Raw genomic sequence first — 115,343 nt, forward strand, 5'->3', positions numbered from 1 at the left:
ACGGAAGTACGGCATCATCCGGGTACATGCATGGGCCTATATTGAAGTCGGCGGAAAAATCAGCTTTGAACGACCTCAGTTTGGTGCCTACCTGAAAGCCGGCGTGGGCGCGGACATCGACATCAAGTTCATCAGCCTTTACCTGGCCGTTGACATCATGTTCGGTGTAGAAGCCTCACGTCCGTTCAAAATATTCGGATCGTTCTATTATAAAGTCCGAATCCGAATCCTTTGGGTGTTCAGCTTCAGCTTCAAAGGCTATCTGGATGTCGTTTGGGAATTCAACAATCAGGTGGATCGCACCCCAATCAGCCCGATGATCAAAACACAGGGGATGAGCGTACAAGCCATCGAAACCAAGATGGCGGAACTGGTCACGGGAGTCAACATGCTTTCCAATGAAAAGTTCAAGCTGGCCTATTTGGGCGACCACATCCCTACTGGCATTACCAGTCAATTGGATGCCAAAATCCTCAATAAGATCATTCCCATTGATACCTACATTGATATCAAGACGGAGAAAGGACTTATGCCAGGAGCGAATGTAACCGGAAACTCGGTTCGGAAATTACTCGGTGGCATCAACAATCCGGCCGAACGTTATACCGACCTCATCCCGCCGGATGCTACTGTTAAAGGCAAACCAATCCGACAGGTGAAGCACCGGTATTCGCTTGAAAAAATTGAAATCAAATTCTGGAATGGTTCATCGTGGGTGGATTATCACCCGTATGAAGCAATGTATCCACAGGATTTGGGCATCAGTAACCTGAAAATCGGACAGTTCCAGAAAACGGATGGTCAATACAATATGGTGCGATTACTGGCGACCACCCCATTTTCATATACCGAGCAAGGACAACCCGGATGGTATGTGCCTGAGCAATATGGCATTACGGCCGCAACGCTATTCTGTGAGGGCCAGCAAATCGAGAAAAAATGCGCCAACTTTGAATTCATGCCATTAGGACGCCGCTTCTACTGTGGCAATCCCAACCATTTGCTTTATTCGAATCAGGCCGCTTTCCAGTTGCTCAATCCATTCGACAATGTCTACGCAGAAGTCACCGACGAAACGTATTTTCCAGGACTCACGCACAGCCTGAAGTTCAGCAACCAGAACCAGATGCAGGTGCTCTTCCCGAATGCAGCGGTGCAGATTGGATTGAAGATATCCAATTTCGCCCACGGCGTACGGATTAAATATTACGCGACGCTTGCCAGTGCGGCCAACGACTTACTGTTGAATCCGGTGTATGGCAATCCCGACCCGACCGCAATCAATCAAAACGACCCGTATATCGTCGAAAAAACCGCTGACGATCTTGATACCCTCATTGAATACAACAAGCCCGACTGGAGGGGTGTCATCAAAGTCGTTATAGAGCCGCTGTATGATCCGGCCGTCGCAATACAGATCGCCCTCCTGACCGAACAAATTGCAGCGATTACGGAAAACAACAACCTAATTTCACTACAATTGGCCGACGGAGAGCTCATAGACACTACCTCTCTGGAAAACCAATTGCAGCAATTGATGTGTGGTGACGGTACTCTTGAAACCTTCAACACGTTTGTGAACCGATACGACCACGAGGACCGATTTAACTACCGGTACTCCGAAGAATTCATCGAAAACGGCATTCCGTATATCTATGCTGTCGGCCAGACACAGGCGAATGCGCTTGTCAGCAAACTCGCGGCGAATGGCGATGTCATCTGGCAGAAGAAATACGTAATTCCGGATGAGAGCCCGATGGTCTTCCGGAAAATCATCCAGCTCAAGCAGTCGGCCTCTTCTACCAGCCGCGCGTATGTAGTGTATGCCACTACAGAAAAGCACCATTACCTCATCGGATTAAAGTCTTCCGGCGAAGTTGACTGGGCGCGACAGTTTAATTGGGATTATCCAAACGTAACCGTACAACTGATGGCGTCTTTGTCTGACACGAATTTCTATGTCAGCATCTCCGGCAATTTGCCAACTGAAAAAGCGCCACAGGTGATTCTGTTCAGTGCCGCAGGAAACCCGCTGAACGGCATTTCGCTACACGTCGTCCAAAAAGATTTCTATTTGTCGGCAATGGCCGTTGACACACTGGGTCTGGTGCTGGCCGGTCACTTCTCTGAAGAAGACGGTACGCATGGCGCCATCGTAAGGCTCAGTAAGAACCTTGGGTTGGTAAATACCGTTTACATGGTAGAGTCCGGAACGGTTATTCACGACGTAGCCATACTGGCCCCGGATCGGTACCTGGCGTCAGGATACCATACCAAGAGTGATTCGTTGTTCGTTACCGAACTTACCCCCGAAGGTGATCAGGCCCTTTTCTTTACGCTGTACAATACCAGCAGAAAAACTTCTCAGTTGCAGCGCAGCGCCAATGGGTTTTATCTCCTGGCATTCGACGCCGAAAATGGTGTTTTATACAAAATGGATACTGACTTCTCGATTCGATGGCTCAAAACCATTTCATTTGACAAAGACCCGAGCAACGGATTTAACCATTTCAGGTTCAACCTGCAGACCGACCGACTTACGTTCAATGCTTTCGCGAATTCGTCTGGTTCTGTGATCGGCCACGCCAACAGAGAATTGCAGACGTGCCTTACTGAAATTCTGGAGACACTGAAACCGGATAAAAATGAAACCCGACTCAAGAACTTCTCCCCTGCTATCGAGAAATTCAATATTGACTTAAAGTCAGGCCGACCTTCACCTTCGCCCACGATTGCGAGAAAAATGGAGTTTTGTCCGATATTCATCGACACCTGCGGCAAAGAGGACCAAGCGGTTTGTGAGTTGTATAATGAAGTGTTCTCGATCGCAAACGAGTGCCTGGAAGACCCGACCCGGGCGGAAAACGCGGATCATCCTGTTTATCCGTTCGTCGATTGTATGGGTTACATTTGGGACCTCATCCAAAACTTTGATCCGTCGTATGATCTCCTGACGCTGCTGGATCGACCGCTTTCAGACATCATGGTGTTCATAAAAGCCGCCTCGGGGTCTGAATCGCTTACCATACGCGAATGTCCGTCGTATACCGTAGCCTGGAATGCGGTAGCGGCCATTGTGAGTCGTTTGGATGATCTTGGCAATTGCAACTGTTTGTGCCAAAATCCAGATTACACCCTTTTACATGAAGTGTGCTGGATGACGGTAGAAGATTACGATTATAACATCAATATTCCGTCACAGACAGCCATTTCAGAAGATGCCTCTGCTACGATTAAGGGTATTACCGACTATATCCAACCTGTATGGAGACCCGACACGCACTACTACGTCAGGTTTGAACTTAGGGATACCGTTGAGACTGCCGGTTCGTTCCCTTTCAATTTTACCTACGGATTTACTACCGGTGGTTCGGTAGGATATTTCCACACGCATCCGAAATCCGACTATGGCGATATCCCATTAAAGGCGGGGCAATACCTCGATACGGATTTGGGTCCAATCCTGCTGACGTCTTCGATAAATGGAAAAATACTCGAAGACACAAAAGGCATCATTCGTAACCAAGACGGATCTGTGTATGATCTTCCAAGCGGACAGGCCTCACAACCTATCGCTAAAATCGCGCCTCACGCAGATAAATACCCGCTCACCTCGCTAAGCCAATACATCGATTACCAAAGGTCGTATCCTAATGCAAACGGCAACCTGCTGAGCGCAAAACCATTGTTCTATAAAGACGATACGACCAGTATTTCGCTCTTTTTCAACAAGGCATATGCGAAGAATTTCTTCAGGGAATGGCCTGAGTATCGCAATAAACCAAGTCAGAAAGGACGTTTGAAGATCGTGATCAAGGACCCGATTGAGGGAACGGAAATTGTTAATCCGCCCGCTCTCAACTTCGACCAAACCATCACAACCATCCCTCAAACCCAAGAAGAATGGAAGTCAGATGTAAACCCACAGGTGCCGTTTGTGTTGAGCCAATACGAAGCGATGTACAATGCACCGAACTGTATTGGTGGGGCGACGATTATCAAACCGAAATCAGAGTACATTACGATAACGCCGAAATTCCTGAAGCCGAATAAGTTGTATACTGCCATTGTCAATAATATGTATACAACCAATACGGAATTTGCCACAACGCCCGAGCAACTTCTCGGACAAACGAGGGAAGTGCATCGGTTTGTGTTCAAGACATCCCGATACGAAACCTTCAAGCAACAGGTAGAGAGCTTCGTAAACGGACAGGTTATAGACGGATCGCTGGTGCAGAAAGAAGCCTTGTTCACGATGCTTCAACCACTGTCGCCTGACCAGATAAACGGGGCGTACAATACGATAATCGGTCAGCCCGTAAGTGGCTTTGACCCCGTAATACTGGCGAATTTCGCCAATAACTACCAACATCCGTTTGACCGGTTGCTCGAGGGAATTTTCGGAATGAAACCACTCGACGAAGCGATTTGCACGGAAATCAACATCATCCGAAACGCATCGGATGGTAAAGCCATAGCCCTGCTCATTCGAAATCCGGAGCCGTTCAATGATCCAAAGATGCCGCTTGCTGATGTAAGTGATACCGTGGAAGTGTGGTCGCAAACCGCTGTGAATACCGATTACAAAATACTGCATTCTAAAGATTATTCACAGGTGCTTATCATGCATTCGAGCAAGCAGATTTCTGGCAAACTCAACATGCGGTTCAAATACAAAATCTGGGACGGCACTAACTATGTAGTGCCCTCAGAAAGCCTGAATCCGCAGGCACCCGCCATGTACACGATTACCCTACAAGTAAAAATTTAATACGCTGATCACATGCCGTTCATAAATAGATATAATAAAGACACGAGCTACAATTATAACAACGCCAAAAAGTTGGGGGGGTACTTGTATGTGATTGGCTCAATCGAGACCGACAACTGGAAAGGGATGGTCTCCAAACTCAATGAGAATGGTGACATCGTTTGGGAGAAATCGTATAGTCAGGGAAGCGCCACTATCATTTTTCACGACATCATTGAGTGTGATAATGGTGATCTGCTGCTAGCCGGCAATTGTACTAACACCACCAATACATTCCCCTTCCTTCAACGGATTGACCCGGACGGAAACGTAATCTGGAGCAAACTATTCGGCAGTGGTTCTGAGTTTTACTATTTTGAATATAATGGGTCTTCTCCCTTCGTAAGGGTGGACGTGGAAAGCTATGTTTTTGTCTTAAGACAACCCGAGTCAGACCCAAATTATAATTATTCGCTCGAAGTCAATACGCTGATCAAGATCAACCAGAACGGCGATGTCACCGGATCAAGAAAACTGGTGAACAAAGAGCACAATTACTTCATACACGGATTGCAAGCATTTGGCAACAAGGTTATTGCCTATGGTTCGGCACGTAAAGTAAATTTTTTCGAGAGTCCGAGTTCGGGATTGGTCATTGAGTTTAACCTCAGCCTGGTTCCTATAAGGCGGTTTATCATACCGCCGATCAACGTCAATGTAGACCAGAGTATCACCAATGTCATATACACAAACCAGTATATGATTTTCGCAGGCAGCAGTTACTTTATCAAATACGCCCTGCCGTCAGGAGGAGCGCCCGTGGTGACCAGTCAGCGCACCATAAGTGTAGAAACGATTTATGGTGCCTCATCCATCGCACATAACGATGACTTTATCTACGTCGAACATACCAACAAACCCATCCGGGAAATTTCGAAACTCAATCATAACCTCGAGGTAATTTTCAGCAAACGCTTTGCCACTTACACCGGTGGGCACAACCTCATCACACAGGTCTTACCGAACGAAACCGTATTGCTGCAAAACCAGTATGGCGAAACACAATACGGAAACAATGTTGGCTTTTTGGGCATCACGAATCTCGAACTGAACTGTTGTTTCGACCAGCTCATCCCGAATGCCGTGATGACGGACGTGAACCTGAATGGGGTTATTGAGACTAACTTTACCACCTCGGTACCATCGGTGCCATTTTTGCCTATAGCTATCTCTCCCGACGTGTTTCCGTCTTCTAAAGAAGTCGTTTGTCTTCCCAACACGTTAAGTCCTTGTGTGACCGACCCAGATGTGTGCGGACTATATAGTTCCGTTTCGGCGATTATGACGGGCTGTCTGCAGAATCCGGCTGACCTTAACGACCCCGACTATAAAAAGTTTGTGGAATGTATCAAGGCGATTGTAAGTCAAATCGATGACTTCAGTACCAAGTATCCGGAATACGGTCTTCAAAGTCAATTGAGCGCGTCCATCAAGATACTCGAAATCTTCATGGCCAATCCAAATGCCGAGAACTACGAAAATGCGTGGAATGCCCTACAGTTCATTATTTCTCTCCTCTCGCAAACGGGCAATTGTAACTGTGAAAACACCTTCACTATAAAGGAAAATGTCTCAATTCAATCCGGCGATCTCTATTTGCAGGCAGCGGGTTCTGTAGGTGACGACAGTGCAAAGGGAATCCACTTACGCTGGACGCTGAAGGGTGCGCTGGAAGGCCACCTTCCGAAAGGAAATTATGCCACTTCTACCGCTAACTTCAACAAAACAAACGACTTTGTACGGATCTACAGAACGCCGTATGTAGAAAATAAAGTCTTGCTTGATCTAAGCGCATCACCTACACAAGTCAATGAAACACCGGCCTCTAAAAACTGGGGGTATGCGGTTGGATCGAAATTCTTCCACGTTCATTTTAGAAATACCGCGCGGTATAATTATGTGCGAAATCAATTGGGAGTCGACCCTCTTAGTGATTCATTGGCGTTTCTTAAGAACTACGGCGATTCGTTGATTGAAATCGAGAATAAAACGGAGCTAAGCTTCGCTGTAACGCCCGTTTTTATTGAGACAAACAGCCCAAGTGCGATAAAACTGGAACTGCTTTCCGTAGCCGAAAACAAGATCTCGGCGGCAAAAGGTGCGTCGTTGCGAAATACGTATGCCCTGACGGATCTCAACTATACCAAACTCGTTAGCGAGAATATCCGGAGTGTGCGTTTCCGGGCCCAAAATGCACACATTTCCAGTGTAGAATTCGAATTTTACACAGACCTTATCTTCAATGCAAGCCAAGTAAACGCGTGGGATTTTCTCGGACGATTTGCGCTTACTACCGCTTCTTCCGTAGCGTTCGAACGCCTGGAACCCCAGCCGAACGTACTGTCAAACTGGTTGCGATACAAAGAAGGAGACCTGACAAACGTAGAAAACTACAAAACCAAATGGAACGGTAGCAGCGTCACCCCCGAAAACAGGATCGAACAGGTGGTCATGAAATACATTGCGTTGAGTGACGCCGCCGATAACCCACTTGCCCTTGAAACCGTTTCAACACAAGACGATGATGACGTCGCCGCCTGTTTGGCCGAGGGTAATCCGGAATATACACCTAACACTACGCCAACACAATACACTTTTGAAGTCTCGAATCTGCACATTCTGCAAATGGGTTCGCTTGATTATCATGTGGCAAGGATGTTAGGTTTAGGACACCTTGATTTGGACCCAAATACGGCGGAAGGTCAGTACGTGTATCTGTCTGACTACCATACCGTAGCGGACTTGCAAGACGGATTGGGCGTACGTCCCCTGCAGCATATCTACTGTTCGCTGCCCACGTCGTTGAGCGATCAGCGATTGCCGATACCGGTTACCCTTAACAGAATCGAAAACGGCCTGTTCTATGAACCGGAAGTCGACCCAGAGGATCCCGAACCATCTCCGGAAACCACCCAACTTACGGATGAAAACGGGCTTTCACTGGATGGAATGACGCAGTTTTATACGCTGTTTTCGGATATGTTACCCGAAGAAGCTGTCAATGCGCCTTTCTATTACAAAGACGACATTTTTATTTCATCTGAAGTGACGGTGCCGGTTTACGCCGGGCTCAAATACCGCCTTGACAGCGAAGTACCCGATTGGAGGCGTCCGGGACTTGCCTATGACCCTGCCTATTTCAATGCCGATCTGGTCATCAACGAAACTAAACCTATCCTGATTCCGGAACCTGGAAAACCGATTTATATCCACCGGCAGCGCATCAGTGGCACCTATGAGTACACCTCCTATGGTATCAATTGGTTCAACAGGGCGAGTATCCTTGGGGAACCGATTGCCAAAACAACGCTCATCAAAGCCATGAATACGCTGTTGCCTCCCACCAATATCGTAGCTACCCTCATCCAGGAAGAGCGCCCACTGTTGCTCACCACGGCAGCCGAACAGGAAATGCTGAAAGCAATCCCAACTGGGGAAGACCGAACACTCGTGCGGTTGACCTTTGAGTATAACCATGCTCAGGAAATGGTAGACTACCATCATAAAATCGACGGAGAGCCGATTGAAGACTATATGGAGCGTCAACACGAACTTTTTGCGGACGACATCCGGATCAAATTCCGTGACCATGCACCACTGAGTGTTTCAGGTAAGGTCAAGCACGTACTACCCGGTAGTAACGCAGTGCTCTCTATCATTGAAACCGATATCTTCCCGATTTACAGCTCTGGAATCGACACGTCGGTTCAGCCACAGACGGTCCCTCCTACTTATAACGAACAGATTGTACCGGTCATGCCGCCCGGCGCGGCGCAGCATTTCATAGGAAGCGTCTTTTTGGTCGACGGTGTGGGATATGTGATCCACGACATCGATACATCGTCATTGTATCCGCGATTTACGGTATTCAAGAGCGATATCAGCGGTGCACTGGTAAACCTCACTACCCAGTCCGATCCGACTAATCTTATAGAACCCGCTGCAGACAGCCTGTTTGTCGTGGTGGAGAACATGCAGAATGAGCCGACATGGGGGGCGCCTAATCCGGCCAACGCCTTTAACGTACATATCGATCTTACCACAGAACACCGGGAGCCGGAAATCATCGTTACCAGCACCGACTGTAGTACAAATACGTACGTACAGAAGTTTAGGGGCGTTTTTGAGTCGGCGAAGATTGAGAAGATCGTCGAGAAACTCTACAATTCGATCGACCAGGATGGCAATCCGGCAAATGACCCTACCGTCAAGAAACACGTAGGGCTCTACAAGGTGACCTTTCCAGGCTTCCATCTTGACCAGCATTCGCAGTATCGTACCGATCGCCAAAATTCGGTAGAATGGTATAACGGAATTGCCCGCCTCCACACATGGAATGACGATGGCTTTGACCCTGGATACCGAAAGAACTTCAAAGTCGTCCGTACCGAGAACATCGGCACCACATCCGATCTCGTCCTGTATATCGAAGACCTTACCTTCCCAAAAGATGTTTTCAGCCCTGACTACGCAGCGACGCTGGCCGCTTATAAAGGAAAGGTCATGCCTGATAATGTGATGTTTAACGTTCAATATGTCAACTATTATCCAGGTTATAAAGTATACCTCTATAAAGATCCGGCGCTCAGCTTGGTGCAGGAAAATGTACTGCCATCGGGCGATGACGATGTGAGGTATACAATTTTCGGGTTGCGGAGTCACGATAATCCGAATGAATTCCCTTTCGACAATACCGAAGATTTCCTGTCTCCGTTCTCGGTGCCTGCTGTCATGTTTGCGCAGGCTGTAAAAGAACCCGTTCAGCCGCAGAAACCATCGGGCGGAATGTATGCAACCCGACCGGACTATTTTGGAAAGTCATCCTATACCTTCGAAACCGTATACGGACCTACGAATAATCCAACTCCGCCTCATAAGCCGCATTCTGTTCAGTTTAATCGCGCAAGTGATGTTCAGTTTTTAGGGGCTATATATGACAATTCCGTCGCATACGATCCCCTGACCCATTTGCCGATACGCAATACGGTTGACATAATCCAGGAGGATATTTTCCAGAATGGAGATGAGGATTTTTATGTAGACAGATGGAACAATCTTCTGGGCTTTGACTACAATTACACAAACGAGGTACCTAACGATCCGCTTTTCCCGGATGAAAACGGCCGATTCCGCTACTTCCAGGGACGCCGGCTCCCGATGCCTGACAACATCAAATTCATAGATGCCATCAATGACTTCATCGATGCGCACAACCAATTCTATTCAAACCAACCAAGCGCAGTCGGCCATCTAACCCGTACGGTCGTCAGCGGCTCCGTGCTGGTAACTTTCGGAGGTACAGAACTGAAACTCGACACCGTTATCATCCCGGAAGTCCTGAATCCCGACAATTCGGTGCGGAATGGACAACTTTTGTATCGCGACTTCCTGCGGGACGTACTCCTAAACTGCTTTGTGCCGCTTACGGAAGTACCCGTTATCTATGATTATGTCAAGACCGGCGATTACCAACCTATTCCGAAAAAACAGGTAGTGCGCGACCGCAACGGACAGTTGCTTCCGCCTTCTGACCCTGCATTCGATATGGCACCGATGGCCAGTCGAAAATTGAATTCAGCCAACAGGCACAGTACCCGATTCACCGACTTTGGTCTGGACGGCGCTTCGAATGCCAAGTACTTCTATGCGGTGCGCGAAATCAACAAACAGATGAAGACCAGCCCGTATAGTGCTATTCTTGGCCCCGTCAGCTTGGTCAATACGGCTCCGCCTACGGCACCTGAGATTCTACGCATCATACCGGTATTAGAGAATCGCGTACTGAATACCCCGCCTTCCGTGCAACTTGAAATCAATTCGTATCCAAAAGCACACAACATTCGGAAGATCAGTATATACCGGGCGGATAATGCCGAAGATGCACTCTCTGTCCGGACGATGAAACTGGTTAAGGTCATAGATCTCGATACCGAGGGCTTAACGGATGAAAGCAAATGGGTGTTTACCGACGATTTCTCGGACCTGCCAGAGGTTCCATACGGAGACATCTTATTCTACCGCCTCACGGTCTCCCGAATCATAAAGTACAATGACGCTACGGATGTACTCGTGGTCGACTACACGCCGTCGGAAGCCTCGCGACTGGTCATGACCAATATCGTCGAGAATTATTCGCCACCATCGCCAGAGGTCAAGTATCAGTCTGAACCGCTGTTGCCCGCAGCCTCTCAGCTTGAGTACATCATCCTCAACTGGAACGAAACCGCCTATAAAGGCAACTATTTCCTCTTTAAGATGAACACGCAGGGCAACTGGGTTGAAATAGCACGGGTTGCGGCTGATCGCCTCGAGAAAGGGAAATACCATGTGTATACCAGTGATGGCGCAGGTGTCTGGACGGAAACGGGCGTGGTCACATCGGTAAACAACCGGCTCTACCTGAAATTGGTTGACACCGACTTCAATACATCCAGTTTGAACATCTTGTCAGCTGACGGCACGAAACTGTATCACCACTTCAAAGTCATTGCGGAGAACACGGCAGGTATGCGCAGCCGCGAAGAGCGTATCCTCACCATCTATAACGAAGTGACATGGGCGCCGATAGGTGGAATTGCGCCTGAAGACCGATCCCAGGGAATGATTGTAGGAAACACGTTCATTGTACGATAAATAAAAACCAACTAAAATTAAACGAAATGGCCATAAAGAAAATACGCCAGGCTCTAAGGAATTACTTCTTAACAGGGGCGATGCCTACTGCAAATGAATTCGCGGACTTGATCGAGAGTAATGTGAATATCCTTGACGACAAGGCAACAGACACCGACATCAATGCCGGCACCAGCGATGATAAATTCGTGACCGTTCTGGGGGCGAAAAAGGTCGCCCGAAAATACCTAACCGTGAATGGTGGTGCTGCCAACCCGACGACGGGCGACATACAAGTAACGACCATCACCGGAAATGCAGGAACGGCTACCAAGTTGGCTGCCCCAAAAAGCATCAATGGCGTTCCTTTTGACGGCTCCCAGGATATCACGCTTCCGGCAGTCACCACCATTAGTGGAAATGCCGGAACCGCTACTAAACTTGCCGCTCCAAAAAACATCAATGGTGTTCCTTTTGATGGCTCTCAAGACATAGTTGTCCCGGGAACGCCGCGGATACTGCGGATTCCAATTCCTAACACTGTCGTGTTATTAGATAATAACAGCGTACAGAGTACGTTTGCTAATATTACCTTGGGTACTAACAAAACCTATATGTTCAAGGGAAAATACCTATTGACAACCGGTACCACCACCCACACAACAGCTATCGGTTTCGCCGGCGGGGATATTGCGCTAGGCACCATCCAGTATGTCGTGCGCATTTTCTCGAGTGGGGCCAATGCCATGATCACGTCACAGGGAGTCGGACAACTTTCCAGCGCGGGCATGAAAATACTAAATGCAACCAGTACGGCTGCAACCACCACCATTGAATTCGAGGGCGTAATCAGGACCGGCGCTACCGGATCTACATTTGTTCCGCAAATTCAGTTCAGTGCGGCCACCGGTGCCACCCCGGTACTAAAAGACGGCAGCTACATCGAGTTAAATGAAATCGGTGCCAGCAATATCCAGACACTGGGATAACCACAATAAAGGGTGCAACCCGCAGTAGTGCGAAGGCCGACAGTCTACTGTGGCGCGCCTAAGATGGCGTGTTTCGGACTTCTAAAAAATGCCTAAAACCGTACTTCATCAGAAGTACGGTTTTTTACGTCACTAACGCCCCTTATGGCATTTGCTGTCGCGGCAAAGAGGCCCTTTGAGACCCCCTCTATTTGCTAAGTAAGGTAATTATTCCTTGATGAACCTACGCACTTCTGTCCCCGACGCAGTCGTAACCTTTACGAGATACGTACCGTTCGCCAATCCTGTCACATCCAGTTGGCTGAACGAACGATCCAATGATCGTACAGGCATCTGTTGTCCGAGCAGGTTCAGTACAGACAGATCGGAAATCGTCCTATCGCTTGTAATGGTAAGCAGGCTCCGGGCCGGGTTCGGGTAAACCGAGAGCGTATTTCGTCCAAAATCAGGCGTCGACAGGCTGAAACTGAGATCGTCCCAACTGTTGGCGATGCTTACCAGGCCCACCCGTCCTGTTGGCATACCCGCCGGGCCGGCGTTCTGGCGAAACGTGATCCGGTCGATATTACCTGACTGATCGGAACCCGCAAAAGTGGTAGCCGATGCCGTATTGCCGATTTCGCCTGCACTGAAATTCGCGTTGGCGAACAGCACCAGCGTATCGTCGTTGGCACCTGATGCCTGGGTATATTTAAAAACGAGCAGGTAATCGGCTCCGTAGTTATACGAGTTGGCGGTATACACAATCGGGTTCCCCAGGCTGCCCTTGCTGATACCAATCGTGTAGGTGGTGCCACTGCTGGGCTGCACCAACATCCGGAATGTAGTCGTAAAATTGCTGCCACTCGAAATCCGGAAGAAATCAACCGGCGACGACTGGGCGCTCGCGATGTTGATGACCATTCCAACATACAGGCTGCCATTCTGCGTAAAGGGCGTAAACGAGGTGCCACAGCCATCGGTATCAGGCGTAAGGCTGAACGACTTCGCACTGGATCCATATCCCTCGGCTCCGATCGCCTGGTCGACGATTTTGGCATTCTGGCAGATGGCGCCCGTGCAATTGCCCAATCCGCCCGGTTGTGAGGAGTTGTTGGACCACGGGCCCTGGCCGCTCAATTGCTGGCCGGAGGTGTACGACGCGAAATCGTCGCTAAAAATAGTTTGGGCAAAAGTGGCGCCGGATACCATTGTAAAGAGGAAGAGTAATGCTTTTTTCATATGCTTTTTTGGGGGAAAGTAGAAAAAAAACAGATGCTGCACAACGGAATTACTGTCTTCCCGGCCTTACACACCGTACTTTAACGCTACCTACACCTATTCACCATGCCGTATCCATTGTGTAATCCGTAACCGCAATCCTCCAAAAAAAAGGCAGTGGATCAGAAAAACAGGTATTTATACGTGTAAATGATTGATTTCGTGTACCTACATTTACTGTCATACAGCAACATCAGGGGTCTGGTGCCCCAAGAGGGAATTCAGTCCGCTTCTGAAAAAGTGGCTACTATTCCCATTTTCGAAACGAAGGTTTAACGACGTAAATCCTTTACGCACATGGACAGAATCGAGGGTACCGTGACGCCTGAGACCAGCCTTACATTCAAGCTGGCCGAAACAGAAACAGAAAAGAAATGCATTTACGATTCAAGGTATGAAATCGCACGGGATAAGTTCCCGTATTTGTTTCAAACCAACGAATATGGCCATGTGGCAAAAGATGGGTACGACGATCATTCCTACCTTTTTTACTGCTGGGACAAGTCGATTGTCGGTAGTTGCAGGGCCTCTCCCATCGTGGACGGCGCATGGGAATTCAGCGATGCCCTACCCGATGACATGCACTTCGCTGTAGATGCACAACGCACCTTACAGCTAAACCGGGTATACATCGATGAGAAATACCGCAACCAGGAACTGCACGCCTATCTGTTCTATAATTTCAGTCTGTGGGTGGTTCGTAACACCTCCTACGACCAGTATTTTGCGATTTGCAATGCCGGACTCGTCCGAATGTATAAACGGCTGGGTGCCGAGTTGCTGCGGCCGGAAAGCTTCAACTTGAAAGGCAGGTCAGCCCATCAATATTATCTGGTGGGCGGACGCATCGCCGACATCATTACGACAATCGAAAACAGTCTCCTAACCAAAATTTCCTAAAAATGACAACACAAACCATTGAAAACAAATCGACTACATCCAGATTCCTCGAACTAAAAAGAACAAGGGACACCGAATGGGCCAACATACTGGAACAAGCGAAATGGGCCCATTTCATCCTACACGACACGTTTGATGCGCGTTTTTATGGAATCTACCTTATCGAAACCTACCACTATGTGATGCATAACCCGAAACACCAGGCGTTGGTGGGGGCACATATGAAAGAAAAAGTCTTTAAGTACATCAAGTTCTGTTTTGAGCACGCGGAAGAGGAAACCGGGCATGAAATGATGGCCCTGCACGACCTACTGAGCCTCGGGCTGGCAAAAGACAGTTTCCGTATGCCTGAGCCGCATCCCGACACGGAAGTATTTATAGCCTATCTGTATTGGATATCCACAAACGGAAATTACCTGCAACGGCTGGGGTATAGTTTCTGGGCGGAAGATTCCTATCAATATATCCGGGCGCTAATGGAGCGGGTGCAAACAACGCTCAACCTTCAGAAAAGCCAGATGACATTCCTCGTTTCACATGCTACTATCGACGAGAAGCACGCCGAGGAAATAGACGAGATGATCAACGAATTTTGTAAAACAGACGACGACTGGCAGGCCGTTGAAAAGGTACTGAAAACCTCGCTATCCCTGCAATCAAAAATGCTCGACAGTGTGTTAGAGGAGTACCTCAACCTGAAAAACGGTGGTGAAAGCCGGTATCACTTCCTGAATAGCCTGGTCGGGGCATGAAAAGAAAGTACTTCAACGCGCTGAACTATACGCTGGGCGACGAAGACACGAGCCTTGAGTTGGCCTTGTGCCCACCCAACAGCAAAAACGTCTTTGCCATTGCAGGCAGCGGCGGGCGTGTTCTTCCTCTCTTTGCGAAAACTCCGGGCATCATTAACTGCGTAGACATATTAAAAGAGCAGTTATATATAACCGAATTGCGGATAGAATCGATAAAAGCGCTGACCCATGAGGAATTCTGCGCTTTCTGGGGTTACTCGGAAACCGATAGTACCCCCACGGAGCGACAACGAATGTTTGACCGGATTGTGCTTTCAGATGACGCGAGGACGTTTCTCCACGCCTTTTTAGGGCAGAACGGATGGCGCAGGATTATCTATATGGGAAAATTCGAAAAGATGCTCATCCAGTTATCCGGCGTCAACCGACTGATAACAGGACGCAAGGGAAGAGGTCTTTTTTTTACCGAATCGCTTGACGGGCAACGGTCGTATTTACATAACAAATTTCCGCGCCTGCGTTGGAAATTGGTGCTGTTTTTGTTGGGAAACTCAACGGTTTTAAACTCCATTCTTTATAAGGGCGATTTCCCAAAAAAGAATATCGAGGGTTCTACGTACCAGAATTTTAACCGTATCTTCTCAAGCCTGTTCGATCACATACCCATAAGAAGCAGTTTCTTTGCGCAAATGGCTTTTTGGGGCCACCTGAAGTTCAAAGAGGGCTATCTGATTGAAGCCGACCCTGAACTGTTTGAGCGAATAAAACAGGGTGTCCGTAGCACCCAGGTGCGGTATATACAGGGTAATATCATCGACGTCATTGCCAACAGCGAAGAACCCGCTTCATTTCTTTCTCTTTCCGATGTTCCGTCGTTTATGAAAGGAGATGCCGAAGTGACATATCTGAGAGAACTATCCGAAAAAATCGAACCAGGTGGGCTTGTTGTGGTTCGCGGCAACCTGCGTGTAACCCATCCGCTTTCTGATGGATATACTACGGTGACGGACCAATATCAGGACTTGGTAATGAAGGAAACCACGCAATTATGGAATGTGCAGGTATACAGGAGGAATTGAACGACTCGGATATTGTTATAAAAACCATACAGAAGGAACAGATTGACGAAATCGCCCGGCTGCTGACAACATCGATGATGAAAAACAGTGCCTATTTCTACGTCTTCAACAACGCATCCTCAAGGGAACGAAAACTGAGGCGGCTGATGACCTGCATGGTGAGATGGTATGCCCGGCACGGAGGGACGTACGTAATCTATCACCATGCGAAAATAGCGGGTACCTTTACCTGCCTGCCGTCAAAATACCTTTCTCCGAACCTCATGGATCTGATTACAAGCAGGATTATTTTCCTCCCCTTTTTTAGCAGTATAGGTGAATGGAGGCGTTTGTGGGAAATTTCCAAAAGGAACATTCGCTACCTCAGGGAAATGCAGCGCGACTTTCCCTTCTGGCACTGCTGCCTGCTGGCGGTTACATCGGAAAGCCAACAATTTCGAATCGGAATAAAAGCCATATCCATTTTTCTACGCGGTCACGACGGACATATGGTAATCACGACCCAGGGCGAGAAAAACATCCGGTACTTCAGCCAGTTCGGGTTTGTGGTACAATACAAGTATGCCGTTGACACATTCGAAAACGCCATAATGCTGAAAAATGGACCTCTATGAATCGTCCTTCCGGAAAGCCGGGTTCACAAATACGCTGTCGAAAACGTTCATCCGTATGGCATTCCGGGCGCTCGGATTAAAACGTCTTGATCTGCTGTTACACGAAACAGGAGGCCGAAAGGGCGCCGCGTTTATCGATTTTGTATTCGAAAAACTGGGAATGGCAACCAACCCGGTATTTGTTGATGAGGGCGTTTTTCGAAGTGATACGCCACTCATCATCGTGGCCAACCATCCGACCGGACTGTTGGACGGCCTTACCATAATCGATGTGCTACTAAAGCAGGGTAAAAAAGTAAAAGTCGTCGTGAACTACCTCCTCGGTGAATTTACGCCGATTCATGAGGCGCTTGGCGACCACCTTATTTATGTAAATCCTTTCGACGACACCGCGAAACGGCAGACAAGTTATAAAGGGTTCAGGGAGATTATCCGAAGCCTGGCCAACAATGAAATCGTGGTTTTTTTCCCGGCCGGTGATGTGTCGCGCCTGCAGGGCACCCGACTGACCATCCGCGATTTTGATTGGAGCGACGTGTGCGTAAAGTTTATCCGAAAATCAGGCGTGCCGGTCGTGCCGGTTTTTATAGACATAAAAAACAGCCCATTTTTTTACCTGGTGAACACGATAAACACCAAACTCGGACTGCTGTTCGTCGTGAGAGAGTTTTTTGCCAAACGGAATACCCATGTCGGGCTGGTCTTCGGTTGCGCTTTCAAGTCCGTTGCAAGCAGCGACCATGACGCCATGGATGAAATGAGACAACGCGTATACCACCTGAAAACCATGCGTCATGCGAAAAAAGAAAGATAGAAAATACCCCATCCCCGAACGTATCAATGTAACGCTTTCGTTGGTGCTGATTTGCCTGCTCACCATACTCTTGGTCATCGGAGGAAGAAATGCAGGGCTCAATGTCGTATTTCTCATCGCATGCCTGCTGTTCGGCGTGCTGCTAATCCCGGCCTACTCACTTATTCACGAAGCAGAACATCATATGGCAGCGCGAAACCCCAAACTCAACTATTACTTGGGTGTTTCGTTATCCACGCTGTTTTTTTCCTCCTTTACCTTTATACAGAAAGCACACCTCAACCACCACAAAAACAACCGGACCGATTATGAACTGATTGACCTTTATTACGCCGATGACGAAAGGTGGTTCAAGAGAATCAGTTTCTTTTTAATCAACATCGGTTTCAAGTGGATCAGTGTCGTAATCGCGGTTTTTGCTTTTGCCCTGCTACCCCGGCGTGTGATGCGAACGCTGGTGAAAAACACAGGCGAACTGTCGGAACTTGTCAGTGGCACCGATCCCGGCAGTACCCGATATCGCAACATCCGTATCGAAAGCGCGGTGACCCTTTGCTTCCACGTTGGTCTAATCCTTTGCCTGAATCTGAATATCGGACATTATGTGCTCATGTACCTTTTTCACGGTTTCGTATGGTCGTCCCAAAACTATGTCAGCCATGCCTTTGCCTCCCGATCCGTCGTGCACGGAGCCCACAATTATCGTCTGAGCCGGCCATTTGAATTATTCTATCTCAATTTCAACCTCCACCGGGCCCATCACGAGAATCCCTCCGTTCCCTGGCCTTATTTGGACAAATTTGTCGGCACGTCCGACAACGTCTCGTACCTCAGGGCATACTTGCAACTGTGGAAAGGCCCGAAACGGGTGTTGCCCGACGATGCCATCGAATACAGGCAGGTAACGAAATAATGAAAGGATTCCCATTTTCCGCAGCTCTCCCCGTATCTCGTCTTTTTGCTATAATTGTCGTATCTTTGCGCCCGCAAACCGGCCTCGTAGTTCAACGGATAGAATAGATGTTTCCTAAACATTAGATCCAGGTTCGATTCCCGGCGAGGCTACCGGAAACCGCTCTTGTAAGGGCGGTTTTTTTATTGGATCCAGATGCTCCCGAAGCATCGGAACAGGTGGTAACGGAAATCACTAGGCAGGACGATACCCTGCCGGAATCTCTACGATGTGGTCATTGTGGAATGGCGGCTGTGCGGAAGGCATAATCGTATAGCGCCCTTTTAAGGAAGTCAGGAACTTACCCGCGAGATACAGTCCGAGACCCGACATACTTTTCCCGTCGGACCTGCCATTCAATAGTCGATGCAGGGTTTCTGCCAGTTCTTCGTCTATCGGCGTTCCATCATCGCGCAACACCAGTCGTATAGTCTTCCCGACCTTTTCACACCGAACGACCGCTGTCTTCGTCTTGCCATGACGGAGTGAATTGGTCAACAGGTTCCGCAACACCGTCCGCAACGCGTTGGGATCGGTCACGAAGTCGTTGGCGACATCCCCTTCAAATTCCACTGTAATCGACGCCTCATACGAAGACACAAATCCGTCCAACTCAAAAAGCAGGTCATCAAGCAACGGCTTCAGGTTGGTGGCCTGCGGTCGGTCGGATTTACCATGCCACAGCCATCCTACCAAATTGTGACATAAGGCGCTGATGTTTTGAATGTATAGCTGTTGCCTGCGAATGATATCCGTCGCGGGCTTCCCATCTTCAATCGTCGGAAGCAGGCGTCGGTTGAGCATTTCCAGGGAAGCCAATGGCGAGAGTACGTCGTGGGATATCACGCGTTTGATGTCGCTGTCCCGCTCGTAGAGCGCTTCTATCCGGCGACGTGAACGGTAGTTATAGTAGCCGAGTAGGCCTGCTATCACCGCCAACACACCTGTGATGAGGGAGAAAACCAAAAGCCGCATCTGCGACTTTCGGGCCGCGGTCACCTCGGTTTCCTTCTGTTTCAGTTTGAATTCCCCTTCTACATTCGCCATCCGGCTTTCGGCCAGCATGATGTCTAAGGCATTTGCCAGGCTATCTTTTAATCCTTTATAGTAATACGCTTTCTTGTAATCTCCCTGTAGCACATAATTCTTCTCAAGCGTGCCGTAGGCCGTCACGAGGAAATTCGGGTTGTCGTTATGGTTTTTCTGGTAGGTTTTAATGGCCTTTTCTATATAATCGGCGTACCTCGATGGATTGTCTTTGACGGAAGAATGCCGGGTCATATCGAATACATCAAGGTATTGGTAATCAGGACGGACGTCCCGTTGCCGCAACTCTAGCATGGAGTCTACCTTCGACTGCAGCGCTTTTCGTTGATAAATTGCGCTTATAGCCAATCGCGTACTCGACACATAGCGCTCAGCCACACCCTGTTCCTTTGCCAGTTTCATAACTTGACGCGCCAGGCGCTCATAGTGTTCAACAGGCTGGGCACAAATCGTATCATCGTTCAATAACGTAAAGCAATACGATAACTGGTGATTCGGCTTTTTTGAGTGTTTAACAAGGTTGAGATACTTAATGCGGTAATAGCGCGTGTCGTCTTTATTACCCATACGGCTCATGCCCGCATCGGTTGGGTAGCGATAGGCCAGATTGCGATAGGCGTAGAAAAGTGCGTCTGTATCTTTAGTCGTCTCGAATATGTCAGCCGCCGTCCGTGCCTCGCGGTAACTTTGGTAGTAATCCTTCCCAAAACGCTCGCCACTTTTCAAAAGGTGTAAAATCCCCTTTTGGGTGGGCGTCGCATCTTGCTCTAAAAGGGAATCCAATTCCATTATCCTGCCCGCATTCGGACGACCCGACATGAAAACAGCATTAAACTCGGCATTCAAAAGCGCGATGGTGTATAGAGAATCGTCTTTGCCATGGGTGGCCAGATACTGCCGCGCCTCTTCTGGCGTAAAGTGATGCAAATAGTATACTAACGGATCGTGCTGCTTGCGTTGCTTTTGGCAGCTTCCCGAAAAAAGACCGACCACCAGAAGCGCCATAATGATACAGCCCGTCTGGCGTGAAGATAAAACCAATCGGCTACCGCGAAGTGCCAATCGGCAAACGTATGTACTACGAAAAATCCAACGCATCTCGGCTAAGGGGTTTACCGTCCTGTCTATTCCTACATGCGATCTGGGGGATACAAATATACCTTTTTATATTTTGTAAGAAATATCTTTTGAGGATATCCTGTCCCGATAAAAAAAGAGCCGGCGTTAACCGGCTCTCCAAGGATCTTGCTTATTTCCATCCTCCACCAAGATCCCTATAAATCATGACTACAGCCGTAAGCTGTGCTTTTTTGGTCTCAACGAGTTCCAATTTCGCCTCAAGCGCGTCCCGCTGCGTCATCAACACTTCCAGATAGTCCGCACGCGCCGACCGGAAAAGGTCATTCGAAATGTCAATCGACGTCGTAAGGGCCGATACCTGCTGTGACTTCAAATCATAGCTTTTTCCCAGATTATCGATCCTTGACAGTTGGGTCGACACTTCAAGGTAGGCGTTCAATATCGTACGCTCGTATTCATACAACGCCTGCAACTGACGGGCATTGGCGTTTTTATACTCGGCCTTGATGGCGTTACGGTTGATCAACGGGGCGGCCAAATCACCGGTAAGTGAATACAATACCGACTCAGGGAACCGGAACAGGTACGACGGTTTGAACGCCTGCAGGCCCAGCGCCGCCGAAATATCAAGCGACGGATAAAACTCCGCGCGGGCGGCTTTCACGTCGAGTTTGGCTGCCTCAAGTTCCAGTTCCGCCTGCCGGATATCGGGGCGGTTTGCCAATAATTGCGAAGGAACACCCACTTTTACTTCCGATGGCACGAGGTCGGTAAACTGCGTACTGCTTCGTACAATCGGTTGGGGATACCGTCCGAGCAGGAAATTGATGCGGTTTTCGGTTTCCTTTATTTGTTGAAGGATGTCGAACTCAAGGCTCTGCGACGACTTGACCTCGGCCGCGAACTTCTGCACCGCGAGCTCCGTGGCCCGCGCGGCTTCCTTCTGTACCTTTACGATCTCGAGTCCGTTTTGCTGTATCGCGATGTTTTGCCGTACGATGTCCAATTGGTTGTCAAGGGCAAGCAATTCATAATACGATTCGGCAATCTCCGAAATGAGGTTCGTAACAACGAAGTTCTTCCCTTCTACAGTAGCCAGATAACGTTCAACAGCCGCTTTCTTTGAATTGCGAAGTTTCTTCCAGATATCCACTTCCCAGTTCGCGTAGGCCGCCACGCCAAAATCCGCCAACGGATCCGGCACTTCCTGGCCGGGTGTAATATCGGTAGACGCGTCACCGGCACCTTGGCTGGTGTAGCGCCCGACCTTTTCGAGTCCGGCGCCGGCCTTCACCCCTACCGTAGGCAGCAGCGCGCCTTTGCGGATGCGGATGTCGTTTTTCGCGATTTCAATCTCCTGTAAAGTGATGTTCAGCTCCTGGTTGTTCTGGAGCGCGGTATCAATCAACCCCACCAGGTTCGGATCTTTGAAGAAATCACGCCACCTGGCGGCCGACATGTTCGTGGTATCGCTCGTGACACCAAACGAATCAGGAAGAGGGGTATTAGCCGCCGAGGTGGCGATTTTAGGGGCCTTACATCCGGTGATGGCAAGCGCCAGTATCACCGGAAGGGCATATAGAAAACTACGTGACTTATACATTGTGGTCGATTTCTTCGGTTAACGGATTCTCATTCTCGTTGTCAATCATCGGATTGCGCTCGGAAACACTGGCAAACAGGTAATACAGCCCGGGGATGAGCAAGACCCCGAATACGGTTCCGATCAACATCCCGCCGGCCGCGGCCGAGCCAATGGTGCGGTTACCCAGTGCACCGGGTCCGGATGCCAATACGAGTGGTACCAGTCCGGCGATAAACGCGAACGACGTCATCAGGATCGGACGGAAACGGGTGGCCGCACCTTCCAGCGCCGCCTCGAAGACCGTAAGTCCGTCTTTGTGTTTCTGCGCGGCGAACTCCACGATCAACACCGCATTCTTACCGAGGAGTCCGATAAGCATGATCATGGCGACCTGCGCGTAGATGTTGTTCTCGAGTCCGAGCGCCGACAGCAACAGGAAGGCGCCAAAGATACCCGCAACGAGCGATAGGATTACCGCGAACGGCAAAATGAAACTCTCATACTGTGCGGCCAGAATCAGGTAAACGAAGGCCAAACAGATGAGGAAGATGTAAATGGCTTCATTCCCCCGCGCGACCTCATCTTTCGAGATACCCGCCCAGTCGATACCGAAGCCGCGGGGTAGGGTTTTGGCTGCCACTTCGTTGATCACCCTGATGGCTTCACCCGAACTGTAACCCGGTGCGGCCGATCCTGAAATCTCCGACGCGTTATACATATTCTGCCGCGTGATTTCGGAAAGTCCGTATACCTTTTCCATCCGCATGAACGCTGAGAACGGCACCATTTCATCCCGGTCGTTCTTCACATACAGTTTGAGGATGTCTTCCGGAAGCGCCCGATAGTTCGGCGCCGCCTGCACGATTACTTTGTATTGCCGTCCGAATTTGATAAAACTGATTTCATAGTTACTTCCCACTAGGGTCGACATGGTGTTCATCGCATTCTCGATACTCACGCCTTTCTGTTGGGCCAGATCATTGTCAACATGCAGTAAGAACTGCGGGAAACTCGCGCTATAGAACGTGAACACCGACGATAGTTCCGGCCGTTTATTGAGCGCCGCCACCAGTTCATTGCTCACCGTTTCCATTTTCTTGTAATCGCCCGAGCCAGCCTTATCCAGCACACGCAACTCGAAACCGCCGGCCGCACCATAGCCCGGAACGGCAGGTGGTTGGAAGAATTCAATGGTAGCACCTGCGATGTCTTTCGATTTGGCTTCGAGTTCTTCAATGACTTCCTGCACCGATTTGTCGCGGTCTTCCCAGCTTTTGAGGTTGATAAGACACGTACCGGCATTCGCGCCCGTACCTTCCGTCAGGATCTCATATCCTGCCAAAGACGAAACCGATTGCACTTCCGGCATTTTCTCGGCAATCTTCTGCAGGCGTTCGGATATTTCATTCGTCCGTTCGAGCGAAGAGCCCGGTGGTGTCTGGATCACCGCATAGAACATCCCCTGGTCTTCGTTGGGAATAAAGCCCGATGGCACGCGCCCGTTAAAGAACCAGATGCCCACACAAAACGCGATCAGCATCCCGAAGGTGACCGTACGCCGCGTGATGATGCGCATCAACAGCAGGCGGTAGCGATCCGACAGTTTGTCAAACCACTTGTTGAACGCCCCTACGATGCGGTTGACAACCGACTTTTTCTTGAACTGCCCATGGGTATTCTTGAGCATCATTGCACAAAGTGCCGGCGTCAGCGTAAGGGCCACGACACCCGAAAGGATAATGGAGGTCGCCATGGTTATGGAGAACTGCCGGTAAAAAATCCCGACCGGACCCGACATGAACGCCACGGGTATGAACACCGCCGCCATAACGAACGTGATCGCGATGATCGCACCCGCAATCTCATGCATGGCTTCCTGCGTCGCTTCCAGTGGTTTCAGGTGCTTGGTTTCCATCTTGAAGTGCACCGCCTCAATCACGACGATGGCATTGTCAACTACGATACCGATGGCCAACACGAGGGCAAAAAGGGTAATCAGGTTCAGCGTGATACCGAACCATTGCATGAACATAAACGTACCGATGAGCGACACCGGAACGGCGATGGCCGGAATCAGCGTCGAACGCCAGTCGCCAAGGAACAGGAAGACCACGAGGCCGACGAGTATAAAAGCCTCCACAAGGGTGTGGATCACCTTTTCAATCGAGGCATCGAGGAACTTCGAAACGTCGTAACTGATTTCATAATCCATCCCCTTCGGAAACGACGCTGCCTTGATCTCGGCTAGTTTCGCCTTGACATCCTTGATAACCTGGCTGGCGTTACTGCCATACGACTGCTTCAGTACGATCGCCGCCGAAGGACGCCCGTTCAGGTTGGAATAGATGTCATACATCGAACTTCCGAATTCGATATCCGCCACATCTTTGAGTCGAAGGATTTCGCCATCCGGCGTAGACCGCAATATGACATTTTCATACTGCTCTTTGGTGGTGAAACGGCCGGTGTATTTCAATACGTATTCAAACGACTGCGACCGCTTACCCGAACTTTCGCCCGTTTTTCCCGGCGAGGCTTCAAGGCTCTGTTGTTCAAGCGCTTCCATCACCTCGTCGGTTGAAATCTTGTAGGCCAGCATCCGGTCGGGCTTGAGCCAGATCCGCATGGCGTATTCGCGGTTACCGAGGATGTCGGCGTATCCTACACCATCTACCCGCTTCAACTCCGACAGCACGTTGATGTCGGCGAAGTTGAACAGGAATTTCTGGTCGGTATGCGGGTCGGTACTATACAGGTTCACATACATCAGCATGTTGGATTCCTCCCGGCTGATCTTCACCCCTTCTCGCACGACCAACGGCGGAAGTTTGTTGACCACTGAGGCAACCCGGTTCTGCACGTTGAGCGACGCCACGTTCGGATCGGTGCCGAGGTTGAACACTACCTGGATGGTCGCTTCCCCGTCGTTACCGGCATCTGCAGCCATATATTTCATGCCCGGGATACCATTGATGGCACGCTCGAGCGGGATGATGACCGATTTGATCATTAATTCGTTGTTCGCTCCCGGATACTCGGCCACGACATTCACTTTCGGAGGCGAGATCGACGGGAACTGGGTGACGGGTAGCTGCACGAGGGCCAGCACACCCATAAAGGTGATGATGAGCGAAATCACGATCGATAAGACCGGACGCTCTATGAACTTATTGAACATACGAGGTTTCTTTTTAGGATGACTTATTCCGCTTTGAGCTTCAGGTGACGGATCACTTCGTGCGGATCCTCAAACGTGAATTCGACTTTCTCGTCTTCTTTCACTTTCTGCACCCCTTCGAGTACGATTTTATCGCGGGAGTCGATTCCGCCCTCTACGACATAAATATCCGGAAGTTCCCCTCGCACGGTGATTTCGCGCGAATGCACTTTGTGGTCGTTGCCGATGACGAACACGTATTTCTTATCCTGGATCTCATAAGTAGCTTTCTGCGGGATAAGCAACGCCCCTTTGAGCGGGATGGTCAGCAACACCTTGCCGGTTTCGCCGTGGCGCAACAGTCGGTCAGGGTTCGGAAACTTGGCCCGAAACGCGATGTTTCCGGTTTCGTTGTCAAATTCCCCTTCGATGACTTCCACTTCCCCTTTAGCGGAAAGAGGCTGTCCGTTGGCCAACAACAGGATGACTTTGCGGCTGCCGCGGTCTTTGACATCGGTTTGGTAGCTGATGTATTCTGGTTCGGATACATTGAAATACGCAAACATATTGCTGTTGTCCGACAGCGTCGTCAACAACTCCCCTTCGTCGATCAGGCTGCCCAGCTTCATCGGTAGGCGGTCGATCGTGCCAGAAAAAGGTGCACGGATTTCGGTAAACGACAAATGGAGTTTCGCCAGCGCCATTTCAGCGTTGGCCTGGTCAAGACGCGCCTGTGCGACGGCCTGCTCGTTCTTCGAAACAATGTTTTTTGAGGCGAGCGTACGCGCATTCTGCAACTCGATTTCGGCCGCCTTCGCCTCCGCTTTAGCCTTCAGCAGTTCGGCTTCATAGATTTTGGGCATAATGCGGAAAAGCAACTGCCCTTCGTGCACAAACTGCCCCTCATCGACGTAAATGTTCTGGAGGTACCCTTTTTCCTGGGCCCGGATTTCGATGTTCCGCACCGAACGGATTTGGGAAACATACTCTTTTGTGAAGGCGGTGTCGATGGCCACCGGACTCGTGGCGGTGTAGTGGAACGCCTCTTCTTTCTCTTCGGTTTTCGTCGTACAACTATACAGGCACGACAGGGCAACCAGGCCCAAAGCAAGCATTTTTTTCATGATGTGTGATGGAAATTAAGCGATTCAGGTCCTGCCGCAGCAGGAGATTTCGGTGGAAAAGGAATCGACCGTTCGCAGGTCCGCACATCACGATGTCAGAAAGACGTACTACGCCCCATCAGGATACGCGGGAAAACCCACGGTTTCGGCCGATGTCAGCGTTTTTTCAGATTCGGAGTACCCGATTCTGCAAATAAATAGGGAGGGAAGGGATAACAATACGGGTATCCACAACCGGAGACGGTGTGAACAACCCCAGGGAGGGTGCTACATACTGCCGTAGCCAGTCATCCCGAAGAAGGTAAAGCGATGCAAAAGCTGCGTCGGAACCGTCGTAATCGTGATCGAAGGCGGTTTCCTCACTTACGTCCAGGTCCGCCTCATCAAGTGAAACGGGCCTCTCGGTGTCAGCGTGCCAGGCCGGACCCTTTTCCTTTTCCACCGTTACCGTCGTCAGGCTTCGGTCAAAAGAAGTGCTTACCCCGGCGTAGCTGGTTTTGCCTACCAGGATAAAAAGAAGGGATAGTATCGAAACGAGGGTCCGCATTTGCAGCCAAAAGTACACAAGTTTGGTAATGACCGTTACGATTTTCGGAATCCTTTAAGAATTTTTGTGGAAGAAAACGATTGCGAAGCGGTGTAAAATAGCTGGTATTAGGAAGGTTTCTCTTATCGGGCACCACTGTCTACTTCCAAAAAGGAAACCCTACAAACGGAATCAACGCTTCTCCGTAAGGTATTTCCAATAGCGTTTCGGCACATGCCGGATGTGGAGTTTAAGATTGCGACGTGCGGGGATGTTGGTGCTTTTGAAATAATCCTTCCACATCAGGCCAAACAGGTCTTCTTTGTCGGAAAGCACATCAGAAGTGGGACTGACCTGGGGCGTTTCCTCAAACGTTACCTGCGTCACGGTTTCCAGATCATAGTAAAGTCCGTATTTCCGCCGGATGTCATAAATGATCCACTTCTGGTCAGCGTAGCGGTCGCGGAAAAAGGTGGCGATCAGAGGCAAGACATTGAAATCGGGTTCAACGGGCGCATAAAATGTTCCTTCCATGGTCTCCTGAAACCGGATAAAGGCTTTCATACGATGGCGTTCGCGCGATACCATCTGCGCCCACTGCTGCACGGCCCGTACCGACTCGTTTCCGAAATTGGCCGACGCGCCTTCGGCATGGTCGAAGATGTAGCGCGCAAAATCAAAAAGCTGTTGGTACGCGACGGGTGACTCCGATAAAAACGCATAATGCATCCGTTGCAGCCAGGTCGTATCGAGCTTTTTCCGCAGTCCTTCCCACACCCGCGACGCCTTCGCCTCATCGGTTACCACCTCGTGCTCCGATCCGAGCAACGTGGGTTCGAACACCGCTTTTGGTACGACCTTAACGGGGCCGGGCCGCAATTGGTAAAAATCGAAAAGGGCCGTCATCAGGCCGTCGAACGAGCCGTCGCACACGAAGGTCGTCATCCGAAAAGCGAAAGTTGGTTTTGCGGCACCTTAAGGTATTTGCTCTGGCTTTCGGTCAAAATTTCATATTTGATCCGAAATGCTTCGGGTTCGGTGAGTTGCATGACGCTGTCGGCACAACGGATGAAATGTTTGGCGCGGTTCCAGGAGATACCCAATTTTCGAAGTTGGTCGGATCGCAACCGGCCGAACTTCCGTGCCATCACGATTTTGTTCGCCGAACCCACGCCAACTCCCGGAATACGCAGGATCATCCGGTAATCGGCGGTATTGACATCCACCGGAAACTGGTCGAGGTTGCGAAGCGCCCAACTCAATTTCGGGTCAATATCGACGTCCAGATGCGGATTCGCCGGATTCAGCAATTCTTTCACATCGAAACCATAAAACCGCATCAGCCAATCGGTCTGGTACAGGCGGTTTTCCCGAAGCAAGGGCGGTTGGGTGCCAATGACCGGCATGCGTGTGTCATGGCTGATGGGAATGTAACCGGAGTAATACACCCTTTTCAGGTCGAAATTGCGGTAGTATTGGTCGGCGCTGTACATGATTTCCATGTCGCTTTCGGGCGTGGCACCGATGACCATCTGCGTACTTTGGCCGGCTGGCACGAACTTGGGTGTGCTCCGGATGACCTTACGTTCGTCCTGCAGCCGTTCGATACTGCCGCGGATAAAACCGAGTGGCTTCTTGACTTCCTCATGCGATTTGTCGGGCGCGAGAAGCTTGAGTCCGGCCTCTGTTGGCATTTCGAGGTTGATGCTCATCCGGTCGGCGTAAAGCCCCGCTTCCGTCAGCAATTCTTCGCTCGCACCCGGAATGGTTTTAAGGTGGATATAGCCGTTGAACCGGTGCTCCAACCGCAGTTTCTTGACGATCCGAACCAGTCGTTCCATCGTGTAATCGGCATTTTTGAAGATGCCCGAACTCAGGAAGAGTCCTTCGATGTAATTCCGACGGTAAAAACCCATCGTCAGCTCGACAACCTCTTCTACGGTGAAAGCCGCCCGTTTCACATCATTGCTTTTCCGTGATACACAAAAGGCGCAGTCGTAGATGCAATGGTTCGTCAACAGGATTTTGAGCAGCGACACGCAGCGTCCGTCTTCCGTATACGTATGGCAAATCCCGGCACCATTCGCATCCCCAAGTCCTTTGTTGGTATTGCGACGGTTGCTGCCACTTGACGAACACGAGACATCGTATTTGGCGGCATCGGCGAGGATGTTCAGTTTTTCACGAAGACGGTCTGACATTAATAGGAACAATTAGCAATTTGTAATATAGGATAAAGCCTCTTACACAACCGTTAAATTGACGGGTAGGGTACTATTTAACATAGGCTTCGATCCTCGCGTGAGGAGCGCACGATACACACATTGGTTGATCAAGCTTAAAAGAGGTTGTAACGAATTGTAAATAGGGTAGTCTCATAAAGTTACGTAATTTCGCCTCGGGATTTCCGGGTTCGGAAACGTTTAACACCAAGTAAAACAGCATGATTAAAAAGAACATCGCCATCGCAGCAGCCGCGGCCTTGGTGCTCGCTTCCTGCGGGAAAGACGAAAAACTAAAATCGGGCGTATTGCTCGCCAACATGGACACGCTGGTGAAACCCGGCGATGATTTCGACGCCTATGTGAACGGCGGTTGGGTAAAGAAAAACAAGATTCCGGCCGATAAGGCAGCGTATGGCGTATTCGAAATGCTCGACGACAAAGCCCAGGAAAACGTGAAGGCTATCATTGAAGAAGCCGCGAAAGGGGACTTCGCTGACGGTTCGAACGAGCAGAAAATCGGTGACTTCTACGCCTCCTTCCTCGATGTAAAAGGACGTGATGCCAAAGGACTTACGCCGTTGCAACCGGAACTTGCCAAAATCGACGCAATTAAAACCTATGATGACCTCGCCGCCTATTTCGGTGCTGCCAACGCCACCGGGTTCGGTACGCCGATAGGCCTGGGTATAATTGGCGATTTCAAGGATCCGACGAAAAATATGCTGTATGTATGGCAGGGCGGACTGGGTCTTCCGGAACGCGAATATTATGTCGCCACGGATGCGAAGTCAAAGGAAATCCGCGACAAATATGTGGCGCACATCACCCGCATGATGCAACTGGCCGGATGGACGGGCGGAGAAGAAAGCGCGCGCAACATCCTGGCCTTTGAGACCAAACTGGCGCAACAGCACATGAAGAAAGAGGAAACCCGGCAAACGACATTGTTGTATAACAAGTTTAAGGTGGCCGACCTCAAGACGCTGTCGCCTACCTTCAACTGGTCGTTGTATTTGAAAAGCGCCGGTGTGACCAATGCCACCGACATCACCATCTGCCAGGTAAACTACGTAAAAGCCCTCGATGGCATTATGACCCAGACGCCAATCGATGTATGGAAGACCTGGCTGAAATGGAGTGCCCTGCACGCGGCCTCGGGCTCGTTGACGTCGGCCCTTGATAAAGAAGACTTCGATTTCTACGATAAAACACTTTATGGTATCACCGAACAAAAGCCAATGTGGCGTCGTGCGGTAGAGGCGGTCAACGGTTCACTGGGTGAAATTGTCGGACAGGTCTATGTAAAGAAACACTTCTCGCCGGAAGCCAAAGACCAGGTAAAAGATCTGGTTGACAACCTGCTGAAGGCCTACAAAAGCAGCATCGAAAATCTTGATTGGATGACGCCTGCGACCAAGAAAGAGGCGCTTGACAAACTTTCGAAAATCACGGTCAAGATCGGCTATCCAGACAAATGGCGCGATTATGCCAAACTGGAGGTAAAAAAAGACGACTACTTCGGCAATCAGATGCGTTCGTCGGTTTTCGAATACCAACGGCAACTTGAAAAACTGGGCAAACCGGTCGATAAAAGCGAGTGGACGATGAATCCACAGACCATCAATGCCTATTACAACCCGCTTTGGAACGAGATCGTATTCCCGGCAGCTATCCTGCAACCGCCTTTCTTCGATGCCGAGGCGGATCCGGCGGTCAACTATGGCAGTATCGGCGCGGTAATCGGACACGAAATCGGGCATGGTTTTGACGACCAGGGCAGTGGTTTTGACGGTGATGGCGTGATGCGTGACTGGTGGACAAAAGAAGACCGGGCGGCCTTCCAGAAAAAGACCGCGGCGCTGATCGGACAATACGATGCCTTTAAGGTATTTCCCGACCTGAACGTAAACGGCACCTATACACAAGGTGAAAATATCGGTGACCTCGGCGGCTGCGGCATCTCCTACAAAGCCTATCAAATGAGCCTCAACGGCAAAACCGCTCCTAAAATCGACGGTTTTTCAGGCGACCAACGCTTTTTCATCGGCTATGCCCAAAGCTGGCTGAGCAAAATGCGCGACGAGTACCTGCGCACACTGGTGGCCACCAATCCACACGCGCCTGATCACTTCCGGGTAATCGGCATCCTGCGGAATATTCCAGAGTGGTACACCGCTTTCAACGTGAAGCCCGGCGACAAGATGTATCTAGCACCGGAAAAACGCGTCAAAATCTGGTAAAACATGGTTTTCTTATAACACGGAAGAGCCCTCGATATGAGGGCTTTTTTCGTTTTACGTCGTAACTTGAAGGAAGGTTAGGGGTTCAGGGTTGAGAGTTCAGAGTTCTTGGTTCTTAGTTCTTGGTTCTTGGTTCCTTGCTCCTTGCTCCTTACTCCTTCATTATTCACGCTAAATCTCCTCCATGTCCCACTTCCAACCGCTTCTCGACCTCCTTCTCCAGGAAGGTTTCCATCTGCCCGCCTCCTCTACCGGCGGAAAACCATTGGCGTACAATTTCACGCCTTATTCCCTAAACAACCGATTGAGCTTTCGATTCGAGCATGTTAACGACTTCATTGACTTCCTGGAAACATCCGGAACGGCGTTGTCAGCAGACGAAAAAGATACGTTGCGATCGAGTCTTTTAAACGCCGGGCTGGACTCAGAATCCTTTTTCTACGTCAACTTCTTTGAGAAGGGAAAAGAGCAGGACATGTAATAAAAAAGGCCGCGAATAAACGCAGCCTTCCTTTTTTCTTTGATTGCTGTTATTGCATCGTATAGACCGTCGAGGTAGTGCCGGTTGCATAACTGTAGACGTCGGTCGCACTGTTATACGAAGGATACTCGACGTCGGTCGAAGTGCTGGTCAGGGTCCTGGTTCCGAATGTCCATTCCCACTTCATCGGGGCACCGATACCGTTTGGCGTTGCGGTAACGATGTTGGCGTTATACGTCCAGGTGCCCATGGTGTTCAAAACGGCCGAGCAGGTAGAGGTTCCGTCTACAATCTTTACACCGTTGTATCGCATTGAGTAGGTACCGTTCGGGTAGAGGGTTATAGTGGAATAATTGAAGCAGGTGCTCTCGGTTGCTAGATTCACCGAACTGTCTCCATCCTGATCATAATCCATAGCCATCGGGGCATTGTATTCTGTCAAGTCGTAGGTACCGACAAAGTCAGCAATAGAATTGTCATTTTCTTCATTACACGATGCAACGAAGCATCCAACCATCATAAGGGCCAAAATAGAAAATCTTTTCATAGTGGGGTTTTTATTGTATGCAGCAAAGGTACCTCCACGGCTACGGGCCACCTTACACGAGGGGCGGCGATTGTTACACGATACCGTCCATGAAAAAAGGCCCCCGAAGGGACCTTTCACTAACATAGCAATTTTAAGGGGGATCTTTTAGTTGGCCGGGCCTGAGCGCTCAAATTCCAGCGCTGCATTTCCCGTAAGGGTTGACCACAACTGGGTCGCCGTGTTATACGATGGGTATTCGGCATTGTCCCATGCACCCGTGATTTTACCGTTTGACCCAATCTGGAAACGTCCGTTGATGCTGCCATTGGCGCTTCTCGTGAAAATTTCGTCACCGATGCGGGTGTAATTTCCGGTTGTAGTCGTGGTTTCACAATCTAATGACAGGTTAGCCATATTCAACACACTATACGAATAATTGCGTTCGTAGGTACCGTCAGCGCGGAACTTGATGGTAGAGTTTCCGTAACAATTGGTCTCGTTCGCCAGGTTGGTCGAACTGTCACCGTCAAGGTCAAGGTCTTGTGCTTGTCCAACGATAAAAGCCGTCAGGTTAAAGTTGCTGAAGACACCGGCATCCGTATTGGTGTTGTCGTCATCATCCTGTCCGTTTCCGTTATCGTCTTCGTCATCCGTATATTTTTCGAATGTCAACTGTACGTTTCCGGTCAGGTTGGCCCAAAGGCGCGACACGCTGTTCCACCCTACATATTGGGCGTTGCTTTCGGTGCGGGTAAGGGTGTGTGAACTAGAGTTGAAGGAATACGTCGCCGTTACGTTAGCAGAAGACGTTGTCGTTACCTGACTGCCGTTTTGCGTCCAGGTGCCCGATGTGATGCTGGTGTCGCAATCGATTTGCGTTCCTGCGTTAGAGCTGGTTGTGCGCGACATGCCTTCTTCATAGGTGCCGTCACTGTGGAAACTGATCCACGAATCGTTATAACAGTTCCCTTCGAGCACGAGGTTGGTGGAACTATCGCCGTCGTTATCATAGTCCTGGGCCTGGCCCGTAGTAGCTGAGGTGAGTTCATAAGTACCGGTAAGGTCGGCGCTGACGTTGTTTCCGCCGTCGTCGTCACTTGAACACGAACTGAAGGCTACGCATCCTGCTGCAGCCAGTAAGTAAGAATGGAATTTTTTCATGGCAATGATCTTTATCGAATTAGTATAGACCAAAATTAGCGTCGCCATGACGGGAACCTTTTACACGATTTGGAGAAAGTATTGCAGGCGGGATGTGACGAAAGAAACCCCGCACTTATCCGTACGTTACGCACTCTAACGAACCCAACCGCCACACCTACCCTTTTTTTATCGCGCGTGCGCCTACCTCTAGTACCTTTATCCAATCACGGCGCCTTGTTGCTGCCGCGATACCCCTTGAGGGATAGTTTTGAAGGTTATTAGATGTAGGGAAGCGGCTTGTGGGCCGCTTTTCTTTTTGGTGTATCGTGGAGCCGACAAAGTATAGGGGTCCCCGTAAAAATCCGTTTACACTGAGGGTCGGCTCCCGCCGTAAATCATACTCGCTACCGATGTAAGTAGTTTTCAGGTGGGTTGAGCTATCAAAATGCCTCCTCGCCGTACGTGCTGCGCAATAACTGACGGAGATCCGAAATCGAATTGGGTTTGAGATGATAGGATACACCGTAGCGATCAAACAGCTCCTCGAAAAAGGGCGGCACTTCGGTTCCCGAAAGCAAATGAAGGGGGATGCCGGATATATCCATTTGGTCAGACAGCGTCCGGAGAAACTGGGTAGCGGTCATCCCAGGCACCCAAAAATCGAAGTAAATCCGGTCGGGACGCGATGTGCGTGCGGCCTCAAGCGCCTCCTGGAACGATTCAAAGCTCAGGACCGTAACCGACATATCGTCCTTTAGTGCCTCCTGAAAAAACCGTCGGTCGTCTTCATCATCGTCTATGTAAAAAAACAATTGTCGTCCCATCTTCCTATCATTTTGATTTTCTTTGTTTTATTTAAAAGTACGTGTTGTATCCGTTAGCAAGTAATAAAGAAAACCTAAATGACGTCTACCTTTTGTCTACGGTGGTACGATCCGGGAATAAACGTTCATTGGGTTATTTTTTGGAACTTGCCCACATGCGTTATGCCCTCCTGTTCGCCATCACCCTGCTCACGTTTTCCTCGTCAGCCCAGTCAACCGCCCGGTTACGGGAAGGATGGCGCGCACTTGTTACTGACAACGACAGCGTGGCTATTCGTTGTTTTTGGGAGACCTATCGCGACGCACGGTTACGGCATGACGACCGTCTTCAGGCCGAGGCCGCGCTTTTTCTGGGAATGGCATCCTACGGCAGCCGTCCCGAAAAGGGCATGGCTTATGCGGTAGAAGCGCTCCACTTATACGAGAAAACAACGACGGGACACGAGGCCCGTGTCGGCCGCGGGCGTTGCCTCCAACTCATGGCGACCATCCGTGAACGCCAGGGAAAATCGGTACAGGCATTGCAGTGGAGCCGGCAGGCCCTCACCCTGCTCGAACGCGATACGACCGGCACAAAATGCCTGGCCCGTTTGAGCATCGGCCGCTACTTTGAAAACCAGGGGCAGGTAGATACGGCGGTTGTGTATTACCAGAAGGCGCTTGACGATTTCCGCTCTTCGCGTCAATACGCCTACCTTCCCGGTGCGTACACCCGTTTGGCGCTTCTCCAGATGAACCAAAACCCGGACGCGGCTTTTTCGTCGCTGTCAACTGCCTGGGCGATTGCCTCCAAAACCCACAACCGCCAGGCAGAGGTTGCTACGCTGCTCGCCCTGGGGAAGGCGGAAACCCGACACCGGGACCCGCAACGGGGCCTTCAACACCTGCAGACCGCTTACCGGCTGGCGCAGTCACTGTCGGATCGGCAGTTTGAGCTGCGGGCGCTCGAAGGTCTGGCAGAATGGGCGGCGGCACAGGGCCATGTGGAGGACGCCCTTGAATGGCAACGTCGGGTGATCCAATTGAAGGATTCGGTGTTCTCGGCGGAAAGTGAAAGGGCGGTGCGGGAAATGGAAGTGCAATTTGGCCTGGCGGAGAAAGAGCGGGAACTGGCGCTCGTTTCAAAGGAGCGCGAAGTGGCGCGCCTAACCAATCTTTTATTAAGTGGCGCCCTGATCGTATTGCTGGCCGGCGCTGCCGTGGGTTTTGTAGTGCTGCGGAAAATCAGGCGGAAAGACCGTGAATTGCTGGCCATCCGCAACGCACTTGTTACGTCCATGGAAGCTGAAAAAGCCCTACGGGAACACCAATATAAAGCGGATCTGGAGCACCGTGAGAGCCAACTCAGTGCCATCACCTTGCAGATGCAACGCAAAAACGAATTCGCAGAGGAACTACGCGCCTCCGCCGGAGCGGGCCGTACACTTTCACCCACTGAACTACAGCGGATGGTCAACCGCCATTTCTCCCACGGCTATGACTGGGAAGATTTCGATACTTACTTTGAAGGTCTGAACCTTCATTTTTATACCCGCCTCCGCGAATTGTATCCCGGTATCAGCCAAAATGACCTCAAGCTATGCGCCCTTATCCGGCTGAATCTGTCAACCAAAGAAATGGCAGGCATCCTTAATATTTCGCCCGACAGTGTAAAGACCGCACGTTACCGACTCCGACGCAAATTACAACTGCCGGGCGATGAGAACCTCACACGTTTCCTGTTGTCGCTATAGTGGTATACCCAGTATAGGCGTCCTCCTGAGGGTTTGTCTACCTCGTGTCTACCCCGCTGTCACGCAACGATTCACCTGTAGCCGTACCTTTGGACTATCATCTATAAAAAAGAATGCCATGAAAAAACTGTACTACCTGATCCTGTTGCCCGCGCTGATGGCGGCACAGGTACCCAACCCGGGATTCGAACAATTGTTGTCCAGTGGACAGCTTCGCAACTGGGGTTATTACTACACGGTTCCGGTGACCCTCGACCCAGAAACGGGAGAGAGCAGCACTCCCCAAATCGACTATGCCGGCAGCACTTCGTTTGCTACTTCCACACCCTCGTCCCACGGTGGCCTGCACGCTCTTTCCATCCGCAATGCCCGATTCGCCGAAACCGGCGAAGTCATTCCCGGTCGGGCGGAACTGTTCGACGATACCAACTCAGACGTACACACCGGCTGGAACGCAGGGCGTCCGGTTGAGCCAGGTACTGTTGTAGACCGTCTGGCCTTCTATTACCGATTCAACGCCCTTAATGGTGAAGTAGGGCAGGCTGAACTGGTTGCCATCGACGGCGATAGCAACGAATTGGCGCAAGTTTCCCTTACGCTCTCTGACACCGCGGGCGCCTTTCTCTTTGCCGAAACCTCCCTCAACCTGCCTGAAGGCACAGCAGTTGCATTTGTCTTCATCCGATTTCGTATGGCAGGTGATGGCGAGACTCCGGCTTTTGGAAGCGAGTTGGTCATTGACGACCTGGCCGTAAATGCCGAAATGTTACAAGTGGACCCAGTGGTAAAACCTACACAAGGGTTCTACCCCAACCCGACCGAAGGCAAACTCTTCACCCGCCTCCCACTGCAGGGGGCCCCGGTCAGCGTGGTGGATATGGCGGGTCGTCGTTATTCACTGCCCACGAGTGGCAGCGAGATTGACGCCTCTGCTCTTTCACCTGGCGTTTACCTGTGGCAACCCGACGGCCAGCGACAGGCAGTGCGGTTTATACGAAAATAAAGGAAGCGGGCTCAGGCCTGCTTTTTTTCGCCTATATTCTCTTTGAGTGGATTTTAGTGCGATTTTTGGGAACAATACCCGTCTCGCTGACCGTTTGCCTGTTCCTACACACGGCTTACAATCGTAACCTTCCGCTAACGACCAGGTAACGTCTACCTTTGAATTTTGCAACGAATACCCAAATCGTGTAAAACCCGGGGAGACGACAGGCGCTACCTTTGTCTCTCTTTTCAATCAACTGGTTATGTACTCAAGAACCCAACGTAGGAAACTGATGCGAAGCCGGATGGGCCGGTTCTGGCTACTGCTCGACCGCTATGTCATTGCCACCCTTCGATAACGTTAGGGCGACATGCCGACGACCCTCTCGTGAAGGAGGTCGACTCATACCATCGAAAGCGTTATCGTAAAAACATCCCTATAAAAATAGGGGTTCGTTTGTTATTTCTTTTATTTTTGCTTAAACACCCCCTCTTTTTCAAAGGTAAAGAAGCAATAATATGAAACTCGAGAAACGCTGGATCGTATCGTTTTCCCTCATTACCCTTATTTCCTTAGTCGCGGTTTGCTGGCCTGATGCCGTTGAAACCGCCACGACACGTTCCTGGTTTGGAACAGAGCAGGACCTTCGCGCCGCGGATGTGGCCTGGTTGCTGACCGCGTCGAGTTTCGTTTTGCTGATGACACCGGGTCTCGCTTTTTTCTATGGCGGTATGGTGGGAAAGCACAACATCATCTCGACCATGTTGCAGAGTTTTATTTGTATGGGCGTCATTACCCTGCTTTGGGTGGTGGTTGGCTTCAGCCTTTCCTTTGGCGAGCCGCTGCTTTTTGAAATCGACGGACAGTCGTATTCGATCATCGGAAATCCCTCGTCTTTTGCCTTCATGGATCATGTGGGATTGTTGCCACATAAGGTATTGGGAACGACCATCCCATTCATTCTATATGCCTTGTTCCAAATGAAATTCGCCATCATCACGCCGGCCCTGATTACCGGTTCTTTTGCCGAACGGGTGCGCTTCATCGCTTTTCTCTTCTTCATTTGCCTGTTTAGCCTTTTTATCTATGCACCGCTTTGCCATTCGGTGTGGGCACCTACCGGACTTCTGGGCACCTATTTCGGTGTGAAAGACTTCGCAGGGGGAACGGTGGTGCACATGAGCGCGGGATTTGCTGCCCTTGCCGGTGCCATCGTATTGGGCAAAAGACGGAATGCGGCACACATCCCCACCAACATTCCGTTTGTACTTTTAGGAACAGGATTACTGTGGTTCGGCTGGTTCGGGTTCAACGCCGGATCGACACTGGCCGCGAACGGCACGGCTGCTATGGCCTTCGCGACGACTACCTCTGCATCAGCAGCAGCCATGCTCACCTGGGGCTTCTTTGAACGGATGCACGGAAAGAAATTCTCAGCCATGGGCGCCTGTGTCGGAGCGGTTGTCGGACTGGTGGCCATTACACCCGCGGCCGGCTATGTGACAATTCCGGAGAGTATTTTCTTCGGTTTTATCACCGCGATCGTATCCTATAAAGTACTGGCCTCTAAATTCAGCAAGCGCGTCGACGACACACTCGACGTATTTGCCTGTCACGGCGTAGGAGGTATTATGGGGATGATCCTCACCGCCATTTTCGCGCGCGGTGAAAACGCCAGTCTCCTGCACGGCGGCTGGAGCGTATTCGCGCATCATATGATGGCGCTCATACTGGTCTCGGCCTACACCTTTGGCGGTGCCTTACTGCTCTTCCGGTTTGTCAACCTGTTCATCCCGCTTCGGGTATCGGAAGAATCAGAAAACGCCGGACTGGATCTTTCCCAACACGACGAAACCATCCTTCATTAATCGCATTATCGTTCCCCTAGTTTCGACTGGGCTTCCTATCTTTGAAATAAAAAGATGAGAGTCTTCCTTACCCTGTGCGCCACCGCCCTGACCTTGTGGGTATCAGCCCAAAAGGCAAATGACACCGACGCCATACATCACCTGCTCAATACCTGGCACGAAAACGCCGCCAAAGGAAACGGCGATGCCTATATAGCGGCCATGACCGACGACGGGGTCTTCATCGGTACCGATGCTACCGAATACTGGACACGGGAGGCCTTTTGGAAATTCGCCGAACCCTATTTCAAAAAGGGCGCCGCCTGGGACTTCAAACCCCTCAAGCGCCACGTCTACCTCAGCGCCGACGGGAAAATCGCCTGGTTCGACGAAGTGCTTGACACCTGGATGGAATTGTGTCGGGGTTCGGGCGTGCTGATCCGACAGGCGGACGGCAGCTGGAAGATCGCACACTACGTTTTATCCGTGACCGTTCCGAACGATGTGGTGGATGATGTGATCAAAGTAAAACACAACATTGAAACAAAACAAAAGGACGTAATCAAATCACAATAAGGGAGTTAACCGCTAAAATAAGACGCTGTATCCGAAAGGCTACGGCGTTTTTTCATCTGTGTAAATCCAACCGCCGCGTTCTCTCGTATATGCCATCAGAACCCATCACAAAATGGCATGAATATGAAACGTCGCATCCGTTCTGGCCTACTGGCCTTGCTGGCCGTATTCTTTTTTCTTTTCACGGCCCTCATCATCCACATTGCCACCGCTCCTTCTTTGGAGGTGGACAATGCGACCCTGCAAATCGCCCGTATTGATTTCCACCAACCCCTGACGCCCGAAAAGGCGAAAGAACTGCACCGCCAGATGCGCGCCATCAAAGGTGTTACGCACGATAAGTTCTTTGCCGACAAGGGGGTGTTGGTCTATTGGCTCGACAACCGGGTTACCGACTCACAGCGCGTGTTCGAGCAGTTGATGGCCAAAGGCGACTATGATGCCGAACGTTTTACCGTGCCCCAGCATCTCGCGCAACAGCGTGTGTGCCCGGCGATGGACCCCAACAGCTTCAAGTATCGTTTTTCCGTTGCCGTGCAACGACTATTCCGTTAATTCTTAAAACCACCTTATCATGAAACGAATCCCTATCCTGGCTTTTTCAGCCCTGAGCATTCTGGCAGGCGCCTTTGTTGCGTCGTGCAGCGATGACGACGACAACAACTCGCCAACGCCCTCCTTGTATACCCGTCTAGGCGGAACGACCATGGTGGCCGACCCCAACAACCCGGGCCAAATGATTGAGCAAGGCCGATTGAGCTATCGTTCGGTTGTCGACTCGACCATCACCCTGATCGTGGCCGACATCACAGCCGGTAACCAGGGAAACTTCAGCGCCCATTTCGCGCCACTGTTGGCCGAGGTCGGAGCCGGAAACACCACCAATCTTTCCCTTTTAAGCAAAAACCTCACCGATTTTTTCTCGGCTAATACGGGTGGTGGCGCGACCAACACCTATACGGGAATGAATATGGCAGATGCGCACAACCCGGCTATGAACCCGCGGATGGGCGTGAAAGCCACCGATGCCGACTATACCCGATTTGAAGGGTTTGTAGGACAGGCTGCCGGATTGAACGGTGTGACCGACCAGGCCATCATTGGCGATGTGGTAGAGGTACTCGAATCGTTGCGCGACCCGATTGTTCAGGCTCCGTAACCCCTTTTTGTCCGACGTATATCCTATGTGTAGGAAGAGGCTGTCTCGAAAGAGCGGCCTTTTCTGTTTTTTAAAGGAAGTCGGATTACCCGAGTTTACGCAGGTTCTCAAGCATGTCCGCAGTCATCGTATCGAGGTCAAAACGGTGTTGCCAACCCCAATCCTGGCGGGCGGCACTGTCGTCGATACTGGCGGGCCAGCTATCCGCGATTTGTTGGCGGAAATCGGGTTTGTAGGAGATTTTGAAGGAAGGGATATGCGCCCGGATGGCATCCGCGATTTCGCGCGGCGTGAAACTGATGGCCGAAAGATTGTAGGAACCATGCTCACGGATTTGATCGGCCGGTGCGCGCATGATATCGATCGTCGCCCGGATGGCATCGTCCATATACATCATCGGAAGCTCGGTGTCTTCCGACAGAAAACACTCATAGGTGCCGTCTGACAGCGCCTTGTGAAAGATATCGACCGCATAGTCCGTGGTACCCCCTCCAGGAGGCGTTGACCAACTGATGAGTCCGGGATATCGGATACTGCGTACATCCACACCAAAAATGCGGTGGTAATATTCACACCAGCGTTCGCCTGCCTGTTTGCTGATGCCATAAACAGTAGTCGGCTCCATCGTAGTATGCTGGGGCGTCTGGTGGCGCGGGGTTGTCGGGCCGAAAACGGCGATACTGGAAGGCCAGAATATCTTCTTGATTTTCTTCGCTTTTGCAAGGTTCAGCACGTGGAACAGCGAATTCATATTTAGGTCCCAGGCAAAGGCAGGGTTCTTCTCCGCAGTTGCCGACAGCAACGCGGCCATCAGGTAGACCTCATCGATCTGGTGTTGCTCGACCAAATGCTCGACCTGATTGAAATCGAGGGCATTTACGACTTCAAACGGTCCGGAATTGACGACATCGACATTCAGTTTCCGGATGTCAGACGCGATCACATTTTCCGTGCCGTAGACGTCCCGTAATTTTTTGGTGAGTTCGGTGCCGATTTGTCCGCACGCACCGATGATGAGGATTTTGGTGGCCATAGTAGTGTTGGTTTGCGTCACAAATATACGTTTTCGCAGGTAGTGCACCTCCACGTTAACAAATCTGCAAAACAGCCGTGCAAAAGCCAAACTTTTTTTAATTTTAATCGACGGCATCGTCCTTGTGACGGAACCGCGTATTTTTGCCCGAACCATTTTCACCATGCGCTACCTGTTGCCGGTTTTATCGTTGTTTTTGTTGCTGACCGTTTCCTGCAAAGAGGATGACAGCCAGCAGCTTGCTTCGCGTGCGCGCGATTTGAAGAAGAAGGAAGCCGTTTTTGCGAGCCTCCAGAAAAACTGGGTATTCCAGGCGCCGGCCCTGAACCCACAAACGCAGGAAGCGGCCCGTGACTGGCAGGTTTGGCGGCAGTTTCAGGCGGAACTTCGTCAGAAACCACAGAGTTCGGTGGATGCCTTCCGCAAAAAGGCAAAAACCCTTACCCAACGTGTGAGGGCTTTATCCATGGGCATTCCCATCGTATTTGATAAACCCGAAATACGCGCGCGCATTACGGCCCTGACGGTAACGATCCAGTCGCTTGACCTTTACGTCAACCTCGACGATATTCCGATTGAGAAAGTCATTGCCTGTATTCGTGAGATCAATCTCACCCTCGGCTCGATGACGACGCAGATGGAGGAAATCATAGCACGCGGCAATGTGCGTCTTGAAAAAGGCGAATCCGATATGCTGCGGATGTTAGACACGACACGGGCCATCCCGTCTACGCCCAAACCTAAACAACTTGAGCTTCAATAATCTACTGTCGAAATACGCCGAGTCTACCGGTGTCATCGAAGCCGCTTCCACCCTCGCGCGGCGCGATTCGAAGTCGCTGTTGAAAGGCTTGTCGGGTTCCTCGCTTTCCTTTGTCATCAAAGCGTTGTTTGACAAAGCCGAAGTGCCGTTCCTGTTGGTGCTTGACGACAAGGAAGCGGCCGCGTACCACCTTAACGACCTCGAGTACCTGATCAACAAAGAGGACGTGTTGTTCTACCCGGGCTCCTACCGCAACCCCTACCAAATCGAAGAAACCGACAACGCCAGCGTATTGCTTCGGGCGGAGGTGCTGAACCGCATCCCATCCCGCAAAAAACCGGCGCTCATCGTGACCTATCCTGAAGCACTTTTCGAAAAGGTCGTCACCAAGAAAGACCTCGAGAAAAACACGCTGAAGATTGCAGTGGGCGACCAGGTGACGCTCGACTTCATCAACGAAGTACTTTTCGAATACGAGTTCCGGCGGGTCGATTTCATCAGTGAACCCGGCGAGTTCTCGGTGCGCGGGGGCATCCTTGATGTTTTTTCCTTCTCAAATGACAACCCGTATCGTATCGAATTCTTCGGAAACGAGGTCGACAGCATCCGGACGTTCGATGTCGAGACACAACTTTCGATTGAGCGACAGAAGAAAATCGCCATCATCCCGAATGTCGAGAATAAGTTCTTTGAGGAATACCGCGAAAGTTTCCTCGATTACATCTCGCCCAAATCGGTGCTTTTCCTGCATAATACAGAGGTCATCCTCGGAAAACTCGACCGGCTGTATGAAAAGGCGGAAGCGAACTTTGCGAAATTGGGCACGGAAGTACGGCATGCCACTCCGGATCGTCTCTTCCTCAACCGGAACGCCTTCCTCGAACGCGCCCGCCATCTCACGGTAGCCGAGATTGGTTCCCGACCTTTTTTCGAGGTAGAGACCACGGTCGCTTTCCATACAAAACCACAACCTTCCTTCAACAAACAATTTGACCTGTTGTTGGATAACCTGGAAGAAAACCGCTCGAACGGCTTCCGGAATTACCTTTTCTGCACGAATGACCAGCAGGCCCGTCGCTTTTCCGACATCTTTGAGAGTCTGGAGGAAGAAGATCCCGAACACATCCGGAAACAATATGAAACCGTGGTGATGCCGCTTTTCCAGGGGTTTCTCGACGACGACCTCCGGATAGCGTGCTACACCGACCACCAGATTTTTGAACGGTACCACAAGTTCAGCATCCGGAACGGGTATTCGAAGAAACAGACCATTACGCTCAAAGAACTCAACCAATTGTCGGTGGGCGATTATGTGACCCACATCGACCACGGAATCGGGAAGTTCGGTGGGCTTCAGAAAATACAGGTGGAAGGCAAAACCCAGGAAGCCATTAAACTGGTGTATGCCGACAATGATATTGTGTATGTCAGCATCCACTCGTTGCACAAAATTGCGAAGTACAACGGAAAGGACGGCGCGCCGCCGAAAATATACAAACTGGGGTCGAGCGCGTGGAAAGCCCTGAAGCAGAAGACCAAAGCGCGCGTTAAGCATATCGCTTTCAACCTCATCCAGTTGTATGCCAAGCGGCGTCTGGAAAAAGGATTTGCCTTCAAGCCGGACTCCTACGTCCAGCTCGAACTGGAAAGTTCGTTCATTTACGAAGATACGCCCGACCAGGTCAAAGCCACGGCAGAGGTCAAGGCCGATATGGAAAACGAGCGCCCGATGGACCGCCTCGTGTGCGGGGATGTAGGCTTTGGAAAAACCGAGGTCGCGATCCGGGCGGCGTTCAAAGCTGTCGATAATGGGAAACAGGTGGCGGTATTGGTACCGACGACCATCCTGGCCTACCAACACTTCCGGACGTTTTCGGAACGGTTAAAAGACATGCCGGTTACCATCAACTACCTCAACCGGTTTCGTTCGGCCAAGCAAAAGACCGAAATCCTGAAAGACCTGCAGAGCGGCGCGTTGGATATCGTGATCGGCACGCACCAACTCGTGGGGAAAGGCGTAAAGTTCCGGGATCTTGGCCTGCTGGTCATTGACGAAGAGCAGAAGTTTGGCGTGAATGTAAAAGACAAGCTGAAGACCATTTCGACCACCGTCGATACGTTGACGCTTACAGCGACACCGATTCCGAGAACCCTTCAGTTCTCGCTGATGGCAGCGCGCGACCTGTCGGTTATTACGACGCCACCGCCCAATCGTTTCCCTATCGAGACCAACGTCATTGGGTTTAATGAAGAGACCATCCGGGACGCCATTTCCTATGAAATACAGCGGAACGGACAGGTGTTTTTCATCAACAACCGGATTGAGAATATTCGAGAGGTGGCTGGGATGATCCAGCGACTGGTGCCGGGCGCGCGCATTGGTATCGGTCACGGACAAATGGACGGCAAAAAACTGGAAGAGTTGATGCTTGCCTTCATGAACGGTGAGTTTGATGTTTTAGTAGCGACGAGTATTATTGAAAGCGGGTTGGACGTACCCAATGCCAATACGATTTTCATTAACAACGCCCAACATTTTGGTTTGTCGGACCTTCACCAGATGCGGGGACGCGTGGGGCGCAGCAATAAGAAAGCGTTCTGTTATTTCATTTGTCCGCCTTACAGCGCCATGACTGAAGACGCCCGTAAGCGCATCCATGCGTTGGAGCAGTTCAGTGAATTAGGCAGCGGGTTCAACATCGCGATGAAAGACCTTGAGATACGCGGTGCCGGAGACCTGTTGGGTGGGGAACAAAGCGGTTTCATCAATGAAATAGGCTTTGAAACCTACCAGAAGATCATGAATGAGGCGATTGAGGAATTAAAGGAAAACGAGTTCCGTGACCTCTATGCCGATGAAGAGAAAGATACCGACCGGACGTACGTGAAAGACATACAGATCGATTCTGATTTTGAGCTGTTGTTCCCCGATGACTATATCAATAGCATTACCGAGCGCCTGGCCTTGTATAACGAATTGAGCGAGATCAAAGACGAAAAAACCCTGTTGGAGTATGAAGGGCGCCTGACCGACCGCTTCGGTTCGCTGCCAAAACCCGCGAAGGCATTGATGACGAGCATACGCTTAAAATGGGTAGCGGTGCGACTGGGCATTGAAAAACTGGTGCTCAAACAGGATAAGATGATCTGTTATTTCGTTTCTGACCAGCAGTCAGATTACTACACCTCGTCGCAGTTCCACAACGTGTTGAAATTCGTGCAGACCCACGGGAATGTGTGCCGTATGAAAGAAAAACAAACGCCGAACGGGTTGCGATTGCTATTGACGTTCGACAACGTCAAATCGGTGAAGAAGGCGTTGGAGTTATTGGAGTTGATATAGTGACGTGACCAACCTATAGTTAACGCTTTCAGGGCATGCATGGTGCCCGTTCCGACTTCTGTTGTAGCCTTTACGTACTAAAGACTCTTCATGTCCTTAATCACCTTAAACGCTACGTCCACATCGTCTTCACTGACCAGGATCGTGAATTCGTATGAAGTAGATACGACTTCATTGATGATAATACCTTCCCACGCGAGACGTTGGAAGAGGAAGTAGTAGACCCCCGGCGTTGACACATTGTCTTTCGGCAGTTTGATGGTGATGGAAGCCAGGTTCTCGAACTTATGGATGAGTTTCTCGTTCCCGAAATGCTTATCGACCAAATGGGCGACACTTTCACTGACGATGACGTTGGTTTCGCTCACGCCACGGGACGAGGTGTAGAAAATATCGGAATATTTGCCAATTTCAGCTATCATTTGCGCCTGGCTGTCAAGGATGGTCTCGGAAATGGCGAAGGTGTAATCGATGAGCGATGACCGGACGGTTATTTCACCCAGGCTCTTGAGTACCTTGACAATTTTATGGTTCAGCCGAAAATCAAGATCCTCCGACAGCCGTTTCAGTGCCATGACGATGGCACCTTGCTTGACGTCCTTTCCCAATTCCTGTTGAAGGTCGGGCAGCATGTTGCGCGAAAGTGACGTTAAATTGATAATGCCCTGCGACAACGCACTGAGCAGGAATGGCTTGGTCTTGATGTAGTTTTCTACAACGGCCGAAATTGTTTTCATGAGTAGTTGTGTGTTTGTGATCGCAAAAATACAATGAAAAAACAAAATGTTACAAATGTAACATGATAATTGTCGTTGTTAAATTCCTGCTTTTTGCATTATCGTGTCTAAAAGTGGAAGAAAGCGTCGGGGAGATGCTCGATCTCCGGGCGAGGGCCTCTTACCACTACCGCGATGATGTCGAAACGCACTTCTGCTTCGAGTCCACGCGCCGCGATGAAAGTATCGATGGCCTCCACCAGCAACCGGATTTTTCGGGGTTTTACGAATTCCTGCGGCAAGCCGAACTCGTCGGTAGAGCGCGTTTTCACCTCCACGACCGCTATGATGTTTTCCTTTTGGGCGATGATGTCTACTTCGGCTTTGCCGGATACCCAATTCCGCTCGAGGATCTCATAGCCGTTCCGTTCAAGGAAGGCCGCCGCTTCCTCTTCTCCTAACTTTCCTAATTCGTTGTGTGATGCCATGATCAGGGTGCCTTGGGCGTTCATTCAATGGCGGTAAGATCGGGCGTTTTTGGGGAAAGTCGGATACGGTTTTTCCGTATATCGTTCCCAACGAAAATAGGGCGTCGCGCCTTCTTAGACCTCAAAGGTTTTGAAAACCTTTGAGGTCTAAAGGTAGCGCTGCGGTGGTTTCAGGAGGTACGGGAAAACCGCATCTTTTGTTAAAAATGCTTACTGGAAGATGACGCTGGCGCCGTTTGCCCGCACATCCATCTCAACCTGCTTTCCAAAAATAAGCGCCCGGTTGTCACGGATATGTCCGGCCGGAAAGTTATAGATGACCGGAAAATCGTAGTCTTTGAATATATCCTGTATAATCTGCAAGGCATCCTTACCCCAGGGCACCTGGTTGTCGTTCATCTCGGTCATACCGCCCACTATCACGCCTTTTACATGCTGAAACCAGCCGTTGCGCTTGAGGTTCATCATCATCCGGTCGATGTGGTACAGGTATTCGTCCAAATCTTCAATGAACAATATCTTGTCGCGACAATCCACCTGTGACGCCGAACCCAAAATACTATACAACACCGAGAGGTTCCCGCCGACGAGTTCGCCGGAGACTTTTCCCAGCTTATTATAAGGATGGGACGGGACATCGTATTGCAGCGTCTCCCCAAACAACGCCTTCCGCAGGGTCTCGATGGCAGCAGGGGTGGCCGTCTTCACGTTAAACGCCATGATACCGTGCACGGTTTCGATACCCATGTTGTTCAGGTGGCTATGGAGAACCGTCATATCACTGAAGCCTATTACCCACTTCGGTTTCTGGCGGAATCGCGTGAAATCGATCGCGTCTATAAACCGCACCGTTCCGTAACCGCCTTTTGCCGCCCATACCGCCTTGACGGACGGGTCGTCAATCATCTTTTGGAAATCGGCTGCACGAAGCGAGTCGGAACCGGCCAGTTGGTGTTCCTCGGCGCCAATGCTGGCACCCATCACCACATGCAATCCCCACTTTTCGAGAAGGGAAATCGCAGGTCGCAACGATTCCAGTTCAATTTTTCGCGCCGTAGCCACCAGGGCTACCGTATCGCCTTTTTGCAAAAACTCAGGTGTGGTCATGTGTCGCTGGGAATAGGAGGATGTACTGCTTCCCGCTGTCACAAGCAGCACAATAAGATATCGCCAAGACAGCAGGATTCGCATTCGGCAAAGATAGTAACTACCTCCTCAAATACTTGCGATCCGCCTGTCGCTGCCGTATCTTTGTGATCCTACCCCTTTTCTTTACCATGATCTTTCCCTCTTTTTGGCGGACGGGTGTCTTCCTATTGGCTTCCCTTGCTACCGGCCTCTGCGTCACCGTCATGGCGTTGGTGCTGAAACACGGCACTGAACACTATGAATCCGTCTTCCGTTTGTGGAGCCAGTCGCATCCGTTGGTGCTTTTTATCTTTCTATTCTCTGGCCTTACCTTGCTGGTCAGTCTCCGGAAATGGGCCTTCCGAAACCGTCCTAATAAAGGTATTCGCGAGGTGTTGGGTGCCCTTTCTTCCGGGCATGGACTCCCCTCCTACAAAATCCCGTCGCACCTGGTCAATGGTTTTCTGACAGTGGTAACGGGCGGCTCCACCGGTATTGAGGTTTCGACAGTAGTGGCAGCCGGTGCCGTCGGTTCGCAATGGGGTGACCGCCATGCCTTTTTCCAGAAATACCGCGGGGACTTGATCTGCGCTGGTATCTCCGCCGGTATAACCGCCCTTTTTGGCACCCTTCCCGGTGGGCTTTTCTTTGTATGGGAAGTATTCTCGAAACCCCTTGACTTTCGACGGGCAACGGCCTCATTGGCCGCCTCCTCGATTGCGTTTTTTATCGTGACGCTGGTCGGCGAGCCCGCGCTCTTTCCGCTACCCTTGCATGGTTGGCATTGGCACGCGCTGCCGTATTTCGTTGCGTTGGGACTACTGGCGGCGGTTCATTCCGTTTATTTGACCCGTTGTGTATTGTTCTGTAAAAGCGTCTTCTCGGGGATTTTGACGACTCGCGCACGGGTTCTCGTGGCCTCCCTAATAATGGCCGTATGCATCAGCGTGTGGCCGGCCCTGTATGGAGATGGGTACCACGCGGTCTCCGACATGCTCGGGCAGTTGCCGTCGGCTTCGGTTTATACACTACTGCCGCTTGTAGGCGCGGTTTTGCTCCTAAAACCCATCTGCACGGCCGTTACGTTGGGAGGCGGGGGAGACGGTGGTGTATTTGCCCCCAGTCTTTTTAGCGGTGCCTTTCTCGGAGCCGCCTTAGCCGTGGTGGCCAATACGGTGTTTGACGCTGATGTCATCCCACTGAATTTCGCCGTCGCCGGAATGGCAGCCGCGCTTAGTGCCAGCATACACGCGCCGTTGACTGCCCTGTTTGCCGTTTGCGGTATCGTAGGCGACTACACATTGTGGGCACCCATCGCGTTGTCGGTAACCGTGTCGCACCTGACGGCGAAGAAACTCTTCCCTTTCAGCGTCTATACCTATCCCGCTAAGGCTGCAGGAAATTAGCCTAAGTGCGGCACATTCGCTATTTTTGCGCTCAATTTCCACTGTTATGACGAAACTTCCGAAACGCTATACCATCACGGCGGCACTGCCGTATACAAATGGCCCCATCCATATCGGTCATTTGGCGGGCGTGTATGTGCCATCCGACATCTATGCCCGCTACCTGCGCGCGCAAAATCGCGACGTGGCTTTCATCTGCGGAAGCGATGAGCACGGTGTAGCCATTTCGATGAAAGCGAAGAAAGAAGGCATTACGCCCCAACAGGTAATCGATAAGTACGACGCCATCATCCGGCAATCGTTCGCGGATTTCGGCATATCCTTCGATAATTACTCCCGTACATCGGCGAAAATCCATCACGACACCGCCTCTGAGTTCTTTCGAAAACTCTACGAAGACGGAAAATTCATCGAGGAAACGACCGAGCAATTGTATGATGAGAAAGCGCAACAATTCCTGGCCGACCGTTTCGTAACCGGAACCTGTCCGAAATGCAGCAACCCCGAAGCCTACGGTGATCAGTGTGAGCGCTGCGGCTCTTCCTTGAATGCGACCGACCTTATCAACCCGAAGTCGACCCTGAGTGGTGAAACGCCTGTCTTGCGGACGACCAAACACTGGTTTTTGCCGCTTGACCAATACGACGCCTTTTTACGGGAATGGATTCTAAAAGGGCATGCGAAAGACTGGAAACCGAACGTATACGGCCAGGTGAAGTCGTGGCTGGAGGACGGATTGAAACCGCGCGCCGTGACCCGCGACCTCGACTGGGGAATCCCGGTTCCGGTGGAAGGGGCTGAAGGAAAAGTGCTGTATGTATGGTTCGACGCACCCATCGGCTACATCTCGTCCACAAAAGAATGGGCGGCTCGCGTCGGGAAGGATTGGGAGCCATACTGGAAGGACGCCGATACGAAACTTGTCCACTTCATTGGGAAAGACAATATTGTGTTCCATTGTGTTATTTTCCCGGCCATGCTCAAGGCGGAAGGGAGTTACATCCTGCCTGATAACGTTCCGGCGAACGAGTTCCTGAACCTGGAAGGAAATAAGCTGTCTACCTCCAAAAACTGGGCGGTATGGCTGAACGAATACCTCGAGGAGTTCCCTGGCAAACAGGATGTATTGCGGTATGCCCTGACGGCCAACGCCCCTGAAACAAAAGACAACGACTTCACTTGGAGAGATTTTCAGGCGAGAAATAACAACGAACTAGTTGCCATTTTGGGCAACTTCATCAACCGTGTAGTCGTGCTTACGCACAAATACTATGACGGCATCGTGCCCGAACCGGGTACGTTTTCCGAGGTGGACGAGCAGGTGCTGACCGAAATGCGTGCCTATCCGGACGTCATTGCCAGCTCCATTGAGCGTTACCGTTTCCGGGAAGCATTGGGCGAGATGATGAACGTGGCCCGACTGGGGAACAAATACCTAGCCGACGAAGAGCCTTGGAAAATCGTGAAAGACAACCCCGAGCGCGTCAAAACGCAATTGTTCGTGGCCCTGCAGATTGCTACGGCGCTGGCCGTTGTAGCCGAACCTTTCCTTCCTTTCACTGCCGCCCGCTTACGCCAGATGCTGGGCATGCACCCTTCTCCGGAAGGCGTCAACGATTGGGACGAAGTGGCCAAACCACAGACGATCCTATCACCAGGCACACAACTGGGTGCGTCCGAACTGCTCTTTACAAAAATTGAAGACGCCGACATCCAGAAACAGATTGACAAACTAGAGGCAACGAAAAACGCCAATAAAGCTGAAAATACCGCCGTGGAACCACAAAAAGACCTCATACAATACGACGACTTCGCGAAGATGGACATCCGTACAGGCACCATACTTGAAGCAGAAAAGATGCCAAAAGCGAACAAATTGCTAGTGCTGAAAGTCGACACCGGAATTGACGTACGTACCATTGTATCAGGCATAGCCGAGCATTTCTCGCCAGAGGAAGTGGTAGGAAAACGGGTAACCGTATTGGTCAACCTGGCGCCGCGTGCCCTGCGGGGTGTGGAAAGCCAGGGGATGATCCTCATGACCCAGGATGCCGAAGGAAAATTGGTGTTTGTGAATCCCGATCGCGACGGGGTAGCCAATGGCGCAACCATCAATTAATCATGGATATCAAAGTCATTGCCTTCGACGCCGACGATACCCTGTTCGTCAACGAACCCTATTTCGAAGAAACGGAACGTAAGTTCTGTGGCCTGATGGAGGATTACTTATCACACCAGGGACTCTCGCAGGAGCTGTTCAAGGTCGAGATTGACAACCTTCCCCTTTACGGATACGGCATTAAGGGATATATCCTTTCCATGATTGAAGCGGCGCTGAAGATTTCCAACAATACCGTTCGGGTCGAAGCCGTCGGGAAAATCCTTGAATACGGGAAGGAACTACTCGATAAACCCATCGAACTTTTGGACGGCGTCGAAGCGACCTTACAAGCCTTACACGGTCGGTTTCGATTGGTAGTCGCCACAAAAGGCGATCTGCTTGATCAAAGACGCAAGTTGCACAAATCCGGCCTTGGTAAGTATTTCCACCACATCGAGGTCATGTCAGACAAAAAAGAAAAGGACTACCTAGACCTTTTGAAACGTCTGGACATCGCTCCGTCTGAGTTTTTCATGATTGGAAACTCATTGAAGTCGGATGTGCTACCGGTGCTTGAGATCGGTGGGCATGCCGCCCATATACCCTTCCACACGACCTGGGCCCACGAGCGCATCGACCACGAGGTGGTGCACGAACGGTTTCGTTCCTTTACAACGATTTCTGAGGTACTTCCGCTTTTTTCATAATGACCTGAGGTCGGATAATTTCGTACCTTAGACGTTGTTTTCTATTGCTATGAAAAACCGACTATTGGCTTTGATTGGGCTGCTGCCCCTGACCATCGCCGCACAGACCATTATGCATTCGTTGCCCCTGGAATTGCAACGACCCATCGCACGTCAGCAATTGCTTTTGGCTCCCAACGGAACCAACGGAACCTACCTAATGGCCTCCGACGCTGACCGGACCTACCTCCTTTCCTATAACCGCGCCCTGTTTTTTCGGGACTCGATTTCGGTGCCCCGACCGGATCGGGAATATACCGCTATGGCTGGATATAGTTCAGATACCGAAAGCTTCACCGTATACTGGAGCAAGCCAGACTTTGATAAAATACTGGCCTATCGCTACAACCTGTCGACGCGTTCGGTGTCCAAATCAGTCGTATCAATTGACTACGCAAAACAAACCTATCTCTGCTCCTTCAGCGAGAACAAGCGTTTTTACATTGTTACGGCGTCCGATACGAACCCCTTCCTTTCCTTTTACTGCTTCAGCAACGGAAATCCGGAGGTCCGGACTATCGACCTCTCTTCTTATGACCTCGAAGACACCCGGGGCCGGAAGATCAAACTGAATGAGCTCCTTTTGGCCTCCGGCCTACAGAAAATCGACCCTTCCCTGCCGAATCCGGCGGCTTCCGCTACGGGTCCTGTCAAGCTGTATTCCTTCGAAAACAGGTTTGTACTGACATTTGATATCAACCGGAAGCAAACCGTACTCTTTGCAATCGATCCCGATTTTCACGTGACCCAGAAAACCCTGTCGTTCCCCAGCCTTGAAGGTGCCGAGCGACAGAACTCTTTTTTCCATGAAGGGCGGCTCTATCAATTACTCGTAGCGGAAGAAGCGATGATGCTCACCTGTACGGATGTTGCCACCGGAACGGAAATAGGGCGCTACACCGCCAACGCCAACGAGGACATCAGCTTCCGGAATTCCCCTTTATTAGCCCAGGTAGACGACAGCCCCCCGAACCAAATAACCGGAAGCAAACGCTTTTTGAGACGCCTGTCGGGCAGTTCCGTCGGACTCACCGTATACCGTTCACCGGAAGACCTTCTGGTTACCATCGGGGGGATGCGCGGAATTGCGACCGCCGGCGACGTATTCCTGGGCATCGCGGCCGGAACCGCTATGGTGTTGGGCGGCGGTGCGACGGATTTCGGCGCATTTTCTGATTCGTCGCAATTCGTCTTCTTCGATGCTGTCTTTGATAACGATTTCCGTCATAAAGACATGCCTCCACAATTACTGGCACTCGACAAGATAGGCACCTTTGCAGAAGAAGAGGAGTTGGAAGGCCCGTCCGCATCGGCTGTCTACCATCACGATGTATTGTTTGCTTACTACGACCGCGCGACGAAACAACTCCTACTGCGGCGATTCCGGGACGGTGCCGACGAATGATCCCTGTCGCTTTCCATCCTCTTTATCGACACCCGCTGCCGGAGGGCCACCGCTTCCCGATGCAGAAATATGAGCTGTTGCCGGAACAGTTGCTATACGAAGGCACTTTATCTCAAAGTGATTTCTTTAGTCCCGAACCTGCTTCATTGGATGCTGTCTGCGCCGTCCATGACCCTGGTTACGTTGACGCGCTGTGTTGCCTATCAATCGATCCCCGGGCGGCCCGAAAAGTAGGCTTCCCACTTTCAGCCGAATTGGTCGAACGCGAACTTCGTATTACCCAAGGGACCATCGATGGTTCCCTGAAGGCGCTCGAAACCGGCATTGCCTTCAATATCGCAGGAGGCACCCATCATGCCTACAGGGCACACGGAGAGGCGTTTTGCCTGCTGAATGACCAGGCTGTCGCCGCGCAATACCTATTGGATCACGGTCAGGCGTCACGCATCCTCATTGTGGATCTCGACGTACACCAGGGAAACGGAACAGCGTCTATTTTCGCAGGCCGCCATGACGTGTTCACCTTTTCCATGCATGGTCGTACCAACTATCCGTTCAAAAAAGAACAATCACACCTCGACATCGCACTGGAGGACGGCACCGACGATGCTGTCTATTTGAAAACGTTACACGACATCCTTCCACCCTTATTACGGAAGACAGCACCCGATTTCGTGTTCTATCTGGCGGGAGTAGACATACTCGCAACAGACAAATTGGGAAAACTGGGCTGTACCGTCGAAGGCTGCCGGCAACGCGACCGATTCGTGCTGAGTGTATGCCGGGAGGCGGGTATTCCGGTGCAATGTAGCATGGGAGGCGGGTATTCGCCCGATATCCAAACGATTATCGAAGCCCACGCCAATACCTACCGGGAGGCCGTATCGCTCTACCGTTGATTATTTGCCCAGCAACAACAATTCGCTCACCACTACTTCCGTGAGAAACCGCCGCTCTCCGTTTTTGTCTTCGTAGGTCTTGTGCGTCAGTTTGCCTTCAATCGCAATTTCCTTGCCCTTATTGACATACTTTTCGATGATTTCCGCAGGTTTGCCCCATGCGATGACCCGATGCCATTGCGTTTCCTCTACCTTCTCCCCTTTGTCATTCTTATAAACATCGTTGGTGGCGAGGTTCAGGACGGCCCGCTTTTTTCCTTTTTCGAAATCCTTGATTTCCGGATCACCACCTACGTGGCCGATTAATTGTACGCGGTTCTTAAGTGCATTCATGGCGTGTAAAAATTTAAGGTTTATAGGTGTAAAACTACAGCGGCTTTTTCCTTTTAAAGTACGGGAAAACCGCATCAATTGTTAAAATATCAACATCCGGAGGCGATTGTTCTATCGCTTTTTTCGCACACAATTCGGTTCAATAGCCCTGAATGTCAGCACTTTTTTTTAGATTTGTCGAACCCCACATGTTTACTGTTTTGCTTTCGGCCTCCAAGGCGCCTGACTATGAAGAAAAAAACCTACTCCCTTCTCACCGCATGCGTACTCGCCTGTATGGCCTGTTGGGTACTCTTTACTCTTAAACCTGTGGTGGTTCGCGACAAAGTCCCACTGTCCGAATTTTCGACGAAGCGGGCGATGGAGCACGTGACCCAAATCAGCCAAAAGCCGCATTATGTGGGAAGTCCGGCCCATGAGGAAGTCGTCCTGTATATCGAACAGCAACTCCGTGAGCTCGGATTGCGTCCGCAGCGACAGGAAGGTTTTGTCATCGGCGATGGTGACAAGCTGGTATATGCGCGAAACCTTCTGGCCCGCATCCCGGGAACCAACTCGGGAAAGGCGTTGGTACTTCTCTCCCACTATGACAGTGCGCCACACAGCAAGTCAAAAGGCGCATCGGACGATGCATCCGGTGTGGCTACGGTACTCGAAGGACTGCGTGCCTTCCTTCACAATAAAACGTCCCATCGAAACGATATCATCGTCTTGTTCACCGATGCGGAAGAACTTGGCCTGAACGGCGCTTCTTTATTTGTAAATCGGCACCCGTGGGCAAAAGACGCCGGATTGGTGCTCAATTTCGAGGCGCGTGGCAGCGGCGGTCCATCTTGCATGCTGATGGAGGTCAACGGCGGTAACGCTGCCATGATCCGGGCATTTGCCGACGCCCATCCGCGTTACCCAGTCACCAATTCCCTGATGTACAGCATCTACAAGATGTTACCAAACGATACGGATCTCACGGTTTTCCGCGAAGACCGCCACATCCAGGGCTTCAATTTTGCTTTTATAGACGATCACTTCGACTATCATACCGCGCAGGACGATGCGGCGCGTCTTGATCCTACGACGCTGGCGCACCAGGGCACGTACCTCATGCCGTTGCTCCAGTCTTTGGGGAACGCCGATCTTTCATCGCTGGAATCGGAAGACGAAGAGGTATATTTCAATACGCCTGTCGCGCTCGTCCATTACTCTTTTTCGTGGAACGTGCCGCTTGTGGTCGTCGCCTTTCTACTGTTCGGTGGCATCGTATTCGTCGGATTGGGTAAAAGGGTGTTGGTACCCCGTGATATGGTAGGAGGATTGCTTCCTTTCCTGATTGCCTTGCTGCTGTCGGTACTTGTCAGTTGGGGCGGATGGCAACTGTTATTGTGGGCGTATCCCTCGTATCATGAGATCCAACATGGCTTTACCTACAATGGCTATTGGTACATTGCGGCTTTTTCGGCCCTCACCCTGTCTATTTGTTTTTATTGCTATAAACGCTGGTCAGCCCGTAATAAAGCCCTCAACCACTTCACAGGGCCTTTGCTGTTGTGGATTATCCTGAATGCGGTTCTTTGTGTCGGTTTGCCGGGCGCTTCGTATTTTATCTGGCCGGCCTTGTCTGGATTAGTGATGCTTGCCGTTTTTGTGGCAACCCAACGGGTAAATAGAATCCTGAACTGGATCCTCGCCCTACCTTCCCTGATCATTATAGTACCATTTATCAAGATGTTCCCGGTAGGACTCGGACTGGTGATGATTCCGGGTGCGATGGTGTTGTTGGTATTTCTGTTCGCGCTGGTTTTACCCTTATTAGGTCAGTTCCCGAAAAAGAATGTCTGGGGCTCAGCCCTGTTACTACTCGCTGCGGTGTTTTTCGTGAAAGCCCATTTTGATTCGGACTATGCCAAAGGAAAAGCCCTGCCCGACAGTTTAGTGTATTATCTCAACGCCGACGCGAAAAGTGCTTACTGGGCTTCGTATGACGCCACTGCTGATGAGTGGACGGCGGCTTACCTGGGTACAAATCCCAAAGCTATCCCTGTAGTAAATGACCTGTCGTTGTCGAGCAAATATGGCCGGATGTTTCGTCTGGCTGCTCCTGCCGCATTAGTAAACGTACCGACGCCTTCTATCGATTTCCTGAAGGATTCGACAGCGGGCAATCGGCGCTATCTCTCGATCCGGATTACGCCACGGCGTCCGGTAAACCGCTATGATGTATTCCTGACCAAATCGTGCCGCCTGTACGACCTTAAGGCAAATGGGGAAATCGTTCCTGATCGGTTCTCGTCGAAGATGGCGGCGGGTCGCGACGACAAACTCGTCCTGTCCTATTACGTCAGTGCGCAGCGACCGCTGGAGTTCACCTTTTATGTAGACGCTCATATAAAGCCGCAAATGGAAGTGGTGGAATCTTCGTTTGACTTGTTGGAAAATCCACTTTACGGCGTTAAGCCGCGGCCAGACCGCTATATGCCGAAACCGTTTCTGGTGAACGATGCGGTTATGGTGCGGAAGAAAATCGTACCCTCTGGTCCTTTCACGCCCGCACCGCCCACACAACCCGTCGTTCGCGATACCATTCCCGCAGAAAACCGAAATGGCTGAAATTAGTATTCTTGGATGCGGATGGTTAGGACTTCCGTTAGCGAAAGAACTGATAAAGAATGGGCGCGTCGTCAAGGGTTCTACAACCCGGGAATCCCAGCTGCCGCTACTCAAAGAAGCCGGAATAGACGCGTACCGCCTTATAGCCGGACCCGATGCGTTCGTCAACCATAAGCGCTTTCTGCAATGTGATATCCTAATCCTGACGCTTCCACCCAAAAGAGGTGAAAGTGGCTACTTGGAAAAAATCGTATCGTTGTTTTCCGATTTTAAGGAAGCCGGGATACAGCATATCCTGTTCACGAGTTCGATTTCGGTATATGGAAACGAAAAAGGACTTGTTACGGAAGATACAGGTGTACATCCTGACACGCCATCGGCCTCTGAGATAGTGGCAGTGGAGAATGCGCTGCGAGCTTCCTTCCCGTTGACGACGGTGCTTCGTTTGGGTGGACTCACGGGTCCGGATCGACATCCTATTACGTCACTTGCCGGACGAACTGGTATTCCCGATGGCGACGCACCGATTAACCTGGTGCACCTGGACGATTGTATCGGCGTTAGTAAAACAGTTATTGACCAAAACCGCTGGGGTGAGACCTTCAATGTTGTACCCCCTTACCACCCCTCCAAACGTGCGTATTATACCCAAAAGGCTGCTGAACGGAATCTGTTGCCGCCGACCTTCCTGCCTGGCGGAGCAGACGGACGTATCGTAGACGGCAGCGCGATTACACAGGCTACCGGCTATACCTATTCCGTAGTAGAAACCATATAAAAAAAGGCCCGCGATTGCAGGCCTTTTTTCTACGGGGTAATCCGTTATTTCTTCACGATGAGGAACTCGCTTCGGCGGTTCATCGCGTGTTGTTCTTCGGTGCAGGCCTCTTTGCAGTCGACCTTCGGCTCGCTCTCGCCATAGCCCTTGCCCGAGATGCGGTCTTTGGAGATGCCTTTCGAGATGACATACGCCACCGTGGACTTGGCACGACGGTCGGAGAGGTCGAGGTTATATTTGTCGGAACCGCGGTTGTCGGTGTGCGACTTGACCAGTATCACCATGTTCGGGTTGTTATTCAACACCTGTACGAGCTTGTCAAGTTCGAAAGCGCCCTGCGGGGTGATGTTGCTCTTGTTGTACTCGAAGAAGATGTCTTTGAGGATGATTTCGGTTTCGGTCACGATCACATCGATCGGGTTCAATGCCGCCGGTACCTCTACCTTGCCGCCCTTGTTCTTGTCGATACCAAAGGTGCCGCTCTCAAAGCCGTCTTTCATCGCCTGGACGGTGTAGGACTTGTTACACTCTACCGTATAGACCACCGCCCCGTTCGAGTCGGAGTTGCGCGTCTCAATCACGTTCTTCTTATCGTCGAGGATTGCCACGCGAGCTCCATCGATCGGTTGGCCTGTCTTGGCGTTGGTGACCATAACCGTGGCCTCTACGCTACATATTGGGTCGGCGATGTAGAGATCGTCACTACCCGAACGGTTCGAGGCCAAAAAGCCAATGTTCTGGGCCGTGTTGAAGCTGAAGGAGAAGTCGTCTTTCTCACTGTTGACCGGCTTGCCTAAATTGGTCGCCTCGGCCGGTTTCTTGGTATCGAAGACAAAGATGTCGAGTCCGCCAAGGCCCGGTTTGCCGTTTGAGGCGTAATACAGCAGTCCTTCGTCGGTAATCGATGGGAAGTTCTCCGAGCCTTCGGTGTTGACCATCTTGCCCAGGTTCTCCGGTGTGCCGTAGGTGTCGCCGTTGATGGATACCTTCCAGATATCAGAGCCTCCGAAGCCACCTGGCATATCCGATGAGAAGTACAGCGTCTTGCCGTCTTTGGAAAGGCTTGGGTTGCCGGTAGAGTACTCCTTGTTGTTGAAAGGTACTTCCTTGACATTGCCCCAGCCGTCGCCGGTCTTGGTGGCTTTGTAGATGTAGACCTGTCCGCGGTTAAGCTTCGCGTTCTTTACCTTTCTGTCCTTTACGTATTCCTTTTCCTTGAAGCTCTCCGAGGAGAAGTACATCGTCTTGCCATCGGCGCTTATCGTAGCCGGGCCGTCGTGCCACTTGCTGTTGATACCCGTAATAGGGGTAGGTTCTGCATAGCTGCCATCGGCGTTGCGAACCGCCTGGTACATATCCAGATACGGCTCATCGTTCCAACCATAGGTCTTGCGCGACTTGTTGCGGGCCGAGGTGAAGTAAAGGAAGTTGTCATTGGAGAGCACAGGGCCAAAGTCTGACTCCGGGCTGTTGATGGCCATTGTCTTTACGTTGAAGGCCTTGCTCTTGTCAAGAAGCTTGGGAAGGTAGTCCGGGTTCTTCATGAACTCCACCGCACGTTGGTCCGAGGGGGCCATCGAGGCGAACTTCTTCATCCATTTGTTGGCCTCTTCATACTTGCCGTTCATCTTCAGCATCTGGGCATACTTAAAGTACGTCTCAGCATCCTGGGGCTCGTTGATGATACGGGCATACCACTTGGCTGCTTCCTTCGGGTTGAACATATTGTAGTAGGCTTCGGCCAGTTGCTTGTACACATAGCTGCTCCCCTTCTTCTTCTCTACCAACGATTCGTATTCCTTGGCGGCATCCACATACTCCAATCGACGGAAGAGCTTATCGGCCGTCTCAGTGTCTCTGTTCTGTGCCTGCACCGAGAATGCGGCAGCTAACACAAAACTGAATATAAGTGCTGTTTTTTTCATTGTCGTGTTCAGGTTTATGTTAGAAAAAACGTGGTGAACGTGATACCTTCTTCGGGAAGTCAAGATCGAACAAAAGGATGATCTCGTGCGAAGACGTGGTAACGGTCTTGATATCCGAGATCACATGGTCATAGGCATAACCGATGCGGATGTTCGGGTTGATCGCATAGTTCACCAATCCACCAAAGCTGTCATCTACACGGTAGGTGGCACCGATTTCAAACTTCTCATTGAAGAGGAAGTTGGTCGAGACATCCACCGACGTAGGGGCATCAAAGGCACCTTTCCACATCGCAAAGGGCTTGAACTTAACCGTCGAACTCAGGTTGAAGACATAACCTCCGGTAAGGAAGAAGTGCCGCGTCTCGCTGCCGAACTTCCGCCCGTTGTAGTCCAGTTGGGTCGCCTTGAGCATGTTCGGTACCGAAAAGGCCAGGTAGTAATGGTCGGTGTAGTAGAACAAACCCCCACCGATGTTCAAATACACATTGTTGGTGTTCTCCTGGAAGGCGTCATCGCTCGGGTCGGGAAGGTTCCCGTTGTTGATGTCGCTGTATAGACCGATCCGCTGGAAGGTAGCGCCCGCCTTCAGACCAAAGGCCAGGCGGTGCTCACCGTTCAAACGAAGGGTGTAGGAGAAGTCACCATAGGCGTTCTGCTCCTCTACAGGACCGATCTTATCCGATATCACCGAAAGACCCAAACCTACGTTCCTGCCAACAGGCAACGAACCTGAAAAGGTAGCCGTCTCAGGGGCACCGTCCAAATTAACCCACTGCTTGCGGTAGAGAAGACCCATCGAGAGATGGTCTTTCGAGCCCGCATACGCCGGGTTCATAACGTTCATATTATACATATACTGCGTATAGTGTGGATCCTGCTGCGCATAGAGACCCGTAGCACCCAGCAAAACGGCTAACGCCGCCAAATATAGTTTCTTCATCTGTATGGTAATTTATAGCCTGCCCCGAAGGGCAGGCCTGAATTTAGGTTGCCGTTTATCTGTTGATGTAAATCCAGCCCGTCAGCTGGTCGCCTTCCGCCGTCTCTATAACATAAAAATACGTAGCCGAAGGAAGCGTCTCGCCCCCAGCAGAATGACCATCCCACTGGTTGGTGTAGTTCAAATACTCATACACCTGGGTGCCGTAACGATTGAAAATCGTCAACTTCTTGACGTTATAACCACTCAGATCAAACGTGTCGTTCTTACCATCCCCGTTCGGAGAAATACCACGCTGGATGCCGCAGGCGATGAAATTCTCGGTAATCGGTTGCACCGATTTACATCCGTCAGGGGTTGTTACAGTAACTGTGTACGTTCCTCCTTCCGTTACCTTGATAATCCATGGTTCGATACCCGGTTGGAACGGTGCGGTGCCCGTCCACTCAAATGTGGCAGTAGCCGGATCAAATGAGTTGTTCACCGGAATGGCCCGAATCAGGAACACATTGTTCTCACAACTGTTGTCGCTTCCAATGGTTACGGTCGTGTTGTTCTCGCCGACGTTAACCGGGAATGGTCCTGCCTGACAGCCCAAACGCTCGATGGTCAACTGATAGGTTCCTACCTGATCGGCACTGATCGTGGCGCCCGTGGCGGTTGTCCCATCTGGTCGAGACCACGTGAAGCTCACCAGCGGATCGTTGATGTCGAAATTATTGGCTGTGAATGAAACCAATACACTCTGGTTGTCGCATATCGTATACGGCTCTCCGACAAACGATACCGTGTAGTCTATAGCGCCCTCCGCGATCGCAAATGGTTGCGGTGTAGACGGACATCCATAAATATCCACGCTTACCGTATAATCGCCCGCTTCGTCAACCGGCAATATACCGGTTGTGTTGGTGACATCGCCACCGTTTGGACGTGTGAACGTATACGTGATCGTAGCTCCGGCAGGTGGATTGGTCACGCTAGCGGTCACCGTGCCGGTTTCATCCGGACACAGCGGTGTGTTACCTGTAACACTTACGGCCCATGCCGGCGTCGACGCCCCTACCGTAAATGGATAATCCGTGTCGCATCCTAAGATGTTTACGTTCACATTGTAATTACCAGGACCCGTAATGACAAACGAGTTACTGGCACTCACCACAGGTGTACCTCCCGGCGTCGTGTAGGTGTATTGTACCGGATCGCCGTTCGTGTTATTACTAATGCTTACCGTGATGGTAGCCGATTCAGACGGACAAAGGGTTGCAGGCGCATTAACGGATACTGCCCACTCGTCTGTATTCTCTATAACGTCGAATGTCTGGGTCGTGGTACAGCCCTCATTGTTGACCAATACCGAGTACGAGCCGTAGCCCGCTGCACCTACTACCGTAATGGACTGGCCTGTATCGAGAAGTGTGCCGGAAGGGCCTGTCCAAACATACGTCACTAATGTCGGGTCGAAATTACCCGCAACCGGCTGCACCGTAAGCGTTGTCGACTCGTCTGGACAAATCGCCAATTTTCCGTCAATTGTAAACTGCGGCGTCAGGTCCTGTACGGTCAGGGTAAACGATATCAACTGTTTACATTCTGTAGCGGTGTTAGAGACACGCACCCAGATTACCTGTCCGTTAGTGCCTGAAAAAGCTGCCGGGTCATCAATATCGGTAACGTTTTCACTTGCGTGTTCCTCTGTCAGGAAGTAACCAATCGTATGAGTACCCGGAGTGAACGGCGCCATGATGTTATCTGTGTTCACTGTAAGGTCGAACAAAGCGGAGCTGGAAGCCGTACAGATTACCAGGTCGTCAGGTGTTCCTGGCAATGCGTCCTGGTAGTACTCGATGGTTACGGTGTCGGTTGCGCTACAAGTGGTATTATTGAACTGGGCCTTTACGGTATAGTCCCCAGCCTCTGTCACGGTAAGATTGGGTTGGGTTTCGCCCGTAATCAGTTCGGTTCCATTATACCACTCAAAGGTATACTGTGCCGGATCCAATCCGCTTTGGATGGTATACTCATCCCCCACACAAATCGCGTTGCCGTTTTCTACCGTAAGGTCAAGACCTAAATCAACATTTCCAATCTGAAAGTCCTGAATAAATACGGCAGAATCGAATGCCGTATCGAAACCTCCGAATCCCCCGTCATCCCCTAGTACAATTTTCATATGGTACAATACGCCGGGGGTTACATTAGCTTCTGCAATCATCTTCTTTGTGATACCACGGAAATCCGTCATAGAAACAATAGTGGGCGTACCTCCCGGCAGAAAATCGTCGTACAAATGATCAAACCAATCAATATTTTCCGACGAGCAGCTATTATTGAAAATATTATCCCTGACGGTAAATGTACAGACAGGATCATCCGTTCCTGGAACCACTGCCATGTTGATCGTCTCGCCAGTTACCGTATTGGTAAGAAAGAACGCGAAGAAATCACTAAAACTACACTGGAAGGTGCCGTATTCATCGGAAGCGAAGATGAAGTCGAAGAAAATGTAATCGGTAATCGGAGTAAAGTCGAACTCGAGTCTGGCGACATTCGAACTAATTCCACCATCCGGATCTACCTCGTTAATCAGCGCGGTGAGATCGGCATCCGCCGGATTTCCATTATCAAAACTTTGGGTACCCGTTTCAGGCCCTGGGGCGTCTAAAACATTCCCTGAAGTTAGGATGATACCCTCTGCTAAGGCGAAATCAGAGTTGGCTTTGCTGAAATATCCTACCCCTGCCGGAGATGACGTAATATTTGAAATCAAGGCGCAGTCGGAATCAATAAAAACTTCTTCCACTAGTTCCGTGATTGTATAGTCTGTTACACTCGTATAAATAGGGGGAGGAACGTTTCCTATACAAATATCGAACAGGATGTCCTGTAACGTGTTCTCCTCCGACCATAGTCTTATAAAATAGACTGCGCCTTCCGTTGTGTTGTTAAGCACTGCCTGATTTTCCGTAAAACATCCCAGGGAAGTAAGAGTGCTACAATCCGTGGTCGTTGAAAACACCTGGAAGTTGACATTTGTGGAAGTACCCTGTATATTCTCTAAAGTAATAATCTGCTTGGCACCGTTTGCCGTAAACTGGAACCATACATCATCATCCTCAGAACCCGCGCAACCATTTGTAAACCCACCTGTCGAAGCGGTTGCGCCTGTGACCGTTCCCGGTGTAGTAGTTACACATTCAAAACTCGGGTTAACGGCAGCGACGATGGCAGTGCTGCAGTCGTCATTGGTTATGTCCGGTGGCGTAGTAATACAAAGATCGAACGTCGTCAGGGCGTTGGCCTGTGTGTTGGCATTACTGTAGACACGGATGTAGTAGACATTATTAGGGATAAGTCCGTTAGCGATACTCACGTTCGGTGTTGAACAATACAATTGCGTCATAGTTGAACAGTCCGGCCCGGTCAGCGCATATACGGTGTGGTTGACGTCGCCGCCGCCGCCTACTACATTGCTAAGGGTAATGATGTGGATATCATTCGTAGCCGTAAACATATACCATACGTCGTCATCCTCTTGTCCAGGACAACCCACCGGCTGAGACGACTGGGTGGCGCCCACCGTACTGCCCGACACATCGTCGACGCATTGACGTGTAGGATTGACCGGTACGTTGATAGCCGCCGTACACTCGTCGTTCACAGGTTTGGTGGTGAAAGTTTTTGGATTAAGTATCGTCCAGGTACTGACATCCGAACCCGAGCATATAGCGCGCACATAATAGATGTAGTTCGTTCCCGGAAGCAGACCTGTTGCCGTAAATGGTAGTGGCGCATTCGCTACATAATAGTTGTCAGTGGTGTTGGTCGGATCGGCCAAAGGCTGTCCGTTCACCGGGAGAGGCCCTCCAACCGGCACCACATATACTTCCCATTGAGTCTCCGAGCCACCCGGCGTCCAGGTGAGTTCGGCCGTGGTTTGGGTAGTGGCCGCGATGTTTAGGTTGAGCGCCGTGGGCTTCGGACACGTCGGCGGATCACATTCCGTTACCGAGTTCCAAATTACAGTTCCGGGTGTTCCGGTTCCGGGCGCATAGGTATAGATAATATCCGTGAACGGATTCTGTACTGTAAATCCAATTTCATCCGGCGCAGTTCCGGCAGTTTGCCAAAATACGTCGAATGGAATGTCGTCGCAAAGCGAAATATTTACCGTTGTGGGACCGGCGCCGTTTATGGTACCCCCTATCAGCGGTGTGATTGGAATGCCATTCTGTCGAACTTGAAGGCGTGCGCCGTTCCATCCGTTGGCACCTAAATCGGTCAAAACGAATTTGTAAGTACACTTGTCCGCAGCGTCGCAGGTGATGGTGTTGAAAATAATCGGGCCAGCCCACGTACTCTTATCATCACCCGGACATACGGTACGGATATAGTAATAATAAATCGTAGCCTGAGTCAGGCCTCCAATATTAAATGTATAAGGTCCTGGAGGTGCTCCGACCTGCGCAGCACTTACCGGATAGATGGTGCCCTCGGCAGGGTTCACACCCGGAGGTGCCGGTGCATTCGGCCATCCTGGAATAATCAGGATCTCCCATTGCGAATCGGTTGGTGTTCCCGGTGTCCATCCAAAATCAGCCGAGTTCAGTGTGATATTGGTAACCGTCGGAGTGGTTGGTTTCGGACAGGTGGGAAGCGTTGTAAAGTTGGTACAAACCCAATCCGGCGTTGTGAAGTCGCATTGTACGCGAACACAGACCTGATAAGGGGTATCGGGCGTCAGCGGCACAATTGTCGTAAACGGATTGGACGTAATGTCATCGTACGTTGGTACGGTTGCATCGTCAGGTGCCGGTCCACCGCCTGGCCCGACGAAAATATCCCATGTATCGGTTCCTGGCGCACTCCAGTTGATTTGAGCGCCATTGGTGGTGATATTGCTAACCGTTAGGTTGAGAGGGAAAGTATCACAGGTAGTCGCCGAGCACGTAGCGCTTGTCACACCGGAATATACCGTTTGGTTGACTCCGCTCACACCTGCCGGCTTCAGGAAGATGGCCTGCCCAGCCGAGTTCAGGATGGTCAGGATACACTGCTGCGGTTGCGTTCCCGCTGTGTTCCAGAAAACGCTGAACGGCTGGCCCGGACAAAGTTGAACCGCTACGTCCACAGGTCCTGCGCCCGCATTGTACGTAGAGCCGATAGTGGCTAACACCGCGTTGTTCTGTATGATTTGCATCCTTGCGCCGTTCCAGCCGTTATTGGCCGAGTCGGTCATACGGAAGGTATAGGTACATTTATCAGCATCGTTACAAAGAGGCGTCGTAAAAGGAAATGGCCCATACCAGATAGACGTATTTCCGCTGCCGTCAGGGCAAATTCCCTGCACCCAAAATTCGTAGGCTACACCTCCGGTAAGACCAGAAACCGGGAAGTTCGTGTTCGTGTTGGCAACAACGCCCCCACCTGTCGGAACCGGTGAAGAGGCAGGTTGTGTGACGACATTCCACGAGGTGTAGGCACCTAACGCCGTCGCACCCGCAGCCCATGATAATTCGGCGGAATTCGACGTTATAGCACCAGCAGTACCACCTGAGATAGGAGTAGTCGTGGCGCAGGAAACACACTGCAGCACAAGATCGTATGCTACGTTGGTAACGGCTGCAGTCGAAGAGATAACTATATAATACGTAGTGCCGGCTGTCACATCAAAATTGAAGGTGCGGGGAGTTCCATTATTATTCGCGGCACCCGCTATACAATTCACACCGATGTTGGCACAACTGGAGTATACGAATATACCCGAGTTATTCTGAACCGGATCCATCCAAAGGTTGATCGTACCGTTTGAGGTGGCCGTATAGGAATAAACCACTTCAGGCCCCGCCATGTAATTGGTAGTCGCAGGCACGGCTCCACAGAGCGATCCGGCTGCGGGCGACTGGATGGTATCGAAATCGTCGCCGTAGTCCTGCGTGCTGCCCGAAAACTGGGCTGGGCACGTAGTAATGGGAATTGGGCAGTCACAAAGCGATCCCGCTGGGATGGTGGTAAAATTGAGAGGCCCTACCCATCCGCTGAAATTATTGTCGCCGCAATCGGTACGCACGTAAATAGAATACACGGTGCTGGGCGACAACGTCGTAGGTGTGTAGGTTGTGCCCGTTACCGATACTGCCAATGCATCATTTATTGGATTGCCTTCCGGGATCACCAACACCTGGAAATTATTTTGTCCGGCAGGTGCCGTCCATCCGATAGGTGCGCCGGAACACGAGGCGGCACCTACCGTAATATCCGTCACAGGTTGGCACTGCTGCACAAGGTTGACGTTGTCGATGAGGAAACGCTCACCGGTACGCGCCGGTGTAGGTTGCGTATACTCGCGGACGAAGGCGATATAAACCTGTTGACCGAAAAACACGCTGTTGAATTCGACCGTACGAAGATCGCAATCTGTCACATCACCGTCATCAAAGTCGTTTAGCTCCGCTTCGGTCCAGGACTTAGCAAGTTGGTAGGATGCGTAATCGGTTTGAGCCCCGGTGGTAATCATCACCCGAAACTTTGTATTTGAATCACCGATTTGGAATTGGCGCACGAGAAAACGGAGTTGTCCGTCAGTCGGCATTGTCACCTGATTGGTAATCAACCAGTCTTGTTCGGTATTACCCAGGCCAATATTTTCATTATTGATGTAGGCACCTTTTGTGCCGCTGCAGGCTGTAATAGCGGCGGGAGACCACTCCCATGCGAATGAGGCTCCCACTACGCTGCTGGTGGTCCAACCCGTGGGCGGGAACGCACTTTCAAAGTCTTCGTTGAGCTGGGCGTAGTTGACACAACTCCACAGCATCAGCAGCAATAAAGTAATTTTTTTCATGCAATTGAGGTTTAAAAATGGTAATCCTTTGTCAAAAAAAGGTATAGTTTCAAAAATAAGGAATTTTGCCAAGAAAATCTTAATCTTTGGTTATTTCACAAAATGTGTAAAATTGCGATTTTATGTAACATTTCGCTAAAAAGCCGCGATTTCGTTACAAATCCCAACCTTTCCTCTCTTCGTATTTTTATTATCTTTGACGGCAATGACCAGCTTTTCCCTACTTGACGGAAAGAAAGCGTATTTCGCCTCCGACCAGCACTTTGGCGCTCCCACGCCCGCGGAAAGCCGACCGCGTGAAGACCGGTTTGTGGCCTGGCTCGATACCATCAAAAAAGATGCGGAGGTACTGTTTTTGGTAGGAGATCTCTTTGATTTTTGGTTTGAGTATCGCACCGTGGTCCCGAAAGGATTTGTACGGGTTTTGGGCAAACTGGCGGAACTGCGCGACAGTGGTGTCATCATTCATTTTTTCGTCGGCAACCACGATCTCTGGATGCACGATTACTTCCAAAATGAACTTAACATACCCGTGTTTCATGACAATCAGGTCTATCAACTCGGCGAACAGCGTTTTCTGGTAGGTCATGGGGATGGAAAAGGACCCGGAGACAAGGGTTATAAGCGGATGAAAAAGGTATTCACGAACCCTTTTTCGAAATGGCTGTTCCGCTGGCTGCATCCGGATTTGGGAGTGCGTCTTGCGCAGTACCTGTCGGTCAAGAACAAACTGATCTCGGGCGAGGCTGACGTTCGTTTCCTGGGTGAGGATAAGGAATGGTTAGTACAATATAGCCGTCGTAAACTTGAAACCCAACACTATGATTACCTGGTTTTCGGCCACCGCCATCTACCCATGGTGATTTCGTTAGGAGAAAAATCGCGATATGTGAACTTAGGTGATTGGATTGGGTATTTCACCTATGGTGTATTTGACGGAACCGACTTCCAACTAAACACCTTCGCCGGTTAATTCCGGCCAGCCCCGTTTACAAAGTCAAGCAGGCGAAGACGGAATAAGGCGCCTTCCACCAAATCGTCCAACAATTGCAATTCTAAACCGGAAACTGCCAATTCTATTTGGGGATAGGGCGTAGTCAACCGCCTTTTTTGCTGGCATCCCGCCGGGCAACCTTTGCAGCCGTTGTTGAGGGCGTCGCGTATATGTCCGCCGAACGAAACCAGTTCTTCTTCCGTCAGGTAAAATCCGGTATCGCGAAACACCAATTGCATCCGGTGCGATAAGAGCTTGCCCTCTCGCTTCCAATAAAAAACAATTCCGATATCATTGATATACAGAGGTGCGATGCTATCCATATCCCAAAGATAGCTATTTAAATTCATTCTAAATAACTATGCTTAGAAATTTTGCCGGATATCTTTCATGCGCAACTGGGGCGTAATTTCGCCGTTCCATTCATTCTCTTCCAAACAAAAAATAGTGGAAAAAGGGCGCCTGTTCGCTACCTGTTCCAGGCGGTCTCCTAAACCAAAGGCGATGGCCCCGATGCCGTCGGAATCGACCTGCCGCACGAACATCTTCAGGTGTTCCCCGTTTTGGCCGATGCGCTTGGCATATCCGGTATCATGCACGTTACGAGATAAGAATACCGGCATTCGGTTTCCCGGGCCGAAGGGTTCGAACATCTTTAGGATGCGGCGGGTCTTCGCGTCCAAATCCGTAAAGGCCACTTCGGCATCGACGGTTATCTCAGGTACTCTCAAAGCCTCCGGTAATGTATTTTTTACCGTTTCCTCAAAGGCATCCTTGAAATCCTGGTACTTCTCCGGCTGCAATGTCATGCCGGCCGCATACATGTGCCCGCCAAATTGCTCGAGGTGCTCGGCGCATGTCTCAAGGGCATTGTATACGTCGAAACCCGACACAGAACGGGCCGAAGCTGCATACTTGTCACCACTTTTCGTAAACACCAACGTGGGTCGGTAATAGGTTTCGATCAGCCGCGACGCGACGATCCCAATTACCCCTTTGTGCCAGTCTTCCTGAAACACGACGGTCGTATAGCGGTCTTGCTCCCCCTTTTCCTCAATCTGCCACAGTGCCTGTTGGGTGATGGCTTTATCGAGATCCTTTCGGTCGGCATTGTACTGTTCGATTTCCTTCGCGTATTCCAGCGCCTGATTGAAATCGGTCTCGCATAATAAGGTGACGGCATGCTGGCCATGTCGGATACGCCCCGCCGCATTGATCCGCGGTGCCACGATGAACACGACATCCGAAATATCAATGACACTCTTCCGGGTTTGGAACAACAACGCTTTGAGTCCCGGACGCGGATGGCTATTCATCACTTTCAACCCATAGTACGCCAATACCCGGTTTTCGCCCGTAATGGGCACAATGTCGGCCGCAATCGCCGTCGCCACCAAATCGAGATACGGATACAAATCCAGCAGTCCCTGCTGTCGGTTAGCGCCAAGTGCCTGTACCAGTTTGAACCCTACGCCACAGCCGCACAACTCGTCGTACGGATAGGTACAGTCATCGCGCTTTGGGTCGAGTACCGCCACAGCATCCGGAAGTTCAGGCCCCGGGCGGTGGTGGTCGCAGATAATGAAATCGATACCTTTTTCTTTGGCATACGCCACATGCGCGACCGATTTGACGCCGCAGTCGAGTGCGATGATCAATGTAATACCGTTGTCATCGGCATAATCGATGCCTTTGAACGACACGCCATAGCCTTCGTCATAGCGGTCTGGGATATAGGTGTCGACCTTGTCATAAATAGAATGAAGATACGTCGAGACCAGCGCCACCGACGTCGTGCCATCCACATCGTAATCGCCGAACACCAGGATGCGTTCGCTGTTTTCGATGGCCCGTTCCACTCTTGCCACCGCTTTGTCCATATCCTTCATCAGGTACGGATCGTGAAGCGATTCAAGGGTCGGTCGGAAAAAATCCTTTGCTTGGTCAAAGGTCGTGATACCGCGCTGTACCAGAAGGCGCGCAACGAGTTCGGTCACATTCAGTGCCGACGCCAATTCGCTGACCTGCGTAGCGTCGGGTTTCGGGATAAGGGTCCATCTCATAGGTGCTGGCATGGCGTGTAAGGAATACGTCATGCAAAAATAGGAGGTTTTGAGGGGACGGAATTACGGTTTTTCCGCGTCTTTTCCGGAAATGGCTCCGCCGACCACCACCACGATCTCGCCCTTCGGCGGACGGGCCGTGAAATGGGCCAGCACCTCAGCCGCCGTGCCGCGAACCGTTTCTTCGTGCAATTTCGACAGCTCGCGCGAAACTGAAACCGGTCGGTCGGCACCAAAATACTGTACAAACTCCGCTAACGTCTTCACTAGTTTATGGGGCGACACATAAAATACCATCGTACGGGTTTCAGTCGCCAAAGCCAAAAAGCGGGTTTGTCGTCCTTTTTTATCGGGTAGGAAGCCTTCAAAGAGGAAACGGTCATTGGGTAGTCCGCTGTTGACGAGGGCAGGCACAAAAGCGGTGGCGCCGGGCAGGCATTCCACCCGGATGCCATTTTCGATAGCGGCACGTGTCAGGAAAAACCCGGGATCGGAAATAGCGGGCGTTCCGGCATCCGAAATCAGCGCGATGGATTGTCCGCCTTTGAGACGGGCCACCAGCCCCTCGGTCGTTTTGTGTTCGTTGTGCATGTGGTGCGACTGCATGGGCGTTTCGATTTCGAAATGCTTGAGCAGGCGACCGCTGTTGCGGGTATCTTCGGCAAGGATGAGATCGGCCTCTTTCAACACCTTAATGGCGCGAAAGGTCATGTCTTCAAGGTTGCCGATAGGCGTGGGTACGATAAAGAGCGTTCCGGAAGACATTAACTAAATTTACGCTCGACGACTTCGAGGAACCGCTGTTCGTAGTCCTCTTTGCCGGTCCAGTTGTTATAGTCAGGCTTCACCATTTGTTCAATGAACTGCTGGGCTTCTTCAAAGGTGGCGAGGGTGTTGAGTTGGGAAAGTACGCGGTTCAGGTCTTCGCTGCTTCCGCCAAACAGGTTTTTCTCAAAACCGATTCGGTCGTTCAGGCCGATGACGATAGCCTTGCCGGTGTCGGCCAAAGGCGAGGGTTTGGGCGCTTCAAATTTTTCAGGGTCCGGTATCGAGCGCACTTCCGGCTCCGGTGTTCCGGCCAGGGCAAAGGCCACTTCTTCCACCGATTCAGGCTGCAGTGGCGTTTCCGGAACTTCGAGGGCCACTTCCTCTTTTGTATCTTGTTCGCCCGCTTTCACAAACACCGGCTCGTCGTAGTGGTGCATCAACAAATCTTCAAACGAAGCCTGCACTGGTTTTGGTGCGGGTTCCGGGTCGTCTTGCGGCACTTCGGCCACCGGCTCTGGTTCAACGGTGGTTTCTTCCGGCTCTGCGACCGCTTCTTCCGGTTCGGGCGATTCGGGTGCTTCTTCAACCGTTTCTTCTTCGGCAACAGCTTCCTCCGCTTCCGCAACAGGTTCCTCTTCCTCTATCCCTTCTTCAGGTTCCGAAACGGTTTCTTCCGCTGCAACTTCCGGCGCAGTTTCCGGCACCACTTCGGTTGCGGATTCCGAAACAGCAGCCGCTGCCGGTTCTGTCATATCGGCGGTGTCAAACGCGGTCGGCTCTACCTCCTCATCGATCAACGCCTCGACGTCGGCACGCCCGAGTGTAGGCTTTGTGCCGTCGAAATGCGCCTCCACAAACCGCATCACCGCCAATTTCTCATACAGTCGACGGGTCTCGACATATAACTGGTCAAGGTCCGATTTGTTCTTCATCTGGAGGATCCGGTGTGCAATACTGATGAGTTCGGCTTCGAGCTTTTTTTTCATAACTTTTGGAATATCGGTAGAGAAGGCGTACCTTTTTTAATACATTTGTTTCTGTCACAAAGTAAAAAAATCTATCCTGTTCCGGGACAGAAAAAACGAAAAATGTTTCTCGAAAATACCGTCAACCACAAGGAGCAATTCGGATGGATCGAAGTCATCTGCGGCTCGATGTTTTCGGGGAAAACCGAAGAACTCATCCGTCGCCTGAAGCGCGCGCAATTTGCCCGCCAAAAGGTCGAAATCTTCAAGCCTGCCATCGACACGCGCTACCATGACGAGATGGTGGTCTCGCACGACAGCAACGAAATCCGATCGACACCGGTGCCCGCCGCGGCCAATATTGCCATTCTGGCACAAGGTTGCGATGTGGTCGGTATTGACGAAGCACAGTTCTTTGACGACGAGATCGTAGCGGTCTGCAACGACCTCGCAAATTCAGGCATACGGGTTATCGTGGCCGGACTCGACATGGACTTCAAAGGCAACCCCTTCGGCCCCATGCCGGCACTGATGGCTACAGCCGAGTATGTTACGAAAGTACACGCTGTGTGCACCCGCACCGGCAACCTCGCCAACTATAGTTTCCGGAAAGCCGATAGCGACCAACTGGTGATGCTCGGTGAAACCGAAGAATACGAACCCCTTAGCCGTGCCGCTTTCTTCAACGCCATGCGGAACGAGAAAGAAGCGCCCGGTTCGAAATCCAGGACGTGATGCACCCGTCATTTGTAGCCACCGCCGAACTTTTGGGTGCCGCCGTCAGTGGGCAACCGGAAGGTACCGTCCGGCACGTATCGATTGACAGCCGCTCGCTGCAAAACGGTCCGGATACCCTTTTCTTTGCCCTGGTGGGGCCGCATCATGATGCACACGATTTCATCCCTGAGCTCATCATGAAAGGCGTACGGCATTTTGTCGTGTCGCACATTCCCAAAGGCTACAAAGACGGAGCTGTTTTCCTAATCGTTCCGGATACGCGTGACGCGCTGCAACGATTCGCGGCCTGGTACCGCGCGCAGTTCCATTTTCCTGTGATCGGCATTACGGGCAGCAACGGCAAAACCATCGTCAAAGAGTGGCTCAATTTCGTGTTGAGTCCGGATTACCATATCATCCGTTCACCCAAAAGCTACAACTCGCAGGTGGGCGTCCCGCTTTCGGTTCTGGCCATCAACGAACGGCACACGTTGGGCATTTTCGAAGCGGGCATATCGACCGTGGGCGAAATGGCGCGATTACAGTCCATCCTGAAACCTAACATCGGGATTTTCACTAATATTGGATCGGCCCACGACGAAGGTTTTACCTCCACCGAGGAGAAAATCCGTGAGAAGATGCGGCTTTTCCAGGAGTGCGACGTCCTCATCTACCGACGGCATCCGCTAGTTAACCGTTGTCTTCCTGAGCGGGTCAAAACCCTGAGTTGGAGTGAAACGGAGCCGGCTGACATACAAATTCAACGAAAGACCGATGGCGTGCACACCCACCTGTCTGTCGTATTCGACAACCGTTCCTTCGAGGTCGGTATTCCTTTCCTTGATGATGCTTCGGTCGAAAACGCCGTGCATTGCCTGGCGACATTGCTGTACCTTGGCTACGATCCGGCGGTCATACGATCGCGGTTGGCCCAATTGTATCCGGTTGAAATGCGGCTGCAGGTCAAGGATGGCATCCACAACACCATCCTCATCGACGACAGTTACAGCTCGGACTTCGAATCGCTGCGCATCGCCTTCGACTTTCTCGAAAGCCAGAAACAGCATCACAAGAAGACGGTCATCCTTTCCGATATCGTCCAGAGCGGACTCGACAACGACACGTTATATGAACGTTTGTCGGCGTTAATAAAATCGAATCATATCACCCGGGTAATCGGCATCGGGCCTGTGATTTCGACGTATGCACCACTGTTTCCCAAAGCGGAAATGTACGAGACCACCGAGGCTTTCATCGCGCGGTTCGATCGTAACGCTTTCGCGGATGAAACCCTGCTGGTCAAGGGCGCGCGGTCGTTTTCCTTTGAAAAGATCGTGCGGCTGCTGGAGGAAAAAACGCATGAAACGGTGTTGGAAATCAACTTGAATGCCCTCGGCCACAACCTGAATTTCTTTCGTGCGAAACTGGCGCCGTCTACCCGGTTGATGGTGATGGTCAAAGCATTCGGCTACGGCAACGGCGGCTTCGAGATCGCGAAACTTCTCGAACATTATAAAGTCGATTATTTGGGTGTCGCTTTCGCGGATGAAGGAATCGCGCTGAAGTCGGCGGGAATTGCACTTCCAATCATGGTGATGAACCCTGAAACCACCAGTTTCGCCTCGATTATCCAAAACGGGCTCGAACCGGAAATCTATAGTTTCAAAGGACTTCGGGCGTTTCGGGACCTGGCCCGCGAGTTTACACTTGAAAGGTATCCGATCCACATCAAGATCGACACGGGCATGCACCGGTTGGGCTTTTCGGCCGATGACATCCCGGCGCTAATCGAGGAATTGTCGGGTAGTCCGGAATTACGGGTGACCTCCCTCCTCTCACATATGGCCACCAGCGATGATCCCGCCCACCGGGAATTCGCTTTGGGGCAGATTGCGCTGTTCGACCGCTTATCGTCTGACATGATGCGCGCGCTCGACATCCAACCGATACGTCACATCCTCAATACTTCGGGCATCCGTCATTTTCCGGAGGCGCAGTACGACATGGTGCGACTGGGCATCGGGCTTTACGGCATATCGAACGATCCTTCGGAACAGAAATTCCTGGAAAATGTGGGCACGCTGAAATCGGTCGTTTCCCAATTACGGACCATCCCCACGGGGGACAGTGTGGGCTACGGACGCCGCTTCCGGGCACCGCGTGAAACGACGGTCGCGACGATTCCGATCGGATACGCCGATGGCATACGCCGCGCATGGGGCAATGGCCTGGGCTATGTGGTACTGAATGGCATGCGGGCTCCGATCATCGGATCAGTGTGTATGGACATGCTGATGGTGGATGCCACCGGAATCGATTGCCGCGAAGGCGATCCGGTGATGGTGTTTGGCGAACGTCCGACGGTGGTGGAAATGGCGGAGAAACTACATACGATTCCGTACGAAATACTCGTCGGTATCTCTCAACGGGTAAAACGTGTTTTTTATCGGGAATAAGGAAAAAGATTACGAAGATTTTCTTTTTTTGTACATTAGTACCTAACCAAAACACTCTATTATGGGATTTTTTAAAGATTTCAAAGCCTCGCTCATGAAGGGCGACGTGCTGAGCCTCGCCACCGCGGTGGTCATTGGCGCCGCTTTTGGCAAGATCGTAAGTTCAGCCGTTGATGACATCATTATGCCGATTGTCGGACTGATTACGGGTGGGATCGATTTCACCAAAAAGTTCATCACGCTTGACGGCAACCACTACGAAAACCTGGACGCGGCGAAAAAAGCCGGCGCTGCGGTCATTACCTATGGCAACTTCGTGCAGGCGATCATCAACTTCGTTATTATTTCCTTCTTTATTTTTGTAGTGCTTCGCGGCGTTGAACGCACCCGTAAAAAAGAGGAAGCCGCACCGGCCGCACCTCCAGCCCCTTCGAATGAAGAAAAGCTGTTGGCTGAAATCCGCGACTTGCTCAAAAAATAGAAAGCCCGCTACATTATATATTCTAAACCCCGTGATGAGCGGGGTATTTTTTTGGGAAGAAGGAACTGAGGAACTGAGGAACTGAGAATGACACTCGACTTCGACCTTCGTTCCGAAATGAGTAGAAAAAGTACTACCCAAAATGTGTCGTACTTGCCGTCTGCTCCATGCAAACTCTAAACTTTCATGCCGCTTTTTTGCAATTGGTAATTCCCTCCCCTTCTCCGTTCCTCAGTTACTCAGTTACCCAGTTACTCAGTTACTCAGCTACCCCATCACTCCCCCCACACATCCTTTTCGCTTTTTCCGTACTTTTGCACCCAAAACAAACCTTTATGAAAGTTGCGGTCGTTGGCGCCACCGGAATGGTGGGTGAAACCATGTTGAAAGTGTTGGCAGAACGGAATTTCCCGGTGACGGAGCTGATTCCGGTTGCATCCGAAAAATCGATTGGGAAGGAAATTGCCTTCCAGGGAAAAACCTATAAAGTCGTCGGGATGCAGGAAGCGATCGATCGGAAGGCCGACATCGCCTTGTTTTCGGCCGGCGGCGGTACGTCCCTTGAATGGGCGCCGAAATTCGCGGAAGCCGGCACTACGGTTATCGACAACTCGTCTGCGTGGCGGATGGACCCGACCAAAAAACTGGTGGTTCCGGAAATCAACGGCGATCAGTTGACGCCAACCGACAAAATCATCGCAAATCCGAACTGTTCGACCATACAGATGGTGTTGGCCCTGGCGCCACTCCATAAAAAATACAATATCGAGCGTATTGTCGTTTCGACCTACCAATCGGTCACCGGCACCGGCGTGAAAGCGGTTCGCCAACTTGAGAATGAATATGCCGGCATTGAGGGCGAAATGGCGTATAAGTATCCCATCCATCGCAATGCCATCCCGCAAATCGACGTCTTCGAAGACAACGGTTATACGAAGGAAGAAATGAAAATGACGCGGGAAACGAAAAAAATTCTTTCAGATGATACCATCCGCGTGACGGCTACCACCGTGCGCATCCCGACGGTTGGTGGTCACTCGGAAGCGGTGAACGTCGAATTTTCAAATGACTTCGAGGTAGCGGAAGTGCGTGACATCCTATCCAAAACACCAGGCGTTGTCGTGCAGGACGATATCGCCAACTTCGTCTATCCGATGCCGTTGTACGCACACCAAAAAGACGAGGTATTCGTGGGCCGGATCCGTCGCGACGAAACCCAGCCCAACACACTAAACATGTGGATTGTGGCCGATAACCTTCGCAAAGGTGCCGCCACGAACGCGGTTCAGATTGCGGAGTATTTAGTGGCGCACCGACTCGTATAAAGAAGATCCACTGCAAGTAAAAGCCCTACTCCCCGTGGGGCTTCTCTTTTTTGCCGCAACAGACTTTTTTATTCTATATATTTGACTACCAACTTTAAAACGAGCCACATGAAAAAATTTATGTCTGCGCAGTCTTTTAGCCTCGACCTCGGACTGCTTCTTATCCGGCTGATGTTCGGCGCTTCGATGGCGGCGGCCGGCTACCAGAAAATCACCAAATACAGTGAAAACCTCAAAGACGATTTCTGGATCAATAAAGTCTCTTTCCTTGGATTGTCTGGCGCACCCGTGCTCAACCTGGTGATTTTTGCCGAATTCTTCTGCAGCCTGCTGATTATGGCCGGATTCCTGACCCGCCTGGCGCTCATCCCGCTTCTCATCTGTTCGTTCTACATCTTTGCCGTTATCGGCGGCGAAATCTATCATATTGAAGATGGCGGCCTTTGGTTCAACCCCGGCTTCCCCTATTTCATCGTGTATATCGCCCTGTTTTTTACAGGCGCCGGGAAATACAGCGTGGATCACCTGATCTCGAAACGCTGATTGCAAAAAAACAAAGCGGGTCTAAGGCCCGCTTTGTTGTGGTGATGCGTATCTTTGTCGCATGAAAACCCGCCTTCGGTTCCTGCAGGTCTTATTCGCGTCGGTGCTGCTTACAGCCCTGACGGTGCAGTCGTGGCACGGATGGGCTGACTACCAGGAAAAGGTACGGGAACGGCATTGCGAACACAAAGCCTATAGCAAGGCGAGCATCACCCACACCCACGCGTCGTTGGAGCACTGCTCGGTCTGTGACTTTACGTTTGCCCCTTATGCCGCTTTTACCATTTGGCCCGACCACTCCGAGCCGACGCTTCGTTGCCTTGACAGAACAGTCGCTGCCTACCAGCGGTTTGTGCCGTCCGGAACGATCGGGCTTAGGTACCTACGCGGCCCACCCTCTGTAAACGTTTGATTTAGTTGGCCCTTCGGGGAAATTTTAACGTTTACGTATTTACCATGAAACATCTTTTTCTCACGCTCCTGATGGGCGTGTCTCTTGGTGTATGGTCGCAAAATTCCTTTTCCGGAAAAGTGACCGACACCCTTCAGCAATCAATTACGGGCGCGACGGTTTACCTGCCTGACCTCCATAAAACCGCCATTACCGATGCGACCGGCGCCTTCGCCTTTCGCCACCTTCCGGCAGGAAAAATCCGCTTCAGCGTCAGCGCTTTGGGCTATGCCTCACGACAGGAAACCATAGCGGTCTCAGGTGAGACGACCCTCGCTATTGCCCTCACGCAATCCGAATTCCGAATGGACGAAGTGGTGGTGTCGACGGCGTTTAGCCGACTGCAGTCACAGAACGTCATGAAGATTGAAAAACAATCGGTGGCAGATATGCAGAAAAAAGGGGCTGCTACACTGATTGAAGGCCTCTCGACCTTACCCGGCGTGGCGCAGGTCTCGACCGGCACCTCCATTGGGAAACCAGTCATCCGTGGCCTAAGCGGTAACCGCGTGTTGGTCTATACCCAGGGCGTAAGAATGGAAAACCAGCAATTTGGTGACGAACACGGGCTCGGGCTCAATGACGCCGGCGTAGAATCCGTTGAGGTCATCAAAGGTCCGGCGTCGCTCTTGTATGGATCGGATGCCATCGGTGGTGTCATTTACCTAAACCCGGAGAAGTTTGCCGAGGCCGGCGCGTTTAAAGCGGATGTACGCCAGCGCGTTTTTTCCAATACGTTGGGCAGCAGCACCTCATTGGGCATCAAAACCTCATCCGAAAAATGGAAGTTTCTCGGACGTGGCAGTTACGACACCCATTCCGACTATGAAATACCGGATGGTGACCGGGTAACCAATACCCGATACAATGAAAGGGACCTGAAACTTGCCACGGGATTTAGCGATCGTCGTATTTCCTCCGTTCTCCGCTACAACTACAACGCCCTTGACCTCGGCATTCCAGAGGAAGGAATTGGTGCGCAGTCCAACAGTAAATCGACGTTGTATCCGAAGCAGGACGTCCAGAGTCATATCCTGAGTTGGGGAAATACCCTGTTTTTTGCTGATTCGAAGCTGGATGTCAACCTCGGGTACATCGAAAACCGCCGGAAAGAACTGGAAGACAGTCCAACGCCGGCACTTGACATGCGTTTGCAGACTACGAGCTATGATGTAAAGTACCACTTCCCGAAATCAACCCATTGGGAAGTCATCTCAGGCGTACAGGGCTTGTGGCAGGCAAACACGAATGCCGGTGAAGAACGGCTTATTCCGGATGCCCGCGTGCAGGATTTTGGTGTATTTACAACGGCGTTAGGTGAGTGGGACGGACATACACTGCAGACAGGTCTTCGGTTCGACACCCGATCGGTGACGGGAGACGCGTTTGGAACGCCCGGAGAGGAAGGGTCATTCGAAACGGTCGACCGTTCGTTTTCAAGCCTCAACGCACAAATCGGATACAGCCGGAAAATCGCCAACGCGACCACCGTACGCCTAAACGTGGCCAGTGGTTTCAGGGCGCCGAACCTTGCCGAACTGACGTCCAATGGCGTGCATGAGGGCACCAACCGCTATGAAGTGGGGAACGCGAACCTCGACAAAGAGCAAAACGTGCAGGTCGACCTCGATCTCGAATATGGGAACAGCCACTTCGAGTGCTTCGTCAATGGATTCTACAACCACATTGACAGCTACATCTACGCGGCACCCACGGGTGAGGTGCGGGATGGTAATGATGTATACAACTACGTACAGTCGAATGCACGGCTCTTTGGCGGTGAGGCCGGATTCCACCTACACCCGCATCCGCTCGACTGGCTGCACCTTCAGAGTACCGTGAGCCTGGTGAAGGGCGAGCGCACCGATGGTACGGCGTTGCCATTGGTTCCGGCTACCGACTGGGACAACTCGATCCGGGTTGAATTCAAAAAAGGCCAATGGCTGAAAGACGGATATGCCACGTTCGATGTCAACTACTTGTTCGAGCAGAACCGGGTAGGCGCGTTTGAAACCCCTACAGGTGATTATGCTCTTTTCAACCTGGGTGCAGGCGGAAACATCACCCTTGGTAAGACGTCGTTTCTGCTGACGATGAGTGCCAACAACCTGTTCGACCGCACTTACATCGCGCATCTGTCACGTTTGAAGACCGACGGAATTCCGAATATCGGGCGGAACTTTATAGTCGGGCTCTCCTTCCAACTGTAACATTCCAACCTACTGTAAAATAAAAAGCGTCCCGAAAGGACGCTTTTCCTGTTTAACTAACTACAAAAAAAAATCAAAATCTATTGTCTCCGTCGAGCAGGTTGCCCAACCCTCCGAGTATACTTCCTTCTTCCCGACGACTGCCGCCGGCAGCAGGAGCTGAAGCAATGATGCGATCGGCAAGTCGGGTAAACGGAAGCGACTGGATGTATACCGTTCCGGGGCCCCGCAACGTCGCGAAGAAGAGTCCTTCCCCACCGAAAAGCGAGTTTTTAATACCCCCAATGAATTCAATATCGTAGGCTACGTGCTGGGTGAAACCAACGATACAACCGGTATCCACCTTCAGCACTTCGCCCGGCGCCAGCTCCCTTTTAGAAAGCATCCCTCCGGCGTGGATGAAGGCAAGTCCATCGCCTTCTAACTTTTGCATGATGAATCCTTCGCCCCCGAAAAGGCCACGCCCCAACTTACGGGAAAATTCAATTCCGATCGAAACGCCTTTCGCTGCACAGAGGAAAGCATCTTTCTGGCAAATAAACTTCCCACCATTTTCCCGTAGGTCGATGGGCAGTATTTTGCCGGGATAGGGTGAGGCAAACGACACTTTCCGTTTACCGGAATACTCGTTCACAAAAGCGGTCATGAACAGACTCTCCCCGGTGAGCACGCGCTTGCCGGCCGAGAGCAGCTTGTCGAACAGTCCCGACTTTGGCTGCGCGCCGTCGCCGAAAATGGTTTCCATACGGATACCGTCCTGCATCATCATAAAACTGCCCGATTCGGCAACTACGACTTCCTGTGGATCCAATTCAATCTCCACATATTGCATTTCCTCCCCATGGATTTCGTATCCAATTTCATGTGCGGTCATAACCTATTTTTGCTGCATTTGTCGGAAGTGGCATGAGTTTGTTACAGGTGGAATTTCTTTGTGTATTCCACAATTAACACATACTTGAGTCAATAATCAAAAAAGAGCGCGATTGATATACAATAGAATAAAAAATTAGCATTATTTTTACACATCAACCAAAACCATTTTTGTATGAATTCAAAGTTTACCTCTATCGTGCGGGTCGTATTGGGTATTATATTGGTAGTCTTCGGCAGCAACAAACTGATCGATTTCCTTCCGATGGAGCCACCTACGGGTGCGGCTGGCGAATTCATGAGCTCCTTGCATGCCACCGGCTACATCTTTCCGGTGGTCGGTGTTCTGGAAGTTGTTATCGGGATATTGCTACTGACCCGGAAATGGGTGCCCTTCGCGCTCATTCTCTTAGCGCCGCTTTCCATCAACATTCTGTTGTTCCATTTGTTTATGGATATGCCCGGACTGGGCGTTGCACTGGCAGTCACCCTGCTGAACTCCATTCTCATTTATAAGCACTGGCGCGTATATCGCCCGCTTTTCGTCTGATAGCGGTGGCGGAATTGTGTATTTTTGTCGGAATCGAAAACCATTTCCGATGAAAAAAGCACTTTTCCTAATGGCCTGTATGTCCTCTTTCCCTGTCGGCGCACAACAGATTGTCTATCCGGAAACGGAAAAGGGCGATGTGGTTGACACCTATTTTGGCACACCGATTCCTGATCCGTATCGTTGGCTGGAGGACGACCTCTCCGATAAGACGGCGAAGTGGGTGGCGGCGCAAAACGAAGTCACGTTTGGCTATCTTGATAAAATCCCATTCCGAAAGGATGTACAGGAGCGCATCACCCAACTGTGGAATTACGAAAAGCGCAGTGCTCCGACCCGCGAAGGCAACTACCTCTATTATTACCGAAACGACGGGTTGCAAAACCAGTCGGTACTCTACCGCAAGGACGCTAGCGGTAAAGAAGAGGTCTTTCTCGATCCGAATGGTTTTGCGAAAGACGGTACGAGTTCGTTGAGCGCGTTGGCCTTTTCAAAAGACGGAAGCCTGGTGGCGTATGCCGTTTCAGAAGCGGGAAGCGACTGGGTAAAGGTGTACTTCATGGACGCTGTGACAAAAAAGGTCCGCGACGAGCAGTTGGTCGATGTCAAATTCAGCGGTCTTTCCTGGAAAGGCAACGAGGGCATTTTTTATTCACGCTACGACCGCCCGAAAGGAAGTGTTCTTTCTGCCAAAACCGACCAGCACAAACTGTATTTCCACGCATTGGGCACGCCCCAAAAGAAGGATGTGCTGATTTTCGGCGGGGAAGAAAAACGGCGGTATGTAGGCGGAAGTGTCTCGGAAGACGGACAATATCTCATCATTTCCACCGCAAACTCTACTTCCGGAAACGAGCTTTACATCAAAGACCTAAGTAACGCTTCCTCTAAAATCATCGCCGTTAACACCGGTTTTGACTACGATGTCGACTTCCTCGACCATGAAAACGGCGTTTTTTACTTCGTCACGAATTTCAAAGCACCGAACAAACGGGTGGTAGCGGCTAAGATAGGGGCGCTTGATCCGTCGAACTGGCGTGATATCATCCGCGAAACAGATAATGTATTGACAGTAAGTACGTGTGGTGGCTATTTCTTCGCGCATTATATGCGGGATGCGGTGTCGTTTGTACAACAGGTTCGGTACGACGGCACGGTCGTCAATGACATAAAGTTGCCCGGCCTTGGAACCGCTTCGGGTTTCCGCGGAAAGAAAACCGATCGGGAAACGTATTTCAGCTTTACCAACTATACCACGCCTTCCTCCCTTTATTCGATTGACATCGCTACGGGCGAACGCAGCGCGTATTGGAAACCTACGATCGCCTTTAATCCGGATGATTACACCTCAGAGCAGATTTTCTATGTATCGAAAGACGGCACGCGCGTTCCGATGATCATCACCTATAAAAAAGGCTTGGAGCGCAATGGCAAGACGCCGACCCTTCTGTATGGATATGGCGGTTTTGACGTGAGCCTTACCCCGTCGTTCAGCGTATATGCCGCCACGTGGATGGAGTTCGGTGGCATCTACGCCGTACCTAACCTTCGGGGTGGTGGGGAATACGGCCGTAAATGGCATGATATGGGTACCAAGATGCAAAAGCAGAATGTCTTTGACGACTTCATCGGTGCCGCGCAATACCTCATCAAGGAGCGCTACACCAGCTCTGATTTCCTGGCGATAGAAGGCGGTTCCAACGGCGGACTGCTGGTCGGTGCGACCATGACCCAACGCCCGGAACTTTTCAGGGTAGCCCTTCCGGCCGTGGGCGTATTGGATATGCTGCGCTACCACCGTTTTACCGCCGGAGCGGGATGGGCCTATGACTACGGCACGGCAGACGATTCGAAGGAAATGTTCGAGTACCTGCGAAACTATTCGCCTGTGCACAATGTGCGGAAGGGCACCCGGTATCCGGCGACCATGGTGACTACCAGCGACCATGACGACCGCGTCGTGCCGGCCCACAGCTTTAAATTCGCCGCCGAGTTGCAGGCGAAACAGTCGGGCCCCGCGCCGGTGCTGATTCGAATTGAAACCAACGCCGGGCACGGCGCGGGTAAATCGGTTTCGAAAGCCATCGCGGAAGACGCGGATGCCATCTCGTTTACGCTTTATAATATGGGATTCTCGAAGCTTCCTTAATCAAGGAATTTCGAGACGACGATCGATCCGTAGTAATGCCCCATATTGTTGGGGCTGTTGCGGACCTCTTTGGTGTGGTAAAGGAAGGCATAGGTAACACTCCAACGGTTCCTTCTGTATTTAAAACCCGCTTCTCCTGAAAACAGAAACGGTTTTACGTCAAACACCACCGGACTGTCGTTATCAAAAAGACTGCCTTCGATGGTGGCATCATGGCCCTGGTATTTGAAGTTAGGACTGATGTAAAAATACAATTCATGGTCAGAATAGGCGGCGGGGTCGGCAGATAACGCACCGTCATAAAGATTGGAGGCCGACAGCGTTTTTAAGTCGCCCCAAAGGCTAATACGGGAAAGAAAGCCGACACGGGCACCCGAAAGCACCGTTCCGGCATACGCCTCGGCCTGGAAATTGACATCAAAACGCGGACCGGCCGACAGCGTACGTGCATACGATCCGCCGAGTTGCGCCGCCCAGGCGTTCCGGACCTGGTGTTCCCATCCGTAGACCCGCTTGTATCCGAACAGGAAATGGATGGCCTTTTGGGTTTCCTCCGCAAAGGCATCGGGGCCCACTACACCGACTTGTCCGTACCACTTTAACACCGACCGTTCCCGGAAATAGCCCTTACCGGCTTCTGCAAACAGATAGCCCGCAAACGGACGGTCGATACGAGCGGGATCAGCGGCCTGTCGGGTGCGCGGATTGAAGATGTATTGCCCCACCCGTAGGTCTGTTATTTTCTTTACGTCGTCAGTCGATGCCTTGTTGAGAAAGCGGTAAAAGAACTCGAAGCCCGCTGTGTAGTATTTATCGCTAACGGTTGACACATACAAATCATTATCGCTGACGACACCCGCTTCTGCCGGACGGCGTTGCGCAGCGAGGAAAAGCGGCATTATCAGACTGTAAACAATGAGTATCTTTTTCATCAATAGTCGAGGCTACCGACGTAGCGCATGTGCTTGATGATACGGCTTTTGCGACGCTCGATAAAAGACGAGGAGCCCGACGCCTTGTATTTTAAGGGATTGGGAAGGATAGCGGCAATTCCGGCGGCCTCGCGACGTGAGAGTTTGTCGGCATCCTTTCGATACCAGTGTTGGGCAGCGGCCTCTACACCGTAGACACCGTCTCCCATTTCGATGCTGTTCAGGTATACCTCCATAATCCGCTCTTTACCCCAGATCAGTTCGATCAATACGGTGAAATAGGCTTCAAGGCCTTTTCGGATGTAACTCCTTCCTTGCCAAAGGAATACGTTTTTGGCGGTTTGCTGGGATATGGTGCTGCCACCGCGCAATTTCTTCCCTTTGGCGTTGCTTTTCATTGCCTTTTGAATCGCGACGATATCAAAACCGCTGTGCGTCATAAAATTCGCGTCTTCGCTGGCAATGACGGCCCGTTGCATGTTTTTAGAAATCTTCTCGATTGGCACCCAATCGTGTTCGCATACGATCTTCTCCCCGCGGCCCCGTTGCTCGAGGCTCCGTATCGCCATAAGTGGCGTAGCGGGCACCGGCACCCATTTAAAGAGGATGACCAGGAATATCGTTATGATGAAAAACCAGAGCGCGGCCTTTCCGATAAACCGCAAGGTGGTTCGAAGCCAACCCCGTTTTGGAGGCGGCGTATTCTTTGCTTTCTTTCGCGTTTTTACTCCCATTTACACCAGGTCTGCGAGTTCTTCCCCGATCAGGCTGCCTATCGCCACTCCCATTCCGCCCAGCCGTACGCCGCAATACACGTGCGATGACAAGGCTTCGACAATGGGTTTTTTAACGGCTCCCAATCCCATAATACCACTCCAACGACGCTCGATTTCGAACGGCGTTCCGGGCAAAATTACATCTTTTAAAAGTTGTTCCAACCGTTGTTGGATGATTTCGGTCTGGCCCATTTCCGTCGTCGTTTCACCCTCGAAATCGAGATGACGTCCGCCGCCGAAAAGGATACGGTCGCCGATATTGCGGAAGTAGTAATACCCGCGGTCGAAATGGAAGGTTCCTTTGATATCGAGTCCTGGAATCGGCTTTGTCACCAACACCTGTGCCCGTGCCGGTTTTACAGCGCCCCCGGTAAGGGACCCGGCGAATCCGTTGGTGGCGTACAGCAGTTTATGGGTTTTGAACGAAGCACCTGGCAGCACGACTTCCACCCCATCTGCGTGCTCGATATGGTTTTGCACCTCAACCGACGTCAGGACATGGATGCCCTGGGCAACGGCCATGCGTAGAAGCGCCTGCATCATCTTGCCTGTATCCAATTGACCTTCGAACGGATTGAAAAGCGTGTATTCGTGTATATTTCCGAACCCAAACCGGTCGACTTCGCGGGAAAACACGTCGGCTCGGAAAACAGGTCGAAGGAGGTCGTTCACGTAGGCCATGCGCGCGAAACACTCGTCGTATAAGTGTTTGTCCTCTGAAAGAAAAAGTTCGTATCCTCCATAGGGACGAAAATCCAACGCGGCGTCACCTACCCGTTTGCGCAGCAGTTGCAGACCCTGCCAGCGCTTGGTCACCAACTGTACGACTTCCTCTTCGGAATGGGTTCGCAGGTCGTCCAGTATTTCCGACAGGCTGCCGAAGCACGCAAAACCCGCATTCTTCGTGCTGGCGCCTTCGGGGAGGATGCCTTTCTCCAACACAAGGATGGTGCTTTCCGGGAAGCGCTCGCGCAGGCGAAGGGCCGCATGCAGTCCGACGATACCGCTTCCGACGATGGTATAATCAACATCGGAAAACCAGGTCTTCCACTCCCAAAAACTCAGGTTCATGCGTTTGTTTTCGGGCTAAAATAGCGCGTAATGCCTGACGGGAAGGCGTATTCGGTGTTAAATTACTAACATATGTGTAAAAAAAAGTTAGAAAAATCCTAATACGGTTCATTATTACTTTTATATTTGAACTGTTAATTACCTACTAATTCCACTAACTCTAATCGCTTCTTTTATGAAAAACAAACTACTTGGCGCGTTCCTATTGGCTTTTTCCGGAATGGCGCTGGCGCAGGGCGGTCGGGCATTGTGGCAATCGAACCCCCATCGAGGTGCCATCCACGTCCTTCCCAACAAAACATCCCTTACCAAACCCCAACTCTATGCCCTCGACGAACAGGGCATGAAACAGTCGCTTGTAGCGGCCAACGGGAAAGACCGCACCCAGGCCGTGGTGATGGAATTCCCGAATGCGGAAGGCAAGTTCGAATCGTTCCGTGTTTTTGAACTTTCGAATATGGACCCGGAACTCGCGGCCCGTTATCCGGAGATCAAGTCGTATGCCGGACAGGGCATCGAAGATCCGTCGACGACCATTCGTTTCAGTATGTCACCGCTGGGCTTCCAGAGTATGGTTATTTATGGAGACCGTACGGCGGTTTTCATTGAAAAGTATAACACAGAAGGAACGCTCTACAGCGTCTACCGCAAAAAAGACCGCACCGCCTCTTTGAATGCTTTTGATTGTAAAGTCATCGACAGTGCGAAGAAAGACCTGCAACTGAACAATTCGATGCAGCTTCGTCCGAACGCAGATGATGGAGTGCTGCGGACCTATCGTCTCGCGATGTCGGTAACAGGCGAATACACCGCGTATTTCGGCGGCACGAAAGCCCTCGCCCTTGCTGCCATCAACAATACGATGACGCGCGTGAATGGCGTTTTCGAATTGGATTTTGGTGTACACATGAACCTGATTTCCAATACGGATGCCGTCATTTATACAAACGCATCCACCGATCCGTATTCCGCTGCGGCAACGGGTGCAGGCGGTGCCTGGAACCTCGAACTGCAAAACACCCTGACCAGTGTGATCGGCAACGCCAATTACGACATCGGACACCTTTTCGGTGCAACTGGCGGAGGTGGTAATGCCGGCTGTATTGGCTGCGTCTGTGTGAATCCTACGACTGCCGTTCCGGAAGGAAAAGGTAGTGGGTATACGTCTCCGAACGACGGCATCCCATCCGGCGACAACTTCGATATTGACTATGTCGCACACGAAATGGGCCACCAATTCGGCGCCAACCACACCTTTACCCACAGCAACGAAGGCACCGGCAAACAGATGGAGCCGGGATCGGGATCGACCATTATGGGCTACGCCGGTATCACCAGCCTTGACGTACAACCGCATTCCGACCCTTACTTCCATGCCGTAAGCATCCAGCAGGTAACCGATTACATCAAAACAACCACCTGTCAGACGACTACTGCCACCGGAAATGCTATTCCAACAGCCAACGCGGGTGCGGATTATACGATCCCGAAAAGCACGCCATTCGTGTTGACAGGAACGGCGACCGACGCCAATGGCGATGCCCTAACCTATATTTGGGAGCAAATGGATAACGGCACCTCGTCCGCTGCACCAAGTGCAACCAAAACGACAGGCCCGAACTTCCGTTCGTATAGCCCGTCGAGCTCTACCAGCCGTTACTTCCCAAGAATCCAATCCACTATTGCAGGTGCGACTACGACAGCCGGAACCGAACTCACCGTGGAAGCGCTTTCGTCTGTGGCCCGTACCCTGAACTTCCGTTTCACCGTACGCGACAACCGTGCAGGCGGACCTGCGAACAACAGTGATGATATGGTTGTGACCGTAAACGCTACGGCCGGGCCGTTTGCCGTGACCGTACCGAATACGGCGGTTTCATGGCCGGCAGGATCTTCCCAAACCGTCACCTGGAGCGTGGCCGGAACGACAGCCAATGGCGTCAACTGTGCAAATGTGGACATACTCTTGTCGACAGACGGAGGTCTTACGTATCCAATTACGCTGTTGTCTGCAACGCCGAATGACGGCACACAGGCTATCACGGTACCGAACAACGTCGGCAGCACGAACCGAATCATGGTGAAAGGATCGAACCATATCTTCTTTGATATTTCGAACGCCAACTTCACGATCACCGCCGCGTCTACCGACACCACCGCGCCAACGGCTCCGACCAACCTGGCCGCATCGGGCACCACGGCTACGAGCACGAACCTCACCTGGACCGCCGCTACCGACAATGTAGGCGTTACCGGATACGATGTCTATCAGGGCGCTACGCTTATTGCGAATGTAGCGACGACCTCTTACACCGTTACCGGACTTACCGCATCCACCACCTATTCGTTCACGGTCATTGCGAAAGACGCAGCGGGCAACGCCTCTGCAGCGAGCAACGCGGTAAGTGTGACGACGCTGGCAGCCGGCATCACGTATTGCGCGTCGACCAGCAGCAACACCAACGACGAACGCATACAACGCGTCGCCATTGGCACGATCAACAATCCGTCTACCAGTACAGCCGGTTACGAAGACTTCACAGCACTCTCCACGACGGTGACCAAAGGCACAGCGTATACCATCACGATAACGCCGCTCTGGACAGGGTCAACCTTCTCGGAAGGCTATGCCGTTTTCGTTGACTACAACAAAGACGGTGACTTCGCAGATGCCGGTGAAACGGTGTATACCCGCGCTGCTTCTACAACTACGCCGGTGAGCGGCACGTTTACCATCCCGACCACGGCGGTAACCGGTACTACCCGTATGCGTGTGTCGATGAAATACAACGCCATCCCAACCGCCTGCGAAACCCTTTCGTATGGACAGGTTGAGGACTATACACTCAACATCGTCGCAGGTGTTGCCGATACCACTGCTCCAACTGCTCCAACCAACCTGACTGCATCCGGAACGACGCAGACCACCACCAACCTGGCCTGGACGGCTGCTACGGATAACGTAGGCGTAACAGGGTACGACGTGTACCAGGGTGCGACATTGAAAGCCACCGTGACCACGACCAGCTATGCCGTGACCGGATTGACCGCGGCTACGGCCTATACCTTCTCTGTGAAGGCAAAAGATGCCGCCGGAAACGTATCGGCATCCAGCAACACCTTGAGTGTGACAACATTGGCTGCAACCGCTACGTACTGCGCCTCACAAGGAAACAGCACGGCCGACGAGCGCATCCAGCGTGTGGCGTTTGGCACCATCAACAACCCGTCAACCGCAACCACCGGCTATGAGAACTTCACGGCGTTGTCAACCAATGTGACCAAAGGAACGGCATACACCATTACCATCACCCCGCAATGGACCAGCACGACCTATGCAGAAGGATATGCCGTGTTCATCGACTACAACCGCGATGGCGACTTCGCAGATGCCGGTGAAACGGTGTACACCCGTGCAGCCTCGACCACTACTCCGGTTTCGGGCAGCATCACCATTCCGACCACCGCCGCTACGGGCACTACCCGCATGCGTGTGTCGATGAAATACAACGCGATCCCGACGGCTTGTGAGACGTTCTCGTATGGCCAGGTAGAAGATTACACGCTCAATATCGTGTCTGCCGCCAAAGCAGACGAGGAAATCGTGGCGTCGAAAGCCGACATTCGTGTGTATCCAAACCCGGTTTCCGATGTATTGAATGTATCCGGACTGGAAGGAAACACCCGTTACCGCATCCTTAACATGATGGGTCAGGAAGTAGCGAAAGGCGATGCAACGGGCGGCACCATCGGTGTCGTGGGCGTGGCAGCCGGTAATTACATCCTCGAATTGATTTCCGACAGCAGCACGACCATCCGTCGTTTCATCAAGAAATAAGCGAAAGGCGCTGCCTCACATAGGAAAGGCCATCCGGTTTCGGGTGGCTTTTCTGTTTTATTGTGTATTTTTAACTCCTCGAAAAGCACCTTCTTCATGAAAAAAAGCATACTGTATATGGCACTTGCCCTGTCTTTACCGGCCGCCGCACAGCAGGTCATGACCCCCGAAACGCTCTGGAAACTCGGTCGTCTTTCACCTATCGGGTTGTCAAACGACAAAACAACGGTGGTATTTAAAGTCGCCACGCCCTCCGTCGCCGACAACAAATCAACGAGTAAGTACTATACCGTTCCGGTGTCAGGTGGCACCCTCACCGAGATTACCGATCCGAAAACGCTGGTGCGCGATCGGAATGTGTCTCCCGACGGACGTTACCTGTTGTATAGCGAAGAGGTGAAATTGGATAACGTGCACGGACACGACTTTTACCCGGAACTGGACAAGTCGAATGCGCAGGTGTATGACGGACTCGACTATCGCCATTGGGACACCTGGAATGAAGGGAAATACAACCACGTCTTTTATCGCGAGAACCGCGAGGGCGCAACCGGTATCGACCTTTTGAAAGGAGAACGCTTCGACTCGCCCCAAAAGCCATTTGGCGGGGAGGAAGATTATATCTGGTCGGCGGATGGAAAGAGCATTTTCTACGTCTGTAAGAAGAAATCAGGAACGGCGTATGCGATTTCGACCAATACGGATATTTACCAATACGACCTGGCTACGGGCAATACGATTAATCGTTCGGAAGACAATGCAGGATACGATACGAACCCGCAACTGTCGCCCTCCGGCGATCTTTCGTGGCTGCAGATGAAGCGCGACGGATATGAATCAGACAAGAACGACATCATCGTCAGCTCGAATGGCGTGGAATACAACCTGACAGCGGCATGGGATGGCACCGTCGAGAGTTTTCTTTGGGCGCCTGACGGGAAGAAAATCTATTTCCAGGCACCGGTTGACGGCACGCTGCAGTTGTTTGAGGTGAATTTCCCCGGACGAACCAAAATGGCGATCCGTGTTACGCAGGTGACGAATGGTGATTTTGACGTATCCGGACTCGTGGGATTCGCAGGCGATGCCATTATCGTTACCCGGACGGACATGAACCATGCCGCCGATCTTTGGTCATTTGACCTTAAAAAGAAAACTTGGAAACAACTGACAAAGATCAATGACAACATCTATGCTACGCTGAAAACGAGTAAAATCGAACGGCGGTATGTGACGACCACCGACGGCAAGAAAATGCTGGTGTGGGTCATCCTGCCACCTGATTTCGATGCGTCGAAGAAATATCCGGCCTTGTTGTATTGCCAGGGCGGCCCCCAAAGTGCCCTCAGCCAGTTCTACTCCTTCCGCTGGAACTTCCAGTTGATGGCGGCCAACGGCTATATCGTGGTGGCGCCGAACCGACGCGGTATGCCGGGCCATGGCGTTGAGTGGAATGAGCAGATTTCGAAGGACTGGGGTGGACAGGTGATGCAGGACTACCTTTCCGCCATCGATGACGTTGCGAAGGAAGCGTATGTCGACACCTCACGCCTGGGCTGTGTAGGAGCCAGTTATGGTGGCTATTCGGTTTTCTATCTGGCCGGCATCCACAACAATCGCTTCAAGACCTTCATCGCGCATGACGGTGTCTTCAACACGCAGAGTATGTTCGGCACGACGGAAGAAGTGTTTTTCAATTACTGGGACTTCGGCGGTGCTTACTGGGAAAAAGACAATGCCGCGGCGCAAAAGAGTTATACCGTCTTCAACCCTATCAATTACGTAGATAAATGGAACCGTCCAATCCTGATCATACAGGGTGGAAACGATTTTCGGGTGCCGATCGGGCAGTCGCAGGAAGCCTTCCAGGCGGCCCAGATGCGGGGCATTAAGAGCCGGTTCCTGTATTTCCCAGAGGAAAACCACTGGGTGCTCAAGCCACAAAACGGCATGGTGTGGCAGCGGGAGTTTTTCAAATGGTTAAAAGAAACTTTGTGATGGACACGCTTGTCGACACCTGGCATATCCACAACCGTATCCACCTCTACGTGTTGGAAGCCCTGCCGGAAGAAGCCATGGGGGCCACTGCCGCATCAAAAGGGCGTACGGTAGGTGAGCAATTTGCGCACATCCACAACGTTCGCCTTATGTGGCTAAAATCGGCACTGCCTGAAGCCTTGGCGAACGTAGAGAAGATTGAGAAAGAAGGTATCTCGAAAGCACTTCTCACTTCGGCGTTGACCGCCAGTGCCGACGCCATCGCGCTGCTGTTGGAAAAAGCCCAACAGGAAGGGCGCGTCAAAGGTTTCAAGCCCCATCCTGCCGGATTTCTAGGCTATCTTATCTCACATGAAAGCCACCATCGCGGGCAAATCTTCCTGTCGTTGAAACAGGCGGGGTTTCCGGTTGACAAAAAAACTGCCTTTGGCATTTGGGAGTGGGGCGTGCGTTGAGACCCTGATACGCTAAAGTTTTCCTAAATACCCCATGGCGTTGCAATATCGCCTATACGACAGGCGTTCGGGACTATATGTAATTCCCATCGCCATGACTACTGTAACCTTCGCTCTCGCACTTGCATTCCTTCTCGCCTGGATGGTAGAAGACCGCCGGAAAAACCGGGAACTTGCGCTTTCCGAATCACAGGATTTTACTGAAATGCTTCGGTTTATCGCTAAGTATGAGCAGGTCGATACGGCCCGGTTGCAACAAATACTCCAAATTGGCAACACGGATGTTAACGAAGTCCGTGCCATCCAAAAAATACTGGCGGAACGACATGTCTCACCTTACGAACCGTTGGCACAGTCCTAAACACACAATAAAAAACCCCGCCATTGAGCGGGGTTTTTATTTAATCGGACGATATCAGTCGGGATCCTTCATCTTGAATGTTTCCATGAACTTGGTCGTATAGTTTCCGGACACATAATCCGGCTCGTCCATCAACTGGCGATGGAACGGAATCGTCGTCTTGATGCCTTCGATTACGAACTCGTCGAGCGCGCGTTTCATCTTGTTGATGGCCTCTTCACGGGTTTGCGCCGTAGTGATCAATTTGGCGATCATCGAGTCATAGTTAGGCGGGATGGTATACCCTGAGTAGACGTGTGTATCGAGACGTACTCCGTGGCCACCCGGCATGTGCAGGGTTGTAATCTTTCCTGGCGACGGACGGAAATCGTTGTACGGATCTTCCGCGTTGATACGGCATTCGATGGAATGCAGTTGCGGCAGGTAATTCTTTCCGGAAATCGGCACACCGGCTGCTACCAGGATTTGCTCCCGGATCAGGTCATAGTCAATTACCTGCTCGGTAATCGGGTGTTCCACCTGAATCCGCGTGTTCATCTCCATGAAGTAGAAATTGCGGTGTTTGTCAACGAGAAACTCGACGGTTCCAGCGCCTTCGTATTTGATGTATTCCGCAGCTTTAACAGCGGCTTCACCCATTTTCTGGCGGAGTTCATCCGTCATAAAAGGTGAAGGCGTTTCTTCGGTCAGCTTTTGGTGGCGACGCTGTACGGAACAGTCCCTTTCAGAAAGGTGACACGCTTTTCCGTAGGCATCCCCTACCACCTGGATTTCAATATGGCGGGGCTCTTCGATGAGTTTTTCCATGTACATCCCATCATTGCCGAAAGCCGCAGCGGCTTCCTGACGGGCACTTTCCCACGCTTTGTCGAGGTCTTCTTCCTTCCAGATGGCGCGCATACCACGGCCACCGCCGCCGGCTGTCGCTTTCATCATGACCGGATAACCCGACTCATTCGCTACTTTCTTGGCATGCTCGAGTGATTCAAGCAGTCCGTCCGAACCAGGAACGCACGGAACGCCGGCAGCTTTCATAGTAGCTTTTGCCGTCGCTTTGTCGCCCATTTTCTCAATCATCTCAGGGGAGGCACCAATGAACTTGATACCGTGCTCCTGGCAGATTTTCGAGAATTTGGCGTTTTCAGAAAGGAAACCATATCCGGGGTGGATGGCATCGGCATTGGTAATTTCCGCTGCCGCGATGATGTTAGGGATTTTGAGGTACGATTGGTTGCTCGGCGCCGGCCCGATACATACCGCTTCGTCGGCAAACTTTACGTGGAGACTCTCGGCGTCAACTGTTGAATAAACAGCCACGGTCTTGATGCCCATCTCGCGGCACGTGCGAATGACGCGCAGCGCGATCTCTCCCCTATTGGCAATCAATATTTTCTTGAACATAAGTTAGAAGTTTAAAGTATGAATTTTGAAAGTAGGACAGTCATGCTGTCGGTTGGTAGTCCACATTCAGCATTCAAAATCACACTTATGACGGATCGATCAGGAACAGCGGTTGATCGTATTCTACCGGCGACATGTCGTCAACGAGTATCTTGACGATTTTTCCGGAGAATTCTGATTCGATTTCGTTGAAGAGTTTCATCGCTTCAATCACGCAAAGGACATCGCCTTTTGACACCGAGCTGCCCACTTCTACGTAAACAGGCTTGTCTGGAGCCGGCTTGCGGTAGAATGTGCCGATAATCGGCGATTTTACGGTGATGAATTTTGACGTGTCGTCAGCAGCGGGTGCAGCAGCGGGAGCCGGAGGGGCGGCTGGTGCAGCAGGGGCGGCCGGTGCAGCGGGTGCCGCTTGTGGCAGGCTTGCAGGCGCTTGCTGGATATACGTTACTTCCGGGGTACCGGCATCCGTCGTCGTCTTGATCGTGATCTTGAAGTCGTCCATTTCAAGCTTCACCTCTGTAGCCCCTGATTTGGCTACAAACCGGATCAGGTTTTGAATTTCTCTGATGTCCATACGTTATTCGTTTATAGTGTTTGTATCGGTTAATAAGCCCATTTAAGCCAGATGGCGCCCCACGTAAAACCGCCGCCGAAAGCCGCGAATACGAGGTTGTCACCTTTTTTGAATTTATCTTCGAAATCGCTCAGCAACAGTGGCAGTGTTCCTGACGTGGTGTTGCCATAGCGATGGATATTGACGGGCACTTTCGCCTCCTCCAGCCCCATCCGGTTAGCGGTCGCATCAATGATGCGTTTATTGGCCTGGTGGGCGATCAGCCAGTCGATGTCTTCCTTTGAAAGACCGTTGCGTTCCATGATGCGTTCGCTGACGTCTGCCATACCGGAAACGGCATACTTGAAAACGGTTTTGCCATCCTGGAAGACAAAATGCTGTTTGTTCTTCACGGTCTCTTCAGATGCCGGCAATATAGAGCCACCCGCATCGATTTTGAGGAATTCGCGCCCCACACCATCTGACCGAAGGAACTCATCCTGAAGTCCTAATCCTTCATAATTAGGCTCGAACAGCACCGCTCCGGCCCCGTCACCAAAGATGATGCAGGTAGCGCGGTCGGTATAATCGATGATGGAGGACATTTTATCTGCTCCTATAAGCAGTACTTTTTTATAGCGCCCCGCCTGGATGTAGGCAGCGGCGGTCGACATTCCATAAAGGAAACTGGAACAGGCCGCCTGAAGGTCGTAGGCGAAGGCGTTTACAGCGCCGATTTCCGTAGCGACGTAGACGGCGGTAGCGGCAACCGGCATATCCGGCGTGGCGGATGCGACCAGTACGAGATCAATGGTAGCGGGATCAACATTTTTCCGACGGAAAAGATCCTCTGCGGCTTTGATGGCGAGATAAGAAGAGCCTTTTCCCTCTTCTTTGAGAATCCGCCGCTCTTTGATACCGGTGCGGGTGGTGATCCACTCATCGTTGGTGTCCACCATGGTTTCCAACAATTGGTTGGATAATACGAAATCTGGCACGTAGCCCCCGACAGCGGTAATGGCGGCCGTTATGTTGCTCATAGTGATTCAATTATTCCGTTTCAAACCGCTCGATCTGAAAGGAGGTGAAATTACGAATTTTTTTCCAAAAGGGCTTTGGGGCAGGGTTTAATTGCCAAAAAAGCCGATAACAAAAAAAACTCCCATTGCGTGGGAGTTCCTTATATTTTATCGTAAAATATTAAGCGACAGCTTCTTGTTTGTCGATTACGACTTGGCCACGGTAATACATTTTACCTTCATGCCAATACGCCCTGTGGTAAAGGTGCGCCTCGCCTGTTACAGGACAAGTTGCGATCTGTGCAGGCGTTGCCTTATAGTGCGTTCTTCTCTTATCTCTTCTGGTCTTGGAAACCTTTCTCTTAGGATGTGCCATCGTTCAGTATTATTTGTCTTTTAATAACTTTTTCAGTGAATCCCAACGGGGATCCGTTTCTTCTTCTTTTTTCTCGATTTCTCCCACCCGCAACTCATTGAGTTTATCAAGGGCGGGCGACTTCAATGTGCCGTCTTTCACGCCCGGATGGACGCGTTTAAATGGAACTGAGAGTACAATCATTTCATAGATATACTGCGAAATATCGACTTGGTGTTCACCGTGCGGGAGAATCAACAACTCTTCGTTATCGTTATTGAATTCATCTCCGAACTGCACGACCAGGTGCAGTTTTCCTTTCACCGGCAGGTCGAACAATTCGCCTGTAAGGTCGCAAGGAACTTCTACCGTGCCTTCATGGCAGAACGCCAGTTCGAGCATCGTCGATTTCTTCTCAAGAACCACATGTACTTTGATATCACAACGATCAAATTCGTCGTAATCAAAGCCTTCAAAGAACGTTTCCGTTATCCGGAATTCGAATGGGTGTTTCCCAATCTTCAAGCCGATGAACGGAATCAGGAATTCATTCGACTGTTTCATTTCAATTCCTCCCTTCCCAATTACCTGAAACGGAGTGCAAAGATATAAATTTATTAGAATGGCAAAAGCGTTATGAACATTTTTTTGTTCATTAGTGCTTCTCCTTGACTTTCAAAGGCTTTTTGCTGATTTCGGCGTACTGTTCCCGCGAGTGGAACACGTCCATTGCCAGGTACAGCGCCTCACGGAATGAACTCGGATCGGCCATGTTTTTTCCGGCAATATCAAAGCCTGTTCCATGGTCGGGTGAGGTGCGGATTTTGTTGAGTCCGGCCGTATAATTCACGCCATGTCCGAACGAAAGTGTTTTAAACGGGACCAATCCCTGATCGTGGTAGGTGGCCACTACGGCATCGTACTTTTCATATTGCCCGCTTCCAAAAAAGCCATCCGCAGGAAAGGGCCCGAAAACCATTGTTCCGGCATCAAACAACTTCTTCAAGACTGGCTTGAGTATTTCTTCGTCTTCGGTTCCGATAACCCCACCGTCGCCTGCGTGCGGATTGAGTCCGAGTACCGCGATACGGGGCCGGTTTATCGAAAAATCCCGCGTGAGGGTGTGTTTTACTGTTTCGATCTTCTTGCGGATCAACGCCTCCGTCAGATGTCCCGCCACCTCATTTACCGGCACGTGGTCGGTGAGAAGGCCTACCCGCAGGTTACCGTGTACCATGAGCATGAGTGCGTCGCCCTCGAGTTCCTGGTCGAGATAGTCGGTGTGCCCGGGGAAGCGGAATTCATCCGACTGGATGTTGTATTTATTGATGGGCGCGGTGACCAATACGTCGATCTCATCGTTCTTTAACGCATCGACTGCCGCCACAAACGATTTCACGGCGTGCTGTCCCACTACCGGATCGTTCTCGCCCCACTGCAAAGTGAAAGGCTCACGCCATACATTAAGCACGTTGAGCTTGCCGGTGATGGCTTGCGACACGTGGTCGATTCCATGCAGGGCAACCGTCGAGTCGAAACTCTTCCGAAGGTGGTTGAGGGTTTTGACGTTCGCAAATATAATGGGTGTGCAAAGCTCGAGCATACGGGTATCTTCGAAGGTCTTGAGGACGACTTCGCTGCCGATGCCGTTCAGGTCGCCGATCGAAATCCCGACGCGTATATGTTCTTCTCTTTTCATGTAAGGTGGGAACGACACAGGCTCTGCCTGTTTTTGTCGTAAATTTGTGACGCAATTTACTAAATAATACCCTAATGTTTACCGGAATCATCGAATCGATGGGCGTCGTGGGTGCGTTGGAGCACGAAGGTGACAATCTCCACATCACGATCCAGTCATCCCTGGCCGCGGAATTGAAAATCGACCAAAGTGTCGCCCATAATGGTGTATGCCTTACCGTTGTGGCTATTGGAGACGGCTCGTACACCGTGACGGCAATCCGGGAGACGCTTGAAAAAACGAACCTACGCCACTGGAAAGTGGGCGATCCGATCAACCTCGAACGCGGTATGCGGGTCGGCGATCGACTTGACGGGCACATCGTACAGGGCCATGTTGACCAGACGGGCACCTGCCTATCGGTGTCAGAAGCCAATGGTAGTTGGTATTATACGTTTGGATATGATCCGGCGCTGTCGAATATTACGATTGAAAAGGGCTCCATCACTGTAAATGGCGTGAGTCTGACGGTAGTCGATTCCAAAAAGGACGCCTTCAGTGTGGCGATCATCCCATATACTTTCGCCCATACCAACTTTCATCGCCTCGCTGCGGGCGATGTGGTCAACCTCGAGTTTGACGTGATTGGAAAGTACGTGGCGCGCATCCATTCGCTTCGATAATTTAACAAAATGTGCGGTTTTCCCGTACCACTTTTTTCCGCATTTGGCCGACCTTTAGACCTCAAAGGTTTTGAAAACCTTTGAGGTCTAAGCCATCCACCCACGACCCTACCAGTACAAACTGGTTGGGTTGAAAAATCGAGGGGATACGAAATCGTTATTTTTACCGGTAGCTAAACATTCCCCAGGATGAAACTCCCGTTTTTTGCCCTCGCCCTCATTCTCCTTTCCCTACCTTCTGCCCACGCCCAACGCCGACACACCGACTTTGATTCGGGATGGAAGTTCCATTTCGGACATGCGGCACTTCCCGAAAAAGACTTCGGGTACGGCATCGCGCCCCTCTATTCGAAATCCGGAAATGGGCGGATGACGCCGGTCGATCCGAAGTTTGTCGATACGAGCTGGACACGCATCAACCTTCCCCATGACTGGGCGGTGGCGCTACCGTTTATGAAAGTAGACAACTTCGATGTGCAATCCCACGGCTACAAGCCGGTGGGCGGCCTCTTCCCCGAGACAAGCATCGGGTGGTACCGAAAATCCTTTACGCTTGATAAAAAAGACGATGGCCAGCGCTTTGAACTGCAATTCGACGGTATCTACCGCGACGCCGACGTATGGGTAAACGGATTTTATTGCGGCAACAACCAAAGCGGTTACCTGGGTGTGCATTATGACATCACCGATTTTGTATGGTTCGACAAAGAAAACGTCGTCACCGTCCGGGTCGATGCCACGCAATACGAGGGCTGGTTCTACGAAGGTGCGGGTATCTACCGCCATGTGTGGCTCAACCAGTATCAAGACATCCACATTCCGCATGACGGCTTGTTCGCACATGCCGTTACGACAGCAAAAAAAGCCGCTTTGACACTGGAAACATCCGTACGAAACAGCGGCCTTTCTGCAGCGGACGTTTCCGTATCCTATTACATAAAAGACCGGACGGGGAAGGTCGTAGCTACCTCCTCCCCTACCTCCACCTCACTGAAAACGAACGAGACGCGTTTGGTAAAACAGGACGTTTCGGTCTCCAATCCGCGGCTGTGGTCGCTGGAAGATCCGTATCTCTACCGTATTGTCGCCGAAGTACGCCAAAAAGGGAAACTGATCGACTCCCGCACCACCACCTTCGGATTCCGCACGATTGACATCACCGCCAAGGGCGTCTTCCTCAACGGGAAAAAAATCAAAATCAAAGGGGTCAACAACCACCAGGACCACGCCGGCGTAGGCGCTGCACTTCCGGATCACCTCCACTATTACCGCGTCAATCTTATGAAAAGCATGGGCGTAAATGCCTGGCGGATGAGCCATAATGCCCCGGCGCCCGAACTGCTTGACGCCTGCGACAGTCTCGGTATGCTGGTACTCGATGAACAGCGTTTGTTGAACTCCGGAGCCGAATACCTCGACCAATTCTCCCGTTTGGTAAAACGCGACCGTAACCATCCTTCGGTTTTCCTGTGGAGTATCGGCAACGAAGAACAAATGATTCAGGCGACGGAGAATGGCCGGAAAATCGCATTGACTCTGTTGGCCAAACAACGTGAACTCGACCCCACCCGTACGAGCACCTATGCCGCTGACCTTCCGAATGTGTTCAAAGGGGTCAACGAAGTCATCCCTGTGCGGGGGTTCAACTACCGCCAATTTGATGTGGCGGCGTATCACAACGACCATCCGAACCAACCCATCATCGGCACCGAAATGGGCAGTACGGTGACGACCCGGGGTATTTACGAAAAAGATCCAATCCGGGCGTATGTTCCCGATCAGGACATCACGGCTCCGTGGTGGGCCAGCCGGGCAGAAGAATGGTGGAAACTGGCCGCCGAAAATGACTATTGGCTGGGTGGATTCATCTGGACCGGAATCGACTACCGCGGTGAACCGACGCCCTACCAATGGCCGAATGTCAACTCACACTTCGGTATCCTGGATGTTTGTGGCTTTCCTAAAAACATCTACTATTACTACCAAAGCTGGTGGACGGATAAGGATGTATTACACATCAGTCCACACTGGAACTGGCCCGACAAACAACGCAAATGGGACGGAACGCCGGCCCAAAACGTCGACGTATGGTTAAATTCGAATGCCGATGACGTCGAATTATTCCTCAATGGGAAAAGCCTGGGCAAAAAAGAAATGCCTCGAAACGGCCACCTGAACTGGACGGTTCCGTACGAACCCGGCAAGCTAGAAGCCATCGCGTTCAAAAAAGGAAAGAAACTGAAAGCAAAAGTGGAAACGACCGGTCCGGCGACGGAAATCGTCGTGACACCGTATCGCACCACGATGGCAGCAGACGGCAAAGACATCGCTATCCTCAACATCTCCGCCGTTGACCGTGAAGGTCGTGAAGTGCCGGATGCGGATAACCTCGTCCGTTTTTACCTAAAAGGCGACGGAAAGATCATTGGGGTAGGAAATGGCGATCCGAGCAGCCACGAACCTGACGTGTGTCCCGACGGCGCCTGGCAACGCGCCCTGTTCAATGGCCATTGCCAGGTCATCGTGCAGGCGGGCACCAGCGCTTCGATGTTACAATTCGAGGCAAAGGCGGCCGGACTTTACAGCGGCGGAACGGACATTGTGACGGTATTGCCTTCGAAGTCTTCGGTCGTGACCCTTGACGGGACGTATGACCTGAAAGGAGAAGCGGCGAAACCGCGTGAGGTCAGTAAAATGCTGGGCGCCGATATTTCCTTCCTTCCAGAGTTGGAAGCCAAGGGGATGAAATTCACGGATAAAGGCGTGCAGAAAGACGCCGTCGAAATCCTGAAAGACCACGGATTGAACTACGTCCGCCTGAGGATTTTCCACCATCCGGAAAATGAAAAAGGCTATTCGCCCGGCGAAGGTTTCTGTGACCTCGAACACACCAAGGCGATGGCCAAAAGGGTGAAAGCAGCCGGGATGAAGCTGTTGCTTGACTTCCACTACAGCGACTACTGGGCCGATCCGGGCAAGCAATACAAACCCAAAGCATGGGAGGGATTGTCGTTCACCGATCTGAAAAAAGCCCTTTACGACTATACCCGAATGGTGATGCTGGAACTGCAAAAGCAAGGTACCACACCGGATATGGTGCAGATAGGGAATGAAATCAACCACGGACTCGTTTGGCCGGAAGGGAATGTCAGCGAGCCCGACCAAATGGCGCAGCTTTTCAAGGCCGGAACCGCGGCGGTAAAATCGGTCGACCCCACGATTCCGATCATGCTGCATGTGGCGTTGGGCGGACAAAACACCGAAACCGTACAGTTCGTCGACGCCATGTTGAAACGCAAGGCGCATTTTGACGTTATTGGCCTTTCCTATTACCCGAAATGGCACGGCACGCTGGCAGATTTAGAAGACAATATCATCGACCTTACCAAACGTTATGAAAAAGATGTAATCGTGGTGGAGTATTCTGCCCTGAAAGACGAAGTGAATAAAATCGCATTTGAGGCAGGCGGAGCACATGCCAAGGGGTCATGCATCTGGGAACCGCTCAGCACCTGGGAGAAGTTTTTTGACGACAAGGGTAAGTCCAACGGATTACTGGAGTTGTATGATGGATTCCGTCTTTACCTGAAGCCCTGAGGATTTTGAATTCCTCATTAAACAATTAACAAAAGGTGTGGTTTTACCGTAAAACAGTCTCGCCGGAAAACCCGAGATTGCGTTAGGGGAGGGGCGGATGCGTCCCTTACGAAACCCTCGCGACAAGCTGATACGGGAAAACCGCATTTTTTGTTAAACTTTTTGTCTACGTAATCCCGTAATAGCGAGCCCTGTAGTTTCAGGGCTGGCATACCCTTCTCTTTAAACACCACTTTCGCCCTGATCAGGGACATCCCTACGGCTAACGGATCGATCAAAACACAAACAAAAAAACCTCCCGAGAAGGAGGTTTTCTTTTACTATAGTATGGGTGTCTTAGGCCTTGGTCTTCAACAACCACGTCTTCATCGACACTTCTTTCTCGATAATCGCGCGAAGCTCTGAAATCGCCACGCGGTCTTGTTTCATGGTGTCGCGATGACGAATGGTGACGGTACGGTCCTCCAGTGACTGATGGTCGACCGTGATACAGAACGGCGTTCCCAGCGCGTCCTGGCGACGGTAGCGGCGACCGACAGCGTCTTTTTCGTCGTATGCCACCGTGAAATCCCATTTCAGTTCCTCCATGATTTCGCGTGAAAGTTCAGGTAAACCGTCTTTCTTCACCAAGGGTAACACCGCAGCTTTGGTCGGTGCCAACACTGCCGGAAGGGAAAGAACGGTTCGGGTAGACCCATCTTCGAGGGTTTCTTCACGCAGGGACGTAGCGAATACCGCGAGGAACATCCGGTCGAGACCAACCGACGTTTCCACCACATACGGCGTATAGTTCTTGTTCTCTTCCGTATCGAAATACTGCATTTTCTTACCTGAAAACTTCTCGTGCGCCCCCAGGTCAAAATCGGTGCGCGAGTGAATGCCTTCGAGTTCCTTGAATCCGAATGGGAAATTGAATTCGATATCCGCGGCGGCATTGGCGTAATGCGCCAGTTTTTCATGGTCGTGGAAGCGATAGTTCTCGTTTCCAAGTCCCAGCGATTGGTGCCATTTCAGGCGCGTCTCCTTCCAGTATTCGTACCACTTCATCTCTTCGCCCGGTTTGACGAAGAACTGCATCTCCATCTGCTCGAATTCGCGCATGCGGAAAATGAACTGACGTGCCACAATCTCATTCCGGAAGGCTTTACCGGTTTGGGCGATACCAAACGGTATCTTCATCCGCCCGGATTTCTGTACGTTCAGGAAATTCACGAAAATACCCTGGGCCGTTTCCGGACGCAGGTACAAATCCATGGCGTTTTCAGCCGATGCCCCGAGTTTGGTTCCGAACATGAGATTGAACTGCCGCACTTCCGTCCAGTTGCGTGAGCCGGTTTCCGGATCGGCAATTTCGAGTTCCTCGATCAGTTTCTTTACGTCTTCGAGATCGCCTGAATCCAGCGATCTTGCCATGCGCTCGAGAATTTCCTTCTTTTTGGAAAGGTATTCGACCACGCGGGTGTTGGTCGTCACGAACTGTTCGCGGTCGAAAGCATCACCGAAACGCGCAGCGGCCTTTTCGATTTCCTTTTCCGCCTTCTGGTTCAGCTTCTCAGCGTAGTCTTCAATCAGGACGTCGGCACGGTAGCGTTTTTTGGAATCTTTATTATCGATAAGCGGATCGTTGAAGGCATCTACGTGTCCGGATGCTTTCCAGGTCGTTGGGTGCATCAGGATAGCCGCATCGAGGCCCACGATGTTATCGTGCATCTGCACCATCGCTTTCCACCAATACTGCCGGATGTTGTTCTTCAGTTCGACTCCGTTCTGTCCGTAATCATACACGGCACTGAGTCCGTCGTATACCTCGCTCGACGGGAAGATAAACCCGTATTCCTTCGCATGCGATACGACGTTTTTGAAAATATCGTCTTGTTTTGCCATAGTGGTGCAAAAATAGATAAAAGTACTAAAGTCCGAAGCCGGCGCCCGGTAAAACCCACTTCAATCTTTAACATTTTCTACGGGAAAGCCGTAACGGTGTTTTTCCGCCACCCGTTACCTTGCCCCCATGAAAAAATGGCTCCACGACTTCCTCTCCCTTTTTTATCCCGATACCTGCGCGGCCTGTGACGGATTACTGCAAACGGGCGAAATCCTCATCTGCACCGAATGCCGTCACGAACTGCCGTTTACGCAACAGCACCTACATCCCGAAAACGAAGCCTTCCGCGCCTTTTATGGACGGCTGCCGGTTGAGCACGTCTCCTGCCTGTTGTATTACCACAGGCACGGGCGCGTGCAACGGCTGATCCATAAACTAAAATACAAGGGACGGGAAGATATCGGCACGGCACTGGGGCATTGGGCTGGCCCGGGGTTACAGGAAGCCGGACTTCCCTCCTCCATCGACGCCATCGTCCCTGTTCCGATGTATCCAAAAAAACAACGGAAAAGAGGCTACAACCAGGTGACGTCGTTTGCCGAGACCCTGTCGGGTTATCTGGGAGTACCGTGCGATCCGTCCCTCCTCGTGAAAAGCGTACAGTCGAAATCGCAGTCGAAAAAGTCGTTCTTTGAACGCATCGCCACCGAAGACAAAGGGTTTGTCGTGCAATTCGACGCGTCGCACCACGGGCGGCATTTCCTTCTAGTCGACGACGTGCTGACCACGGGCGCCACCCTCGAAAGCTGCGGAAAGGCGCTGTTACGTATTCCAGATGCCCGCCTCAGTATCGTGACGATGGCCATGACCTACAAATGAGACGCCTACATCGATAACACTTTCCTAAAAATTTCCACCCGACAAAATATAATCGTTATTTTGTGGGACCAATGATCGTGAGTTGAAAAACCGAATCCTCTTTGTCTTCGCCGTACTGCTTTTCGTGCTGACCGGCTGCGCACGCCGCGGCAATATTGACGGTGGGCCGAAAGACAGCCTGCCTCCTACGCTGGAAGTGAGCCTTCCGAAGAACTTTTCGACCGATTTCAAGGGGCAGGAAATCCGGCTGACCTTCGATGAATACGTCAAGTTAAAAGACGTGAGCAAACAACTGGTCGTTTCGCCTCCGCTCGAACACGCACCGGATGTTCGTCCGCTACTACCGTCGAAGACACTCACGGTGCGCTTCCGCGATACACTTCGCCCTAATACGACCTATAGCCTGAATTTCGGGCAAAGCATACAAGACAATAATGAAGGTGTGCCGCTGCCGCAATTCCGATACGTTTTTTCCACGGGCGCCTATATCGATTCCCTCGAAATCAGCGGCGGCATCAGCGACGCACTTGAGCGGAAAGCGGATAACTTCGTCACGGTGATGCTCTACGAATTGAACGAGACATTCAACGACTCGACTATTTATAAGGAGAAACCGCGTTATGTTACCAGCACACTCGATAGCGCGGTGGTCTTCAAGCTCGAGAACCTGAAGGAAGGCCGCTACCAATTGATCGCGCTCAAAGACAAATCGAACAATTATAAGTTTGACCCGCGGAGCGATAAGATTGCCTTCTCTTCGGAACCGGTGGTCGTGCCATCTGACAAACCCTACAAACTACGTCTTTTCAAAGAAAACGGATCGTTCCGGGCACTTCGCCCGTCGCAGGCATCAGGCAACCGGATGCTGGGCGGTTTTGAGGGTGATCCACGAGGTGCGGTGTATACCGTTCGAAACGGCAATGAAATGGTTCCGTCTATCGTTACGAGAATGCCGGAAAAAGACTCGGTGCAAATCTGGTATAAAGCACCTAAAGTCGATTCGTTGCAGGTTGCCATCAAGAAAGACGCCTTCGAAAAAGACTTCTGGGTCAAATTGAAGAACCAGAAAAAAGATTCGATTGGATTTACGGCTGAAAAAGCCGGTACGCTTTCCTTCCGGGAACAATTCCAGCTTCGTAGCGCGACGCCGTTGACCGCTTTCGACAACACAAAGATCACCATCAGGGACAAAGATTCGGCATCCGTACCTTTTACAACGGACTATGACGCCTTCAACCAAAAGCTTACGGTGGTTTTTGAGAAGAAGGAAGAACAGCGCTACAAAATCAATATGATGCCGGGCGCTTTGGTGGACTTTTACGGACATGAAAACGACACGCTCGACTATACCGTCGCCACTCGTCGCCTGGGGGATTACGGAAACATGAAAGTCGTATTGCAAAATGCCAAATCGTTCCCGGTCATACTCGAACTGACCGATGCCAAAGGAAAGGTGTTGGCAAGGGAGGTGGCGACGAAACCCGAGATCGACTTCCTGTCACTCGACCCCGCTACATGTACCATGCGCCTGATCTACGATACCAACAGCAACGGCGAGTGGGATTCGGGCAGTTGGATGGAACACCGGCAGCCTGAAGAGGTGATTTATTTTCCGAAGGACATCATCCTGCGCTCTAACTGGGATATCAACCAGGAATGGGATGTCGGAGGCGGCTAAGGCAGCAGCGTAAAGTCGTCGCGGTCCTGCAAAAAAGCAAAACGTTCCCGAAACGCCTGCATTTTCTGTGTGTCAAGTTCAAAAACAAAGACGCCTTCCTCTCCAGTGGAGGCCAGAAGGTCACGGCCGGCAAAATCAAACGCCTGCGTATGCCCCGGATAATGATGGCCGTTGGCATCGTGACCAACACGGTTTACACCCGCCACATAACAGACATTCTCGATGGCGCGGGCCTTTAGCAACGCATCCCAGGCTTCGATGCGCGGCGCCGGCCAGTTCGCGACATACAGCAACAGGTCGAATGATTCAGTATTGCGGGAAAAGACCGGAAATCGAAGATCGTAGCAGATTAACGGACATATCCGGATGCCTTTATAATCAAGAACCAGCCGGTCTTGACCTGCCGCGTAGGCAACATCTTCACCCGCCAGGGTAAAAAGGTGTCGTTTGTCATAATACCTTACGTCACCAGAGGGATATACAAACAGGAGTCGGTTTCGGAAGCTACCCGCTTCTTCCATTACAACACTTCCGGTAACCGCAGCCGGTCGTTCAGCCGCCATCTCTTTCATCCAACTTAGTGTGGGGCCGTCCATGGTTTCCGCAACGGCAGCGGGGTGCATCGTGAAACCTGTGGTAAACATCTCGGGCAGTACGATAAGGTCAGCCGTAATGGACTGTAGTACTTTCGTAAGCTGCTCGCGGTTTTCGAACGGCTGCTCCCACGCCAGGTCGGTCTGTACGAGCGCGATTTTCATCGGATGGTAATTTCGTCAATAAAGATAAAAGCATCCCCACCGGCGCCCTGATGCCAAGCGGGCAGTTTACCGAAGTTGCGGGCAATGACTTTCACGTATCGGAACTTCCCAATCGGATCTTTCAAGCCATATTCTTTGATAAAGGTATCCTCCCGTTGCGGGTCTTCGTCGGTTACGATTTTCTTTCCGACCGGAAAGAACTTCTGCCCGTCGGTCGACACCAGAAATTCCACTTCCCGGGGCATCAGTATCCACGAGCGGCTGTCTTGCAGGAAGCCCGCGCTGATTTCCTTTGCGCTCCGCATTTCCTTTAGGTCTACGACCGCCTCGAAATCCTGTGCCTGGTAGCCCTGCCAATCGCCTTTCCGCCAGTTTTCGCTTCCGCGGATGCCATCCAGTAAGCCTTCAGGACCGCCAGCGTGGTATTGTGGGTTATAGGTAGAGCGTATCTCCACCGTATACGCATTGGGTTTCCGGATGAACGTTCCCGTTACTACAGTGCTCGCAATACCAGGCACTTTCTCGGCATACGTTTCCACCGTGCCGCTCTGTTCAATGAAAAAAGGCCATTGATACACACTAAAATCCTTCTTTTCGTCGCGATGTCCTATTTCCTGGATGCGGTAGTAACACCTTACGTCGCGATCAACGGTTTTGATCGACACCGGCATCTTCTCGGTGAACACCCGCGAAGGCGACTCAATGACGGGAACCGGAAGTAACACCCCCGAGGTTTCGGTCGCCAATTCTCGTCGGTAATCAGGAAACCAATATTCGAACGGCGGCGCAACATCAGAAACCGGCTTTTTGGAGCCGTCTTCGAGATGAACCGTGGCGGAAGCGGAAGGTGCCAAATATGTCCAGGCGGGTTGACCCGGACAAATGGCGTACATCCCCAGAGTAGACAAGACATACCAGGCACTCATTTGTCCGCAATCTTCATTTCCTATCAAACCATCGGGTGCATTTTTGTAGAAATTATCGAGGATAAACCGGATTTTCTCCTGTGCTTTTTGCGGCTGCCCGGCCGGCACATACAACCAGGCCATATGGTGACTGGGCTCGTTGCCGTGCGCATACTGCCCGATAAGTCCGGTAATGTCGGCCTGCTCGCGACCCGTGGTTTGGGTGGGGGCGTTGAACAAGTCGTCTAGTTTTCGAGCCAAGGCCTCTTGTCCGCCCAGCGCGCCCGCGAGCCCTTCGATATCGTGCGGTACGAAGAGTGAGTATTGCCAGGCATTTCCTTCGGTGAAGTTGTTATTGACCTCCCGCGGATCAAAGGGTTTGTCCCATCCTCCGTTGCGTTTCGGACGCATGAAACCCGTTGACGGATCGAACAGGTTCTTCCAGTTCTGCGACCGCATCATGAAATAATCGTAGTCGTCTTTATGACCGGTGAGCTTCGCCATTTGTGCGATGCACCAGTCGTCATAGGCGTATTCCAATGTCTTCGAGACGCTTTCATGTTCATCATCAATGGCAATGAAGCCGTTCTTCTTATAGGCAGCCAGTCCGAGGTGGTCGAGCATCGCGCTGTGTTTGGCCGCCTGGAACGCCTTTTCGTAATCGAAGCCCTTTATACCCTTCGCCATCGCATCGGCCATGACGGAAACGGAATGGTAGCCGATCATGCAGTCGGTCTCATTCGAGGCCAGCTCCCAAACCGGAAGCCGGCCGCCTTCTTCGTATTGCCGGAGGAAGGTGTTGATGAAATCGGCGGTGCGCTTGCGGTCGATGAGGGTATAGAGCGGATGGGCCGCACGAAAGGTATCCCAAAGGGAAAAAACCGAGTAGTACCCAAACCCCGGATTGGGGTGCACCTGGTTGTCTCGCCCCCGGTATTGCCCGTCGATGTCATGTGCCACATTGGGCTGCGTCATGGTATGGTAGAGCGCGGTATAGAATATGGTTTGTTTATCCGAATTGGATTCGTTGAGGTCGATTTTACCCAATTCTTGATCCCAGGCGGCTTCGGCGGCCGATTTCACATTGCCGAAATCCCAGCCTTTTATCTCCGACATGTTGCGTTCGGCACCTTCATAGGAAGTGGGCGACAACGCGACCTTGACGTTGATTTTTTCTCCGGCACGTACATTGGCGGAAAAGGAAATCGCGAGTACGGAGCCCGCAAAAAAGGAGTCGGTGTTGCGGGGCCGGGCAAAGGCGTTGTTGTTGAGATCTGTTACTTTTACGGGTTTGCTGAACTCAATCCGGGCGAAAACATACTGGTCGCGAGCCCACGCCTGACTGCGGCGCATGACCTCGATGGTTTTGTCGTCGATGATGCGCACCTCCCCCATCAGCAGTTTGTCGCGGTGGTTGAGATCGAGGATGAAATTGGCCTGTCCTTTATTCCGGAAGGTATATTGGTGGAACCCGACCCGGGTAGAAGCCGTAAGGGCGACGTCAATGTCATCATCGTCAAGACGGACGGCATAGTAACCCGCCGACGCCTTTTCTGAATTATGGGAAAACCGCGATGCGTACTGCTCTTTGTCGAGCGAGGGCGTTCCCATGGTAGGCATGAGCATCACATCGCCATAATCGGAGCAGCCGGTGCCGCTCAGGTGCGTATGCGAGAAGCCGTAGATGACATTGTCGGAATAATGATAACCGGAACAGCCGTCCCAACTTCCGTCGATGCGGGTATCAGGCGACAGTTGCACCATTCCGAAAGGCACGGTTGCCCCGGGAAAGGTGTGCCCATGGCCGCCGGTTCCGATTAGGGGGTTGACGTGTTGGTGTTGCGTGTGGCCGAAGAAGGAAATCAGAAGGAAGACAAAAAGGATGGGAGACCTCATGGTGAAATGGTTGGTACCCAAAGATACGGAATCCGCGTTACGGATGGGAGCGGCAGCCTTTTTGCGCCGTGGGAACGCCCGGAACCCCGAAACCATCCGCGCAAAAAGCTATAGCGGACAGCCGGGCCGCGAACCGGATACGTCCATATAACCCTGGATTCGAATGAGCGGCAACGCCCAAAAAAAAAAAACGCCCACCGAAGTGCGCGTTTCCTATTAATATCGATTGTTTTCTTACGACAAGCTGGCCTTGAGGTACTCGCGGTTCATACGGGCGATGTTCTCGAGGGAAATGCCTTTCGGACATTCCACTTCGCAGGCGCCGGTGTTCGTACAGTTACCGAATCCTTCTTCGTCCATCTGGCGGACCATGTTCAGGACGCGGTCATGTGCTTCTACGCGGCCTTGTGGCAACAGCGCATATTGTGACACTTTCGCACCTACGAAGAGCATGGCCGAACCGTTCTTACAGCTCGCCACACAGGCACCGCAGCCGATGCAGGCCGCCGCTTCGAACGCGCGGTCAGCGTCTGCCTTTGGAATCGGTGTTGCGTTGGCGTCGATCGTGCGACCGGAGGTGTTGACCGATACGAAACCACCTGCTTGCTGGATACGATCGAAGGCCGAACGGTCCACCACGAGGTCTTTGATAACCGGGAAGGCTTTCGAACGCCATGGTTCTACGTAAATCGTCTCGCCGTCTTTGAAGCTGCGCATGTGCAACTGGCAGGTGGTGATAAAACGATCGGGGCCGTGGGCGCGCCCGTTAATGTAGAGGGAGCAGCTTCCGCAGATGCCTTCGCGACAGTCGTGGTCGAAGGCAATCGGCGCTTTCCGCTCGTTGATCAACTGCTCGTTCAATTGGTCGAGCATTTCAAGGAAGGAGCTGTCCGTCGACACTTTGTCGAGCTTGTAAGTCTCCATTTGTCCTTTTGATTGTGCGTCTTTCTGGCGCCAAACCTTTAGGGTGATGTTGATATATTTCGTTGCCATAAAAAGCGTCTTTTCTTATTTGTAATTCCGTGCGGCAATCTTGATGAACTCGTACTTCAGTTCTTCTTTGTGAAGGACTTCCTGGCTGATGTCATCGCCTTTGTACTCCCACGCAGCCACGAACTTGAAGTTCTCATCGTCGCGAAGGGTTTCACCTTCTGCATCCTGGTACTCCTCGCGGAAGTGACCACCACACGACTCGTTCCGCTGGAGGGCATCCTGCGCCATCAATTGTCCGAGGTCGATGAAGTCGGCTACGCGAAGGGCTTTTTCCAGTTCAGGGTTGAGCTCGTTGGCACTTCCCGGCACGAAGACATCTTTGTAGAACTCGGCTTTGAGTGCCGCGATTTCGCTGATGGCTTCTTTAAGACCTTTCTCGTTCCGCGCCATACCGACTTTGTTCCACATGATGAGGCCGAGGCGTTTGTGGAAATAGTCGACCGAACGTGTTCCGTTGTTGCCGAGGAAACGGTCGATCTGCGAACGGACGTTGTTTTCCGCTTCGGCAAACTCCGGAAGGTCGGTTGAGATTTTTCCGGTACGGATCTCGTCGGCGAGGTAGTTCGATACCGTGTACGGCAATACGAAATACCCGTCTGCCAGACCCTGCATCAGGGCTGAGGCACCGAGCCGGTTGGCACCGTGGTCAGAGAAGTTGGCTTCACCGGCCACGAAACAGCCCGGAATGGTACTTTCGAGGTTATAGTCAACCCATACGCCACCCATGGTGTAGTGCACCGCCGGGTAGATTTTCATCGGTGTTTCGTATGGATTCTCGTCGGTGATTTTTTGGTACATCTGGAAGAGGTTACCGTATTTCTCCTCGATCCAGGCTTTACCCAGTTTCAGGACGGTCTCTTCAGATGGGTTATGGTCGCCCTGGGCAAACGCCGCCTGACGTCCTTTGCTGCGGATTTCAGACGCGAAATCGAGGTATACCCCTTCATTCGTGTCGTTGGCCTCGATACCGAAACCAGCATCGCAACGCTCTTTCGCAGCGCGTGACGCTACGTCACGTGGCACGAGGTTACCGAAGGCAGGATACCTTCTTTCGAGGAAATAATCGCGGTCTTCTTCGGCAATCTGCGTCGGCTTCAGTTTGCCGGCACGGATGGCTTCCGCATCTTCTTTTTTCTTAGGTACCCAGATACGGCCCGAGTTACGCAACGATTCTGACATCAGCGTCAGTTTCGACTGGTTGGTGCCGTGTACGGGGATACAGGTCGGGTGGATCTGTACGAAACAAGGGTTGGCGAACAACGCTCCTTTTTTATGGATTTTCCAGGACGCCGTGACGTTGCTGCCCATTGCGTTGGTCGAAAGGAAGTAGACGTTTCCGTAGCCGCCTGATGCAATGATCACCGCGTGGGCGGAATGACGCTCTAATTCTCCGGTGACGAGGTTACGGGCGATGATGCCGCGCGCCTTGCCATCCACCTTCACGATGTCGAGCATTTCGTGGCGGTTGAACATCTGCACGCGCCCAAGCCCGATTTGGCGGGACAAGGCCGAGTAAGCACCCAACAACAACTGTTGCCCGGTTTGGCCGGCTGCGTAGAACGTACGCTGTACCTGTGTACCACCGAAGGAACGGTTGTCCAAGAGTCCGCCGTAGTCGCGGGCAAACGGAACGCCCTGCGCGACACACTGGTCGATGATGTTGGCGGACACTTCTGCCAAACGGTGGACGTTTGCTTCGCGGGCGCGGTAGTCGCCCCCTTTAATCGTATCGTAGAAAAGACGGTAGGTAGAGTCGCCGTCGTTCTGGTAGTTCTTCGCTGCGTTGATACCGCCCTGTGCTGCAATCGAGTGCGCGCGACGGGGAGAATCCTGGAAGCAGAAAGCTTTTACATTATAACCCATCTCGCCGAAGGAAGCGGCTGCAGAAGCACCTGCGAGTCCGGTTCCGACGACGATGATATCGATCTTCGGACGGTTGTTCGGCGCAACGAGTTTGAGATGGTTCTTATGATTGGTCCACTTGTCGGCAATATCACCCTGTGGTATCTTGGAATCTAGATTCATGGCGCTAAGGATTAAAACGTACGGAAAATATCAAAGTGAACACAGAGCGGGATGATCGCAAACGCCAACGGCACGAGAATGGCAAAGCCACGGCCAAAGGCGCTGATGAGCGGACTCCACTTCGGATGGTTCACACCCAGACTCTGGAAGCCGCTGGCAAAACCATGGTCGAGGTGGAAGGCCAATACAGCCATCGCCAACACATAAAGCAGCGTGTAAACGAGTCCGAACGATTTGTCTTTGAAGAACGCAATCGTAATCGCATATAGGTCTTTATAGCCCTCTGCATATTGCACGTTGGTGCCTGTATACATGAATTTTGTGCGATCTTCGACGTAATAGGTCTTACGGTCTTTCTTCGCCTCTTCATTCGTAGCGCCGACTTTCGCGCTGTCTACCAATACACCTGGGTTGGTGGTCGTGTAGAGCGTTGGCAGATCCTGTCCGGGCATCATTTGGTCTTTGTCGAGCACCAATTCGAATTTCTCCAGCGGCATCTTGTCGTCAAAGTGCATCACGGCCCAGAAATTCATCATGTGGGTCACGATGAACACCAACAGCAGTGTCCCGAGGAGGCCCATGTTGCGCGATGACCAGGTGGAGTTCTGTGACGGATTGTTC

The 115,343-nt window shown here is 51.4% G+C and carries 83 protein-coding genes and 1 tRNA gene (2 of these 84 only partly in view); 45 read left to right on the forward strand and 39 right to left on the reverse strand.

Annotated elements, in window-relative coordinates; translation table 11 throughout:
• The 3 genes in view from MKO97_RS01780 to MKO97_RS01790 are tightly spaced (at most 26 nt apart) and all read left to right on the forward strand, a layout consistent with a single transcriptional unit that may run on beyond the window.
• A protein-coding gene (locus MKO97_RS01780) for a hypothetical protein (RefSeq protein ID WP_241104361.1) crosses the window boundary here: on the forward strand, positions 1 to 4,774 show its 3' portion. The gene continues 3,026 nt to the left of window position 1, outside the view; the window shows 4,774 of its 7,800 coding nt (coding positions 3,027-7,800); its start codon lies off the left edge, out of view; its stop codon occupies positions 4,772 to 4,774.
• A 12-nt stretch (positions 4,775 to 4,786) separates the two neighbouring features.
• A complete protein-coding gene (locus MKO97_RS01785; RefSeq protein WP_241104362.1) occupies positions 4,787 to 11,446 on the forward strand; it encodes a hypothetical protein in 6,660 nt (2,219 codons plus the stop codon).
• A 26-nt stretch (positions 11,447 to 11,472) separates the two neighbouring features.
• Entirely contained in the window at positions 11,473 to 12,414 is a 942-nt protein-coding gene (locus MKO97_RS01790) for a hypothetical protein (RefSeq protein WP_241104363.1), read from the forward strand.
• 207 nt (positions 12,415 to 12,621) lie between these two features.
• Here MKO97_RS01790 and MKO97_RS01795 read toward each other — a convergent pair whose 3' ends face one another.
• Positions 12,622 to 13,635 (reverse strand): T9SS type A sorting domain-containing protein, encoded by a 1,014-nt coding sequence (locus tag MKO97_RS01795; RefSeq protein ID WP_241104364.1) that lies wholly within the window; start codon positions 13,633 to 13,635, stop codon positions 12,622 to 12,624.
• Between the two features lie 336 nt (positions 13,636 to 13,971).
• Here MKO97_RS01795 and MKO97_RS01800 point away from each other — a divergent pair, with 336 nt between their 5' ends.
• From MKO97_RS01800 to MKO97_RS01830, 7 genes are all read left to right on the forward strand, one after another.
• Positions 13,972 to 14,574, forward strand: a complete 603-nt coding sequence (locus MKO97_RS01800; protein WP_241104365.1) for a hypothetical protein — start codon at positions 13,972 to 13,974, stop codon at positions 14,572 to 14,574.
• Between the two features lie 2 nt (positions 14,575 to 14,576).
• Positions 14,577 to 15,326 carry an iron-containing redox enzyme family protein gene (locus MKO97_RS01805; RefSeq protein ID WP_241104366.1) on the forward strand — a complete coding sequence of 250 codons (750 nt, stop codon included), beginning with the start codon at positions 14,577 to 14,579 and terminating at the stop codon, positions 15,324 to 15,326.
• Positions 15,323 to 16,405: a DUF3419 family protein gene (locus MKO97_RS01810; RefSeq protein WP_241104367.1), complete on the forward strand. Its 1,083-nt coding sequence runs from the start codon at positions 15,323 to 15,325 to the stop codon at positions 16,403 to 16,405. The genes MKO97_RS01805 and MKO97_RS01810 overlap by 4 nt, the downstream gene beginning before the upstream one ends.
• On the forward strand, positions 16,375 to 17,019 hold the full coding sequence (locus MKO97_RS01815; protein ID WP_241104368.1) for a hypothetical protein: 645 nt from the start codon (positions 16,375 to 16,377) through the stop codon (positions 17,017 to 17,019). Before MKO97_RS01810 ends, MKO97_RS01815 begins: the two co-directional genes overlap by 31 nt.
• Positions 17,006 to 17,833, forward strand: coding sequence for a 1-acyl-sn-glycerol-3-phosphate acyltransferase (locus tag MKO97_RS01820; RefSeq protein ID WP_241104369.1), 828 nt, complete (start codon positions 17,006 to 17,008; stop codon positions 17,831 to 17,833). The genes MKO97_RS01815 and MKO97_RS01820 overlap by 14 nt, the downstream gene beginning before the upstream one ends.
• Positions 17,814 to 18,746 (forward strand): fatty acid desaturase, encoded by a 933-nt coding sequence (locus MKO97_RS01825; RefSeq protein ID WP_241104370.1) that lies wholly within the window; start codon positions 17,814 to 17,816, stop codon positions 18,744 to 18,746. Before MKO97_RS01820 ends, MKO97_RS01825 begins: the two co-directional genes overlap by 20 nt.
• A gap of 80 nt (positions 18,747 to 18,826) precedes the next feature.
• A tRNA-Arg gene (locus MKO97_RS01830) sits at positions 18,827 to 18,898 on the forward strand.
• A gap of 82 nt (positions 18,899 to 18,980) precedes the next feature.
• Here the strand turns inward: MKO97_RS01830 and MKO97_RS01835 are convergent.
• The 7 genes from MKO97_RS01835 to MKO97_RS01865 all read right to left on the reverse strand — a co-directional run bounded on the left by MKO97_RS01835 (position 18,981) and on the right by MKO97_RS01865 (position 29,505).
• Positions 18,981 to 20,894, reverse strand: a complete 1,914-nt coding sequence (locus tag MKO97_RS01835) for a sensor histidine kinase KdpD (protein WP_241104371.1) — start codon at positions 20,892 to 20,894, stop codon at positions 18,981 to 18,983.
• 187 nt (positions 20,895 to 21,081) lie between these two features.
• Positions 21,082 to 22,515, reverse strand: coding sequence for a TolC family protein (locus MKO97_RS01840; RefSeq protein ID WP_241104372.1), 1,434 nt, complete (start codon positions 22,513 to 22,515; stop codon positions 21,082 to 21,084).
• Complete coding sequence (locus MKO97_RS01845; protein WP_241104373.1) at positions 22,508 to 25,675, reverse strand: efflux RND transporter permease subunit; 3,168 nt, start codon at positions 25,673 to 25,675, stop codon at positions 22,508 to 22,510. The genes MKO97_RS01840 and MKO97_RS01845 overlap by 8 nt, the downstream gene beginning before the upstream one ends.
• 23 nt (positions 25,676 to 25,698) lie before the next feature.
• Positions 25,699 to 26,778: an efflux RND transporter periplasmic adaptor subunit gene (locus tag MKO97_RS01850; RefSeq protein ID WP_241104374.1), complete on the reverse strand. Its 1,080-nt coding sequence runs from the start codon at positions 26,776 to 26,778 to the stop codon at positions 25,699 to 25,701.
• Positions 26,779 to 26,944: 166 nt separating this feature from the next.
• On the reverse strand, positions 26,945 to 27,325 hold the full coding sequence (locus MKO97_RS01855; protein WP_241104375.1) for a hypothetical protein: 381 nt from the start codon (positions 27,323 to 27,325) through the stop codon (positions 26,945 to 26,947).
• 171 nt (positions 27,326 to 27,496) lie between these two features.
• Complete coding sequence (locus MKO97_RS01860; protein WP_241104376.1) at positions 27,497 to 28,249, reverse strand: TIGR03915 family putative DNA repair protein; 753 nt, start codon at positions 28,247 to 28,249, stop codon at positions 27,497 to 27,499.
• A complete protein-coding gene (locus tag MKO97_RS01865) occupies positions 28,246 to 29,505 on the reverse strand; it encodes a putative DNA modification/repair radical SAM protein (RefSeq protein ID WP_241104377.1) in 1,260 nt (419 codons plus the stop codon). Before MKO97_RS01865 ends, MKO97_RS01860 begins: the two co-directional genes overlap by 4 nt.
• Positions 29,506 to 29,747: 242 nt before the next feature.
• Here MKO97_RS01865 and MKO97_RS01870 point away from each other — a divergent pair, with 242 nt between their 5' ends.
• Complete coding sequence (locus MKO97_RS01870; protein ID WP_241104378.1) at positions 29,748 to 31,769, forward strand: M13 family metallopeptidase; 2,022 nt, start codon at positions 29,748 to 29,750, stop codon at positions 31,767 to 31,769.
• 184 nt (positions 31,770 to 31,953) lie between these two features.
• Positions 31,954 to 32,250 (forward strand): hypothetical protein, encoded by a 297-nt coding sequence (locus MKO97_RS01875; protein ID WP_241104379.1) that lies wholly within the window; start codon positions 31,954 to 31,956, stop codon positions 32,248 to 32,250.
• 49 nt (positions 32,251 to 32,299) lie between these two features.
• Here the strand turns inward: MKO97_RS01875 and MKO97_RS01880 are convergent, their stop codons facing one another.
• From MKO97_RS01880 to MKO97_RS01890, 3 genes are all read right to left on the reverse strand, one after another.
• Positions 32,300 to 32,797 (reverse strand): hypothetical protein, encoded by a 498-nt coding sequence (locus MKO97_RS01880; RefSeq protein WP_241104380.1) that lies wholly within the window; start codon positions 32,795 to 32,797, stop codon positions 32,300 to 32,302.
• 147 nt (positions 32,798 to 32,944) lie between these two features.
• Complete coding sequence (locus MKO97_RS01885; RefSeq protein ID WP_241104381.1) at positions 32,945 to 33,940, reverse strand: hypothetical protein; 996 nt, start codon at positions 33,938 to 33,940, stop codon at positions 32,945 to 32,947.
• Positions 33,941 to 34,362: 422 nt separating this feature from the next.
• Complete coding sequence (locus MKO97_RS01890) at positions 34,363 to 34,746, reverse strand: response regulator (RefSeq protein ID WP_241104382.1); 384 nt, start codon at positions 34,744 to 34,746, stop codon at positions 34,363 to 34,365.
• A gap of 155 nt (positions 34,747 to 34,901) precedes the next feature.
• Between MKO97_RS01890 and MKO97_RS01895 the strand changes: the two genes are divergently transcribed.
• The 6 genes from MKO97_RS01895 (at position 34,902) to MKO97_RS01920 (ending at position 41,046) form a co-directional block, all read left to right on the forward strand.
• Positions 34,902 to 36,479, forward strand: a complete 1,578-nt coding sequence (locus MKO97_RS01895; protein ID WP_241104383.1) for a hypothetical protein — start codon at positions 34,902 to 34,904, stop codon at positions 36,477 to 36,479.
• 118 nt (positions 36,480 to 36,597) lie between these two features.
• A complete protein-coding gene (locus MKO97_RS01900; protein ID WP_241104384.1) occupies positions 36,598 to 37,482 on the forward strand; it encodes a T9SS type A sorting domain-containing protein in 885 nt (294 codons plus the stop codon).
• A gap of 500 nt (positions 37,483 to 37,982) precedes the next feature.
• Positions 37,983 to 39,332, forward strand: a complete 1,350-nt coding sequence (locus MKO97_RS01905; RefSeq protein ID WP_241104385.1) for an ammonium transporter — start codon at positions 37,983 to 37,985, stop codon at positions 39,330 to 39,332.
• A gap of 54 nt (positions 39,333 to 39,386) precedes the next feature.
• Positions 39,387 to 39,887: a nuclear transport factor 2 family protein gene (locus tag MKO97_RS01910; protein ID WP_241104386.1), complete on the forward strand. Its 501-nt coding sequence runs from the start codon at positions 39,387 to 39,389 to the stop codon at positions 39,885 to 39,887.
• Between the two features lie 123 nt (positions 39,888 to 40,010).
• The gene (locus tag MKO97_RS01915) at positions 40,011 to 40,442 is read left to right on the forward strand and encodes a hypothetical protein (protein WP_241104387.1); all 432 of its coding nucleotides are present in this window, start codon (positions 40,011 to 40,013) and stop codon (positions 40,440 to 40,442) included.
• 19 nt (positions 40,443 to 40,461) lie between these two features.
• On the forward strand, positions 40,462 to 41,046 hold the full coding sequence (locus MKO97_RS01920) for a hypothetical protein (RefSeq protein WP_241104388.1): 585 nt from the start codon (positions 40,462 to 40,464) through the stop codon (positions 41,044 to 41,046).
• A gap of 85 nt (positions 41,047 to 41,131) precedes the next feature.
• Here the strand turns inward: MKO97_RS01920 and MKO97_RS01925 are convergent, their stop codons facing one another.
• Positions 41,132 to 42,079: an L-threonine 3-dehydrogenase gene (locus MKO97_RS01925; protein WP_241104389.1), complete on the reverse strand. Its 948-nt coding sequence runs from the start codon at positions 42,077 to 42,079 to the stop codon at positions 41,132 to 41,134.
• Positions 42,080 to 42,242: 163 nt separating this feature from the next.
• Here MKO97_RS01925 and MKO97_RS01930 point away from each other — a divergent pair, with 163 nt between their 5' ends.
• Complete coding sequence (locus MKO97_RS01930; RefSeq protein WP_241104390.1) at positions 42,243 to 42,842, forward strand: hypothetical protein; 600 nt, start codon at positions 42,243 to 42,245, stop codon at positions 42,840 to 42,842.
• A 34-nt stretch (positions 42,843 to 42,876) separates the two neighbouring features.
• The gene (gene mfd / locus MKO97_RS01935) at positions 42,877 to 46,185 is read left to right on the forward strand and encodes a transcription-repair coupling factor (protein ID WP_241105484.1); all 3,309 of its coding nucleotides are present in this window, start codon (positions 42,877 to 42,879) and stop codon (positions 46,183 to 46,185) included.
• 77 nt (positions 46,186 to 46,262) lie between these two features.
• Here the strand turns inward: mfd and MKO97_RS01940 are convergent, their stop codons facing one another.
• The 3 genes from MKO97_RS01940 to MKO97_RS01950 form a co-directional block, all read right to left on the reverse strand.
• Complete coding sequence (locus MKO97_RS01940; RefSeq protein ID WP_241104391.1) at positions 46,263 to 46,922, reverse strand: aspartate kinase; 660 nt, start codon at positions 46,920 to 46,922, stop codon at positions 46,263 to 46,265.
• 107 nt (positions 46,923 to 47,029) lie between these two features.
• Entirely contained in the window at positions 47,030 to 47,389 is a 360-nt protein-coding gene (locus MKO97_RS01945; protein WP_241105485.1) for a YraN family protein, read from the reverse strand.
• Positions 47,390 to 47,599: 210 nt separating this feature from the next.
• Positions 47,600 to 48,580, reverse strand: a complete 981-nt coding sequence (locus MKO97_RS01950) for an LD-carboxypeptidase (RefSeq protein ID WP_241104392.1) — start codon at positions 48,578 to 48,580, stop codon at positions 47,600 to 47,602.
• A gap of 62 nt (positions 48,581 to 48,642) precedes the next feature.
• Between MKO97_RS01950 and MKO97_RS01955 the strand changes: the two genes are divergently transcribed.
• From MKO97_RS01955 to MKO97_RS01975, 5 genes are read left to right on the forward strand one after another with little or no spacing between them, the layout of a single operon-like run.
• The gene (locus tag MKO97_RS01955; RefSeq protein WP_241104393.1) at positions 48,643 to 49,923 is read left to right on the forward strand and encodes a chloride channel protein; all 1,281 of its coding nucleotides are present in this window, start codon (positions 48,643 to 48,645) and stop codon (positions 49,921 to 49,923) included.
• 46 nt (positions 49,924 to 49,969) lie between these two features.
• Entirely contained in the window at positions 49,970 to 52,042 is a 2,073-nt protein-coding gene (gene metG / locus MKO97_RS01960; protein WP_241104394.1) for a methionine--tRNA ligase, read from the forward strand.
• 2 nt (positions 52,043 to 52,044) lie between these two features.
• Positions 52,045 to 52,731, forward strand: coding sequence for an HAD family hydrolase (locus MKO97_RS01965; protein WP_241104395.1), 687 nt, complete (start codon positions 52,045 to 52,047; stop codon positions 52,729 to 52,731).
• A gap of 49 nt (positions 52,732 to 52,780) precedes the next feature.
• Positions 52,781 to 54,175, forward strand: coding sequence for a hypothetical protein (locus tag MKO97_RS01970; RefSeq protein WP_241104396.1), 1,395 nt, complete (start codon positions 52,781 to 52,783; stop codon positions 54,173 to 54,175).
• The gene (locus tag MKO97_RS01975) at positions 54,172 to 55,074 is read left to right on the forward strand and encodes a histone deacetylase (RefSeq protein ID WP_241104397.1); all 903 of its coding nucleotides are present in this window, start codon (positions 54,172 to 54,174) and stop codon (positions 55,072 to 55,074) included. Before MKO97_RS01970 ends, MKO97_RS01975 begins: the two co-directional genes overlap by 4 nt.
• Here MKO97_RS01975 and MKO97_RS01980 read toward each other — a convergent pair whose 3' ends face one another.
• The gene (locus MKO97_RS01980; protein ID WP_241104398.1) at positions 55,075 to 55,407 is read right to left on the reverse strand and encodes a single-stranded DNA-binding protein; all 333 of its coding nucleotides are present in this window, start codon (positions 55,405 to 55,407) and stop codon (positions 55,075 to 55,077) included.
• 228 nt (positions 55,408 to 55,635) lie between these two features.
• Here MKO97_RS01980 and MKO97_RS01985 point away from each other — a divergent pair, with 228 nt between their 5' ends.
• Both MKO97_RS01985 and MKO97_RS01990 read left to right on the forward strand, forming a co-directional pair.
• On the forward strand, positions 55,636 to 58,011 hold the full coding sequence (locus tag MKO97_RS01985) for a M20/M25/M40 family metallo-hydrolase (RefSeq protein WP_241104399.1): 2,376 nt from the start codon (positions 55,636 to 55,638) through the stop codon (positions 58,009 to 58,011).
• Positions 58,004 to 58,789 carry an SDR family oxidoreductase gene (locus MKO97_RS01990; RefSeq protein WP_241104400.1) on the forward strand — a complete coding sequence of 262 codons (786 nt, stop codon included), beginning with the start codon at positions 58,004 to 58,006 and terminating at the stop codon, positions 58,787 to 58,789. Before MKO97_RS01985 ends, MKO97_RS01990 begins: the two co-directional genes overlap by 8 nt.
• A gap of 44 nt (positions 58,790 to 58,833) precedes the next feature.
• On the opposite strand, the gene MKO97_RS01995 is transcribed toward MKO97_RS01990, so the two are convergent.
• The 3 genes from MKO97_RS01995 to MKO97_RS02005 are packed head-to-tail and all read right to left on the reverse strand — an operon-like array spanning position 58,834 to position 68,498.
• Positions 58,834 to 60,714, reverse strand: a complete 1,881-nt coding sequence (locus MKO97_RS01995) for an OmpA family protein (RefSeq protein WP_241104401.1) — start codon at positions 60,712 to 60,714, stop codon at positions 58,834 to 58,836.
• 19 nt (positions 60,715 to 60,733) lie between these two features.
• Positions 60,734 to 61,657, reverse strand: a complete 924-nt coding sequence (locus MKO97_RS02000) for a type IX secretion system membrane protein PorP/SprF (protein WP_241104402.1) — start codon at positions 61,655 to 61,657, stop codon at positions 60,734 to 60,736.
• Positions 61,658 to 61,712: 55 nt separating this feature from the next.
• Positions 61,713 to 68,498: a choice-of-anchor L domain-containing protein gene (locus MKO97_RS02005; RefSeq protein ID WP_241104403.1), complete on the reverse strand. Its 6,786-nt coding sequence runs from the start codon at positions 68,496 to 68,498 to the stop codon at positions 61,713 to 61,715.
• A 205-nt stretch (positions 68,499 to 68,703) separates the two neighbouring features.
• On the opposite strand from MKO97_RS02005, the gene MKO97_RS02010 reads away from it, so the two are divergent.
• Positions 68,704 to 69,471, forward strand: a complete 768-nt coding sequence (locus MKO97_RS02010) for a UDP-2,3-diacylglucosamine diphosphatase (RefSeq protein ID WP_241104404.1) — start codon at positions 68,704 to 68,706, stop codon at positions 69,469 to 69,471.
• Here MKO97_RS02010 and MKO97_RS02015 read toward each other — a convergent pair.
• The 4 genes from MKO97_RS02015 to MKO97_RS02030 all read right to left on the reverse strand — a co-directional run bounded on the left by MKO97_RS02015 (position 69,468) and on the right by MKO97_RS02030 (position 73,309).
• The gene (locus MKO97_RS02015) at positions 69,468 to 69,815 is read right to left on the reverse strand and encodes a hypothetical protein (protein ID WP_241104405.1); all 348 of its coding nucleotides are present in this window, start codon (positions 69,813 to 69,815) and stop codon (positions 69,468 to 69,470) included. The two genes, MKO97_RS02010 and MKO97_RS02015, sit on opposite strands and share 4 nt — an antisense overlap.
• A 42-nt stretch (positions 69,816 to 69,857) precedes the next feature.
• Positions 69,858 to 71,555: a single-stranded-DNA-specific exonuclease RecJ gene (gene recJ / locus MKO97_RS02020; protein WP_241105486.1), complete on the reverse strand. Its 1,698-nt coding sequence runs from the start codon at positions 71,553 to 71,555 to the stop codon at positions 69,858 to 69,860.
• A gap of 63 nt (positions 71,556 to 71,618) precedes the next feature.
• Positions 71,619 to 72,320 carry a 16S rRNA (cytidine(1402)-2'-O)-methyltransferase gene (rsmI, locus tag MKO97_RS02025; RefSeq protein ID WP_241104406.1) on the reverse strand — a complete coding sequence of 234 codons (702 nt, stop codon included), beginning with the start codon at positions 72,318 to 72,320 and terminating at the stop codon, positions 71,619 to 71,621.
• A complete protein-coding gene (locus tag MKO97_RS02030) occupies positions 72,320 to 73,309 on the reverse strand; it encodes a hypothetical protein (protein WP_241104407.1) in 990 nt (329 codons plus the stop codon). The genes rsmI and MKO97_RS02030 overlap by 1 nt, the downstream gene beginning before the upstream one ends.
• 102 nt (positions 73,310 to 73,411) lie before the next feature.
• On the opposite strand from MKO97_RS02030, the gene MKO97_RS02035 reads away from it, so the two are divergent.
• The 7 genes from MKO97_RS02035 (at position 73,412) to MKO97_RS02065 (ending at position 81,471) form a co-directional block, all read left to right on the forward strand.
• Positions 73,412 to 74,023 (forward strand): thymidine kinase, encoded by a 612-nt coding sequence (locus tag MKO97_RS02035; protein ID WP_241104408.1) that lies wholly within the window; start codon positions 73,412 to 73,414, stop codon positions 74,021 to 74,023.
• Positions 74,023 to 76,461: a bifunctional UDP-N-acetylmuramoyl-tripeptide:D-alanyl-D-alanine ligase/alanine racemase gene (locus MKO97_RS02040; RefSeq protein WP_241104409.1), complete on the forward strand. Its 2,439-nt coding sequence runs from the start codon at positions 74,023 to 74,025 to the stop codon at positions 76,459 to 76,461. The genes MKO97_RS02035 and MKO97_RS02040 overlap by 1 nt, the downstream gene beginning before the upstream one ends.
• Positions 76,462 to 76,522: 61 nt before the next feature.
• A complete protein-coding gene (gene mscL / locus MKO97_RS02045) occupies positions 76,523 to 76,942 on the forward strand; it encodes a large conductance mechanosensitive channel protein MscL (RefSeq protein ID WP_241104410.1) in 420 nt (139 codons plus the stop codon).
• A gap of 335 nt (positions 76,943 to 77,277) precedes the next feature.
• The gene (locus tag MKO97_RS02050; RefSeq protein ID WP_241104411.1) at positions 77,278 to 78,267 is read left to right on the forward strand and encodes an aspartate-semialdehyde dehydrogenase; all 990 of its coding nucleotides are present in this window, start codon (positions 77,278 to 77,280) and stop codon (positions 78,265 to 78,267) included.
• A 108-nt stretch (positions 78,268 to 78,375) separates the two neighbouring features.
• Positions 78,376 to 78,810, forward strand: coding sequence for a DoxX family protein (locus tag MKO97_RS02055; protein WP_241104412.1), 435 nt, complete (start codon positions 78,376 to 78,378; stop codon positions 78,808 to 78,810).
• A 61-nt stretch (positions 78,811 to 78,871) separates the two neighbouring features.
• A complete protein-coding gene (locus tag MKO97_RS02060; RefSeq protein WP_241104413.1) occupies positions 78,872 to 79,222 on the forward strand; it encodes a hypothetical protein in 351 nt (116 codons plus the stop codon).
• Positions 79,223 to 79,266: 44 nt separating this feature from the next.
• Entirely contained in the window at positions 79,267 to 81,471 is a 2,205-nt protein-coding gene (locus tag MKO97_RS02065; protein ID WP_241104414.1) for a TonB-dependent receptor, read from the forward strand.
• A 73-nt stretch (positions 81,472 to 81,544) separates the two neighbouring features.
• On the opposite strand, the gene MKO97_RS02070 is transcribed toward MKO97_RS02065, so the two are convergent.
• Positions 81,545 to 82,345, reverse strand: coding sequence for a TIGR00266 family protein (locus MKO97_RS02070; RefSeq protein ID WP_241104415.1), 801 nt, complete (start codon positions 82,343 to 82,345; stop codon positions 81,545 to 81,547).
• 174 nt (positions 82,346 to 82,519) lie between these two features.
• Here MKO97_RS02070 and MKO97_RS02075 point away from each other — a divergent pair, with 174 nt between their 5' ends.
• Positions 82,520 to 82,894 (forward strand): DoxX family membrane protein, encoded by a 375-nt coding sequence (locus MKO97_RS02075; RefSeq protein ID WP_241104416.1) that lies wholly within the window; start codon positions 82,520 to 82,522, stop codon positions 82,892 to 82,894.
• Between the two features lie 49 nt (positions 82,895 to 82,943).
• On the forward strand, positions 82,944 to 85,043 hold the full coding sequence (locus tag MKO97_RS02080; RefSeq protein ID WP_241104417.1) for a prolyl oligopeptidase family protein: 2,100 nt from the start codon (positions 82,944 to 82,946) through the stop codon (positions 85,041 to 85,043).
• Here MKO97_RS02080 and MKO97_RS02085 read toward each other — a convergent pair.
• The 3 genes from MKO97_RS02085 to MKO97_RS02095 are packed head-to-tail and all read right to left on the reverse strand — an operon-like array spanning position 85,040 to position 87,822.
• Positions 85,040 to 85,942, reverse strand: a complete 903-nt coding sequence (locus MKO97_RS02085; RefSeq protein WP_241104418.1) for a lipid A deacylase LpxR family protein — start codon at positions 85,940 to 85,942, stop codon at positions 85,040 to 85,042. The two genes, MKO97_RS02080 and MKO97_RS02085, sit on opposite strands and share 4 nt — an antisense overlap.
• Positions 85,943 to 85,974: 32 nt before the next feature.
• Positions 85,975 to 86,709: a monofunctional biosynthetic peptidoglycan transglycosylase gene (mtgA, locus tag MKO97_RS02090; protein WP_241104419.1), complete on the reverse strand. Its 735-nt coding sequence runs from the start codon at positions 86,707 to 86,709 to the stop codon at positions 85,975 to 85,977.
• Entirely contained in the window at positions 86,710 to 87,822 is a 1,113-nt protein-coding gene (locus MKO97_RS02095; protein ID WP_241104420.1) for an FAD-binding oxidoreductase, read from the reverse strand.
• Between the two features lie 175 nt (positions 87,823 to 87,997).
• Between MKO97_RS02095 and MKO97_RS02100 the strand changes: the two genes are divergently transcribed.
• From MKO97_RS02100 to MKO97_RS02115, 4 genes are all read left to right on the forward strand, one after another.
• Positions 87,998 to 91,660 carry a reprolysin-like metallopeptidase gene (locus MKO97_RS02100; protein WP_241104421.1) on the forward strand — a complete coding sequence of 1,221 codons (3,663 nt, stop codon included), beginning with the start codon at positions 87,998 to 88,000 and terminating at the stop codon, positions 91,658 to 91,660.
• 96 nt (positions 91,661 to 91,756) lie between these two features.
• Positions 91,757 to 93,658 carry a S9 family peptidase gene (locus MKO97_RS02105; protein ID WP_241104422.1) on the forward strand — a complete coding sequence of 634 codons (1,902 nt, stop codon included), beginning with the start codon at positions 91,757 to 91,759 and terminating at the stop codon, positions 93,656 to 93,658.
• Entirely contained in the window at positions 93,658 to 94,113 is a 456-nt protein-coding gene (locus MKO97_RS02110) for a DinB family protein (RefSeq protein WP_241104423.1), read from the forward strand. The genes MKO97_RS02105 and MKO97_RS02110 overlap by 1 nt, the downstream gene beginning before the upstream one ends.
• Positions 94,114 to 94,207: 94 nt before the next feature.
• The gene (locus MKO97_RS02115; protein ID WP_241104424.1) at positions 94,208 to 94,474 is read left to right on the forward strand and encodes a hypothetical protein; all 267 of its coding nucleotides are present in this window, start codon (positions 94,208 to 94,210) and stop codon (positions 94,472 to 94,474) included.
• A 54-nt stretch (positions 94,475 to 94,528) separates the two neighbouring features.
• Here the strand turns inward: MKO97_RS02115 and accC are convergent, their stop codons facing one another.
• The 6 genes from accC to pdxA form a co-directional block, all read right to left on the reverse strand.
• Positions 94,529 to 95,875: an acetyl-CoA carboxylase biotin carboxylase subunit gene (gene accC / locus MKO97_RS02120; RefSeq protein WP_241104425.1), complete on the reverse strand. Its 1,347-nt coding sequence runs from the start codon at positions 95,873 to 95,875 to the stop codon at positions 94,529 to 94,531.
• Between the two features lie 85 nt (positions 95,876 to 95,960).
• Positions 95,961 to 96,452 carry an acetyl-CoA carboxylase biotin carboxyl carrier protein gene (accB, locus tag MKO97_RS02125; RefSeq protein ID WP_241104426.1) on the reverse strand — a complete coding sequence of 164 codons (492 nt, stop codon included), beginning with the start codon at positions 96,450 to 96,452 and terminating at the stop codon, positions 95,961 to 95,963.
• A 29-nt stretch (positions 96,453 to 96,481) separates the two neighbouring features.
• The gene (locus MKO97_RS02130) at positions 96,482 to 97,471 is read right to left on the reverse strand and encodes a beta-ketoacyl-ACP synthase III (RefSeq protein ID WP_241104427.1); all 990 of its coding nucleotides are present in this window, start codon (positions 97,469 to 97,471) and stop codon (positions 96,482 to 96,484) included.
• A 160-nt stretch (positions 97,472 to 97,631) separates the two neighbouring features.
• Positions 97,632 to 97,826: a 50S ribosomal protein L32 gene (gene rpmF, locus MKO97_RS02135; RefSeq protein ID WP_241104428.1), complete on the reverse strand. Its 195-nt coding sequence runs from the start codon at positions 97,824 to 97,826 to the stop codon at positions 97,632 to 97,634.
• Between the two features lie 9 nt (positions 97,827 to 97,835).
• Entirely contained in the window at positions 97,836 to 98,369 is a 534-nt protein-coding gene (locus tag MKO97_RS02140) for a DUF177 domain-containing protein (RefSeq protein ID WP_241104429.1), read from the reverse strand.
• A 91-nt stretch (positions 98,370 to 98,460) separates the two neighbouring features.
• Positions 98,461 to 99,504: a 4-hydroxythreonine-4-phosphate dehydrogenase PdxA gene (gene pdxA, locus MKO97_RS02145; protein WP_241104430.1), complete on the reverse strand. Its 1,044-nt coding sequence runs from the start codon at positions 99,502 to 99,504 to the stop codon at positions 98,461 to 98,463.
• A 74-nt stretch (positions 99,505 to 99,578) separates the two neighbouring features.
• On the opposite strand from pdxA, the gene MKO97_RS02150 reads away from it, so the two are divergent.
• Both MKO97_RS02150 and galA read left to right on the forward strand, forming a co-directional pair.
• Positions 99,579 to 100,166 carry a riboflavin synthase gene (locus MKO97_RS02150; protein WP_241104431.1) on the forward strand — a complete coding sequence of 196 codons (588 nt, stop codon included), beginning with the start codon at positions 99,579 to 99,581 and terminating at the stop codon, positions 100,164 to 100,166.
• A gap of 189 nt (positions 100,167 to 100,355) precedes the next feature.
• Positions 100,356 to 103,763, forward strand: coding sequence for a beta-galactosidase GalA (gene galA / locus MKO97_RS02155; RefSeq protein WP_241104432.1), 3,408 nt, complete (start codon positions 100,356 to 100,358; stop codon positions 103,761 to 103,763).
• Positions 103,764 to 104,099: 336 nt separating this feature from the next.
• Here the strand turns inward: galA and MKO97_RS02160 are convergent, their stop codons facing one another.
• Positions 104,100 to 105,647 (reverse strand): glycine--tRNA ligase, encoded by a 1,548-nt coding sequence (locus MKO97_RS02160; RefSeq protein WP_241104433.1) that lies wholly within the window; start codon positions 105,645 to 105,647, stop codon positions 104,100 to 104,102.
• 127 nt (positions 105,648 to 105,774) lie between these two features.
• On the opposite strand from MKO97_RS02160, the gene MKO97_RS02165 reads away from it, so the two are divergent.
• Positions 105,775 to 106,467, forward strand: a complete 693-nt coding sequence (locus MKO97_RS02165) for a ComF family protein (protein WP_241104434.1) — start codon at positions 105,775 to 105,777, stop codon at positions 106,465 to 106,467.
• Positions 106,468 to 106,549: 82 nt separating this feature from the next.
• Positions 106,550 to 108,145: an Ig-like domain-containing protein gene (locus MKO97_RS02170; RefSeq protein ID WP_241104435.1), complete on the forward strand. Its 1,596-nt coding sequence runs from the start codon at positions 106,550 to 106,552 to the stop codon at positions 108,143 to 108,145.
• Here MKO97_RS02170 and MKO97_RS02175 read toward each other — a convergent pair.
• From MKO97_RS02175 to MKO97_RS02195, 5 genes are all read right to left on the reverse strand, one after another.
• Entirely contained in the window at positions 108,142 to 108,903 is a 762-nt protein-coding gene (locus MKO97_RS02175) for an amidohydrolase (protein WP_241104436.1), read from the reverse strand. The two genes, MKO97_RS02170 and MKO97_RS02175, sit on opposite strands and share 4 nt — an antisense overlap.
• On the reverse strand, positions 108,900 to 111,704 hold the full coding sequence (locus MKO97_RS02180; protein WP_241104437.1) for a GH92 family glycosyl hydrolase: 2,805 nt from the start codon (positions 111,702 to 111,704) through the stop codon (positions 108,900 to 108,902). Before MKO97_RS02180 ends, MKO97_RS02175 begins: the two co-directional genes overlap by 4 nt.
• A 234-nt stretch (positions 111,705 to 111,938) precedes the next feature.
• Positions 111,939 to 112,697 carry a succinate dehydrogenase/fumarate reductase iron-sulfur subunit gene (locus MKO97_RS02185; protein WP_241104438.1) on the reverse strand — a complete coding sequence of 253 codons (759 nt, stop codon included), beginning with the start codon at positions 112,695 to 112,697 and terminating at the stop codon, positions 111,939 to 111,941.
• Between the two features lie 15 nt (positions 112,698 to 112,712).
• Positions 112,713 to 114,722 (reverse strand): fumarate reductase/succinate dehydrogenase flavoprotein subunit, encoded by a 2,010-nt coding sequence (locus tag MKO97_RS02190; RefSeq protein ID WP_241104439.1) that lies wholly within the window; start codon positions 114,720 to 114,722, stop codon positions 112,713 to 112,715.
• 11 nt (positions 114,723 to 114,733) lie between these two features.
• Positions 114,734 to 115,343 carry the 3' portion of a succinate dehydrogenase cytochrome b subunit gene (locus tag MKO97_RS02195; RefSeq protein WP_241104440.1) on the reverse strand. It continues 281 nt past the right edge of the window, so the window shows 610 of its 891 coding nt (coding positions 282-891); its start codon lies off the right edge, out of view — the gene reads right to left on this strand; it ends in the stop codon at positions 114,734 to 114,736.

The sequence above is a fragment of the Flavobacterium sp. HJ-32-4 genome, assembly GCF_022532105.1.
GTDB lineage: Bacteria > Bacteroidota > Bacteroidia > Flavobacteriales > Flavobacteriaceae > Flavobacterium.

What these genes read in the sequence shown, in the direction of transcription:
- MKO97_RS01785 (WP_241104362.1), top strand. Translation starts at nt 4,787, where the DNA reads ATGCCGTTCATAAATAGATATAATAAAGACACGAGCTACAATTATAAC.
- MKO97_RS01790 (WP_241104363.1), top strand. Translation starts at nt 11,473, where the DNA reads ATGGCCATAAAGAAAATACGCCAGGCTCTAAGGAATTACTTCTTAACA.
- MKO97_RS01795 (WP_241104364.1), bottom strand. Translation starts at nt 13,635, where the DNA reads ATGAAAAAAGCATTACTCTTCCTCTTTACAATGGTATCCGGCGCCACT.
- MKO97_RS01800 (WP_241104365.1), top strand. Translation starts at nt 13,972, where the DNA reads ATGGACAGAATCGAGGGTACCGTGACGCCTGAGACCAGCCTTACATTC.
- MKO97_RS01805 (WP_241104366.1), top strand. Translation starts at nt 14,577, where the DNA reads ATGACAACACAAACCATTGAAAACAAATCGACTACATCCAGATTCCTC.
- MKO97_RS01810 (WP_241104367.1), top strand. Translation starts at nt 15,323, where the DNA reads ATGAAAAGAAAGTACTTCAACGCGCTGAACTATACGCTGGGCGACGAA.
- MKO97_RS01815 (WP_241104368.1), top strand. Translation starts at nt 16,375, where the DNA reads ATGGAATGTGCAGGTATACAGGAGGAATTGAACGACTCGGATATTGTT.
- MKO97_RS01820 (WP_241104369.1), top strand. Translation starts at nt 17,006, where the DNA reads ATGGACCTCTATGAATCGTCCTTCCGGAAAGCCGGGTTCACAAATACG.
- MKO97_RS01825 (WP_241104370.1), top strand. Translation starts at nt 17,814, where the DNA reads ATGCGAAAAAAGAAAGATAGAAAATACCCCATCCCCGAACGTATCAAT.
- MKO97_RS01840 (WP_241104372.1), bottom strand. Translation starts at nt 22,515, where the DNA reads ATGTATAAGTCACGTAGTTTTCTATATGCCCTTCCGGTGATACTGGCG.
- MKO97_RS01845 (WP_241104373.1), bottom strand. Translation starts at nt 25,675, where the DNA reads ATGTTCAATAAGTTCATAGAGCGTCCGGTCTTATCGATCGTGATTTCG.
- MKO97_RS01850 (WP_241104374.1), bottom strand. Translation starts at nt 26,778, where the DNA reads ATGAAAAAAATGCTTGCTTTGGGCCTGGTTGCCCTGTCGTGCCTGTAT.
- MKO97_RS01855 (WP_241104375.1), bottom strand. Translation starts at nt 27,325, where the DNA reads ATGCGGACCCTCGTTTCGATACTATCCCTTCTTTTTATCCTGGTAGGC.
- MKO97_RS01860 (WP_241104376.1), bottom strand. Translation starts at nt 28,249, where the DNA reads ATGACGACCTTCGTGTGCGACGGCTCGTTCGACGGCCTGATGACGGCC.
- MKO97_RS01865 (WP_241104377.1), bottom strand. Translation starts at nt 29,505, where the DNA reads ATGTCAGACCGTCTTCGTGAAAAACTGAACATCCTCGCCGATGCCGCC.
- MKO97_RS01870 (WP_241104378.1), top strand. Translation starts at nt 29,748, where the DNA reads ATGATTAAAAAGAACATCGCCATCGCAGCAGCCGCGGCCTTGGTGCTC.
- MKO97_RS01875 (WP_241104379.1), top strand. Translation starts at nt 31,954, where the DNA reads ATGTCCCACTTCCAACCGCTTCTCGACCTCCTTCTCCAGGAAGGTTTC.
- MKO97_RS01880 (WP_241104380.1), bottom strand. Translation starts at nt 32,797, where the DNA reads ATGAAAAGATTTTCTATTTTGGCCCTTATGATGGTTGGATGCTTCGTT.
- MKO97_RS01885 (WP_241104381.1), bottom strand. Translation starts at nt 33,940, where the DNA reads ATGAAAAAATTCCATTCTTACTTACTGGCTGCAGCAGGATGCGTAGCC.
- MKO97_RS01890 (WP_241104382.1), bottom strand. Translation starts at nt 34,746, where the DNA reads ATGGGACGACAATTGTTTTTTTACATAGACGATGATGAAGACGACCGA.
- MKO97_RS01895 (WP_241104383.1), top strand. Translation starts at nt 34,902, where the DNA reads ATGCGTTATGCCCTCCTGTTCGCCATCACCCTGCTCACGTTTTCCTCG.
- MKO97_RS01900 (WP_241104384.1), top strand. Translation starts at nt 36,598, where the DNA reads ATGAAAAAACTGTACTACCTGATCCTGTTGCCCGCGCTGATGGCGGCA.
- MKO97_RS01905 (WP_241104385.1), top strand. Translation starts at nt 37,983, where the DNA reads ATGAAACTCGAGAAACGCTGGATCGTATCGTTTTCCCTCATTACCCTT.
- MKO97_RS01910 (WP_241104386.1), top strand. Translation starts at nt 39,387, where the DNA reads ATGAGAGTCTTCCTTACCCTGTGCGCCACCGCCCTGACCTTGTGGGTA.
- MKO97_RS01915 (WP_241104387.1), top strand. Translation starts at nt 40,011, where the DNA reads ATGAAACGTCGCATCCGTTCTGGCCTACTGGCCTTGCTGGCCGTATTC.
- MKO97_RS01920 (WP_241104388.1), top strand. Translation starts at nt 40,462, where the DNA reads ATGAAACGAATCCCTATCCTGGCTTTTTCAGCCCTGAGCATTCTGGCA.
- MKO97_RS01925 (WP_241104389.1), bottom strand. Translation starts at nt 42,079, where the DNA reads ATGGCCACCAAAATCCTCATCATCGGTGCGTGCGGACAAATCGGCACC.
- MKO97_RS01930 (WP_241104390.1), top strand. Translation starts at nt 42,243, where the DNA reads ATGCGCTACCTGTTGCCGGTTTTATCGTTGTTTTTGTTGCTGACCGTT.
- MKO97_RS01940 (WP_241104391.1), bottom strand. Translation starts at nt 46,922, where the DNA reads ATGAAAACAATTTCGGCCGTTGTAGAAAACTACATCAAGACCAAGCCA.
- MKO97_RS01945 (WP_241105485.1), bottom strand. Translation starts at nt 47,389, where the DNA reads ATGGCATCACACAACGAATTAGGAAAGTTAGGAGAAGAGGAAGCGGCG.
- MKO97_RS01950 (WP_241104392.1), bottom strand. Translation starts at nt 48,580, where the DNA reads ATGCGAATCCTGCTGTCTTGGCGATATCTTATTGTGCTGCTTGTGACA.
- metG (WP_241104394.1), top strand. Translation starts at nt 49,970, where the DNA reads ATGACGAAACTTCCGAAACGCTATACCATCACGGCGGCACTGCCGTAT.
- MKO97_RS01965 (WP_241104395.1), top strand. Translation starts at nt 52,045, where the DNA reads ATGGATATCAAAGTCATTGCCTTCGACGCCGACGATACCCTGTTCGTC.
- MKO97_RS01970 (WP_241104396.1), top strand. Translation starts at nt 52,781, where the DNA reads ATGAAAAACCGACTATTGGCTTTGATTGGGCTGCTGCCCCTGACCATC.
- MKO97_RS01975 (WP_241104397.1), top strand. Translation starts at nt 54,172, where the DNA reads ATGATCCCTGTCGCTTTCCATCCTCTTTATCGACACCCGCTGCCGGAG.
- MKO97_RS01980 (WP_241104398.1), bottom strand. Translation starts at nt 55,407, where the DNA reads ATGAATGCACTTAAGAACCGCGTACAATTAATCGGCCACGTAGGTGGT.
- MKO97_RS01985 (WP_241104399.1), top strand. Translation starts at nt 55,636, where the DNA reads ATGAAGAAAAAAACCTACTCCCTTCTCACCGCATGCGTACTCGCCTGT.
- MKO97_RS01990 (WP_241104400.1), top strand. Translation starts at nt 58,004, where the DNA reads ATGGCTGAAATTAGTATTCTTGGATGCGGATGGTTAGGACTTCCGTTA.
- MKO97_RS01995 (WP_241104401.1), bottom strand. Translation starts at nt 60,714, where the DNA reads ATGAAAAAAACAGCACTTATATTCAGTTTTGTGTTAGCTGCCGCATTC.
- MKO97_RS02000 (WP_241104402.1), bottom strand. Translation starts at nt 61,657, where the DNA reads ATGAAGAAACTATATTTGGCGGCGTTAGCCGTTTTGCTGGGTGCTACG.
- MKO97_RS02005 (WP_241104403.1), bottom strand. Translation starts at nt 68,498, where the DNA reads ATGAAAAAAATTACTTTATTGCTGCTGATGCTGTGGAGTTGTGTCAAC.
- MKO97_RS02010 (WP_241104404.1), top strand. Translation starts at nt 68,704, where the DNA reads ATGACCAGCTTTTCCCTACTTGACGGAAAGAAAGCGTATTTCGCCTCC.
- MKO97_RS02015 (WP_241104405.1), bottom strand. Translation starts at nt 69,815, where the DNA reads ATGGATAGCATCGCACCTCTGTATATCAATGATATCGGAATTGTTTTT.
- recJ (WP_241105486.1), bottom strand. Translation starts at nt 71,555, where the DNA reads ATGAGATGGACCCTTATCCCGAAACCCGACGCTACGCAGGTCAGCGAA.
- rsmI (WP_241104406.1), bottom strand. Translation starts at nt 72,320, where the DNA reads ATGTCTTCCGGAACGCTCTTTATCGTACCCACGCCTATCGGCAACCTT.
- MKO97_RS02030 (WP_241104407.1), bottom strand. Translation starts at nt 73,309, where the DNA reads ATGAAAAAAAAGCTCGAAGCCGAACTCATCAGTATTGCACACCGGATC.
- MKO97_RS02035 (WP_241104408.1), top strand. Translation starts at nt 73,412, where the DNA reads ATGTTTCTCGAAAATACCGTCAACCACAAGGAGCAATTCGGATGGATC.
- MKO97_RS02040 (WP_241104409.1), top strand. Translation starts at nt 74,023, where the DNA reads ATGCACCCGTCATTTGTAGCCACCGCCGAACTTTTGGGTGCCGCCGTC.
- mscL (WP_241104410.1), top strand. Translation starts at nt 76,523, where the DNA reads ATGGGATTTTTTAAAGATTTCAAAGCCTCGCTCATGAAGGGCGACGTG.
- MKO97_RS02050 (WP_241104411.1), top strand. Translation starts at nt 77,278, where the DNA reads ATGAAAGTTGCGGTCGTTGGCGCCACCGGAATGGTGGGTGAAACCATG.
- MKO97_RS02055 (WP_241104412.1), top strand. Translation starts at nt 78,376, where the DNA reads ATGAAAAAATTTATGTCTGCGCAGTCTTTTAGCCTCGACCTCGGACTG.
- MKO97_RS02060 (WP_241104413.1), top strand. Translation starts at nt 78,872, where the DNA reads ATGAAAACCCGCCTTCGGTTCCTGCAGGTCTTATTCGCGTCGGTGCTG.
- MKO97_RS02065 (WP_241104414.1), top strand. Translation starts at nt 79,267, where the DNA reads ATGAAACATCTTTTTCTCACGCTCCTGATGGGCGTGTCTCTTGGTGTA.
- MKO97_RS02070 (WP_241104415.1), bottom strand. Translation starts at nt 82,345, where the DNA reads ATGACCGCACATGAAATTGGATACGAAATCCATGGGGAGGAAATGCAA.
- MKO97_RS02075 (WP_241104416.1), top strand. Translation starts at nt 82,520, where the DNA reads ATGAATTCAAAGTTTACCTCTATCGTGCGGGTCGTATTGGGTATTATA.
- MKO97_RS02080 (WP_241104417.1), top strand. Translation starts at nt 82,944, where the DNA reads ATGAAAAAAGCACTTTTCCTAATGGCCTGTATGTCCTCTTTCCCTGTC.
- MKO97_RS02085 (WP_241104418.1), bottom strand. Translation starts at nt 85,942, where the DNA reads ATGCCGCTTTTCCTCGCTGCGCAACGCCGTCCGGCAGAAGCGGGTGTC.
- mtgA (WP_241104419.1), bottom strand. Translation starts at nt 86,709, where the DNA reads ATGGGAGTAAAAACGCGAAAGAAAGCAAAGAATACGCCGCCTCCAAAA.
- MKO97_RS02095 (WP_241104420.1), bottom strand. Translation starts at nt 87,822, where the DNA reads ATGAACCTGAGTTTTTGGGAGTGGAAGACCTGGTTTTCCGATGTTGAT.
- MKO97_RS02100 (WP_241104421.1), top strand. Translation starts at nt 87,998, where the DNA reads ATGAAAAACAAACTACTTGGCGCGTTCCTATTGGCTTTTTCCGGAATG.
- MKO97_RS02105 (WP_241104422.1), top strand. Translation starts at nt 91,757, where the DNA reads ATGAAAAAAAGCATACTGTATATGGCACTTGCCCTGTCTTTACCGGCC.
- MKO97_RS02110 (WP_241104423.1), top strand. Translation starts at nt 93,658, where the DNA reads ATGGACACGCTTGTCGACACCTGGCATATCCACAACCGTATCCACCTC.
- MKO97_RS02115 (WP_241104424.1), top strand. Translation starts at nt 94,208, where the DNA reads ATGACTACTGTAACCTTCGCTCTCGCACTTGCATTCCTTCTCGCCTGG.
- accC (WP_241104425.1), bottom strand. Translation starts at nt 95,875, where the DNA reads ATGTTCAAGAAAATATTGATTGCCAATAGGGGAGAGATCGCGCTGCGC.
- accB (WP_241104426.1), bottom strand. Translation starts at nt 96,452, where the DNA reads ATGGACATCAGAGAAATTCAAAACCTGATCCGGTTTGTAGCCAAATCA.
- MKO97_RS02130 (WP_241104427.1), bottom strand. Translation starts at nt 97,471, where the DNA reads ATGAGCAACATAACGGCCGCCATTACCGCTGTCGGGGGCTACGTGCCA.
- rpmF (WP_241104428.1), bottom strand. Translation starts at nt 97,826, where the DNA reads ATGGCACATCCTAAGAGAAAGGTTTCCAAGACCAGAAGAGATAAGAGA.
- MKO97_RS02140 (WP_241104429.1), bottom strand. Translation starts at nt 98,369, where the DNA reads ATGAAACAGTCGAATGAATTCCTGATTCCGTTCATCGGCTTGAAGATT.
- pdxA (WP_241104430.1), bottom strand. Translation starts at nt 99,504, where the DNA reads ATGAAAAGAGAAGAACATATACGCGTCGGGATTTCGATCGGCGACCTG.
- MKO97_RS02150 (WP_241104431.1), top strand. Translation starts at nt 99,579, where the DNA reads ATGTTTACCGGAATCATCGAATCGATGGGCGTCGTGGGTGCGTTGGAG.
- galA (WP_241104432.1), top strand. Translation starts at nt 100,356, where the DNA reads ATGAAACTCCCGTTTTTTGCCCTCGCCCTCATTCTCCTTTCCCTACCT.
- MKO97_RS02160 (WP_241104433.1), bottom strand. Translation starts at nt 105,647, where the DNA reads ATGGCAAAACAAGACGATATTTTCAAAAACGTCGTATCGCATGCGAAG.
- MKO97_RS02165 (WP_241104434.1), top strand. Translation starts at nt 105,775, where the DNA reads ATGAAAAAATGGCTCCACGACTTCCTCTCCCTTTTTTATCCCGATACC.
- MKO97_RS02175 (WP_241104436.1), bottom strand. Translation starts at nt 108,903, where the DNA reads ATGAAAATCGCGCTCGTACAGACCGACCTGGCGTGGGAGCAGCCGTTC.
- MKO97_RS02180 (WP_241104437.1), bottom strand. Translation starts at nt 111,704, where the DNA reads ATGAGGTCTCCCATCCTTTTTGTCTTCCTTCTGATTTCCTTCTTCGGC.
- MKO97_RS02185 (WP_241104438.1), bottom strand. Translation starts at nt 112,697, where the DNA reads ATGGCAACGAAATATATCAACATCACCCTAAAGGTTTGGCGCCAGAAA.
- MKO97_RS02190 (WP_241104439.1), bottom strand. Translation starts at nt 114,722, where the DNA reads ATGAATCTAGATTCCAAGATACCACAGGGTGATATTGCCGACAAGTGG.